Source organism: Paraburkholderia sp. BR13439, assembly GCF_040948805.1.
Lineage (GTDB): Bacteria > Pseudomonadota > Gammaproteobacteria > Burkholderiales > Burkholderiaceae > Paraburkholderia > Paraburkholderia youngii.
The window spans coordinates 1-95032 of record NZ_JBFPKN010000027.1 but is presented as its reverse complement, the minus strand read 5'-3'; the positions used below and the strand labels follow the sequence as shown (position 1 = coordinate 95032).

The 95032-nt window shown below is 62.3% G+C and carries 80 protein-coding genes and 1 pseudogene; 52 read left to right on the top strand and 29 right to left on the bottom strand.

Features of this window, described 5'->3' with window-relative positions; translation table 11 throughout:
* The first annotated feature begins 31 nt into the window (after positions 1–31).
* From AB3X96_RS35930 to AB3X96_RS35910, 5 genes are all read left to right on the top strand, one after another.
* Positions 32–1564 carry an IS66 family transposase gene (locus AB3X96_RS35930; protein WP_368593449.1) on the top strand — a complete coding sequence of 511 codons (1533 nt, stop codon included), beginning with the start codon at positions 32–34 and terminating at the stop codon, positions 1562–1564.
* Between the two features lie 34 nt (positions 1565–1598).
* Complete coding sequence (locus tag AB3X96_RS35925) at positions 1599–2336, top strand: SDR family NAD(P)-dependent oxidoreductase (protein WP_368593446.1); 738 nt, start codon at positions 1599–1601, stop codon at positions 2334–2336.
* A gap of 27 nt (positions 2337–2363) precedes the next feature.
* Positions 2364–2960, top strand: a complete 597-nt coding sequence (locus tag AB3X96_RS35920) for an NADPH-dependent F420 reductase (RefSeq protein WP_368593445.1) — start codon at positions 2364–2366, stop codon at positions 2958–2960.
* Between the two features lie 263 nt (positions 2961–3223).
* Complete coding sequence (locus AB3X96_RS35915) at positions 3224–4033, top strand: AraC family transcriptional regulator (RefSeq protein ID WP_368593448.1); 810 nt, start codon at positions 3224–3226, stop codon at positions 4031–4033.
* A gap of 182 nt (positions 4034–4215) precedes the next feature.
* The gene (locus tag AB3X96_RS35910; protein WP_368593444.1) at positions 4216–4827 is read left to right on the top strand and encodes a LysE family translocator; all 612 of its coding nucleotides are present in this window, start codon (positions 4216–4218) and stop codon (positions 4825–4827) included.
* 132 nt (positions 4828–4959) lie between these two features.
* Here the strand turns inward: AB3X96_RS35910 and AB3X96_RS35905 are convergent, their stop codons facing one another.
* Positions 4960–6477: an MmgE/PrpD family protein gene (locus AB3X96_RS35905; RefSeq protein WP_368593443.1), complete on the bottom strand. Its 1518-nt coding sequence runs from the start codon at positions 6475–6477 to the stop codon at positions 4960–4962.
* A 277-nt stretch (positions 6478–6754) separates the two neighbouring features.
* On the opposite strand from AB3X96_RS35905, the gene AB3X96_RS35900 reads away from it, so the two are divergent.
* Positions 6755–7189 carry a carbohydrate ABC transporter permease gene (locus AB3X96_RS35900; protein WP_368593442.1) on the top strand — a complete coding sequence of 145 codons (435 nt, stop codon included), beginning with the start codon at positions 6755–6757 and terminating at the stop codon, positions 7187–7189.
* Here the strand turns inward: AB3X96_RS35900 and AB3X96_RS35895 are convergent.
* Positions 7080–8471: a PLP-dependent aminotransferase family protein gene (locus AB3X96_RS35895; protein ID WP_368593441.1), complete on the bottom strand. Its 1392-nt coding sequence runs from the start codon at positions 8469–8471 to the stop codon at positions 7080–7082. The two genes, AB3X96_RS35900 and AB3X96_RS35895, sit on opposite strands and share 110 nt — an antisense overlap.
* Before the next feature lie 395 nt (positions 8472–8866).
* Here AB3X96_RS35895 and AB3X96_RS35890 point away from each other — a divergent pair, with 395 nt between their 5' ends.
* The 12 genes from AB3X96_RS35890 to AB3X96_RS35835 all read left to right on the top strand — a co-directional run bounded on the left by AB3X96_RS35890 (position 8867) and on the right by AB3X96_RS35835 (position 20684).
* Complete coding sequence (locus AB3X96_RS35890; RefSeq protein WP_013093336.1) at positions 8867–9349, top strand: MSMEG_0572/Sll0783 family nitrogen starvation response protein; 483 nt, start codon at positions 8867–8869, stop codon at positions 9347–9349.
* A gap of 18 nt (positions 9350–9367) precedes the next feature.
* Positions 9368–10387 (top strand): Nit6803 family nitrilase, encoded by a 1020-nt coding sequence (locus tag AB3X96_RS35885; protein ID WP_368593440.1) that lies wholly within the window; start codon positions 9368–9370, stop codon positions 10385–10387.
* Positions 10359–11489 (top strand): MSMEG_0568 family radical SAM protein, encoded by a 1131-nt coding sequence (locus AB3X96_RS35880; RefSeq protein ID WP_368593439.1) that lies wholly within the window; start codon positions 10359–10361, stop codon positions 11487–11489. Before AB3X96_RS35885 ends, AB3X96_RS35880 begins: the two co-directional genes overlap by 29 nt.
* A gap of 2 nt (positions 11490–11491) precedes the next feature.
* On the top strand, positions 11492–12055 hold the full coding sequence (locus tag AB3X96_RS35875; protein WP_368593438.1) for an MSMEG_0567/Sll0786 family nitrogen starvation N-acetyltransferase: 564 nt from the start codon (positions 11492–11494) through the stop codon (positions 12053–12055).
* Entirely contained in the window at positions 12052–13038 is a 987-nt protein-coding gene (locus AB3X96_RS35870; protein ID WP_368593437.1) for a sll0787 family AIR synthase-like protein, read from the top strand. Before AB3X96_RS35875 ends, AB3X96_RS35870 begins: the two co-directional genes overlap by 4 nt.
* Positions 13035–14204, top strand: coding sequence for an MSMEG_0565 family glycosyltransferase (locus tag AB3X96_RS35865; protein WP_368593436.1), 1170 nt, complete (start codon positions 13035–13037; stop codon positions 14202–14204). Before AB3X96_RS35870 ends, AB3X96_RS35865 begins: the two co-directional genes overlap by 4 nt.
* Before the next feature lie 23 nt (positions 14205–14227).
* Positions 14228–14512, top strand: a complete 285-nt coding sequence (locus AB3X96_RS35860) for an MSMEG_0570 family nitrogen starvation response protein (RefSeq protein WP_184227925.1) — start codon at positions 14228–14230, stop codon at positions 14510–14512.
* Between the two features lie 70 nt (positions 14513–14582).
* Positions 14583–15884, top strand: coding sequence for an MSMEG_0569 family flavin-dependent oxidoreductase (locus AB3X96_RS35855; RefSeq protein ID WP_368593435.1), 1302 nt, complete (start codon positions 14583–14585; stop codon positions 15882–15884).
* A gap of 239 nt (positions 15885–16123) precedes the next feature.
* Positions 16124–16477 (top strand): DUF1428 domain-containing protein, encoded by a 354-nt coding sequence (locus tag AB3X96_RS35850; RefSeq protein ID WP_176111730.1) that lies wholly within the window; start codon positions 16124–16126, stop codon positions 16475–16477.
* Positions 16478–16674: 197 nt separating this feature from the next.
* The gene (metE, locus tag AB3X96_RS35845) at positions 16675–18969 is read left to right on the top strand and encodes a 5-methyltetrahydropteroyltriglutamate--homocysteine S-methyltransferase (protein WP_368593434.1); all 2295 of its coding nucleotides are present in this window, start codon (positions 16675–16677) and stop codon (positions 18967–18969) included.
* A gap of 581 nt (positions 18970–19550) precedes the next feature.
* On the top strand, positions 19551–20162 hold the full coding sequence (locus AB3X96_RS35840) for a recombinase family protein (RefSeq protein WP_176111732.1): 612 nt from the start codon (positions 19551–19553) through the stop codon (positions 20160–20162).
* A gap of 255 nt (positions 20163–20417) precedes the next feature.
* Entirely contained in the window at positions 20418–20684 is a 267-nt protein-coding gene (locus AB3X96_RS35835; protein ID WP_368593433.1) for a hypothetical protein, read from the top strand.
* Between the two features lie 104 nt (positions 20685–20788).
* Here AB3X96_RS35835 and AB3X96_RS35830 read toward each other — a convergent pair whose 3' ends face one another.
* From AB3X96_RS35830 to AB3X96_RS35795, 8 genes are all read right to left on the bottom strand, one after another.
* Positions 20789–21784 carry a UDP-glucuronic acid decarboxylase family protein gene (locus tag AB3X96_RS35830; RefSeq protein ID WP_368593432.1) on the bottom strand — a complete coding sequence of 332 codons (996 nt, stop codon included), beginning with the start codon at positions 21782–21784 and terminating at the stop codon, positions 20789–20791.
* 51 nt (positions 21785–21835) lie between these two features.
* A complete protein-coding gene (locus tag AB3X96_RS35825) occupies positions 21836–22792 on the bottom strand; it encodes a glycosyltransferase family 4 protein (RefSeq protein WP_368593431.1) in 957 nt (318 codons plus the stop codon).
* Entirely contained in the window at positions 22782–23921 is a 1140-nt protein-coding gene (locus AB3X96_RS35820; protein WP_368593430.1) for a glycosyltransferase family 9 protein, read from the bottom strand. The genes AB3X96_RS35825 and AB3X96_RS35820 overlap by 11 nt, the downstream gene beginning before the upstream one ends.
* Entirely contained in the window at positions 23918–25006 is a 1089-nt protein-coding gene (locus tag AB3X96_RS35815; protein ID WP_368593429.1) for a glycosyltransferase family 2 protein, read from the bottom strand. Before AB3X96_RS35815 ends, AB3X96_RS35820 begins: the two co-directional genes overlap by 4 nt.
* Positions 25003–26748, bottom strand: coding sequence for a carbamoyltransferase (locus AB3X96_RS35810; RefSeq protein ID WP_368593428.1), 1746 nt, complete (start codon positions 26746–26748; stop codon positions 25003–25005). The genes AB3X96_RS35815 and AB3X96_RS35810 overlap by 4 nt, the downstream gene beginning before the upstream one ends.
* A 22-nt stretch (positions 26749–26770) precedes the next feature.
* Positions 26771–28012 (bottom strand): lipopolysaccharide heptosyltransferase II, encoded by a 1242-nt coding sequence (gene waaF, locus AB3X96_RS35805; protein ID WP_368593427.1) that lies wholly within the window; start codon positions 28010–28012, stop codon positions 26771–26773.
* The gene (locus AB3X96_RS35800) at positions 28009–28611 is read right to left on the bottom strand and encodes a D-glycero-alpha-D-manno-heptose-1,7-bisphosphate 7-phosphatase (RefSeq protein ID WP_368593426.1); all 603 of its coding nucleotides are present in this window, start codon (positions 28609–28611) and stop codon (positions 28009–28011) included. The genes waaF and AB3X96_RS35800 overlap by 4 nt, the downstream gene beginning before the upstream one ends.
* Before the next feature lie 123 nt (positions 28612–28734).
* Positions 28735–30042, bottom strand: a complete 1308-nt coding sequence (locus AB3X96_RS35795) for a glycosyltransferase family 4 protein (protein ID WP_368593425.1) — start codon at positions 30040–30042, stop codon at positions 28735–28737.
* A 387-nt stretch (positions 30043–30429) separates the two neighbouring features.
* Here AB3X96_RS35795 and AB3X96_RS35790 point away from each other — a divergent pair, with 387 nt between their 5' ends.
* A complete protein-coding gene (locus AB3X96_RS35790; protein ID WP_368593424.1) occupies positions 30430–33123 on the top strand; it encodes an ATP-binding cassette domain-containing protein in 2694 nt (897 codons plus the stop codon).
* A gap of 21 nt (positions 33124–33144) precedes the next feature.
* Here the strand turns inward: AB3X96_RS35790 and AB3X96_RS35785 are convergent, their stop codons facing one another.
* Complete coding sequence (locus tag AB3X96_RS35785) at positions 33145–34077, bottom strand: glycosyltransferase family 2 protein (protein ID WP_368593423.1); 933 nt, start codon at positions 34075–34077, stop codon at positions 33145–33147.
* A gap of 58 nt (positions 34078–34135) precedes the next feature.
* A complete protein-coding gene (locus AB3X96_RS35780; protein WP_368593422.1) occupies positions 34136–34843 on the bottom strand; it encodes a PIG-L deacetylase family protein in 708 nt (235 codons plus the stop codon).
* 176 nt (positions 34844–35019) lie between these two features.
* Between AB3X96_RS35780 and AB3X96_RS35775 the strand changes: the two genes are divergently transcribed.
* Entirely contained in the window at positions 35020–36051 is a 1032-nt protein-coding gene (locus tag AB3X96_RS35775) for a flavodoxin family protein (RefSeq protein ID WP_368593421.1), read from the top strand.
* A 28-nt stretch (positions 36052–36079) separates the two neighbouring features.
* A complete protein-coding gene (locus tag AB3X96_RS35770) occupies positions 36080–37366 on the top strand; it encodes a phosphatidylserine decarboxylase family protein (RefSeq protein ID WP_368593420.1) in 1287 nt (428 codons plus the stop codon).
* 28 nt (positions 37367–37394) lie between these two features.
* Here AB3X96_RS35770 and AB3X96_RS35765 read toward each other — a convergent pair whose 3' ends face one another.
* Entirely contained in the window at positions 37395–41477 is a 4083-nt protein-coding gene (locus tag AB3X96_RS35765; protein WP_368593419.1) for a CheR family methyltransferase, read from the bottom strand.
* Positions 41478–41583: 106 nt separating this feature from the next.
* Positions 41584–42573, bottom strand: a complete 990-nt coding sequence (locus AB3X96_RS35760) for a chemotaxis protein CheB (RefSeq protein WP_368593418.1) — start codon at positions 42571–42573, stop codon at positions 41584–41586.
* Positions 42574–42840: 267 nt separating this feature from the next.
* Between AB3X96_RS35760 and AB3X96_RS35755 the strand changes: the two genes are divergently transcribed.
* On the top strand, positions 42841–45963 hold the full coding sequence (locus tag AB3X96_RS35755; protein ID WP_368593417.1) for a CheR family methyltransferase: 3123 nt from the start codon (positions 42841–42843) through the stop codon (positions 45961–45963).
* Between the two features lie 7 nt (positions 45964–45970).
* Here the strand turns inward: AB3X96_RS35755 and AB3X96_RS35750 are convergent, their stop codons facing one another.
* On the bottom strand, positions 45971–47050 hold the full coding sequence (locus tag AB3X96_RS35750; RefSeq protein ID WP_368593416.1) for a glycosyltransferase family 4 protein: 1080 nt from the start codon (positions 47048–47050) through the stop codon (positions 45971–45973).
* A gap of 142 nt (positions 47051–47192) precedes the next feature.
* On the opposite strand from AB3X96_RS35750, the gene AB3X96_RS35745 reads away from it, so the two are divergent.
* From AB3X96_RS35745 to AB3X96_RS35735, 3 genes are all read left to right on the top strand, one after another.
* A complete protein-coding gene (locus AB3X96_RS35745; protein WP_368593415.1) occupies positions 47193–47756 on the top strand; it encodes a hemerythrin domain-containing protein in 564 nt (187 codons plus the stop codon).
* Between the two features lie 135 nt (positions 47757–47891).
* The gene (locus AB3X96_RS35740; protein WP_368593414.1) at positions 47892–48164 is read left to right on the top strand and encodes a DUF6723 family protein; all 273 of its coding nucleotides are present in this window, start codon (positions 47892–47894) and stop codon (positions 48162–48164) included.
* A 246-nt stretch (positions 48165–48410) separates the two neighbouring features.
* On the top strand, positions 48411–48677 hold the full coding sequence (locus AB3X96_RS35735; protein WP_176123634.1) for a DUF2934 domain-containing protein: 267 nt from the start codon (positions 48411–48413) through the stop codon (positions 48675–48677).
* A 14-nt stretch (positions 48678–48691) separates the two neighbouring features.
* Here the strand turns inward: AB3X96_RS35735 and nadE are convergent, their stop codons facing one another.
* Positions 48692–49552, bottom strand: coding sequence for an ammonia-dependent NAD(+) synthetase (gene nadE / locus AB3X96_RS35730; RefSeq protein WP_368593413.1), 861 nt, complete (start codon positions 49550–49552; stop codon positions 48692–48694).
* Positions 49553–49566: 14 nt separating this feature from the next.
* Complete coding sequence (locus tag AB3X96_RS35725; protein WP_368593412.1) at positions 49567–50079, bottom strand: CinA family protein; 513 nt, start codon at positions 50077–50079, stop codon at positions 49567–49569.
* Between the two features lie 217 nt (positions 50080–50296).
* Here AB3X96_RS35725 and AB3X96_RS35720 point away from each other — a divergent pair, with 217 nt between their 5' ends.
* The 4 genes from AB3X96_RS35720 (at position 50297) to AB3X96_RS35705 (ending at position 54707) form a co-directional block, all read left to right on the top strand.
* Positions 50297–52336 (top strand): protein-L-isoaspartate(D-aspartate) O-methyltransferase, encoded by a 2040-nt coding sequence (locus AB3X96_RS35720; protein ID WP_368593411.1) that lies wholly within the window; start codon positions 50297–50299, stop codon positions 52334–52336.
* Between the two features lie 67 nt (positions 52337–52403).
* Entirely contained in the window at positions 52404–52724 is a 321-nt protein-coding gene (locus AB3X96_RS35715; RefSeq protein ID WP_368593410.1) for a hypothetical protein, read from the top strand.
* 51 nt (positions 52725–52775) lie between these two features.
* Complete coding sequence (locus AB3X96_RS35710; protein ID WP_368593409.1) at positions 52776–54080, top strand: cation:proton antiporter; 1305 nt, start codon at positions 52776–52778, stop codon at positions 54078–54080.
* Between the two features lie 210 nt (positions 54081–54290).
* Positions 54291–54707: an organic hydroperoxide resistance protein gene (locus tag AB3X96_RS35705; protein WP_176380553.1), complete on the top strand. Its 417-nt coding sequence runs from the start codon at positions 54291–54293 to the stop codon at positions 54705–54707.
* A 105-nt stretch (positions 54708–54812) separates the two neighbouring features.
* Here the strand turns inward: AB3X96_RS35705 and AB3X96_RS35700 are convergent, their stop codons facing one another.
* Positions 54813–55547 (bottom strand): ABC transporter substrate-binding protein, encoded by a 735-nt coding sequence (locus AB3X96_RS35700; RefSeq protein WP_368593408.1) that lies wholly within the window; start codon positions 55545–55547, stop codon positions 54813–54815.
* Positions 55548–55588: 41 nt separating this feature from the next.
* Positions 55589–56482, bottom strand: coding sequence for a GntR family transcriptional regulator (locus AB3X96_RS35695; protein WP_368593407.1), 894 nt, complete (start codon positions 56480–56482; stop codon positions 55589–55591).
* Between the two features lie 338 nt (positions 56483–56820).
* Between AB3X96_RS35695 and AB3X96_RS35690 the strand changes: the two genes are divergently transcribed.
* The 10 genes and pseudogenes from AB3X96_RS35690 (at position 56821) to AB3X96_RS35645 (ending at position 68985) form a co-directional block, all read left to right on the top strand.
* A complete protein-coding gene (locus AB3X96_RS35690; RefSeq protein ID WP_368593406.1) occupies positions 56821–58614 on the top strand; it encodes a PQQ-binding-like beta-propeller repeat protein in 1794 nt (597 codons plus the stop codon).
* 662 nt (positions 58615–59276) lie between these two features.
* A complete protein-coding gene (locus tag AB3X96_RS35685) occupies positions 59277–60443 on the top strand; it encodes a hypothetical protein (protein WP_368593405.1) in 1167 nt (388 codons plus the stop codon).
* Positions 60444–61226: 783 nt separating this feature from the next.
* Positions 61227–62492 (top strand): flippase, encoded by a 1266-nt coding sequence (locus AB3X96_RS35680; RefSeq protein ID WP_184228720.1) that lies wholly within the window; start codon positions 61227–61229, stop codon positions 62490–62492.
* Positions 62482–63570, top strand: coding sequence for a UDP-galactopyranose mutase (gene glf, locus AB3X96_RS35675; RefSeq protein ID WP_368593404.1), 1089 nt, complete (start codon positions 62482–62484; stop codon positions 63568–63570). The genes AB3X96_RS35680 and glf overlap by 11 nt, the downstream gene beginning before the upstream one ends.
* A 41-nt stretch (positions 63571–63611) precedes the next feature.
* Positions 63612–64706 carry a hypothetical protein gene (locus AB3X96_RS35670; protein ID WP_368593403.1) on the top strand — a complete coding sequence of 365 codons (1095 nt, stop codon included), beginning with the start codon at positions 63612–63614 and terminating at the stop codon, positions 64704–64706.
* Positions 64707–64841: 135 nt separating this feature from the next.
* Positions 64842–65738, top strand: coding sequence for a DUF707 domain-containing protein (locus tag AB3X96_RS35665; protein ID WP_368593402.1), 897 nt, complete (start codon positions 64842–64844; stop codon positions 65736–65738).
* 436 nt (positions 65739–66174) lie between these two features.
* On the top strand, positions 66175–67020 hold the full coding sequence (locus tag AB3X96_RS35660) for a hypothetical protein (protein ID WP_368593401.1): 846 nt from the start codon (positions 66175–66177) through the stop codon (positions 67018–67020).
* A 445-nt stretch (positions 67021–67465) separates the two neighbouring features.
* Positions 67466–68446, top strand: a complete 981-nt coding sequence (locus AB3X96_RS35655; RefSeq protein ID WP_176123618.1) for a glycosyltransferase family 2 protein — start codon at positions 67466–67468, stop codon at positions 68444–68446.
* A 214-nt stretch (positions 68447–68660) separates the two neighbouring features.
* Positions 68661–68741: pseudogene (locus AB3X96_RS35650) on the top strand (IS6 family transposase); the annotation flags it as partial.
* A gap of 70 nt (positions 68742–68811) precedes the next feature.
* Positions 68812–68985 (top strand): hypothetical protein, encoded by a 174-nt coding sequence (locus AB3X96_RS35645; protein ID WP_368593400.1) that lies wholly within the window; start codon positions 68812–68814, stop codon positions 68983–68985.
* Between the two features lie 171 nt (positions 68986–69156).
* Here the strand turns inward: AB3X96_RS35645 and AB3X96_RS35640 are convergent, their stop codons facing one another.
* The 3 genes from AB3X96_RS35640 to AB3X96_RS35630 form a co-directional block, all read right to left on the bottom strand.
* Positions 69157–70446 (bottom strand): MFS transporter, encoded by a 1290-nt coding sequence (locus tag AB3X96_RS35640; protein WP_176123617.1) that lies wholly within the window; start codon positions 70444–70446, stop codon positions 69157–69159.
* 51 nt (positions 70447–70497) lie between these two features.
* A complete protein-coding gene (locus AB3X96_RS35635) occupies positions 70498–71826 on the bottom strand; it encodes an MFS transporter (protein ID WP_368593399.1) in 1329 nt (442 codons plus the stop codon).
* A 72-nt stretch (positions 71827–71898) separates the two neighbouring features.
* Positions 71899–73173: a glucarate dehydratase family protein gene (locus tag AB3X96_RS35630; RefSeq protein ID WP_026228580.1), complete on the bottom strand. Its 1275-nt coding sequence runs from the start codon at positions 73171–73173 to the stop codon at positions 71899–71901.
* 203 nt (positions 73174–73376) lie between these two features.
* On the opposite strand from AB3X96_RS35630, the gene AB3X96_RS35625 reads away from it, so the two are divergent.
* On the top strand, positions 73377–74081 hold the full coding sequence (locus AB3X96_RS35625; RefSeq protein WP_368593398.1) for a GntR family transcriptional regulator: 705 nt from the start codon (positions 73377–73379) through the stop codon (positions 74079–74081).
* A 19-nt stretch (positions 74082–74100) separates the two neighbouring features.
* On the opposite strand, the gene AB3X96_RS35620 is transcribed toward AB3X96_RS35625, so the two are convergent.
* Entirely contained in the window at positions 74101–75180 is a 1080-nt protein-coding gene (locus AB3X96_RS35620) for a zinc-binding dehydrogenase (protein ID WP_368593397.1), read from the bottom strand.
* 111 nt (positions 75181–75291) lie between these two features.
* On the opposite strand from AB3X96_RS35620, the gene AB3X96_RS35615 reads away from it, so the two are divergent.
* The 3 genes from AB3X96_RS35615 (at position 75292) to AB3X96_RS35605 (ending at position 76929) form a co-directional block, all read left to right on the top strand.
* Positions 75292–76065 carry a helix-turn-helix transcriptional regulator gene (locus AB3X96_RS35615; RefSeq protein ID WP_368593396.1) on the top strand — a complete coding sequence of 258 codons (774 nt, stop codon included), beginning with the start codon at positions 75292–75294 and terminating at the stop codon, positions 76063–76065.
* A gap of 125 nt (positions 76066–76190) precedes the next feature.
* Positions 76191–76448: a hypothetical protein gene (locus tag AB3X96_RS35610; protein WP_368593395.1), complete on the top strand. Its 258-nt coding sequence runs from the start codon at positions 76191–76193 to the stop codon at positions 76446–76448.
* 133 nt (positions 76449–76581) lie between these two features.
* Positions 76582–76929: a hypothetical protein gene (locus AB3X96_RS35605; protein ID WP_368593447.1), complete on the top strand. Its 348-nt coding sequence runs from the start codon at positions 76582–76584 to the stop codon at positions 76927–76929.
* 61 nt (positions 76930–76990) lie between these two features.
* Here the strand turns inward: AB3X96_RS35605 and AB3X96_RS35600 are convergent, their stop codons facing one another.
* Entirely contained in the window at positions 76991–78004 is a 1014-nt protein-coding gene (locus AB3X96_RS35600; protein ID WP_368593394.1) for a Gfo/Idh/MocA family protein, read from the bottom strand.
* A 130-nt stretch (positions 78005–78134) separates the two neighbouring features.
* Positions 78135–79799 (bottom strand): alpha-amylase family protein, encoded by a 1665-nt coding sequence (locus AB3X96_RS35595; protein ID WP_368593393.1) that lies wholly within the window; start codon positions 79797–79799, stop codon positions 78135–78137.
* 49 nt (positions 79800–79848) lie between these two features.
* Here AB3X96_RS35595 and AB3X96_RS35590 point away from each other — a divergent pair, with 49 nt between their 5' ends.
* Positions 79849–81435: an alpha-amylase family glycosyl hydrolase gene (locus tag AB3X96_RS35590; protein WP_368593392.1), complete on the top strand. Its 1587-nt coding sequence runs from the start codon at positions 79849–79851 to the stop codon at positions 81433–81435.
* A 20-nt stretch (positions 81436–81455) separates the two neighbouring features.
* On the opposite strand, the gene AB3X96_RS35585 is transcribed toward AB3X96_RS35590, so the two are convergent.
* Both AB3X96_RS35585 and AB3X96_RS35580 read right to left on the bottom strand, forming a co-directional pair.
* On the bottom strand, positions 81456–83372 hold the full coding sequence (locus AB3X96_RS35585; protein ID WP_368593391.1) for a potassium transporter Kup: 1917 nt from the start codon (positions 83370–83372) through the stop codon (positions 81456–81458).
* Between the two features lie 87 nt (positions 83373–83459).
* Complete coding sequence (locus tag AB3X96_RS35580; protein ID WP_368593390.1) at positions 83460–84317, bottom strand: helix-turn-helix transcriptional regulator; 858 nt, start codon at positions 84315–84317, stop codon at positions 83460–83462.
* A gap of 104 nt (positions 84318–84421) precedes the next feature.
* On the opposite strand from AB3X96_RS35580, the gene AB3X96_RS35575 reads away from it, so the two are divergent.
* Positions 84422–85315, top strand: coding sequence for an SDR family oxidoreductase (locus tag AB3X96_RS35575; RefSeq protein WP_368593389.1), 894 nt, complete (start codon positions 84422–84424; stop codon positions 85313–85315).
* On the opposite strand, the gene AB3X96_RS35570 is transcribed toward AB3X96_RS35575, so the two are convergent.
* Entirely contained in the window at positions 85310–86002 is a 693-nt protein-coding gene (locus tag AB3X96_RS35570) for a phosphatase PAP2 family protein (protein ID WP_176112016.1), read from the bottom strand. The genes AB3X96_RS35575 and AB3X96_RS35570 overlap by 6 nt on opposite strands.
* 244 nt (positions 86003–86246) lie before the next feature.
* Between AB3X96_RS35570 and AB3X96_RS35565 the strand changes: the two genes are divergently transcribed.
* On the top strand, positions 86247–87119 hold the full coding sequence (locus AB3X96_RS35565; RefSeq protein ID WP_368593388.1) for an endonuclease/exonuclease/phosphatase family protein: 873 nt from the start codon (positions 86247–86249) through the stop codon (positions 87117–87119).
* Positions 87120–87209: 90 nt separating this feature from the next.
* On the top strand, positions 87210–87995 hold the full coding sequence (locus tag AB3X96_RS35560; RefSeq protein WP_176111781.1) for a hypothetical protein: 786 nt from the start codon (positions 87210–87212) through the stop codon (positions 87993–87995).
* Positions 87996–88381: 386 nt separating this feature from the next.
* On the opposite strand, the gene AB3X96_RS35555 is transcribed toward AB3X96_RS35560, so the two are convergent.
* Positions 88382–89467: a glycosyl hydrolase gene (locus AB3X96_RS35555; protein ID WP_368593387.1), complete on the bottom strand. Its 1086-nt coding sequence runs from the start codon at positions 89465–89467 to the stop codon at positions 88382–88384.
* 43 nt (positions 89468–89510) lie between these two features.
* Here AB3X96_RS35555 and AB3X96_RS35550 point away from each other — a divergent pair, with 43 nt between their 5' ends.
* The 5 genes from AB3X96_RS35550 to AB3X96_RS35530 all read left to right on the top strand — a co-directional run.
* Positions 89511–89744, top strand: coding sequence for a hypothetical protein (locus AB3X96_RS35550; RefSeq protein ID WP_368593386.1), 234 nt, complete (start codon positions 89511–89513; stop codon positions 89742–89744).
* Positions 89745–91504: 1760 nt separating this feature from the next.
* Entirely contained in the window at positions 91505–91963 is a 459-nt protein-coding gene (locus AB3X96_RS35545) for an SCO family protein (protein WP_368593385.1), read from the top strand.
* Positions 91964–91980: 17 nt separating this feature from the next.
* Positions 91981–93939, top strand: coding sequence for an RICIN domain-containing protein (locus AB3X96_RS35540; protein WP_368593384.1), 1959 nt, complete (start codon positions 91981–91983; stop codon positions 93937–93939).
* The gene (locus AB3X96_RS35535; protein ID WP_368593383.1) at positions 93939–94373 is read left to right on the top strand and encodes a hypothetical protein; all 435 of its coding nucleotides are present in this window, start codon (positions 93939–93941) and stop codon (positions 94371–94373) included. Before AB3X96_RS35540 ends, AB3X96_RS35535 begins: the two co-directional genes overlap by 1 nt.
* A gap of 267 nt (positions 94374–94640) precedes the next feature.
* Positions 94641–95032: Wzz/FepE/Etk N-terminal domain-containing protein (locus tag AB3X96_RS35530; RefSeq protein ID WP_368593382.1), on the top strand; the 392-nt coding region annotated here is incomplete at its 3' end.

Genomic DNA, 95032 nt, shown 5'->3' with positions numbered 1-95032 from the left:
CATCGCGCGCCGCTCTGGCAGACTGGTCGCCATGGACATACCCGCCGATCTCGACGCCCTCAGTACCGAACAGATACGCGAACTGAACGTGAAGCTGATGGCCGAGATCGCCGAGAAAGAAAGAGAGTTGCAGTACCGGCAAACACGTATCGACCAGCTTACGCACGAACTCTCGGTCATCAAGCGGCAGCAGTTCGGCAGGCGCAGTGAGCAGCTCAACAAGGGGCAACTGAGCCTGCTCGAGGAAGCGCTCGACGCGGATCTGGCGGCAATCGGGCTCGAGCTGCAGGGGCTGAAGTCCGGCGAGCAGGCAGGGACACCACGGCAACAGCCAAAGCGTGAACCGCTTCCTCCCGAACTGCCACGTACCGACATTCATTACGAGCCGGACAGTACGATCTGTACGTGCGGCTGCGAGCGCGTTCGCATCGGCGAGGACATCAGCGAGAAGCTGGATTACACGCCCGGCGTGTTCACGGTTGAGCGGCACATCCGGGGTAAATGGACGTGCAAGGCATGCGAGACGCTGGTGCAGGCTGCGGTGCCGCCGCACGTGATCGACAAGGGCATCCCGACCACCGGTCTGCTCGCTCAGGTGCTGGTCGCCAAGTACAGCGATCACCTGCCGTTGTATCGACAGGAGCGCATCTTTGCGCGGGCGGGTCTGGCGATCGCGCAATCGACGCTCGGCGGCTGGGTTGGCGCGTGTGGCGTGCGCCTGCAGCCCCTGGTCGATGCACTTCGCGAAGAGGTATTGCAGCACGCGGTACTGCATGCCGACGAGACGCCGGTACAGATGCTTGCCCCGGGAAAGGGCAAGACCCATCGAGCCTATCTGTGGGCGTACAGCACCACGCAGTTCGCCGATCTGAAGGCGGTGATCTATGACTTCGCCGATAGCCGCGCCGGCGAACATGCACGCGCATTCCTGGGCGAGTGGCGCGGCAAGCTGGCGTGCGACGATTACGGGGGCTACAAGTCCAGCTTCAGGAGTGGGGTCACAGAGATCGGGTGCCTGGCCCACGCGCGCCGTAAATTCTTTGACTTACACGTCAAGCACCAGAGCGAGCTGGCCGAGCCCGCGCTGCGATACTTCGGTGCGTTGTACGAAGTAGAACGCGACGCCGCACAACTCGAGCCCGATAGAAGACGTCTTGTGCGTCAGGAGCGGGCTCGCCCCATCGCCGACGAACTCCATGCATGGCTGCTCACGCAACGGCAGCGTGTGCCGGACGGATCCGGGATCGCCGCGGCACTCGACTACAGCCTCAAACGTTGGGAGGCGCTTACGCGCTATCTGGACGATGGACATGTGCCAGCCGATAACAACTGGGTCGAGAATCAAATACGGCCGTGGGCCCTGGGGAGGTCGAACTGGTTGTTCGCAGGATCTCTGCGTGCTGGAAAACGCGCGGCCGCGATCATGACATTGATCCGCTCTGCACAACTGAACGGACACGATCCGTTGGCTTACCTGAAGGACGTGTTGACGCGCTTGCCGACACACCGTGCCGCCGACATAGCGCAACTGCTTCCTCATCGCTGGACGCCGACCGCTGCTTGATCGTTTGATCGTTTGAGCGATCGCCCCAGTCAAGATGCCTTCCCCGGGTGCTTACGGCATTGGCCGCGCCATCGCCGAACGTCTTGCAAAGGATGGTGCGACAGTCGCGCTAACCTACAACGCCAGCAAAACCAGCGCGGACGAGGCGATCGCGGCCATCGAGAAAGCGGAAGGCACCGCGTTCGCGATCCATGCGGATCTCGTTGATCCGGCGAGCGTCCCGGCCTTGTTCGAGAGACTCGACGACGAGTTCATCAAGCGCAACGGAAGCAAGACCCTCGACATTCTGGTCAACAACGCTGGCAATTCCGGCTGGGTTGGCTTCAAGGACGCGACGCCGGAGAGTTGGGACACCCTGATGGCGGTCTACGCCCGCGCGCCGTTCTTCATCATTCAGGCCGCGCTCGATCGACTCGCCGATGGTGGACGCATCATCAACATTTCTTCCGCAGCCGCCACGAAGCCCGTGACGGCTGCGCCCGTGTACTCGATGGCGAAAGCGGCGATCAACACCCTGACCCATACGCTCGCAATCGAACTCGGGCCGCGTGGCATCACAGCGAACGCCGTAGCACCGGGCTTCACGCGAACGGATGCGAACGCCGATTTTCGGGCAAATCCCGAACTCGTCAAGGCGGTCGAGGCCCAAATCGCGCTGGGCCGCTTTGGCGAGCCTTCAGAAATCGCGGCCGTCGTGGCGTTCCTGGCCTCCGATGAAGGCCATTGGGTGACCGGCCAAACGATTGAAGCGAGCGGCGGCTACAAGCTCTGAGCCCGCCGGGAAACGATGGAGAAACATATGAGTTACGCAATCATTGGCTTCGGCAAGATCGGCCACGCACTTGCGAGGGCGTTCGCCCGCAACGGCATCGAAGTATCCGTTGCAACCACGCGCGACCCGGCAAGCTTTGCTTTCGATGCAGCAGCGATCGGACCTACGATCATTCCGAAAACCCTGGCGGAAGCCGTCAAGGCGGACATCATCTTTTTGGCTGTTCGTTTCGAGTCATACGCGGAGGTCGCGAAGGCCCTGCCCAACTGGAAGGGAAAGATCATCGTCGACGTGATGAACACGTTCTCCCCGCCCGAGGAACTCGACGGTCTCCCGTCGTCAGCTTTCGTCGCGAACGCGTTCACCGGAGCCAGGCTGGTGAAAGGCTTCAATCATCTGGCTGCGGCCGTCCTCGGCCAGGACCCGGCCGTGCAGGGTGGCAGGAGAGTCGTGTTCCTCGCGAGCGATGATGACGGCGCCGCAGCGGAAATTGGTGCGCTTGCGGAAAAACTCGGTTTCGCGCCAATCCAACTTGGCGGGCTTTCGGAGGGTGGACTGCTTGTGCACGCGCGCGGAAATAACTGGGGACGACTGATCTTCAAGGACTTGATCACGTTCGACTGATGACCAACGGTTTCCGGATATTTCGCTGAATCGAGTGGCCGATTGCCGGAGCCATGATGGCCGAGTGTACTCATTCACAAAAACTGCTCGAAGGCGGCCGTGGACGATTTCAACGGCCGCTCCAGGCGTCGGCGATGAACCGACATTCGACCGCAGCGCCCGGATCACCGACAATCCCTGTCCAGGCAATTGGATACATGATATGACATGACTCGCACTGGCAACGTGGGTGGGTGCGACGAGACCCGGAGGTAATGAGCGAAATGAAACGCACCAAATTTAGGCTGTTGAGCTGCGAAAGAAGCGGTATCGAAGCTGTGGAAGCGGACACTACGCTCGTCTTTGGCCGCCACACCCATGAGCAGTTTGGTGTGGGTCTGATCGAGCGCGGCGCACAGAAATCGACGAGCGGCCGTGGTCTCGTCGAAGCCAGTGCGGGTGACGTAATCACTGTCAACCCTGGTGAAGTGCATGACGGGGCACCGATCGGCGACGGCGGGCGCTCATGGCGAATGCTGTATCTCGACCCCGCGATCGTTGCCGAGCTGGCCACGGACATTACGGAAGGCCGCAAAGGAGCGACTTGCGAGTTCAGCCAACCAAAAGTCAGTGACCGACGACTCGCAGCGCAATTCGGCCAGCTATTTCGCGCAATGACTGGCAAGATTGCAGACCCGCACGGACTCAGGGCAGACGAGACCTTGCTGCTTGTGCTAGCTAGCTTGCTCCAGCCCGCATCCACCACACACCGGTGCATTCCAGCCGGAATCGCTTCGGCCCGCGCCCTGATCGATGACGATCCCCCAGGGATGGTGACGCTCACGGCACTCGCAGACGAAGCCGGGCTGAGCCGCTATCAGTTCCTGCGCGCTTTCGCGAAAGCGACCGGCCTCACGCCCCACGCCTACATCCTGCAGCGCCGCATTCATCACGCCCGTCAGTTGATCCGTCATGGCGCGCGGCTCGCCGAAGCTGCCGCGCAGAGCGGTTTCTCCGATCAGAGCCATATGACGCGGCTGTTCGTCCGTAGTTTTGGCATGACACCGGGTGCGTACGCCACCGGAGCCGGCTGATTGCCTACGCCTGCAATTTTGTTCAAGACCGTCGGACCGCCGACGCCGAGAATCGAGGCTCAACCTCTTTCCCCGGCGTGAGGCACGATCTTGCTATTTTTCCTTTTCCCCTGTTTTCGCCGCGACATTCCAACGCGCGTCGCACGTGTGCTCTGGTTTTGCGCATCCACGACGGAGAGGCCATGAGCATCGAATTTCTGGTCACGTCGCTGATCGTCGTAGCTTCGCCTGGAACCGGCGCACTCGTCACAGTGGGCGCTGGTCTGTCTCGTGGAGCGCGTGCAGCAATCGTCGCAGCATTGGGTTGTACGTTCGGCATCCTGCCGCACATGGTGGCGGCGATCACTGGTCTGGCAGCGCTCCTGCATGCGAGCGCTGTCGCGTTCTCAGCGATCAAATATGCGGGCGTCGCCTACCTGCTTTTCATTGCATGGAAAACACTCGAGGAAAAAGGACCGTTGAAGATCACGTTCGACAGCCCCGCCCGCACCGACCGGGATGTGATCTTGCACGCGATCCTCGTGAATATTCTCAACCCTAAACTCTCGATCTTCTTCTTCGCGTTCCTGCCGCAATTCATCGATCGCGGCGAAAACCAGCCTGCGCTTCGCATGCTGGAACTATCGCTCGTCTTCATGGCGATGACGTTCGTCGTGTTCATGGCATACGGCGTCTTCGCGGCGAGGGTCCGTGACCGCATTCTTTTGCGCTCCGATGTTCTCAAGTGGATGCGCCGGAGCTTTGCAGCCGCGTTCGTCGGAGTCGGGGTCAAGCTAGCCTTGGTGCAGCGGTAGGCCTCCTATCCCGACACGGCGTGGGCGTTCGGATGCCCGGTATTGGCATGTATTCCGTTCGACGATGAGGAAGACGCGATTCCTTAGGGGCGGATTAGTAAATCCGCCCATTTAATCCCTGCAGGATCGCGGCTACAAGTCCATAGCTGTGGTCAAGGTATTGGCCTTTGGCAGGGTCTCCAGTTGTTGAATGTCGGCCATCAACGCTTGGGCTTGCGCACTACTCATTCCCGCCTTTTTCGTGCAATCGAGAAATTTTTGACGGAACTCGATGGGCGACATTGGATTCTTGGGTTCGCCTTTGGCAAATGCCACCGTTTTGGTAAACGTCCGGCCATCTTTCAAAGAAACGTCAAGGCGTGTAGCACCGGGTCCGCCGCCCGGACGTGCCAGGCTTTTGTCTTCCACCGTGTTGATGCGCTTGACCATTGCCAGCAGATCAGGGCGCCGGATCGCTGCCGTAGTGAAATGTTCGAATCCGACCTTATGGTCCACCAACGCGCACGCCACAACCCAAGGATTGCTGAATTGTGCGTCCACGACAGATGTTAGGTTCTGCTTTTTGCCAAGCGGAAAATCGAGAAGCAGATATTCGCCAGTGCCATTGTAGATGGTGATGCTTTCCACATCGGGAGCTTCAATTTTGTTCTCTGCAAACATAGTCAGCGCAGCATCCACCGCCGTGTGACTACCGCGGCACGACGGCCATGGTTTGAACGAGACCTCGGTCGCGGCAAAAGTACTTCCTAGTCCCTCAAAGAGGAAATCGCGCGAATACTTATTACCGTGAAACTGATAATAAAAACCACGGCGACCTTCCAGAATATTTTGCGCTCCTTGGACGCCCTGCTGAGATAGACGCGCAGCCATTACGCCGGCATAGGAAGCGAAGCCAGCGCCCATACGCTTCGTCAATGCACCGTCCAGATGTGCTTGGGAATTACCCGAAGCTTGATGAAATGCAATACCCAGTGCAGATACCAACTGATCGCGCGTCAACCCCATCAGCTTACCTGCGACAAAAGTTGAAGCGAAATATCCATAAAGGCTAGTGTTGTGCCAGCCCACAATGAACGCATCGACGCCAGGCTGTGCCGAATTGGCCAATCGACAGGCAAGGTCCACGCCCAAAGCCGTAGCCGTAATTAGATCCCTGCCGCTGACATTGCCGAGCATATCGGTTACGGCTAGGGCGGCCGGAATCGTGATGACCGAGGGGTGCATGAAAGACCGCTCATAGGTATCGTCATAGTCGAGAGCGTCAGCCATGATTGCATTGACGCGAGCAGCATCCTGGGCGGGAACCTGAATGCTGGTACCCCAGATTGCGGCTTCGCGCTTACCGGCCATATCGATGGTGAACTCGCGTATCTCTTTGGCTCCTGGCTCATTGGTGCCCCCTAGCGCCGCGCCCACTGTGTCCAGAATCTGATTCTTGGTTATGGCAATCACCGCGCTCGGCAGGTTGTCATAGGTGGTCTGCAAACAATAGTCTGCAAGGGCAACGATGTCATCCGGACCAGCGGCGCTCTGCGCTGGAGGCTTCTGTGCCACTGTCGCATCAGCATAAGCGGACGCGGGAGTCAGCACCAATCCGCCGACCGATGCAATTGAGGTCTGGATAAATGATCTGCGATTTAGTTTGGTCATTTTGTTTCCTGAAACGGGGCCGGTGAACAGTGCATCCGCCTCTCGATCATTACGGACGATAAACGCAAATCCACTACCGTATATTCAGGACCAACATAGCAGCGGCGCGGGTGTGACCAGCAGCGTCAGGTCTTCATTTTAGTATGTGCATTTAGACGGCTCTTTCGTATACATGGATAATATGCAATGCAATGCGATGTTGCACCTGCGGGCCAATGACGGAAATAGGTAAATCCCCGAGCTTGGGCAAGAATCGCGAGCGTGTCAGGCGGATCGTGTGCTGGAGTCGGCCGGTTATCCGGCGAGTTCGTTGATCGCGAATCCATCTACCGCGCTGTGGGCAGTCGCCGCCGCCGACACGTGGCAATGGTTCCCGTTCACGATGCTAATGGTGCTGGCCACATTGCAGACCATTCCCGACGATCCGCTCGAAGCGGCGAGCCTCGATGGCGCGGGGCGCTGGCAATTGTTTCGCTATATCGTGCTGCCATCTCCCGCCGCCCGGCGGCGCAGGCGCGCCGCAGTCGTTTCTGACGACCAAGCTGTCGGGCTGCATGGTCTTTCAACGACGGGTCCGAAAGCTCTAACTGCATTAAGCAGGCTTACATCATCGGAATGTGCAGATGATGCGGATCGTTCAATGTCTGCGCCACGCACTGCAGCGCGTACCGACAATCGTCTCTGTCTTGCGGGCCCCCGAGACAGAGCCTGATTGCATTCGGCGGATTGCCGTCCGTGGAGAAAGCAGGGCCCCCCACCGCGCCAACGCCCTGGTTGCGCAATTGCAGCGCGAGCTCGGGCGCGTTCCAGTCGCAATGCGGAGGAATCCGCAACCATAAATGGAAGCCATCGTCGTGCGCGTCGTAGTGCCAGTCGGCTAGTTCCTGTGCCACGATCGCCTGGCGCGCATTGGCTTCTTTGTGGATCGCGTCGAGCATTTCATGTGCGGTCCCGTCATTGACCCATTGCGTTGCCAGCATCACAGTGAAAGGACTCGGCATCACAGTCGTGGCGCGCAACGCGCCCGCCACACGTTGTGTCTGCCGCACAGTGGGCGCGCGCAGATAGGCGACACGCAAGCCCGCACCCAGCGTTTTAGAAAAGCCGGTGACGTACCACGTCAGTTCGGGGGCGAGCGTGGCAAGTGCCACAGGCTTGTTTGATGGCAGCCATCCGTAGGCATCGTCTTCGATGATGGGGACGCTGTAGCGCAGCGCGACATCCGCGAGCGCCTCGCGCCGCTGTAACGATAGCGTGAGCGTGCTCGGATTCTGCAGCGTAGGGTTGCAGTAGAACGCGCCCGGTTTTTCGCTCCTGCAGAGCGCTTCGAATGCATGCGGCAGCGGACCTTCGTCGTCGCGCGGCAGTGGCTGCAGGCGCACACCCATTTGCGATGCGATCGCCTTGATGCCCGGATAGGCGAGCGTATCGAGGCAGATCGTGTCGCCCGGTCGCGCAAGCTGCGATACGAGCGCGACGAGGGCACTGTGAATGCCGGGACACACCAGTACCGTACCTTCTTCGCAATCCGGTAAGCGTTGCTTGAGCCACGCTCGGCCGGCCGCGCGATCGTCGGGCGTTCCGCCGAAGTCCTGGTAACGCAGCAGGCGATAGGGATCGGTATGCGCGAGCAGGCTCGCCGCCGATTCCCGCAACCGTGCCGCAAGCTCGGGGGGCTCGGGCGGCATGTTCATCGACATCTCGACACTGCTTCCGCCGGCAAGCGGCAAGGTCTGCGTACGTCCACGCACGAAGGTGCCGCTGCCCGCGCGAGCATCGAGCAGGCCGCGCTTGCGCGCCTCCGCATAGGCGCGCGCGATGGTCGTGTAGTTCAGATGCAAGGCACCCGCAAGATCGCGCAATCCGGGCAACCGGTCGCGCGGACGCAGACGTCCGCTCGCCAAATCCTCTTCGATCAGATCCGGTATCACGAGATACGCCGGCTTGCGGCTTTCGGTCAGCCGTTTGAGCCAGTGATGCGTGAGACTGTCCATGCCAGTAATTCCCAATGCGGATTCCTGATTGCCTTTATTCAAAAGTAGCACAGCGTTCTCCCGCAAAATAATCGGTATTGGTTCAATTCAAGACTTGATCGCATTGATCGGACCGTGCCCGCCTACGGGGTAGTGCGCACCAAGCAGACGCGAACGATGCGTTTTCGCTGCCCAACGACGGTGCGCGACCAAATTCGTAAATAGTCTGAAAAGCCCGTCGAACAAGGCTCCCAAAGAAATTTTTCGGTTCGCTCGAACCATCCTGTTCTGATTGATTGGAAGTTGATTGCATGAACCGGGCCGGAAATTGGCACATGCGTTGCAATAAACGATTCGCCATCCGGTTCTTTCCGGTTGAGCAATCCGATCAATGACACGACTTGTTGGAGAGCGAAATGCCCGCCGTCAATCAACCTCTGCATCAGAAAGGCGACTACCTGGTCGACTACGAAGAGAAGGTCTTTCCCGACGTCAAGGCCGAGCCCGGTGAAAAAGCACTGGTGACGTTTCATACGGTCGCATTCGAAGGATCGATCGGCTTCGTCAATCTTCTGCAGGCGACGCGCCTTCAGCGCAAGGGCTTCGATACGTCGGTGCTGCTCTATGGCCCGGGCGTGACGCTGGGCCTGCAACGCGGCTTCCCGACACTCGGCGACGAAGCGTTTCCCGGGCATCTGAATTTCAATAACCAACTGGTCAAGTTCATGGCGGAGGGCGGCAAGGTCTATGCGTGCCGCTTTGCATTGCAGGCACTGTACGGTCACGGCGAGGCGTCGCTGATCGAAGGCATCCGGCCGATCAACCCGCTCGATGTGCTCGATCTCCAGTTGCTTCATCGCAAGGAAGACGCGCTGATCATCCACACGTGGACCGTTTGAGCGCGCCGGGTGCCGATCATGTCCGAGCAACGAATCATCCGTGCGGCGGCGGTGCAGATTGCGCCGGAGTTCGAGCGTCCCGGCGGCACGCTCGAGAAGGTGTGCGCCGCCATCGACGAAGCCGCGCAACAGGGCGTACGGCTGATCGTCTTTCCCGAGACATTGGTGCCGTACTACCCGTATTTCTCTTTCGTGCGTCCGCCGGTGGCGTCGGGCGCCGATCACATGCGTCTCTATGAGCAGGCCGTCGTCGTGCCGGGGCCAGTCACTCAGGCTGTGTCGGAACGTGCGCAGCGTCATGCGATGGTCGTCGTGCTCGGCGTCAACGAGCGCGATCACGGCAGCCTGTACAACACGCAACTCGTGTTCGACGTCGACGGTCGCCTCGTGCTCAAGCGCCGCAAGATCACGCCGACGTTTCATGAACGGATGATCTGGGGACAAGGCGACGCCGCGGGCCTCAAGGTTGCGCACACGGGCATCGCACGGGTCGGCGCGCTCGCGTGCTGGGAGCATTACAACCCGCTGGCGCGCTATGCGCTGATGACGCAGCACGAAGAGATCCATTGCAGCCAGTTTCCCGGCTCGCTCGTTGGTCCGATTTTCGCCGAGCAGATCGAGGTCACGATCCGTCATCACGCGCTCGAATCGGGCTGCTTCGTCGTCAATTCGACGGGCTGGCTCAGCGAAGCGCAAATCGAGTCGGTGACGACCGACCCTAAGCTGCAACAGGCGCTGCGCGGCGGTTGCATGACGGCCATCGTTTCGCCCGAAGGGCAGCACCTTGCCGAGCCGCTGCGCGAAGGCGAAGGGATGGTCGTCGCCGATCTCGACATGGCACTGATCACCAAGCGCAAACGCATGATGGATTCGGTCGGCCACTATGCGCGCCCTGAATTGCTCAGTCTTGCCATCAACGATCGCCCCGCGACGCCCGTCGCGCCGATGTCTGCGGCGTTTGCGACCGCGAGCGCGGACCTTGGGTCCGAAACCACGAGTGGAGGTCAGGATGAATGCCAGCATGAATCTGTCGTCTGAGGGCGCAAGTGCGCGCGAGATGATGGAATTGCGTACGGAGTTGCAGTCGGCGGGCCTGCGTCTCGTCGATCCGAGCGCGGGCGCCGCCAGCCGGCGTGGTGGCGCGGGACCTTCCGACCACAAGGCCGTGACGGTCGATGGCGTGACGATCATGGTGCCGGTGCACACGAGCTCGGCGTGGAATTCGCCGTTCGTCGCGGGCGTGCCCGACGAAGCGGGCGAAAGCGCGCTGATGCGCGGCACGGTTCCGATTGCGAACATCACTTTCCCAAAAGCGCCACGCTTCACGCGGCTGCAAACGCTCGACGGCGTGCCCTATTCGCACATCGCGACGCTGCACGGAACGGATGTGCTCGCTACGACGGTGCTGCAGACCTGCATCCGCTACGAAAGCCGCAAGAAGACATGCAAGTTTTGCGCGATCGGCCAGTCGCTCGCGGCGGGTCGCACGATCGCGCGCAAGACCCCGGAGCAGCTGGCCGAGGTCGCGCGCGCCGCAGTCCTGCTCGATGGCGTCAGGCACATGGTGCTCACGACGGGCACGCCACCCACGCCCGATCGCGGCGCGCGGATTCTATGCGAGAGCGCGTTCGCGATCAGGGCGGCCGTCGATCTGCCCATCCAGGCGCAATGCGAGCCGCCCGACGACGACCTCTGGTTCGAGCGAATGAAGGCGAGCGGCATCGATACGCTGGGTATGCATCTCGAAGTGGTGAGCCCCGAAGTGCGCGCCCGCGTGATGCCGGGCAAGGCGAGCGTGCCCATTTCGCGTTACATGGAAGCGTTCAGGGCGGCTGTCGCGGTGTTCGGCAGGGGGCAGGTCAGCACGTACATACTCGCGGGTCTCGGCGATACGGCCGAGGCGATCCTGTCGATCTCGCGCGAGTTGATCGACATCGGCGTGTATCCGTTCGTCGTGCCGTTCGTGCCGATCAGCGGCACGCCGCTCGAAGATCACCCCGCGCCCACGCCCGAGTTCATGAAGTCGATACTCGCGCCGCTCGGCGCGATGCTGCGCGATGCGAAGATGCGCTCCGCCGACATCAAGGCCGGTTGCGGAAAATGCGGCGCGTGCTCGTCGCTGGCATCGTACGAGGCCTAGCCATGTACTGCGAAACCTTCGACGAATCCGACGCGTTGCCACTTGCGTTCACGCCGGCCGAATACCGCGTGAAATGGGCCACGCTGCCATGGGAAAGCAACGAAGCGTATGCACTGCGGCGCGCGGTGTTCTGCGTCGAACAGGGCATCTTCGTCGGCGACGACCGCGACGACATCGACCGTCACGCGAAGCTGCTCGTCGCGCTCAGCTGCATTGCCGGCGTGCCCGAACAGGTGGTGGGGACGGTGCGGATCCACGCAACGCAGCCGCGCACGTGGCTCGGCTCGCGCCTCGCGGTGCACGCCGCGTTCCGTTCGCACGGCAAGCTCGGCTCGACGCTGATCAGGCTGGCTGTCAGCAGCGCGCATGCGCTTGGGTGCGAGACCTTTCTCGCGCATGTGCAGAGCCAGAACGTACCGTTGTTCCGGCGGCTGAACTGGCAGACGGTCGCGGAAGAAACGCTGTTCGGCCGGCCGCATCACCTGATGGAGGCGGATCTCGCGCATTACCCGCCGTGCCATACGCCGGAGAGCGGTTTCGTCACGTCGTCGCGGGGGCGATCATGAGCCTGCGCGATCTGGTCGAACGCATGCGTGAAAGCCGCGGCTTTCGCCACAAGACCGACATAGCGGGCGTGGTTGCATCGCTGGCGGCGCATTTGCCCAATGGTGCGCGCGATCTCGCCCAGGCCGTCGCAGTGGGAGACGACTGTGCGGCGATTGCCGATGGCGACGGTTATCTGCTCTTTGCGATCGAAGGGCTGGTGTCCGATTTCGTCGCGTCGATGCCCTGGTTCGCGGGCTATAGCAGCGTGATGGTCAACATTAGCGACGTCTACGCGATGGGCGGTCGGCCGCTTGCGGTGGTCGATGCGCTGTGGAGCGACGGGCTCGGCGCGGCCGAAGAGATTCTCGCGGGTATGGCGGCGGCATCGCGCGCGTATGGCGTCCCCGTCGTCGGCGGCCATAGCAATGCGCGCAGCGCTCAGCCGCAACTGGCGGTGTCGATTGTCGGCCGCGCGCACAGGCTGCTGTCCAGTTTCAACGCGCGGCCTGGCGATTGTCTGATCATGGCCGTCGATCTGCGGGGCCGCTTCGAAGATCCCTATCCATTCTGGAACGCATCGGTCGGCGCACCGGCGCAACGCTTGCGCGGCGATCTCGAACTGTTGCCGCTGCTCGCGGAAAGCGGTCTTTGCGATGCGGCGAAAGACATCAGTATGGCGGGGGCGCTCGGCACATCGTTGATGCTGCTCGAATGCTCGGGTGTCGGTGGGCGCATCGATCTCGACGCGATTCCGCGGCCAGCGGAGGTCGATTTCGAACGTTGGCTCAACGCGTTTCCGAGCTTCGGCTTCCTGCTGTCGGTTCGCGAAGAACATTGCGAAGCAGTCATTGCGCGCTTCCGGCAGCGCGATCTGGCTTGCGCAACGATAGGGCGCGTGCACGCATCGCGCGAAGTCGTCGTCATGCAAGAAACGGATGCCGCGCTGCTATGGAGTTTCGGCGACGGCCCTTTTATCTGTGCGCCAGCGCCGGTGTCAGCATGAGCGCCACGCCATTGCGCATTGCGCTCTTCACGCACTCTGTGAATCCGCGTGGCGGCGTCGTACACACGCTCGAACTCGGGCGCGCGCTGGAAGACACAGGGCACGATGTGACGATCTTCGCGCCTTCGGTCAATGGCGCGCGGATGTTTCGTGCTTCGCCGTGCCGGATCGTGCTCGCTCCGGTCGATGTGCACGGCAACGATACGGTAGCGATGGTGCAGATGCGCATCGACGCGCTCAAGGCCGCATTGCGCGCCGACGGACCTTCGGGCTTCGACATTCTTCACGCGCAAGACGGGATCGGCGGCAATGCGCTCGCCGAGCTTCGTCAGGAAGGGGTGATACGCGGCTTCGTGCGTACCGTCCATCATCTCGATGCGTTCAGCGATCCTCGTTTGATCGAATGGCAGCGGCGCGCGTATGCGGATGCAGACGCGGTCTTCTGCGTCAGCGAGACATGGACGCGCAGGATGCTGAAGGATTACGGCACCGCGGCATCGACCGTGAGCAACGGCGTCGATGTCGAGCGTTTCCGGCCCGCCGACGCGGGGAACGATACGACCGCGCTCGCGAAATTCGGAATTGGTGGTGCGCCGGTCGTATTGGCGGTGGGCGGTATCGAAGCGCGCAAGAACACGCTGCAACTTCTCGACGCGTTTGCTTTGTTCCGACGCACGCACACCGATGGGCAACTGGTCATCGCAGGCGGTGCAAGTCTGCTCGACCACGACGCTTATACACGGCGATTCGTCGAGCGGGCCACGCAATTGAACCTCGCGATTGGACGAGGCGAGGCAATCGTCGTCACGGGCGCGCTGCGCGACGAAGAGATTCCCGCATTGATGCGACGTGCCGATGTCGTATCGATGGTGTCGCTGTGCGAGGGTTTCGGGCTTGTCGTGCTGGAAGCGCTGGCCGTGGGGACGCCCGTCGTCGTCTCGCGGATCGAGCCGTTTACGGAGCATCTGAATGATCGCGTCTGCTGTTGGGCGCAACCTGACGACGCGGGCAGCATCGCGCAAGCGCTGCAACACGCGCTCGACCGGCGCGGGGGTATCGACTTCGAGTACGCGGTGCCCGACCTGCTGAATCGCTTCAGTTGGCGCGAGAGCGCCCGCTGCCATATCGGTTTGTACCGGCGCTATGCACAGCCCGCCGCCGCCTGAATCTCTCTTTCAAAGGAAACGCGATGCCTGTCATGCATTTCAGGGTCCAGTGGCCGGACGGCACCGAGGCCAACTGCTATTCGCCCTCGACCGTAGTCGGCGAATACTTCGTTGCCGGGCAGCGCTATGCGCTCGACGACTTCGTCGAACGGGCGCGCGAAGCGCTTCATATCGGCTCGGAGCGCGTACGCGAGAAGTACGGTTTCGCGTGCTCGGCTGCGATGGACCAGCTTGCGCAGATCGAGGCGCAGGCGGAGCGCTTCGCCTCGGATGCGCAGGCCAAGGTGCATATCGTCGAACTTTTGTGAAACCCGAGTGCCGCTCGCGTCACGAGCAGGACGGCGCGCCGGCCCATCCAATGAACGGCAGGAACGAATCATGTCGAACTCGAATGTGATGACGCAAACCGGATCGAACCAGGCTCCGCACTATACGGTTATCGTCGTAGGCGGCGGTCAGGCTGGTCTGTCGATCAGTTTTTATCTGAAAGAAGCGGGCATCGATCATCTCGTCATCGAGAAACACACGCTCACCCATACGTGGCGCTCGCAGCGCTGGGACGCTTTCTGTCTCGTCACGCCGAACTGGCAATGCGCGCTGCCCGGCTATCCGTATCGCGGCGACGATCCGCACGGCTTCATGAAGAAGGACGAGATCATCGCGTATCTGGATGGATTCATCAAAATGGTCGATGCGCCCGTGGTCGATCATACGGAGGTCAGGCGCGTCAGGTGTCAGCATGACGGCAGCTATGTGGTGTCGACGTCGAATGGCGAATTCACGGCCGATCATGTGGTCGTCGCATCGGGTGGCTATCACACGCCTATCGTGCCGCGGATGGCGGAACGCTTGCCGCACGGCATCGTGCAGCTGCAGTCGTCGCAGTACCGCAGTCCGCAGACCTTGCCCGAAGGCGCGGTGCTCGTCGTGGGATCGGGGCAATCCGGCGCGCAGATCGCGGAGGACCTGCAGCTCGCGGGTCGCAAGGTGTATCTGGCGGTCGGCGAGGCGCCGCGTTGCGCGCGCTTCTATCGCGGCCGGGATGTGGTGGATTGGCTCGCCGACATGGGCTACTACGAGATGCCCGTCGATCAGCATCCGTTGCGCGAAGGCGTGCGGGACAACACGAATCACTACGTCACGGGCCGCGACGGCGGCCGCGATATCGACTTGCGACGCTTTGCGCTCGAAGGAATGGAACTGTACGGCCGGCTCGACGATGTGCGCGAAGGCCACCTTCATTTCGCGCCGAACCTGACCGGCAATCTGGAAAGCGCCGACGACACGTACAACCGCATCAATGCGAGCATCGATGCCTTCATCGACAGAGAGGGCATCGACGCGCCGCCGGGCGTGCCGTATGAACCCGTGTGGAAGCCCGAAGGCGAACGCACGTCGCTCGATCTGGCGGCGAGCGGCATCGGGTCGATTATCTGGTGCATCGGGTTCACGCCGGACTTTAGTTGGATCGACGCCCCCGTATTCAATGGACGAGGCTATCCTGCCCACGTACGCGGCGTGACGCCGCAAGCCGGGTTGTATTTCATCGGCTTGCCGTGGCTGCATACCTGGGGGTCGGGCCGCTTCTCCGGCATTGCGCGGGATGCGGCGCATGTCGTCGATGCGATCCGCTCGGCAATCGGTGTATCGCATACCGCATCGGCGAGTCTCGCTGCATGAAGCTGATTGATCGCGTTCGAAGAATACGATCGTCCCGGCCTCAAAACGATAAACGGGATCGCTTATACAGAAGGGACCATGCCCTGAAAGCGCCGCTTAGGGTCGAAGAGGCTATCGGTGCAAGGGAAACGGACGATTGTCGATTTCTTGACTCCCCGCTCGTCGTACGTATGGGCGGTCGTGTTGCGATGCGCTGCCGACCGCACCTATAGTCCGTATGGGAAAAAAGGAGTTTTCGAATGACTTACGTCGATGGATTTGTTGTCCCCGTGCCTACAGCCAACCGCGAAGTTTACAGACAGTTCGCCGAAAGAGCGGCGGCCGTCTTCAAGGAGCACGGCGCGTTGAAGGTGGTCGAATGCTGGGGAGATGACGTGCCGGAAGGCAAGGTGACGTCGTTTCCAATGGCGATCAAGCGCAAGGATGATGAGACAGTGGTGTTCTCTTGGGTTGTCTGGCCGTCGCGTCAGTCGCGAGACGAAGGAATGAAAGCGGTAATGGCCGACCCGCGGCTGCAGCCAGATAAAGATCCAATGCCTTTTGACGGCCAGCGGCTAATTTATGGCGGTTTCGAAACAATTGTCGACGCGTGATGGCAGAAAAACATGGCGTCGGTTCGCGCTGAGACGCAAAACCGACGCCGCCACCCGATCCAGGCGCCCGACACATAGAATGAACAAAACTAATGGATAAATGAAATAATGCCATTTTTCTTCATGGAACGAAGCCCCTATCATGGCTGCCAATCCTTACATCGTTCCTTGCATTTTTTCATCGGAAGGCAGCCTCCATGGTCACGACACATAATCTCGGCTTCCCGCGCATCGGCGCAAAACGCGAACTGAAGTTCGGCCTCGAACGGTACTGGAAGGGCGAATCGTCGCGCGAGGAACTGAAGGCGCTAGGGGCGCAACTACGCGCGCGTCACTGGCATGACCAGAGCGAGCTCGATCTCGCACCGGTCGGCGATTTCGCGTTCTACGACCAGGTGCTGGACATGAGCTTCACCCTCGGCAATCTGCCGGCACGCGTGCAGGGCTTTCATGGCGACAAGCTCGACAACTACTTCCGCGTCGCGCGCGGCCGTTCGGCGCAGGATGCCGAAGAGCACGCCGCATGCTGCGGCGGCGTCGCGGCCGGCGAAATGACGAAGTGGTTCGATACCAACTACCACTACATCGTCCCCGAATTCACCGCCGATACGACGTTCAACCTCGACACGTCCGGCTTCCTCGAACAGCTGCGCGAAGCGCGCGAGCAGGGCGTCAAGGCGAAGCCGGTGATCATTGGCCCGATCACGTATCTATGGCTGGGCAAGGCGAAGGACGACTCCGACAAACTCGCGCTGTTGGCTCGCATCATGCCCGTGTATCGCGCGCTGCTCGACTATTTCAAGGTGATGGATGTCGAGTGGGTGCAGATCGACGAGCCGGTGCTCGTCACCGAACTCGATCCGGCATGGCGCGACGCGTTCGTGACCGCGTATCAAGGCTTCGAGGAACGCGGCGTCAAGCTGCTGCTCGCTACCTACTTCGGCGAGCTGAAAGAGAACCTCGAACTCGCGTGCGGCTTGCCCGTCGACGGTCTGCACATCGACGCAATCAACGCACGCGAAGAGATCGCGTTGGCCGCGCGTCAACTGCCCGCGCACAGCGTGCTGTCGGTCGGCGCGATCAATGGCCGCAACATCTGGAAGACCGACCTGAACGCCGCGCTCGAATGGCTCGCGCCGCTCGCGCGCCAACTCGGCGAGCGCTTGTGGCTCGCGCCGTCGTGCTCGCTGCTGCACGTGCCGGTCGATCTCGCGAGCGAAGAGAAGCTCGATGCGGAAATCCGCTCCTGGCTCGCGTTCGCGCTGCAAAAACTTGACGAACTAAAGGTGCTCGCCACCGCACTGAACGGTGGCCGCGATAAGGTCGCCAATGAACTCGCCGCCAATGCCGCAGCGGTTGCCGCGCGCCGTGAGTCGCCGCGCGTGAACAACCCGGCGGTGAAGGCCGCGCTCGCGCGCATCGACGCGAATCTCGGCAATCGCCAGCACGCCTATGCCGAGCGCGCGGCGAAGCAGGCCGCGCTGCTCGAACTACCCGCATACCCGACCACGACGATCGGCTCGTTCCCGCAAACGGTGGAAATCCGCCACGCTCGCAGCCAGTTCAAGAGCGGCGCGCTCGATCAGGCAGGCTATCGGGACGCGATGCGGCGGGAAATCGAGCGCAGCGTGCGCGAACAGGAAGCGCTCGGTCTCGACGTGCTCGTGCATGGCGAAGCCGAACGCAACGACATGGTCGAATACTTCGGCGAGCAACTCGACGGCTACGCGTTCAGCCAGTTCGGCTGGGTGCAGTCGTACGGTTCGCGCTGCGTGAAGCCACCTATCCTGTTCGGCGACATCAGCCGTCCGCGGGCGATGACGGTCGAATGGATCTGCTACGCGCAGTCGCTGACGAACAAGCCGATGAAGGGGATGCTGACCGGCCCCGTGACGATTCTGAACTGGTCGTTCGTGCGCGACGACCAGCCGCGTTCGGTGTCGTGCTACCAGCTCGCGCTGGCGATTCGCGAAGAAGTGCTCGACCTGGAAAAGGCCGGTGTACGCGTCGTGCAGATCGACGAAGCCGCGCTGCGCGAGGGCTTGCCGCTGCGGCGCGCGCAATGGGGTGAGTATCTGCGCTGGGCGGTCGAGTCGTTCCGGATCACCGCGAACGGCGTGCGCGACGAAACGCAGATCCACACGCATATGTGCTATTCCGAGTTCAACGACATCATCGCGTCGATCGCCGGCATGGATGCGGACGTCATCACGATCGAGACCTCGCGCTCGGACATGGAACTGCTCGCCGCGTTCGACGACTTCAACTATCCGAACGAAATCGGGCCGGGCGTCTACGACATTCACTCGCCGAACATCCCCACGCAGCAGCACATCGTGCAATTGATGCAAAAGGCGGCGGAGCGCATTCCAGCACAGCGTCTATGGGTGAACCCGGACTGTGGCCTGAAGACACGCCAATGGGCTGAAGTGATTCCGGCGCTGACGAACATGGTTGCCGCCGCGAAGACGCTGCGCAGCCAGGTTCAGTAAAGGGCGAGCGAGCCGTCGCTTTCTTCGCGGCGGCCTGGATCTGGATCGCCTCGTGCGCCCAGCTTTGAGCAGGGCGCTACATTCCTTTGCGCCACGCAGATTGCCTGGCCACCGTATGCCGCCCGTCCACTGCCCACACACAATCACAGTTCAATCGCGCCAATACGCACGCCAACCGTATTGGACGCTCAATGCGATTGATACACTTTCAAAATTCCTTCTCCGGGTCGCTTGCGTCGACAGCAAAAGCGTCATAGCCAGGCACCTGCATGCCCGCGCCGAACGGTCTCACGCGGCGGCGCAGCGACCGGGAACGGTGATTGCGAGTTAGTCACGATGGCCGTGGTTAGCCACGGTCACCCGCAATCTCACCTAGGAGAAGCCTCATGACCTCCGACAAGAATTCGAATCGACAGCCGTCGAACCCGGCGCAACCCGGCCGAGACAGCGGACAGCAGCAACAGAACCAGACTCCTCCGACGCATCAGGGCGGCCAGCGGCAGCCCTAAGCGTGATGAGTGACGACGTGTGCAAGCGTCGTCGCTCGAACTAACGAGATTCCGAGTGCAATAGCGCCGCGAATGGCGGATCGCGACTACGAAGGCGACGTGGAAAAACTACACATCTATCTGTTCGGCGCGCACGATGCGGTTCGCCACGAGCAGGCGCTGATCCGGCTCGACAAGGCGGGCTACATGGTCACGCTCGCGCGGCTCGTGGTCGAGGATCTGCCGACCTACACGCAGGGACGCGAGCGCCCCGAACTGCAGAGTCTGATCCGGCGCATCGCGCCGCGCGATACGCTCGTCGTGCTCGAGCTGGCCGCGCTCGGCTGCAATGCGCGCGACATTCTCACCACCGTGATGCAATGTCGGAAGGCCGGCGTGGCGCTGCGTTGCGTCGAAGTCGGCCATACCGATCTGGCCGGACGTCCCGAGCCTTCGGCGGTGAAGGCGCTGCGCGCGCTGGTGCGGCTCGATGCCGCGTGCCGCAGCCTGCGTAGCCGCGATAGTCTCGCGGCCGTTCGCGCGAGCGGCAAACCGACGGGCAGGCCGCCGTCGCTGTCCGAGCAACAGCGCCAACGCGTGCTGCAATCCCTCGGCAGAGGACAGTCGGTCAGCGAAGTCGCGCGACGCTTCGGCACTTCGCGCCAGACCGTGATGCGCATTCGCGCAGACACGCCAGCCATGTAGAAAATACCTGTCAATTTCTTTCGTATCGTTCTTACCGCATCGCCGTTCGGGCATCCCGCGCGGCGCGTTTCGCACGACCAATTCCATGTAAAGCGCCACATTGGCCTGACATGCGCGCGTACATGCCCTGTCCGTAACAGATCAGTTACGGACAGAGGCATATGCTTTGCTTTGAAAGTTCACACGTCTAACCTCAACCTACACACCGCATTATCAAACCTTGCGATCCGAACCCGAGGCGCGGCGCGATGCCGTATGAAAGCCATGAACGTGAAACGTCTGACTGTTTATGCAAGCCCGGGATCACTCCGAGTCGTCGCAGTCTGGAAGAGCCTGATCGAACATCATGCGCACGTGTGCGGCTGGTCCGCGCACGTGAACACCGCGGGCGGACGCGAGTCGCTGAGCGTCGATCTGGTCGATTGCCCGGCCGAACACCTCGCGATCATCTCGGCCGCGTTGAGCGCGGGACCGATGACGGTGCTGACGAGCGACGCGGAGTCCAGCCTCCGTTCCTCATGAACCCAATGCCATAGCCTGCACGCCCTTCGCGGCATGGCTTTTGAGCGGCCTCTGTGGCACTGCTCCCCGAGCGACCTTCGCGGTCGCTTCTTTTTTATTGCGCGTCACGAGACTCGTTCACCCACCTGCTGCGGCGGCATCTTCCGACTCGCCTCGATGCGCGCGCGGAAATAATGCGCGGTGCGCAGCAGCCCTTCATCGAGCGACATGGCTGGCTGCCAGCCGAGCAGTTTGGTGGCCAGCGAGATGTCCGGCTGCCGGTGCCACGGGTCGTCGGCCGGTAGCGGCTGCGTTTCGAGCGGCGAAGCGGAGCCGGTCACCGCGACGATGCGTTGCGCGATCTCGCGCATCGAAACTTCGTGCGGATTGCCGAGGTTGACAGGGCCGCCCGGATCGTCGGCGCTGTTCATCAGCAGGATGAAGGCATCGATCATGTCGTCGACATAGCAGAACGAACGCGTCTGCGTACCGTCGCCATAGACGGTCAGCGGTTCGCCGCGCAGCGCCTGCATCATGAAGTTCGACACCACGCGGCCGTCGGACGGATGCATGCGCGGGCCGTAGGTGTTGAAGATGCGCGCGATGCGGATCGACAGACCATGCTGGCGGCGATAGTCCATGAATAGCGTTTCCGCGCAGCGCTTGCCTTCGTCATAGCACGAGCGCGGACCGATCGGATTCACGTGGCCCCAGTAGTTTTCCTTCTGCGGATGCACGAGCGCGTCGCCATACACTTCGCTCGTCGATGCCTGGAAAATTCGTGCTTTCACGCGCTTGGCCAGCCCGAGCATATTGATCGCGCCATGCACGCTGGTCTTCGTGGTCTGCACCGGATCGTACTGGTAGTGAATCGGCGATGCGGGGCACGCGAGGTTATAGATTTCATCGACTTCCACATACAGCGGGAACGTCACGTCGTGACGCATCAGCTCGAAGTTCGCACAATCGAGCAGATGCGCGATATTGTCCTTCGTGCCGGTGTAGAAGTTGTCGACGCACAGCACGTCGTGGCCCTGCGCGACGAGCCGTTCGCACAGATGCGAGCCGAGAAAGCCGGCGCCGCCGGTGACCAGAATGCGCTTGCGGGTGAGTTCTTTCATGGTGCGTGATCCTGTGGTTGGAGCGCATGGGCGTTGAAAAGCAGCGTGGCGTCACGCGGTGACGTGCAGCAGCGCGTCGTGCCAGTCCTGCGCGAAACGGTCGATATGAAAACGCTCCAGCGCCGTGCGCCGCGCGCCTTCGCCGAGCCGCCGCGCTTCGTCTGGATCGCGCAGCAGCCCGAGCATCGCGTCGACGAGCGCATCGACGTCGGTATGCACGAAGCCGTTTTCGCCGTTACGGATCACTGTCGCGAGCTCGGTGGTCGCGAGACCGACGATCGGCATGCCGATCGTCATCGCCTCGACGATCGCGAGGCCGAGGCTGGTCCAGCGGATCGGATTGAAAAAGAAGCGGTAGCGCGCGGTGAACGAGGCCAGATCGAGATTGCCGATTTCGCCGATGCCGTCGAGCCGCTGCGCCTCCATGCCCACGAGATCGAGTGGCACGCGCGTGCGCGTTTCGCTGAAGATGTCCGCGCCGAGCCGCCGGCCGCGCTGCGCGAGATGATTGACTACCACGATGCCGCGCTGCAGTTCGCCGCTGTAACGCACGCCGTCGGGTACCACGACGCCGTGTTCGATCACGCGCGTCGGCGTGACGCCGCAGTCCCACATCAGCCGGTTGAAGTGCGTGACGTGCACCAGCAGCGTGCCGGGATCGTCGACCCAATGCCATTGCTCGAACGCGTTTTCCTGCGGCGGATCGTGCTCGACGTAGACGCGCGGCAGCAGTCGCTGCGCGGCGCTCAGCACGTGCTCGCGGTCGTATTCCCAGTGCGTGCGATGCTGGTACAGCACCACGTCGAACTCGTGGCTGGCGACGTCGTCGATCGCGATCTCGTGCACGTTCTCGCCCCACGGCAAGACGCCGACCTTGCCGGCGTAACCGGGCGGATGACCCGGTTTCGTCACCAGATAGAAATCGTGCGGCGTCTGGCTCAAGTAGTACATGTAGTTGCCGTGCACGTGCCAGGTCAGCACACGCAGTCGGCGGCAATTACGCAGCATGGTGCAGATCCTCGAAAAACAGTGAAACGCTTCCCTCATGCAGGCTACCGGGCGCGCCAGCTTGCGCGCCCGGTGCGCGCGCAAGCTGCTCGCGGGCGGTCTCGACCACCTCATCGACGCCGATGTTCAGTGCGCATGGATGGCCATACGGGCAGTCGCGGAACATGCACGGCCGGCATGCCGGATAGTCGGCCAGCACGCGGTGCCGCGCATGATCGAGCGGCGCCCAGCGCCGCGTGTCGCTGCCGCACGCGATCACGACCGACGCAGTCGCCATCGCCGCGGCGATGTGCGAGATGCCGGTGTCGTTGCAAACCACGAGCCGCGCATGCGCCGTCAGTGCCGCGAGCGCGCCGAGCGACGTTGCACCGGCCAGATGCAGCGCGGGCGCGCTCATCGCGCCGAGCACCGTGCCGGTCAGCGGCGTCTCGGCGGCCGTGCCGGTGATCGCGATCTGCCAGCCGTCGGCGGCGAGGTGGTCGGCGACGGCCGCGAAGCGCTCGGCGGGCCAGCGGCGCGACGGCAATTGCGAGCCGGGGTGGATCAGCACGAGCCGCTCGTCTTCGATGCCGTGATACGCGCGCAGCGCGGCAAACTCATCGAGGTCGGGCGCGGTGAGCGGAAACGTCAGGCGCCGGTCGTGTACCGGCGCGCCGAGTGCGCTCATCAGCGCGAGATAGCGCTCTGGCTCGGGCAGCGCATCCGGCCAATCGATGAAGCAGCCTTCGCGCGTGGCCTCATCGGGCTGCACGAAACCGGCATCGGCACGCGCGCCGAGTCGATGCAGCAGATCGTTGGCGACGCCGCCGCTGCCGTGCAGCTGGATCGCCAGATCGAAACGCCGGTCGCGCATCCGCGCGAAGAACGCGGGCAAGCCATCGTCCGTTTCGGGCTGCTCCGGAAAACCGACGGCGCCCGGAAACACGATCAGCTCGTCGACGAGCGCCGCATAGCGCTCGACGAATGCGCGCGCCCACGGCAATCCGATCAGCGCGATCTGCGCAGCGGGGGCGGCGGCGCGCAGCGCGCGCAGCGCGGGCACCGCGCACAGCATGTCGCCGAGCTGCAGCGCGCGAAACACGACGATACGGCGCGGCGCGAGCGCCGCCAGCAGCGAGGGTACGGTCATGGAAAGAACACCTTGAAACGGATGGCGCCATAGAGCCGCCAGTAGATCGACAGGAACGGAATCAGAATGGACGTCCAGATCATTTCGGCGACGTGGCGCCAGCCGTGATTGCGCCCGCGCAGCCGACGCGCGCAGAAAGAGCCGGTCAACCAGCACCACGCGATAACACCCGCGCCCGCGAGAATCGGCAGATCCGCGAACCCACCGCCGATCGCGAGCAACGCGGCAGCGAGAATCGCGTAATACAGCAGCGGCGGCCGCGAGCCGATGCGCGTTCGAAACAGTTCGGGATGCTTGCGGTACAGCAGCGCATCGAATTGGCTCTTTTTCTGCTGCGCGATGCTGACGCCCCAACGCGCGGGCCGCACCGGATGCACGACCACCGCGTCGCGGGCCTGCACGATCTCGCCGCCGGCGGTAAGCAGCGTGAACTGCAGGTCCGAATCCTCGCGCCACGCCGACGTGAAACGTTCGTCGAAGCCGCCGGTCGCGACGAGCGCCGCGCGCGTCACGAACACGTTCGCGGTCGCGAACTCGGCGCGGGCGAGGCCGCTTGCGTCCGCTTCGTAATCGGTCGGCAGCTCGGGTAGCTCGGGCAGCGGCACGACGATCCTGCCGGCGGCCGCCGCGGCGCCGGAAGCGAGCGCCGCGACGCCGGCCGTCAGCCAGTGCGGATCGGGTAGCGTGTCGTCGTCGGTGAAGGCGATCAGCGACGCGCGCGCATACTGCCAGCCCGCGTTGCGCGCGCCGGCCGGACCCTGGGTGCGCGTGACGGGCAGATAATGCACCTCCAATCCGCGCGGCGCCTGCTCGCGTGCGAACCGTTCGACGCAGGCGCGCGTGGCGTCGTCTGGACCGTCGTCGCAGACCACGATCTCGTAGCGATGCGGCGCGAACTGCTGCGCGCACAGCGCGTCGAGGCAGTTCGCGAGCATCTGGGGACGGCGATAGGTGGGCACGACCACCGACACGTCGGGCCACGACGGCGTGCGCAGCGTGCGGCCGGCTTCCTCGGCATCCTCACTGCTGTAGCGCGCGGCCACGCCGCCATGCAGTGGCGCCGGACACATGACCGCCGCGTTCATACGCGGCCCCCCGCCTTATCGACGAGGAACGGGCCGATCACGAGCGCGTCGAGCGGCGAGGTCCAGAACGACTCGACCGCGTCGCGCGGCGAATTCACCATCGGCTCGCCGCGCGTGTTGAACGACGTATTGACGAGAATCGGCACGCCAGTGCGCTGCTTGAACGCGGCCAGCAGGTCGTAGTACAGCGGGTGCTGCGCGCGGTTGATGGTCTGCACGCGCGCTGTGCCGTCCACGTGCCGCACGGCCGGAATACGCGCGGCCTTGTCGGCGCGCACGTCGAAGATGAACAGCATGAACGGCGCGGTTTGGCCGTTCACGAACCAGTCGTTTGCTTCCTCTTCGATCACGACCGGCGCGACCGGGCGGAAGTCTTCGCGATCCTTGATCTCGTTGAGCTTCGCCTGCATGTGCGGATCGATCGGCGACGCGAGGATCGAGCGCGCTCCGAGCGCGCGCGGCCCGAATTCGGTGCGGCCCTGATACCAGCCGATCACCTTGCCTTGCGCGAGCAGATCGGCGCTCTCACCGGCGATATCGGCGAGGCGCCGGTACGGCACTTTCGACCAGTGCAGGAACTGCTCGATTTCCGCTTCGCTGTATTCCGGGCCGAGGTACGCGTGATCCATTTTCCAGCGACGCTCGCGGTCGCCGCGCGCCGCGCGCTCGCGATAGTCGGTCCACAGCGCCGCGCCGAGCGCGGTGCCGGCGTCGCCGGCCGCCGGCTGCACCCACACTTCGCTGAACGGCCCCGCGTCGCGCACTTTCGAGTTCATCACGCAGTTCAGCGCGACGCCGCCCGCCATGCACAGCCGGCTCAAGCCGGTCTGCCGATGCAGCCAGTGCGCGAGTTCCAGCACGGTCTCCTCGAGCACGCGCTGCAACGAATTGGCGATATCGAAGTGGCGTTGCCCGAGTGGACCGCCGCGTTCGCGCGCGGGACCGAAGCGCTCGGTCAGACGCGGCGCATCGACGGTATAGCTGCCGTCCTGGCGGTACTTGACGATCTCGCGAAACACGTCGACATAGGCCGGCTTGCCGTACGACGCGAGCGCCATCACCTTGTACTCGTCGGACGAGTGCAGGAAGCCGAGCCAGTCGGTCACCGCTTCGTACAACAAGCCGAGCGAGTGCGGCAGCTCGACCTGTTTCAGGCGCGTGTACTCGCCGCCGACGAATTGCCCCATGCTGGTCGTCACGCCTTCGCCGCGGCCGTCCATCGTCAGCACGGCGGTGTCGTCGAACGGCGCGGCGAGAAACGCGCTCGCCTCGTGCGCGAGATGGTGCTCGACGAAGTGCCATGCAAAGCCGTGCTCGCGATCCACGCCCTGGAACCGCTTGCGCAGATGATGCGGCGCGCCGTCGAGCAACTGGCCCTTCGCGTTCGCGATATAGCTGAGAAACAGCGGGTCCCACGGCGACGCGGACGGGTTGTCCGGACGCGTGCCGGCCGGATCGAACGGCAGCTCGATCGTCGCGCCCGGCTTCTTCGGCATGCCGCCGAACAGCGCGGGGTCGTACGAGTATGCGACGTGATCGATGTCGGCGAGCGTGATGCCGGCGGCTTTCAGGCAGTAGTCGATCGCGTCGAACGGCAGCTGCCAGGTCGAGAACGGCACCGGACGTTTCGCGTGCTTGACGTGCGTGAAGCGTTCGTCTTCGGCGGCGGCGAGCACTACGCCGTCACGCAGCAGCGCGGCCGCGCTGTCGTGATAGACCGCATTGATTCCGAGTGTGTACATGGCGTTAGCAGTGGCAGTGGGTTCAGGGGATGGTTGGCTGATCCGTCAGCGACGGCGTGCTCGTGTCATCGCTGCGGTCCGCGCGCTCGGCTGCGCCACGCCGCGGGGCATGCGCATGCGCGTGCCGCAATTCGAGTGCCGCGTGCACGACTTCTTCGATCGGAACACCGAGCAGGCAAGCGTGATGCCCGTGCGGACACACGCTGCGATAGCACCAGCGGCATTCGACGTCGCGGTACAGCACGCGTTGCGGCGTTTGCCAAGGCGTGTGCTGCGGGTTGGTCAGCGCGTAAAGATCGACGACCGGCGTGCCGAGCGCGGACGCGACATGCACGGGGCCGCTGTTGTTGGAGACGAGCACGCTTGCGCGTTCGAGCAGCGCGGCGAGCTCGGCGAGCGTCAGTGCACCGCTCAGGTCATAAAGCTGCGCGCACACGTCTGGAGCAGCGGCGCGCATCACGGCCTCGACGAGCGCCCGCTCGCTCGCGCCCCCGGTCAACAGCACGGGGGCGCCGGTTTCGCGCGCGAGCCGTGTCGCGACTTCGCCGAAGCGCTCGGGCGGATAGCGGCGCGACGCGGCGGTCGCGCCTGGATGCAGCACGATGCACTCGTCGTGGCGGGAGATGCCGAGGGTCCTCAGTTTCGAGTCGAGCGACCGGCGCGCGGCGGGCGGCACGCGAAAACGCATGGCGGTGTCGCTCGACTGGGCGCCGACGTGACGCACCAGATCGAGCTGGCGTTGCACCTCGTGCCGCGTGCGCTGCTGCGGCTCCGGTTCGCGCAGCCAGTCGGTCAACAGCGCGTACGGATTCTCGCGGCAATGCGCGAGGCGGCGCGGAATCCCCGCGAGATAGCACAGCATCGCGGCCGGCAACGGGCTCTGGCTGTACACGGTGAAAATCACCGCCGCGTCGAAGCAGCCGCGCTTCAGCCGCTGCTGCATCCGATGATCGTCGAGCAGGTCGCGCGTCGCGTTCGACGCGGGCGCGACCCACGGCGCGTCGTATTCGATCACGTCGTCGACGTCGTCCAGAAACGGCGCGAGCGCGACGCCGCTGCGCGACGCGAGCAGCGTGAGATGGCGATCTCCGGCGGACTCGCGCAGCGCGTGCAGCGCGGGCGTCGTCATCAGCACGTCACCGAGATTGTCGAGGCGCACGCACAGAATCCGTTTGACGTCGTCGCCCCAGCATACCGGCTGCGACGTATCGGGCACGCGCGCATGAGCGAGCGTGGGCGGCGCCAGTGGCAGAGGTGCGTTCACCGCGGCGCCTCCTTGCGGCGTGCCGCGCTGCCCGGCGGCACGCCGTTCAACACGACGCGTTGCGCGGCCTCGTGCAGATCGGCCGCGCGCGCATCCGGCGTGCGCTGCGGGCCGGTCCGCCATTCGGTCTCGTGGCCGTTGTCGAGCAGGATCGTGCGACAGCCGGCGCGATTGCCTGCTTCGACGTCGTCGAGAATGTCGCCGACGAACCAGCTATGCGCGAGATCGAGTTCATGTTCTTTGGCGGCGCGCAGCAGCATGCCGGGGGCGGGCTTGCGGCAGTCGCAGACGATCGCGTAGCGCTCGACGCTGCCCTCGGGATGATGCGGACACCAGTACGCGCCGGCGAGCGTGGCGCCGCACTCGGCGAACATCTGCCGCAGCCGGCGTTCAACGGCGAACAGCGCTTTGTCTTCGAACTTGCCCAGCGCGATGCCGGACTGATTGCTGATCATGAACAGCGCATAAGGGTAGGCGGCGAGCAGCGCGAGCGCTTCGCGCGCGCCAGGCGCGAAACGCATCAGCGCGGGATCGGCGTTGTAGGGCACGTCTTCGAGCAGCGTGCCGTCCTTGTCGATGAATACAGCGGGTACCGTCATGATGGTTGGTGGTATTTGCGAGCGTGGGCCGAAAGTCGGAAAAAGGCGCGCCGTAGCCGCTGGACCGGCTGCGGCGCGTTCCAAATGCGCACGCCGTGCGCGTTCGCGCGGCGTGCGCCGTTGTCAACCGAACGACGCTCCGCCTGCTGCTCGAAGCGGTAGCTGCGCCGGCTCGAAGCCGGTGTCGAGCGATGTTTTGCTCGGCGCGAGCCTTGCCGCGCGTGCATAGATTTGCGCGAGCGCTTCGCTGACGCCGCGCCAGGTAAAGCCGGTCCGCGCCCGGTCGAGGCCCGCTTCGCCCATCCGGCGCGCGAGCGCGGGGTCGCGCCGCAAGCGGTCGAGACGCGCGGCGAGTGCGTGCGGATCGCGCGGCGGCACCAGAAAGCCGGTCACGCCATCGAGGACCGAATAGCGAATGCCGCCGACATCGGCGCCGATCACCGGCGTCGCGCAGGCCATCGCCTCCACCGGCGTGATGCCGAACGGCTCGTACCAGGGCGTCGTCACGAACACGTCGGCGGCGCTGTAGAAGTAGCGCAGCCGCGCGCGACCACGCCGGCCGACGAAGCACGTCTCGTCCGCGACGCCACATTCGCGTGCGATCTGGCGCAGGCGCGCGATCTCCGGTGTCGCGATTTCGTTGGGCGCGTCCGAATTGCCACCGACCACGTACAGCCGCGCTGCCGCGTTGAAGGTGTGCTTCAGCACGCCGACGCCGCGTACCACGTTGTCGATGCCTTTGCGTTGCACGAGCCGGCCTAGCTGCAGCACGATGAAGTCGTGCGGGCTCCAGCCGAGCGCATTGCGGGCGGCTTCGCGCTCGACGGGCCGGAACTCCTCGTCATCGAAACCGCACGGCACGATACGGATGCGCGCGGGATCGGCGCGATAGTGTTCGAGCAGATCGGCCTGGTCCTGCGGACATTCGGCGACGACGACGTCCGAGCGTGCGACCAGTTCGTCTTCGATCGCGAAGCGCTCGTCGGGGAAGCCGTCGTCCGCGCCTTGATGGATGCGCCGCACGCGGCCGAGCGCATGAAAGGTCGTGACCAGCGGCACACCGAGCGCGGCCTTTACCTTCAACGCGGCGAGGCCGGACATGAAGAAGTTCGCGTGCATCACGTCGTACGGCTGAGGTTCACGCCGAAAGAACCCGATCAGAAACGCGGCGAACTCGTCCATGAACGGCAGTAATTGTTCCTTCGGCAATTGTCGAGGCGGTCCGGCAGGCACATGAATCACGCGCACGCCGTCCATGTCGACGCGCTCAGGCACCAGTGCGCGATCGCGGCGCGTGAACACGTCGACCTGATGGCCCATTTCCGCCAGCTGACGCGCGACGTTCGCGACGTAGATGTTCTGGCCGCCGCTATCGACGCCACCGGCGACAGCAAGTGGCGACGCATGTTCACTGATCAGGGCGATCTTCATTTGCACTCCTTCCTGAGATGCGCGTTCTTCGATATTGGGGAATCGTTTCACCGGCCCGGAGCATTCGCTGTGCCATTCGACCCTGAGATGCCGATGAACGACGGTAGACGTTGGTCTGGACGGACGAAGCGCTGTGGCGTGCCCTTTTTCGTGCAGACAGAGAAGCGCTGTGGCGTTCCCTGTTTCTACATACGATCCATGTAACTTCGCACCGCTGATGGCGCGCCGGTACTAGGATGGGCGGAGGATAGCGCGCAATGAACAGGTAAGAGGTGCGCGGCAGGCGCTGCCGTACACCGGTCATTTTTCGCTCGCCGCCGGGCGCGCCACTTGCTCCACCGCCCATTTGTGCGACGTTTTATCCGCGCGCGCCCCGACCAGGATCCCATGCCGAATTCCGTCCCGCCGCCTCGCTCCGAACTGACGCGCCGAATCGTCGGCGATCTCGCGCATGCGGTATGGCGTTATCGCTGGCAGACCAGCGGGGCGCTCGCGCTGATGATCACGGCCCGGCTCGCGACCGTGCTGATGCCGCTCACGCTGAAGCACATCGTCGATGAGCTCGGCCATCCGCTCGCGCATGTGGCGTTTCCGGTGTTTCTCGTGCTCGCCTATGCGCTGCTGCGCTTTTTCGGCGACGCGCTGAACGAGGCGCGCGACGTCGTGTTCAGCATCGTCGTGCAGCGCACGGTCGCGGCGCTGACCGAGCGGACCTTCGCGCATCTGCACCGGTTGAGCGCGCGTTTTCATGCGCGGCGCGAGACTGGCGCGATCGTGCGCGACGTGCAGAAAGGCGCCGACGGTATCGGTTTTTTGCTCGGCACCGCGCTGTTTACGATCGTGCCGACCTTCTTCGAGATCGCGGTGATCATCGCGATCATGGTGCACGCGTACGCGCGCGAGTTCATGTTCGTGATCGTCGCGACCTTCGTGTTGTATGCGGGTTATACGTTCGTGTTCACGCGGCGGCGCGTCGCGTTCCAGCGCGCGGTCAATCTGCTCGAAGCGCAATCGGACGGACGGCTCGTCGATAGCCTGCTGAACTACGACACAGTCAAGTACTTCGCGACCGAAGACAGTGAGACTCAACGGCTCGGCGACGTGCTGGAAAAGTGGGTCCACGCGCGCATCGCGAACCAGAACGCATTGACCGCGTTGCACGTCGGACAGAGCGCGGTGATCGCGCTCGGGGTGGCGGGGGTCATGCTGCTCGCCGCGCAGCACGTGGTGGCCGGCAGCATGAGCGTCGGCGATCTGATCCTGGTCAATGCCTACCTGATTCAGGTCTGCATGCCGTTGAACACGCTCGGCTTCGTGTTTCGCGAGACCAACGACGCACTCGTCAACGTCGAGCGCATGTTCGTGATTCTGGCTGCGCGCGGCCGCGTCGGCGAGGATATCGATGTACGCGACGCCCAGCCGCTGAAGGTCGGCGCGGGGCTGATCGAGTTCGAGCACGTCGATTTTGGCTACGACACCGCGCGTCAGGTGCTGCGCGATGTCGACTTCCATGCGTATCCGGGCAAGACGCTCGCGGTGGTCGGCGGCAGCGGCTCGGGCAAATCGACGCTCGTCAAGCTGCTGTTCCGGCTGTACCGGCCCGAGCGCGGCATGATCCGCATCGACGGGCAAGACATCAGCCAGGTCACGCAGCGCAGTCTGCGCGAGGCGATTGGCATCGTGCCGCAGGACACCGTGCTGTTCAATGACACGATCGCCTACAACATTGCGTATGGACGTCCGTCGGCGACACGCGCGGACGTTGTGCGCGCCGCACGCGCCGCGCAGCTCGACGAATTCATCGAGCGCTTGCCCGATCACTACGACACGCGCGTTGGCGAGCGTGGCGTGCGGCTGTCGGGCGGCGAGCGGCAGCGTATCGCGATTGCGCGCGCAATCCTGAAGGACCCGCGCATCATCGTGTTCGACGAAGCGACCTCGGCGCTCGACACGCGCTCCGAGCGCGCGATCCAGACCGAGCTGACGCGTCTTGCGCAAGGCCGCACGTCGATCGTGATCGCGCATCGGCTGTCTACTGTCGTCGACGCGGACTGGATTCTGGTGATGGACCACGGCCAGGTGGTCGAGCAGGGCACGCATCGTGAGCTGCTCGCGCGCGACGCTGTATACGCGAAGATGTGGTCGCTGCAATGGCAGCAGGGCGAACTCGAACACGCGCAGCGCCGGCTGACCGCCCGATCGGTCAGCGTCAGCGCATTGACGGCAGGTGTGATCGATGCGTTGCACGACGAGATCGCCGGGCAGCGCGTAGTCGTGTACGCGGAGCCGACCGACAACGAACTGCGCGTGACCGGCGACCCGAGTGTGCTGCAGCCGCTGCTCGCCGAGTTGTGCCGCAACCAGATCGCGCAGGCGACACCGGGGCAGCGCATCGCGCTGCGCGCGGAGCGTCACGGCAATCACGTATGGTTCAGCGTGCTCGGCATGGGCGACCAGCCGGCCGAGCTATCGCAGGCAATGGCGCGGCATATGGAAAGCGCGCTGGCGGCCGCGGGCGGCAGCTTCACGCTGACCCCGCTGAACGGGCGGCTCGCGTATGTGGCGATGCTGCCGCTGCGGCCGGTCGCGGATGCGCAGCAACCATTGGCTTCGGAGTCCACCGTACTGGATTCGGCCGAGCCCGCTTCGCTCGACGGCCTCTGCGTGCTGGCGATCGACGATCAGGAAGAAGCACGTGATGCGCTCGAAGCGGTGCTGAGCACGAGCGGCGCACGCGTGCGGCTGTTCGCATCCGGTCGCGAAGCGCTGGATTGGCTGCGCGCGACGGACCCGGCGCAATGGCCGCACGTGCTGCTCTGCGATCTGATGCTGGCCGGCGAAGATGGCTACGACGTGCTGCGCCGCTTGCGCGAACTGGAAGGCGAGCGGTCGTCCTTTCCGGGCAGGCCACTGCCCGCGATCGCGTTGACCGGCTATGCGGACGCGCTCGACGATCAGCGCGCGGGCAATGCTGGCTTCGACGCGCATTTGAACAAGCCCGTACCCCCCGAAGAACTGATCGCCGCGATCCGTCGGCTTGCGCCTGCGCCGTCGAGCGCGGACTCGACGTTGCCAGGATAAGGAAAGCGCGTGATTCGGGTCTCAGGTCGGCGCGTCGAACTTACCGCCCACGGACGTCGTCGCGGACGCGTCGAGATTGCGCTCGGCCGCGCGCACGCGGTCGCGCATCGCGAGGATCGACTGCGGGACCACACGGCGTTCTCGCACGGTCCACGCAAGCCCAGCCAGCAATTGGATGCCGTCGCGAACCAGTGTGCCTTCCCGCGCGAACACGTCGAGGGCGCGCAGCGTCGCGCTCATCGCTTCGCCCAACGGGAGGCGCAGCCATGCCACCCACGCGGCGTTGCGCGCGAGCATGCGTCGCCGCAACGCGCTGTCGCGCACTGGCGACGGACGATGCTGGAGCGTCAACTGCTCGCAGTAGGCGATCGCCTGTCCCGAGGCGAGCACGTCGAGGGAAACGAGTGTTTCCTCGCCGCCGATGAAAAGGCGCGGCTCATAGCCACCGACCTCGCGAAACAGCGCGGTACGAAACACGCACGCGCCCGCCATATAGCCGATCAAAGCAGGCCCGGGCAGGCCGACACGTCCCAGCGGGCTTGCGCGCATCAACGCACAAGTTGGGTCCGTCGCCTCGTCCGCGCCGACGGCCACGCGCGCATTCAGCACGCCGACGCGTGGCCATGCGTCGAGCAATTGCACCGCGCGTTCGAGCGAGCCGGGCTCCCACCACGTGTCGTCATCGCAGAACGCTACATAGTCGGTCTCGACGCACGCGACCGCATGGTTGCGGCCCGCCGCGCCGAGATTGCCGTTGCATTCGACGACGCGAACGCTCGGATAGCGCGCTTTGACGAGTGCGACCGTGTTGTCGGTAGAGCCGTTGTCGGCGACGATGATTGGCGGGTTTTCAGGTAACGCGAGCAGACGTTCCAAGGTGGCGAGCAATTCGCCCGCACGGTTATGCGTAAGAACGACGACCGAAATGCGCGGGTGCGCGGCTATTGTTCGCATGCTAAGCAATCGCTTCGACGGTTGGACAGCGATGGCGAAGCAAACCCCGTGCCGTGCGTCACTCGTTTTGCGGATGCCGACTCGATTCATCCCGGCCGAGCTGCCAATAGCGTTCGGCCGAAAAGAGGCTCGCCTGTGCGTCGGGACCGAACGCGCGCAATTGGCTGCGATAGGCGCCGAGTGCCGCGCGCTTCAGGCGCTCGTGTTTCGTCGTGCCGGGCACGTCCAACGTGTGCGGCGCATCAGCGGCATAGCCGCGTGTCGCGAGGTCGCATAGGCGCGCTTGCACGACGCCGGACATGCGCCGGTAGGGCACGTCCTCATAGGCGATGAAGCGCGCGGCTGGCTGACGCCGCATCAGTGCGAGACAGGCATTGGCCACCATGACGTGATCCGAATGGAACAGGCCCAACGGCATCAGGACTCGCGTGGGTTTCGCTTGAGCAACTGTCTGGCTCAACGCCGTCGTCAGCTCGTCCGCAGCGGGCGACGCATGGTATTGCGCGTCGCGGAACAGCAAATGCACGGGCATCGCCGACAGCAGCCCAAGCGCCTCCCGGTCTTCCGCCTGACGCGTGCGCATCGCTTCGAACGCATCGGCGAAACCAGCCGCGCGGTCCCAATCGGTCGTGATGTTCTCGGCGGGCGGCGCGGTGAAAACCGTGCAAACGACCGTGCCGGGATGCGCGGCGAGCAGAAGTCCGCAACTGAGGACCGCATCGTCGAGATGCGGCGAGATGACGAGCAGGCGCTGGTTCGATTCCATACCGGCGCTTAGCAAGCTGCGTTCCGCGGTCGCGGCGCGCGACGGGGCGGCGCTGGAACAGCCCTTGCTGACCTGCGGTTCTACTACCGCCTACAACTTCAGCCATGAGCCCGCCTGCCAAACCGCCCGATCACGTCCGTACCGTCGAAGTCCGCAAAGGTCAGGTAACCGAAGCAATGTCCCGCGACGCATTTCGCGAGCGCTTCATGGCCCGCTTCTACGACCCGGCATTTCGGGCGGAAGACGAATCGCTCGCGCGGCTCGAAGCGATCGCGTGGGATGCTTACTCGCATGGCCGCAAGGCGCCGGTCACCGAAAAGGCCGGCCCGGGATTCGCCGACCCGGACTATGACCTGTCGGTCGAATGGCGTGCCGCGAGCGAGCGCCTGAAGGCGGCGCAGGCGCGACAGCGCGATCCGGGGACGCGCTCGCGCGTGCTCGTGATCAACGCGTCCTCGCGCAACGACTACACGTGCCCCGGCGAGATGTCGAAGAGCTTCCGGCTCGCGAAGATCGCGCAACAGGCGCTCGAACGCCGGACCTTCGACGTCGATTTCCTCGACCTGTCGCACCTGAACTCCGATCGCGACCTGCACATTCATCCGTGCAAAGGCTGCGTGTCGACCGCGATGCCGCTGTGTCACTGGCCTTGCAGCTGTTATCCGAACCATTCGCTCGGGCTCGTCAACGACTGGATGAACGACATCTACGAGCGCTTTGCCGCCTGCCACGGCGTGCTGATCGTGACGCCGGTCTACTGGTATCAGGTGTCCGCGCCGCTGAAGCTGATGATGGATCGCCTCGTTTGCGCCGACGGCGGCAATCCCGATCCCACCTCGACGCACGGCAAGAAAGCCGAGGAAGCGAAGCGTCTCGAACTGGCCGGCTGGGACTATCCGAAACATCTGGCGGGCCGGGCCTATGGCGTCGTCGTGCATGGCGACGTCGCCGGCATCGAGGACTCGCGCAGGGCGCTCGCCGACTGGCTCGACTGGATGGGCTTCGTCGAAGCGGGCGCGAAGTCGCGGCTCGATCGCTTTATCGGCTATTACGAGCCTTATGCGACCAGCCACGAGGCGCTCGATCGCGACGAGGACATGCAGCAGGAAGTGGCTAACGTGGCCCAGGCCGTCGCGACCTGCGTCGAGCAGATTCGTGGCGGGCGCAAGGAACCGGACGACGGCCTCGGCACGCCGCGCCCCAAATGATTCCCAACTCGGATAAGAAAGGAAAAGCATGACGAACGACGAAGTGGCGAACCCCCGCACGCAACGGCGCCGGCTCGGAGGATGGCTGCCGCGCGACGAAGCGCATCTCGCGCGCTACCGGACCGCGCTGGCCGCGAAAGCGCGCGAACGTGCGCGCACGGCGCCACGCACGCGTGCCGTCGCGGAACTAGCGGCGCTGATCGAAGGCGATCCGGTGCTGCGCATGGATATGACGCGGGCCATCATGCAGGCACAGCAAGCAGGCTACGTGCTCGGCTATGCAACGATCGACGAGCTGATGACGCTCGTCGATTACCTGATGACCTACGCGCCGCCGTTCAGCGAATCCGATCTGATTCATTGTCCGCTGAACGCGGTGCTCGACTGGCCGATGTGCATGCCGTCCGGCTATGCACTGTTTCGCGACCCGGCGCTCAACGCGCAGCTCAAGCACGTGCTGAATTGCTGGTGCGGCTTTCTGAGCGGTCCGCATTCACGCGAACATTTAAATACGTCGTCGCCCGACGGCTGGTTCAGCTCCGAGGCCGACAAACGGATCGGCCTCGCGCAATTCGCTTGCGATCCCGAGCAACCGTATTGGGGCTTTACGTCGTGGAACGATTTCTTCACGCGGCGCTTCCGTCCCGGCATGCGGCCGGTCGAGGAGCCGGACAACGACAAGCTGATCGTCAGCGCGTGCGAGGCGACGCCGTACAACGTGCAGCACGGCGTGAAGCTGCGCGACACGTTCTGGATCAAGTCACAGCCGTATTCGCTCGAAGACATGCTGAGCTCGCGCGAGCGCGAACTGGCGCGGCGCTTCGAGGGCGGCTCGGTGTATCAGGCCTTTCTGAGCGCGTTCAACTATCACCGCTGGCATGCGCCGGTCAGTGGCGTGATCTCGCGCGCGTACGCGGCGGACGGCAGTTACTATTCGACCGCCGATACCGAAGGCGAGGACCCGAGCGGGCTCAACGATTCGCAGGGCTACATCACGGCGCTCGCGGCGCGCGCGGTGATCGTGATCGAATGCGACGATGCGGCGGTGGGACAGGTGGCGTGCGTGTTCGTCGGCATGGCGGACGTGTCGTCGTGCATCATCGAGGCGTTGCCGGGTCAGCGCGTCCGAAAGGGCGATGAGTTGGGGTTTTTCCAGTACGGCGGATCGACTTGCTGCCTGGTGTTCGAGCCGGGCGTGATAGAGCGCTTCGTCGTCGAGCCGCCGTTCGGCGACAAGCAGCCGCCGATCAAGGTCAACGCGGCCGTTGCAAGGGCCGGGTCGCGCAACGCATCGCCGTCGCAAAGCAACGGCTAGACGCGCTGCGCGCAGCCGGGCGGCGGATTCAACTGCGCAGCCGCGCGAAAATGCTCAGCAAGTCTTCGAGAACCACCGGTTTTTTCAGGTGCGCGTCGAAGCCCGCATCTTCGGCTGCGCTGACGTCCGCCTGCTGCCCAAAGCCGGTGACCGCGATACAGATCACGGACTTCATCGCCGGCATGCCGCGCAGCTTGCCGATGAACTCCATACCGTCCATGCCCGGCATGCCGATGTCGGACAGGATGATATCGGGCGCGTTGCCGTTAATGATCGTCAGCGCTTCCTCACCGCTCGTCGCGGTGCGCACTTCGGCGCCCTCGCTTTCCAGCAGCAGCTTGAAGGTTTCGACGGTCGCGGCGTCGTCGTCGACCATCAGGATGCGCGTGCCTTTCAGCGGCTCGCCGGTGACTTCGATCCCCGCGCTCGTGCGGGTGGCGAGCCGGTGGGTAGGCAGCGTCACCGTGAACGTTGCACCGCGGCCGACGCCGTCCGACTCCGCGCGCACCGCGCCGCCGTGCAGGTTGACCAGATCGCGCACCAGCGCGAGGCCGATGCCGAGGCCCCCGCGGCGCGAGCCCGGATCGCGGCTCTGCTGGAACATCTCGAAGATATGCGGCAGCAGCGAGGCCTCGATGCCGATGCCGGTATCGCTGACGCGCAACACGGCCTCGGCGTGGTCATTGACCTGCAACGACACCTGGATCGACCCGCGCTGCGTGAACTTCAGCGCATTACTGATCAGATTCCACACGATCTGCTCGATACGCGTCAGATCAGCATGAATGATCACGGGCGCATCGGTCACCTCGACGCTCAGCGTGATGCCGCGCTGCGCGGCATCGTCCTGCACCGCGCTGCACACGCGCTGCACGATCTCGCGCATGTCGACCACGGTGCGCACGACGGACAGCTTGCCGGTGCGCACGCGCGAAATGTCGAGCAGGTCGTCGATGATTTGCGCCTGGCCGATTACGGTGCGCCGGATCGTATCGGTCGCGCGCGACACGTTCAGGTTCTGGCGCGTTTCCGGCGCGCGCGCGATCAGTTCGGCGCTCGCTGAAATCAGGTTGAGCGGATGCTTGAGCTCGTGCGACACGACTGCGAGAAATTCATCGCGGCGCCGCTGCGCTTCGCGCTCGCTCGCGGCGCGCAGCGTTTCGACGTGGGTGCCGCGTCCCGAGGTCGGGTCGCTCGCGAACTCGCCGAGATCGCGCGTGATCTTCGCAAAACCACTGATGCCCGGCTCGTCGAGACGGGACAGCACACCGCTCGCGAAAAAGCGCGTGCCGTCCTTGCGCAGATGCCAGCGCTCCTCTTCGGCGCGGCCGTTCAGACGCGCTTCGGCGAACTCGCGTTGCGCGACGTTGCCGGCGCGGTCTTCGTCGGTGTACAGGATGTCGGCGGACTGGCCGATCATTTCGGCTTCCGAATAGCCGAAAATCCGTTCCGCGCCCGCGTTCCAGCTATTGATCACGCCGTTTTCGTCGAACGTGATGATCGCGTAGTCCTTGGTGCCCTCGGCGACGATGCGCATGCGCCGCTCGCCTTCGCGCAGGCGGTCTTCCGCCTGACGCCGGCCGGTGATGTCGATAAACGACAGCACCGCGCCGTCGATGCGGTCTTCGGTGGTGCGGTAGGGCACGAAGCGCGCGAGATACCAGCGCCCGTCGTTGCTCTTCAGCTCGCGTTCGATCAGGCGCAGCGAGTCGAATGCTTCGGCCGCGTCGTCGGCGAGCTTGTCGTATTCGAGGCGGTGGGTGATGTCGAGCAGCGAGCGCCCGATATCCGACGGAATGATGCTGAAGACGTCGGTGGCGCGCGGCGTATAGCGCTTGATGCAAATGTTGCGGTCGACGAAGATCGTGCCGATGTCGTTCGCGGCGATCAGGTTGTGCAGGTCGTCGTTGATCTTGCCGGTTTCCTCGACCTTCGACTTCAGCTCCGCGTTGACCGTGGTCAGCTCCTCGTTGATCGATTGCAGCTCTTCCTTGCTGGTTTCGAGCTCCTCGGTCGCCGAGCGCAGTTCCTCGTTGATCGCCTGCAATTCCTCGTTCGACGCCTTCAACTCCTCGGTCGAGGTCTCAGACTGCTCGATGGTGGACTGCAATTGCTCCTTCGTGCGTTGCAGCTCACGTTCGAGCTGGCTGATGATCGGGTCTTTCTGCACGTCGACCGACGCCGTTTCGGCGTTGGCCATGCTGTCTTCGACCTCGTCGAACAGCACCAGCACGAAGTCCGCGTTCGCTTCCGGGTCGTGCACCGGCCGCGCGGTCATGTTGAGGAAGTACGAACGGCCGTCGCGTTCGATGTGCACGCGGCGCGCTTCGACGCTGCGGTTCGTGTGCAAGGCCTGATAGATCGCGGTGCGCAGTTCGAGCCGCAGTTCGGGACGCACGACGGCCACGATGTTATGCGACGGCTCGCCGCCCGAATATTGCAGAAAGCGCCCTGCGCGGTCGGACAGATGCACGATTTCGGATTCGCGGCTCACCAGCACGCTGGGCGGCGCATATTGCTCGACGAGCCGTTGATGCAAATCGCCGAACGAAAAGCGCCGGCGCCCCGGCGGCTGCACCGTGGTGACGAGGGGGCGCGAACTCATCGTGCCCGAAATCGCGATCGGCACCGGCGTATCACCGCGCACGGCCATGTTCGCGCGATAGATGCGGTTGCGCTTGTCGACCACGGTGAACATCGAGCTCACGCTATCGGCCGACTCCGAACTGCCGAGGAACAGCACGCCGCCGGGCCGCAGCGCGAAGTGGAACATCTTCAGAATTTCGATCTGCGCTTCGCGGTCCAGATAGATCAGCAGATTGCGGCAGCAGATCATGTCGAGCCGCGAGAACGGCGGGTCGCTGAGCACGTTGTGGTGCGCGAACAGCATGTGTTCGCGCAGTTCCTTCTTGATCCGGTAGTGGGCGGCGTCTTTCGTGAAGAACTGGCGGATGCGCGCCGGCGTCAGGTCGGCCGAGACCGAGTCCGGGTACAGGCCCACGCGCGCGAACGCAATGGCGCGCTCGTCGATGTCGGTCGCGAATACCTGGAACGACACGCCCTCGGGCGACTTCAGCGAGCGCTCCTGCAGCAGCATCGCCAGCGAATACGCCTCCTCGCCGGTCGCGCAGCCCACCGACCAGACGCGGATGCGGTCCTGTTCGCCACGGTTTTCGAAGAGGGGGGGCAATACCTCGCGCTCGAGCACGTCGAACGCTTCCTTGTCGCGGAAGAAGTTGGTGACGCTGATCAGCATGTCCTGCAGCAGCGCCTGAGTTTCTTCAGGGTGCAGATGCAGATAATCGCGATACGCCTGCAGATCCGTAATGCCGTTGACCTGCAGCCGGCGTTCGATGCGGCGCAGAACCGTAGCCCGTTTGTAATGCCGGAAGTCGTGCGCGGTGCGGGTGCGCAGGATCACCATGATCTCGCGCAGCGCGCGCTCGGCCGACTCGTTGACCGTGTCTTCCTCGGGCTCGTCCGGCTGCACGGCCGGCAGATGGATTTCCCGCGCGGTGGACCACAGATCGAGCAGCCGCTGCGGCATCTCGGCCGCGGTCATCACGAAGTCGGCCATGCCGGTCGCGATCGCGCTGCGCGGCATGCTGTCGTATTCCGCTTCGGAAGGGTCCTGCACGAGCGTGATGCCGCCCATTTCCTTGATGCGCGACAGGCCGACCGAGCCGTCCGAGCCCGCACCCGACATCACGATGCCGATCGCGCGTTCGCGGTGCGCCTCGGCGAGCGTGCGGAAGAACAGATCGATGCTCGCGCGGCGTCCCTCTTCGGACTGCTTCTGCGTGACGCGCAGGTAGCCGTCGACCATGATCATCTCGAACGAGGGCGCGACCAGATAAACGTGGTCCGATTCGATTTGGGTGGGGCCCGTGACCTGCTGCACCGGCATGCTGGTGACCTTTTGCAGCAGCGAGGCCAGATTGCTTTCGTGGTCCGGCGACAGGTGCACGACCACGACGAAGGCCATCGACGTGTGCGCGGGCAGCGCCTCGAAGAATTCCGTCAGCGCATTAAGCCCTCCTGCCGATGCGCCGATACCGACGATCGGATAGAGTGCCTGGCTAGGCAGAGTTTGCCCTCGCTTCTTTGACATGGCTGCGTGTCCCTTCTTGGAAAAGGATAGTGTTCAGCGGTGGATTTTTATAGGGCGGCGAGCCCATTTCTTGCTCGGCCCGGATCGTTATTATCCCGCATTGCACTCATTTTTCCAGCAGCATGGACTGCAAGAGTTCGGCCGCGTGGCCCGCGCGCCGGGCATTGTCCTCCTCGCGTCGTTGCGCGGCGGTGTCCCCTATCGCCGCGAAGTGTTCGCCGAGCTCGCGGCTGAACATTTCGCGCTCGCGCAGCGCCCGCAGCGCATTGCGCAGAGACATCTCCGCATCGATCATGCGGCCGTCGTCGAGCGACGCGGCCGAATACGCATGGCCGGTATGGCAGCGGTAACGCATCACGCGCGAACCGATGATGCGCCACAGTGTGCCGTTGCATTCGGGGCATGTGAAAGTCGACGGCGTGGCCAGTCCCCGGATGGCGTCGAACGGCGCGGCGCCGGACAGCCACGCGCGCTGTTCGAGGACGACGCGGTCGGAGGCCTCGCGCTGCGCCGGCCCGATATTTACCGGCGGGTTGGAAATGCCGCCGGTCAGTTTTACCAGACATGGGCCCAGTTGCTGGAGCGGCAGCACGTGATCGGCGAAGGGTGTTGCATGCCGTGGCATCTCGCTCGCGAACGCGTCGTCGGGGTCCTGCACAACCGTCGTGCCGCCGCACGCCTGGATCGCTTCGAGGCCCGCGGCGCCATCGTCGAGCAGGCCGGTCAGGATCACGCCGATCGCGCGCGGTCCCATCTGCGCGGCCGCGCTGCGAAACAGCGGGTCGATCGCGGGGCGCGCGAAATTTTCCTTCGCGCCATGCAGGAGCCGCAACTGCCCATCGTCTACCACGAGGTGCCGATCGGGCGGCGCCACGTAAATTCTGCCGGGCGCGTAATGTTCGCCATCCTGCGCGTGCTTGGCGGGCAGCGGGCCGGCCTGGTTCAGAAGCGTGGGGAGCATGCTGCCGTGCGCGCCGATGTGCAGCACGACGGCGATGCTGGCGGGCATATCGACGGGAAGCTGCGAGGCAAGCGCGCGCAGCGCGTCGACACCTCCCGAGGACGTACCGATTACGATGAAATCACGGTGGGTCAAGTGGACTCCGGGACGTGGAAGCAGGACGGGAAAGCGGGCCTTTCGTGTCAGTCAGTAATGAGCAAGCGATATGCCGTCCGGGCATTTTTATTGCGCCGTCGTCGGTGAAAGCGTCCTTGCGCCGGCACCGGTTTTCAGCCTGCACCACAAGACGGCCAAGCTGGCCGAAAGCGCCGCGCGCCACGCACAGGCATATGATGAATGTGTAAGGACAGGCGTGCCGGACATGGCCGGCACGATATGACGTTCCTGCGCAAGCTCACACTCATGGCGACTCCGATTCAAGCTTCCGCGCCAGCGGAAAGCTGCCGCGTCGTCGGCATTGGCGCATCCGCCGGCGGCATCGAAGCGATGCATTGCCTGCTTCAGGCCTTGCCCGCCGAACCTGCGCTTGCGCTCGTCGTCGTGCAACACCAGCTGCCGGGTGGATCGAACGAGCTCGTGAATCTGGTCAGCAAGTGGACGTTGCTGCCGGTCCGTGCCGCGAACAACGGCGAGCGTCCCGAGCCGAATCACGTCTACGTCGCGGGTTCCGACGACGTGCTGACCCTCGAAGGCGGGCTCTTTCGCACGCGGCCGGTCGACGGCGGCAGCCGCCGTCCCGGCATCGACACCATCGACGCATTCCTCGAAAGTCTCGCGCAAGATCGCGGCTCGCACGCGCTCGCAGCGATCCTGTGCGGCACAGGCACCGATGGCGCGGCCGGCGCGATCTGCGTGAAGCGGGCCGGCGGCGTGGTGCTCGTACAGGACCCGGTCACCACGATGAACGACAGCATGCCGAGAGCGGTGATTTCGCGCGGCGCCGCCGACTACATCCTCCCGGTCGGCGAGATCGCGAAACAGCTGCTGCGCTGTGCGTCACCCGCCTATGTGCGGCCGGCCAACGAAGTCGCGTGGACCGGCGAGATTACGCGAACGCTCGACGAGATCGTCGGGCTGATCCGCAAACAGGCGGGCTTCGATCTGGGTGGTTACAAAGCGACCCCGCTGCTGTGGCGCATCCAGCAGCGCATGGATTTGCGGCGTACCGAATCGTTCGGCGACTACGAGTCGCTGTTGCGCGACGACCCGGCTGAGCTCGAAGCGCTGATTCGCGGCATTCCGATTCACGTGACCGAGTTCTTCCGCGACGCGCCCGCCTGGGACGTGCTGCGGCACGAGGTCATAGAGCCGATGCTGAGCGAGCGCCGCGCGAGCGATGTCGTACGGGCCTGGACACCGGCTTGCGCGACCGGCGAAGAAGCGTATTCGGTCGCGATGCTTCTGCACGAGCATGCGGAAAAGACTGGCCGTCCCATCGATTTCCAGGTGTTCGCGACCGATGCGTCGCCGGAGATCGTCGCGCGCGCGAGCCGCGGCGCGTTTTCGAGCGACGCGCTGAAGAACGTCTCTTCGGGACGCCAGCAGAAGTTCTTCTATTCCACCGACGGCAACTGGCGCGTCAAACGCCACCTGCGCGAAAAGATGGTGTTCGCGCCGCAGGACCTGCTGCTCGATCCGCCGTTCAGGAACCTGGATCTGGTCACTTGTCGCAACCTGCTGATTTATCTCGACCCCGAAGCGGTCAAGCGCGTCGTATTCCTGCTGCACAACTCGCTGAAGGTGGGCGGCTATCTGTTCCTCGGCAAGGGCGAACCGCTGTTGTCGCGGCAAGGCGGTTTCAACGTCGTGTCGAGCCGTTGGCATATTTACCGCAAGACCGGCCCCGCGAGCGACGTCGAGGTCCGCTTCCCGTTGCGTGTCGCGACAAGCTTGCGCGCGAGCGCCGTGCCTTTCATCGGTCATTCGAGCGCACTTGCGCAGCGGGATTTCCCGTCGGTGCTGATCGACGACGAGTTTCGCGTGCTGCGTGTGTATGGCGACACGGAAAAATACCTGCGCGTCCCGGCCGGCCAACCCACCGACAACCTGCTCGAACTGACGCAGCGCGAACTGGCGTCGAGCCTGAAGGCGGCCGCGAAGATAGCGCTCGAAGACGGTCAGCCGACGATCGTCAACGGCCTGCGTGAAGAAGGGAACGTCACGCACGCGTTCCAGATCCGGCTCACACCGATTCGAAGCGCGCAAAACGGCGCCGCGCCGCGGCTGCTCGCATCGTTCATTTCCCGCGCGCGCGAGATTCGGCCCGGCGCCACCGAACCCGTTGCGCTGCCGAGCCAAGCTGCGGACGTCGCAGCTTCGAGCGAGTGGAGCGAAGCGATCCGCGTCTCGCGCGAGGAACTGGAGGCGTCGCGCGAAGAGTTGCAGGTGCTAAACGAGGAACTGAAAGCCGCGAACGAGCAACTCAATCTCGTCAACGACGACCTGAACCAGGCCAATGCGCGGCTCACCGGCAAGATTGCGGAGCTGGAGATGCAGAGCGGCGTACTGAGCGCCGGTGCGGTGATGGCGATGTTTCTCGATCAGGCGCTGCGCGTGCGCTGGTTCACGCCTTCGATCGGCGAGATATTTCCGCTGAAAACGGGCGACGTCGGACGCGGCATCGCCGATATTTCGCCGAAGGTCGACGACGTGAATTTCCTGCGCGACGTGCTCGCGGTGATGCAGAGCGGGACACCGCGCGAAGCCGAGGTGCGAAACGACAGAGGGGGATGGTTCCTGCGGCGCATTCGCCCGTTTCTGTCGCAGACCGGCACGAGCGGCGTGGCCGTCACGGTCACCGACATCTCGGACCTGAAGCACGCGGAAAGAGTGCTGCGCGAAAGCGCGATGCACGATTTCATGGTGCGCTTCGCCAACGCGCTGCGCGGGCTGTCCGGATACCGCAATACCCGATCGACGGCGATCCGGATGCTGCGTCAGCAGTTCGGCGCCGCGCGCGTCAACTACTCGGAAGCGCGTGGCCCCGACGAACTGGAAATCGTCGCGACCGACGCGCTCGCGGGCACGGCCGATATGCTGGGCCGCCGCTGCGCGATCAACGACGCCGGGCCTGCGCTCACCGCCGCGCTGTTCACCGGCCGCAGCGGCTGGAGCAACGACGTGATGGCCGATCCCGCCGCTAGCGCGGCCGAGCGGCGCGCGTGCCACGCACTCGGCATCGGCGCGTGGGCCAACATGCCGTTCGTGCAGTCGGGCCGCGTGCTCGGCGCGCTGACGATGCACTTCGACACCGCGCACGCGTGGGCACCCGACGAACTGATGTTTCTCGAACTGATGGCCGAGCGCACGTGGGCCGCGGTCGGACGTGCGCGGGCCGAGGAAGACCTGCGCGCGCGCAACGAGGAACTCGAGCGGTTCAACAAGGCGGCGATCGGCCGCGAACTGCGCATGATCGATCTGAAGAACGAGGTGAACGAGTTGCGCCGGCAACTCGGTCAATCGCGTCGCTATGCGACGGAGTCCGACGATCATGACGATCGTACCAAGGCGCCCGATCGCAACTGAACGGCGATTACACCGGCGCCGGCTGACTGCCCGTCGCGCGCGGATGGTCTCGTGTGTCGCGTGCGAGCAGTGCGTCGTAGATCGTCAGGTAGTCGTCGGTCATGCGCGCGGCCGTGAAGCGGCGCTCGAATGCGTGGCGGCACGCGTCGCGCCCGATGCCGTCGATGCGCGCAACGGCTTGCACGGCCGCGTCCACGTTGTCGACGATCAGGCCGCTCACGCCGTCTTCGATCAACTCCGGCACCGCGCCGCGGCGAAACGCGATCACCGGCGTACCGCATGCCATCGCCTCGATCATCACCATGCCGAACGGCTCGTCCCATTCGATCGGCAGCAGCAACGCGCATGCGTTCTCGATCAACCGCCGGCGCGCGAGGCCGCCGACTTCGCCGTGGTATTCGGTGAACGTGGTCGAGCGCCGCAACAGCGGATCGATGCGCTCGCGGAAATAGTCGCGCTCGCCGGGATGGATCTTCGCGGCGATCTTCAACGGCAAGCCGCTGCGCCGGGCGATTTCGATCGCGAGATCGGGACGTTTCTCCGGCATCATGCGGCCGAGGAAAAGCAGGTAGGAACCGGCTATCGGCTGAAACGAGAATTCGTCGAGCGGCAGGCCGTGATGGACCGTGCCCTGCCAGTTCGCCCACGGCACCGGCCGGCGCTGACTCGCGGAGATCGACACCACCGGCACGCGGGCGAATTCGCGAAACAGCGGGCCATGATCGTGCAGCAGCAGACGGCCGTGCAGCGTCGTCAGCGTACGGCACGGCAAGCGCTCGGCCCACGCGAAATGCAACGGCTCGCCGTGAAAATGAACGACGTCGAATTGATCCGCGTCGCGAATCACGCGCGCGAATTGCCGGACGTGATGCGTTTGCGTGTCCCACACGTTCGTGTCGCGCCAAAGACCGCGCGGGCAGATCGGCACGAGCCGCGCGGCGGTCGTCGAATCGGCGCTCGCATAGAGCGTCACGTCGTGGCCGCGGGCGACCAGTTCTTCAGTCAGATACGACACGACGCGTTCGGTCGCGCCGTATGCGAAGGGCGGCACGCTTTCGTAAAGCGGAGCGATCTGGGCGATTCTCATCGGGCGTTGAAAAGAGAGGAGGGAGGTTGGCGCCCAACACGCCGCGCCGGACCACCAGCAGCAATCGACGTACCGCCACGCGACCGGTGACGCGGTACGGCGTTTGCTCGATGCGGGCACTTGACTGATCAAAGGAGCTGCCATGAACGACCGCGCAACGCAATCCGCTTCTGACGACACAAAGCCCACCGCTGCACGCGAAACCGCCAGCGCACCCGACGCGCTCGCGCTGCTCGAAGCCGATCACCGCGCCGTCGAAAAGCTGTTCGATGCGTTCGGCAAGTCGCGCGGTGACGAGCGCGACACGCTCGAAGCCAAAGCCGCGCTGGCGCAGCGTGCGTGCGAAGAGCTGACGATGCATACGATCATCGAGGAAGAGCTGTTGTATCCGGCCGCGCAGCAAGCACTAGCCGACGACGGCAAGCTCGATGTCGATGAAGCCTACGTCGAGCATTTTCTGGTGAAGACGCTAATCGCGAAGTTCACGACGCTGAAGCCGGGCGACAAAGGCTTCGACGCGACGTTCAAGGTCATGGCCGAACTGGTGCGGCATCACGTCGAGGAAGAGGAAGGCGAGCTCTTTCAGGCCTTGCGGCGCACCGGCTGCGATCTCGCGGGCCTCGGTAAAAAGATCGCGGCGCGCAAGGAAACGCTGCAAGCGCGGCTGGATCAGGCGGGCAGCCGTGCGGTTGGCGACAGGACCTGATTGGAACCTTAGAGCGTCGCTGCGACAGTCCCGTTCATAAGTCGACGCTTACGGACGAACGCACCCGTTTGCATGTCCATTAACATCGATTTCAGGAGGGCATAACAGGATCGCCTGATGCAGGCAGGGAGAGCCATGTCAAGGAGAAAGCTGAAACTCACGCAGTATCCGGCGGCAGCGATCGCCTCGCGCGACGACTTTTCGATTTACGTCACTGCACGACGCAGCGCCGATGGACGATTCTATGCCGATCTGCTGGTGAGCCGTAAAGTGGATGGCCGCCGTCTGTTCCCGTTCGATGGCGCGCCCGAAGTCGGTCCGTTCAACAGCATCGATGAAGCGCGGCTCGCCGCCGAGGAGTACGGCGCGCGGATCGTCGCGGCCGACCTTGCCTGTCCCGAGGCGTAAGCGCGCGGCCTGGGTAGCGCGCAGCGACCCGCCGCGGTGACGACGGCATCCCCATCAAACGCTTGTCCCGGTTCACGACCGGCACACGGTGGGGTTGTGTGGCAGCCGCTCTCTTGCTGACGTGGTGCCATCGACCCAACGCGCGCCGCGCGGAACAACCCTTGCTCGCCTTTCGCTCGCCGTCATCCGGACCCGGCGCGCGCGGCGCCGTGCCGCGGCATCGCTCACGTTCACGGAGAAACACATATGGACAAGGAACTCGAAGCCCGCATCCGCACGCGGGCGTACCAGATCTGGGAAAACGATCCGTCGCCGGAAGGGAGAGCCGACGACCATTGGGAGGAAGCGCGCCGGCAGATCGAGGCGGAAGGCGCTGCCGCGCCGCAGGAGCCGACCGATCAGTCCGCCGATCGCGACCGCGGCTCGCGCATCGCGCCCGAACAGCAACTGCAGGAAACGCCGGGCGAGGACATCGAAGCGCCGAAGCGCGCCAAACGCCCGCGCGCCGGATAAGCGGGCGCCGCGCTCTACACCGACGCCGACGATCGCGTCGGCGCCACCGGCAGCGCGCGTTTGTGGCGCGTCGCCATGTAAAAGCGGCGAATCGTCGTCAATACTTCGTCGCTGACCGGCTTGCCTTCGAGGAAGTCGTCGATGTCCTGGTAGCCGATGCCGTAGCTGTCTTCGTCCGGCTTCTGCGGCGTCAGCGATTCGAGGTCCGCCGTCGGCACCTTGTCGACGAGCCGCTCCGATGCCCCGAGCGCATGCGCGAGTGCGCGCACGCGGCGCTTCGTCAGACCCGCCAGCGGCAGGATATCGGCGCCGCCGTCGCCGAACTTCGTGAAGAAGCCCATCAGCGATTCGGCCGCATGGTCGGTGCCGATCACCACGCCGACCCGCGCGCCCGCAATCGCGTATTGCGCGATCATGCGTTGCCGCGCCTTGATGTTGCCGAGCACGAAGTCTTCGTGAAAGTCGTCGACGTACTGCACGTTGCCTCGCTTGAGCGAAGACAGCATCGCGTCGGCGGGCTCCTTGATGTTGACCGTCAGCGTTTCGTCGGGGCAGATGAACGCGAGGGCGGCCGCTGCGTCTTCTTCGTCGCGTTGGCTGCCGTACGGTAGACGCACCGCGACGAAGTGCGCTTCATAGCCGGTGGCACGCAGACGTTCGACGGCAAGCTGCGCGAGGCGTCCGGCAGTCGACGAATCGACGCCGCCGCTGATGCCAAGCACATAGGTGTGCAAGCCTTGCGACGCCAGGTAGTCGCTGAGGAACGCGACACGCCGCTCGTGCTCGCGGGCCACGTCGAAATCGCGCTCGACGCCGAGTTCGTCGATCACTGCCTGCTGCCACGCGTCGGTGTCGAAGGAAGGATGCAGATTCATCGTTCGGCCTCTCTTCAGTGGTCCCGCTCGATGCGCGGAAGTTGATCGAAGTAATGCTCGACGCGCGACAATGCATACAGCGCGGCGGCCGAACGCACGTCGTTGCGGTCGCCCGAAAAGCGCCGCGTCTCGGCGAACGTGACGAACTGATTGCCGGGCCGTCGGAACGACCATGCGAAGCATTGCGTGCCCGGTGGCGGGCCGTCAGCGGAGCCGCCATCGGCAAGCCCCGTGTTCGATACCGCGATGTCAGCGCAGCAGCCTTCCTGACGCAGCGCACCCTCGGCCATTTCGCGCGCGACCGCTTCGCTGGTGAGCCCGTATTGCTTCATCGTGCTTTCCCGCACACCGAGAAAGCCTGCTTTGCCCGATGGCGAGTAGCTGACGAAGCCGACATCGAGACACGCGCCGCTACCCGGCACGCTAGCCAGATACGACGCGATCTGGCCGCCGGTGCAGGATTCGGCGGTCGCGAGCGTCAGACCTCGCGAGCTGAGGAAGGACACGACCTGGATGGGAACGTTCATGATTTTCGCCCTTGTTGTGCGACGGATTCGGACCGGCGTTTTGTTCGTGCAAAAGCTCAGCAAGGATCGGTCCGCGCGCGCTTCACGTTTCGCGCATCGCCATCGGTTCAAGCCGGCGGTATGCTCATTGCTGAAGCGTGGAAGAGCAGCGAACTCGCGCGCGGCCCCGTCGCGATGCGTGGCGCGCGCAGCGCTGCGCATTCGCGAGGAGGCGGCGATGGGCGATTTCGACGAAGCGCGCGCATGGATGGTCGAGCGGCAAATCGTGCAACGCGGCGTGCGCGACGACTTCGTGATCGAGGCGATGCGGCGCGTGCCACGCGAAGCGTTCGTGCCGTCCGATCTGCGCGACTTCGCGTATGACGATACGCCGCTGCCGATCGGCGGCGAACAGTCGATCTCGCAGCCGTACATCGTCGCGAAGATGCTTGCGGCCGCCGAATTGCAGCCCGGCGACCGTGTACTCGACATCGGTACGGGCTCGGGCTACGCGGCCGCGATTGCCGCGGAGATCGCGGGCCGGGTGGATTCGATCGAACGCGACGCGAGCCTCGCCGAGGGCGCGCGCGAGCGCTTGCAGCGGCTCGGCTACCAAAATGTCGAAGTGCATGTCGGTGACGGCACCGCGGGTCTTGCCGCGCATGCGCCATATGACGCGATCATCGCGGCGGCGGGCGGGCCGCGTGTGCCGCAGGCGCTGCGCGTGCAGCTTGCGGTCGGCGGACGGCTCGTGATGCCGGTCGGCAGCAGTCCGAGCCGTCAGCGGCTCGTGAAGATCGTGCGGCGCGACGAGCACGATTACGACGAACATGCATTCGCCGACGTGCGCTTCGTGCCGCTCGTCGGTGACGACGGCTGGCCGGTACCGGGCGGCGTGCCGCATGAGGATTCGCGGCCCACGCCTGAGCCGGCCGCGCCTGAGCCGGCCGTGCCTGAGCCGGCCGCGCCTAAGCCGGCCGCGCTCGAACTCGCGCTTCGCGACGCGGCCGAACCGTTACCCGACATCGATTCCGCGGAATTCGCGGCGTTTTTCGACCGCTTCGCCGGGCGGCGCGTCGTGCTGCTCGGCGAGGCCAGTCACGGCACGTCGGAGTTCTATCGCGCGCGGGCGGCGATCACGCGACGCCTCGTCGAGCGGCACGGCTTTTCGATGATCGCGGTCGAGGCCGACTGGCCCGATGCCGCGATCATCGACCGGCATGTGCGCGACCGGCCGATGCCCGGCGAACGGTCTCGACCGTTTCGCCGCTTTCCGACCTGGATGTGGCGCAACACCGATTTCATGAGCTTCGTCGCGTGGCTGCGCTCGCACAATGCCCTGCACCGAGACAGCGAGACGCGCTTTTACGGGCTCGACATCTACAGCCTGTCCGAATCGATCGACGCGGTGCTGCGCTATCTGGACAGCGTCGACCCGGCCGCGGCGCGCATCGCGCGCGGGCGTTATGGGTGCCTCAGTCCGTGGCAGAAAGATCCCGCCGTGTATGGGCGCGCCGCGTTGAGCGGCGGCTACGCGCAGTGCGAAGAGAACGTGGTCGCCCAGCTCGGCGATCTGCTGAAAAGCCGGCTCGACTATGCACGGGAAGACGGCGAACGCTTCCTCGACGCGGCGCAGAATGCGCGGCTCGTGGCTGTCGCCGAGCACTACTATCGCGCGATGTATTACGGCGGACCGCAAAGCTGGAATCTGCGCGACACGCATATGTTCGACACGCTGCGTCATGCGCTCGACAGTCACGGGCCGCAGGCGCGTGTGGTCGTGTGGGCGCATAACTCGCATATCGGCGACGCGAGCGCCACGCAGATGGGCCGCGTGCAGGACGAGATCAATTTGGGCCAGCTGTGCCGCGCGCAGTTCGGCGACGCGGCGGCGCTGATCGGCTTCGGCACGCACAGCGGCACGGTCGCCGCGGCCAGCGACTGGGACGGACCGATGGAAGTGAAGACCGTGCGGCCATCGCTCGATGGGAGCGTCGAATTCAGCATGCACGCCACTGGCCTCGCACGCTTTCTGCTCGACCTGCGGCCCGGCGTGCACGACGCGCTGCGCGAACGGCTGCGCGCGTCGCTGCTGGAGCGCTTCATCGGCGTGATTTATCGTCCGGAGACCGAGCGGTATAGCCACTACGCGGAAGCGTCGCTGGCCGATCAGTTCGATGCGTTCGTGTGGTTCGATCGCACCAGCGCGGTGACCACGCTGCCCGTTTCCGCCGACGAGAACTACCACGCGGCGGAGACTTTTCCATTCGGTGTGTGAGCGAGGAACGCGGCTTGCAACGGAGCGGACAGTGCATATCCAGCTTGTCCAAACCGGGGAGCCGCTCATGAACAAGGGTGTACAGCGCTTGACCATTGCCGCGATGTTCAGTGTTGCGAGTGACTTCGTCTGCGCGCAAGCCGTCGAATGGGCCGGGACTCAGCCGGCTGTGGCCGCGCCACCGTTGCTATTCGCGCAAGCCGGCAAAGACGCGGGCACCGAAGGCGGCGCGGGCACGGCAGCCCAGTCGGGCACGCCACCCGGCGAGTTGAGCCGCGACCAGACGAAACGCGAACAGGCGGGGCGCGCGAACCAGGCCGCGGCTCAGCACGGACAGCGCAGTCAGCAGGGCGCGAGCGCGCCCCACGGTGCCAGCCGCGCGCGCTAGCGGCGGCGCGGCCCGGTTGCCGTTGTCGCCGCTAGCGCCCGCGATTCCGCCATGAGAGACGAACCGGTCTGGTTCCTGCTGATCGGCGCACTGCTCACGTTCATGGCGGTCGCGCGCGGGCCGATCCGCCGCTTGCCGCTGACCGGCGCGATGATCTATCTGCTGGTCGGCGTGGCGGTCGGTCCGGCCGTGTCCGGGCTCGTCGGTGTCGATCTGCTCGCCAATACCGTGCTGCTCGCGACGCTCGCCGAAGTCGGGCTCGTCGTGTCGCTGTTTTCGATCGGCATGCATCTGCGCGTGCGGCTGCGCAATCCGTTGTGGTGGTTGCCTCTGCGGCTCGGCGGCCCCGCGATGATCGTCACCGTCGCGTTGATGTTCGGCTTCACCGCTTGGTTGACCGGACGCGCGGACGGCGCGGCGTTGTTCCTCGCGGCAGCGCTCGCGCCGACCGACCCGGTGCTCGCCAATGAGTTGCGCGTGACCCAGGCCGGCGACGACGAACCCGTGCGCTTCGCTTTGTCGGGTGAAGGCGGGCTCAACGACGGCGCCGCCTATCCGTTTGCGGTGCTGGGTCTGACGCTTGCCGGCGCGAGGCTGTTCGGCTCCGGCAGCGGCGTGTATTTCGCCGGCTCGGTGCTGTGGGGGATCGTCAGCGCGCTCGCGGTCGGCTGTGTATCCGCAATCGTGTTCGCGCGCGCGATCTTCTTGCTGCGCACCCGCTACGGCGAAGCGATCGGTCTCGACGGCTTTCTCGCGCTAGGGCTGATGGCGACGTCATACGGCGCGGCCCTGCTGGTGCACGCGTATGCGTTCGTGGCGGTATTCGTGGCGGGCGTCACCGTGCGTCACGAGGAATTGCGCTCGACCGGCGACAAGAACCCGTCCGAAGTGCTCGACGAGGTGCAGCACGGCGAAAGGGCCGATGTCGCGAAAGACCCGGAAAAGGCGCATGCGGTCCTCGCCGAATCGATGATGGGCTTTACGCGCGAAATCGAACGGCTCGCGGAGTTGTCGCTGATGCTGATCATCGGCTGCGTCGTGTCCGCGCATTGGCGCGAGATGCTCGACGTGCGCGCCGTGTTGCCCGCGGTGTTTCTGTTTTTCGTCGCACGGCCGCTGTCCGTCGTCGTCGCGATGATGGGTGCGCGCATCGACAGCAGCCAGCGGTATCTGATGGCATGGATGGGGATTCGCGGTGTCGGCGCGTTTTACTACCTGATGTTCGGCCTCGAATACGCGCGCGGTGCGATGACGCCTCTGCTGCCCGCAGTGCTCGATGCGATCGTGTTGTCGGTGCTGCTGCATGGCTCGACCGCGAACTATCTGCTGCGGCGGTATTTCGACCGGCGTCGCTGAATGAAGCGACGGGCGCGATGGCGTGCGCTAGTGGCCGCGCGCCGCTCCTTGTATCGCAATGTATCTGCGCGGCCCGCGGATACGTGCGCCTACCAAACCCGCTGATCCAGACACATGCGAGATACGTCGGCGCGGTCAAATACGTCCAACGCAAGTTCGAGCCCGGATTTGCAGATATCAACATCACTGGATCAACAGGAGTAAGCCACCATGACCCGCATCGAAAACGTGCTGTACACCGGCAAGACCCATACGACCGGCGGCCGCGAAGGCGCCGCGCGCAGCTCGGACGGCCGTCTCGACATCAAGCTGTCGTCGCCCGGCACCTCGGGAGTTGGAACGAACCCCGAGCAGTTGCTGGCCGCCGGCTGGTCGGCGTGTTACATCGGTGCGCTCGGTTTGGCGGCGCGCGCGCTGCACGTGTCTTTGCCCCCCGATACGAGCGTCGATGCGGAAATCGATCTCGGCACCACCGATGGCGCCTATTTCCTTCAGGCGCGTCTGTTCGTCAGTCTTCCCGGTGTCGAGCGGGACGTGGCGCACGCGTTGATCGAGCGCGCGCATTTGACCTGCCCGTATTCAAAGGCGTTGCGCGGCAACGTGGATGTGCAGACTACGCTCGTTTGAGGTTGGTCAGGGTAGTTTGTGGCGGGGCGGCGCCGAAGTATCGGGCGCGGCTCCGCCTTTCTGTTACGCCCCGCTTGCTACGCGGTGTCGGCTTGGAGCCGACGGCTACTCCGCAGGCGCTACGGACGCCCCGGCGATCCCATGCCGCGCGAGCGATTCCGCCACGAAGCCCGACGCTTTCACCTCTTCGACAAACGAACGCAGCGCCCGAGCCGCCGCTTCGCCGCGGCTTTTCGGTACACCCATCGCCTGCCGGATCACCATGAAGCGCTCGTCGAGCAGGCGCAGGCCGGCCGTTTGCTTCGCATCGGCTTCGTGTTGCTGCTTCACGCCTGCCGCCACTTCCAGCTGCTGCTCGATGAACGTCGGCACGACACTCGGTGAACTCGGCGCGCGGACGATCTGCGCGGCTTTCAGCTCGCGTGTGAGGAACAGATCGTACGCGCTGCCTTTGCCGACGACGACCCGGTTGTGCGCCTGATCCACATCCTGATTCGACCGCACCGGCGAGTCGTCGCGCACCAGATAGAAGCCTTCGATCAGTACATACGGCGCGGTGAATTCAATCGTTTCGCCGCGCAATGGATCGATCGCGAAGAAGCCGAAATCCGCGCGTTCCTCGCTGACGGCCTGCACCGATTTGGCGGCCGTATCGAATACCACCAGTTCCAGTTCGACGCCTAGTTTCGCGGCGAACGCGCGCGCGAGATCGATCGATACGCCGAACGGCTCGCCGGACCCGGCATGGCGATTGGCGAGGATCGGATTGCCGAGATTGATCGACGCGCGCAGCTTGCCCGTGGGCGTGAAGGCGGTGACGACGGAGGGATCGATAGTCATGGAGGTTCTCGTGGCGACCGCGTTCAGGGCGAAGGGCGGTCTCAGGGTTCAAGGAGTTCGCTGATGCGGGACAGCGCGTCGAGCGTATGCAGCAGATGCTGACGCATCGCTTGCGATGCTTCTTCGTTGCGCTCTTGCTCCAGCAGTTCGAGCAGATGCAAATGCTGCTTCGCGTGTTCGACATAGCGCTCGCGATGCTGCATCGAGCGATACGACAGCAGACGGCGCACGCGGTTCACGCGCCGGATCGTATCGATGAAAAAGCTGTTGCCCGAAGCCTCGACGAGCGACTCGTGAAAGCGCACGCCGCGATCGTGCAACTGGTCGGCGCTATCCGTTTCGATGCCGCCCGCGAGCAGATGCTTCTCCACCTCGCGACACCGCTCCAACACCTTGCGCTCGAGCCGGTAGCCAGGCTCGAGCAGTGCCGCCGGTTCGAGCGCGAGGCGCAGCCGGTACGACTTTAGCAGGCTGTCGGGCGTGGTCAGCATTGGCGAGAACTGCCAGCCATAGCCCGGTTTGCGTTCGGCCCATCCTTCCCGCGCGATGCGGCCGAGCACCGCGGTCAGTTGCGCGCTGGTCAGTCCGTAGCGGGTGCGGATCAGCTGCTCGGAGAATTCATCGGGCAATTCGTTTTTCAGGCGGTCGTCGGCGATCTGGAAATAGGCGCGCGTCACGACGTCGGTCTCGGCGAGGCGCAGTTCGTCGTCCACGTCCGCAAAAGATTCGGAGAGCGGCTTCGCGAGGAAGAAGCCGCGATTCTTTTCCCGCGTCAAGATGCCTTTCTCGTGCAGCAACGCGAGCGCTTCGTTCACGGGGGAACGTGAGACGCGCAGACGGTCGGCGAGCATCTGTGCGGGCAGGTGCGCGCCGGCGTCGAGTCCTTCGCTCTTGATGAGCTCGACAATCTGCTTGGCGATGGATCGATCGATCATTTGGTTTGCCTTCGGCCGCAACGTCAGCGAAGCGGCGGCGGATGGCACATCGATTGAAAACGGCTCTGGACGGGGTGGCCGGAGTGCCGATCTGCTTCCAGCGAAATCGCGCATTCGGATGAAGCAGCCGAACGGTGTGTGAGCCTTGCATTACTCAATAGGGACAATTCCCCGTCCGCCAGACGGTAGTCCATCGCGGCCATTTCTTGCGGTTGGTTTTAAACGGCGTACGATTAACCTCACGTTAGCAAAGCGCGTATCAATTAGTAGATCGAGGCGAGAACTCGCGGTGCGCCGTCTGCCCAATGCTAACAGCAATATTTGCAAGAGGTGGCTACATGAAAAGCGCACACAACGTTATCGACGCATCTCGGCTCGTCGCAGTTTTGATCCTCGCCTGCATGGCGGGCTCGGGCGCACAAGCGCAAAGTTCGAACGCGGCACCGGCTGCGGCGTCTGCGCCGGGTCTTGCGGTAGCCGCTCAAGCGTCGTCAAACGCACTGGACCCATTCCCTCATGGCCCGCACCAGCATGGCGTCGGACCGAAAGTGCCGCCAGCCTTCGCCCTCGATGGATCGGACGTAGACAAACAGAACGGCGGAGACAAGATCAATCCGAATAATTTCCTCGACGACCGCGGGCCGGCGGTGGATACGCCGTACCAGGCTCCCGAAACAGCGACTGCCGCTACATTGAGCCGGACACCAGGGGCCGTCGCGGCGCCAACCTTTACGACGACCGACTGGCCGACGTATGGTATGAACAGGCAGCGGACTGGCTATAACCCAGTCGAGACGGTGCTCACCCAGACCAACGTTAGGACGTTGATAAAGCACTGGGACTCACCTGTGCTGGACGGTGCCATCCTGACTCAGCCGGTACTGGCTGTCGGGGTGATGATCAACGGGGTGCCAACCGATATCGTCTATGTTGGGACAGAGGGGAACAGTACATATGCACTGAATGCCGCGACAGGGCATATTATTTGGAAAAGCGCCCAAATCCCTCAAGCTATCTTGACGTCGGCCTGCCAGGGGCTGTTCCAAGGCAAGATCGGGGTGCAGGGCACGCCCGTCATCGACCATGCCAACAACCGGATTTTCGTTGTGAGCGGGCGAGGCTACCTGCATGCGTACAACCTGCAGACCGGCGTGGATCTCCCGGGCTTCAACCTGCTACTTCTCGACCCAAACAACGCTACTCCAATAACGATGGTCTATGGCGGCTTGACGCTCAGTCCCGATGGTTCGTCGATTTACGTGGGGACAGCCGGTGACCCCTGCGATACGGAGCCGTACCATGGACAGGTCGTCCGCGCGTCCACTACCAACCCAGCTGCGATTCTGCAACGCTGGTACCCAACCGGCGCAAGCGGGCCAGATGGGGGCGGTATATGGGGTATGGGAGGCGTATCGATTCCGCCTGATGGGACGGTCGTCTATGCACTCACAGGCAACGCATTCGCCAATCCGGAAAATGCCGCGTTCGCGGAGCACGTCGTGAAGCTCACGCCGACCCTGGCGGTAGCCGCGGCGAACTCGCCGCTTTCTCCGCCCCTCTCGGACGTCGACTTCGGCGCTACAGCATTGCTCTTTCAGCGTCCCACCTGCCCGACGATGCTCGCGGCCTACAACAAGTCCGGCAACCTGTTCATTTATAACCGAGCCACTATTCAGCAGCAGGGTCCCATTGAAAAGTTGACGATTTCCCAAACTTCAGCCGACGGCAGCAACATAGGCCTTCCTGTATTCGACCCGGTGCTGAATCGGCTTTACGTCGTGTCCCCTGGCGGTTCGGGGAGCAACAACTTATACCAACACGGGGTGATTGCACTGTCGATCGACAGCAACTGTACCGTGAACCCCAAACCCGTGTGGACGGCGCAAGTCGGCTTGAACCAAGTCGCGTTCAACCCGGCTATCCCGCCCGTCGCCGCAAATGGTGTGGTGTATTACGCAGACGGTTTGGGCAACGACTTTTATGCATTGGATGCCGCGGACGGGACCATACTCTTCCACGACCAATACACGCCAGCTCAAAACGGCGAGGGCAACTTCGCGTCGCCGATGGTCGTGAACGGGCAAGTCTTCGTCGCTGGTGGCGACCACGTGGTTCATGCCTATGGCCTCTGACTGCTAAACCCGTTAGCGAAACGTAACTTTTTCGCAAGCATAGCCACTCTGCTCTTATTGCGCGCAGTGATTCGCAGTATCGCGCCGCTGCGCGCGTCCTGCTGACCCGTCGCAATTCGATGTCGTCGAGGCGTTCCCGGCGCGCGCGCCGCATCGCGCCGTCGCGGTGACGCGCGCGAGTCGACGTTGCTCTCGCACGCAAATACAAGGCTCCCCGGGCTTCTAAACGTAGAGCGAGTTGGGCATCATGATGGCCATGCCGCCCACCGCCATCCCTGTCGCGGAATTGCCGGTCGAGCCTGATGCGCTACAGGCGTTCGCGCTCGAACAGAACGCTTCGCGCGCTGTGTGCGCAAGATCGTGACCGGTCGGCAGTTGTTTGCCTCAATACTTAAAGTAACCGTTCGCCGCCGAGAAGTGGGGCGACGCGCTATGGAATGCGACTTCACTTCATCGTTGCTTGTACTATGATGAACCGGCGTGTCCCCGTCTTGTCTCTTTAGTAGCCGCGATCGGTGCTGCACCCTGAGGCGCGGTTATTAGCATCGGCACTCTTGGTGTTCGTAAATTCGTGATGTAGACGACGCCAAATTCAGTGTGTCCCGATACTCGCATGTATGTTCCTTAGACAATGTGCTCGTCGGCACCTACGAAGGAGAAGCATGACTGCATCCCGTTCTAACGCGGCGTCGAGGCGAGTCGCTATTCTGGTCCTGCTCTGTCGCGACTACGCAGCGCTTGAACTGACTCTCGCCAGTCACATGGCGTACCGGCCGACAGGCGTAGAGTTCATCCTGCTTCAGAACTGCAGGGGCGGCTATGACGCGGAACGCACGCTTGCCGTCGCGCGGCGCTACGCAAGGCTTTTTCCGGGCGTCGTCCGGGTCGTCGACGACATTCCGCCTGGTCCACCCTATCGCACGATCAAAAAACTACTCTCGCAGCCGGCGTTCGCCGAAATCGACCTGATCTGCAAGGTGGACGACGACGCGTTTCCGATCGCCGGCGGGTGGCTCGACAAGATGCTCGCCACGTACGACGCGGCGGAAAAGGAAAGCGGGAACGAGCTTGCCTACGTCACTCCCCTCATCAACAACAACAACTGGGGCTTCCCTGAGGTGATGCGCGTGATGAACCTGGAGCGCGAGTACTTCACGAGCCAGGCGCATCCGCATTTCGTCGGGGCCGACGGGGACAAGCGCTATCCGCTGCGAATCATCCCTGCGGAGCAGATCGAGATCGGCACCAATGGCACGATATGGGGCTATCCGCACATCGCGCGCTGGCTACATGAACGGACCACGCTGCAGCCTGATGCTTTCATCGCTGCGACTCGGGACCTTGAACCTTGCGAAGTGCCCTCAGAATCGCGCTATTCGATCGGCTGCATTCTTTTTCGCAAGGGGTTATGGGACAAGATCGACGACGGTGGGCAGGACGACGAGCACATGATGCATATGTACTGCGCGCGGCACCGGCTGAGAATCGTCTGTGCGCGCAGCGTGCCGTTCGTGCACATCGCGTACTTCACCCAGCGCGAGGAGAACCGCGACATCGTCGATGCCGCTCGCGCGCTTTACGACGGGAGGCTTGGCCATCCCTTCCCGATTTCACTCTACGCGGACCGTGAACGCGATATCGAAGCGCGGTTGCGCTGGCTTGAAGATCACCCGCCGCAGGCCACCAAGGGGACGCTTGAAGCGTCGAAGCGTGTCAGTCGCGCGATCTATCGGCGAGTGCGCACGCTGTGGAAAAACGGTCGCCGAGCGTGGTATGTCGTGACTGGCAAGCGCGATGCGACGAGCGGCCGGAGGTCTCCGTCATCATGACGTCTGCTATTGCTTCATGAGAAGCCTCCATCGCCGCTGACCCTGCGAAATGCGCCATCTGGCACATAACGCAGAGCATGCGCTGCTATCTATCGAATCGAGTGCGCGCAGCGCTTGTTCATGGCGGTGACTCTCGTACCGCCTAGACCGATGGCGCCGAAGTGGCCACGGTAAGCCCCACCAAACGAGTGGCGGAGACTACTTTTTCACCGGAAATAGCAACAGCAGCGAGGCGCACGCGGAAAGGTACTCCCAACCATCCCATGGCGACGCTCTCACGCCGGTGTGTAGATATCTATTGACATACTTGCCCGATCCACTATCGAAGTGGTGGAATGCGCCAATACCTCTCCAATTTGTGCCGGTTGCTGACATTGGTGCAGCGAAGCATGTACAAATTTCTAAAGTACTTCGTTTCCTGGCCGCAGCTGGTCGACCTTTCGTGTGATTGCGCCGCAACGGCACAAACCCGCTTTACCTAATCAATTGTCTGCTTATTTCAGCTCCTGGCGATTCTGGTGGCGACTCGTTTACGGTGCGCCACGAATTTCATCCGAGTCGGACAACAGTGACGCATCCGCGCCCGACCAGTGCGGACTTGCGGCTTATTGCCGGTAGCGGTGGCTTCCTCGGACGAAGAGTCGGGGAGCCGGTAGCAAGGCCCAACCGGCGTCGGCCTGATCAGGTATTCGCTTCCGCGGAGACCTACTCGCACTCCGCCCAGGGGATATAAAGATATGTCTCCAAGCGATCCTTCATCGATGTATTGACAACGGCTAACTCATGACGAGTCCCCTCCGACACAACATCGTTGCGCTGTCAGTTCTGCAAGCAGCCAACATGCTGCTGCCGCTTGCAACATTTCCCTACCTGTTGCGTGTTCTGCGCCCGGAACACTTTGGTGCGTATGTCTTCGCGCAAGCCTTAGTTGGTTATCTCGTGCTGCTGACGGACTACGGTTTTAACTGGTCAGCGACTGCTCAAGTCGCACGGGTCCAAAAAGATCGGCACGCGGTATCGAAGATCTTTTGGGCGACGCAAGGCGCAAAGGCGCTTATCGCTGTGGTCTGCTTCGCTATCCTGCTTGTAGCGGCGTTCTTCGTAGCAAGATTGCGCGAACTGCTGCCGGTTCTGCTGGCTACCTATCCGGTCGTTATCGGAACGGTCCTGTTTCCACAGTGGCTCTTCCAGGGCCTGGAGCAGATGACGTTTACTACGGTCTCCACGTTGAGCGCGCGGGTGCTACTGCTTCCGCTAACGTTCTTCCTGGTGCACTCGCCGGCCGACACGTGGATCGCGTCGCTCATCAGTTCGATGAGCGTGATTGCTGCCGGAGTCGTCGCATCGATCCTGATCGCAAAAAACCGACTGATCATCCCCTTGATGCCGAGCATGGCGGACGTCATCGAAGCGCTTCGTGAAGGCTGGCACATGTTCATTTCCACGGCAGCGATCAGTCTGTACACAACCACTAATAGCGTGTTGCTTGGATTTATTGCGGGAGACGTCGCTGTTGGCTACTTTGGCGTAGCCGACAAGATTCGGAACGTCGCCCAGGCGCCGCTCGTACCGTTCGCCAACGCAATTTACCCGCGCGTGACGGCGCTCTTTTCCGAAGACTCCGATAAGGCGTTTGGGCTGGTGCGCAAGATGCTCTACCTGGGGGGCTCGACCATGTTGCTGGCTTCGGTCGCGCTCTGGGCCGGCGCCGATTTGATCATTCGCATCGCCGTGGGCCCTGGGTACGAACCAGCGGTCATCGTCCTTAAGTGGATGGCCCTCCTGCCGCTGCTCATCTGTCTGAACAATGTACTCGGCGTTCAGGTGATGCTGCCGCTCGGCATGAAGAAGAGAGTCAGCGAGATACTGGTCGTCTGCGGCTTGATCAACCTTGCCCTGCTCGTGCCTCTTGCATCGGCTTATGGCGCTCAGGGCGCGGCAATGTCAGTGCTTGCCACCGAATTTCTGGTTACGGCCTTAATGGCTCTCCACCTGATCAAATGCAAGATTCCAGCTTTTTATACGAGGATGCGCAGAGATGAATTATGACTTCCTTATCGTAGGCGCCGGCTTTGCAGGCGCGGTCTGTGCCGAACGTCTGGCGGCAAGCGGCAAGCGTGTGCTAGTCGTAGACAAGCGAAATCATATTGGCGGCAATGCATATGACCGCGAGGATGAGAACGGTGTGCTGATCCATCCGTATGGTCCGCACATCTTTCATACGAACAGTAAGCGGATATTCGAGTACCTGTCGGGTTTTACCGATTGGCGCTTCTACGAGCATCGCGTAAAGGCTTATGTAGACGGGGATCTGTATCCAATACCGATCAATCGCACGACGATCAACAAGCTATATGGCCTCGATCTGAGCGAGCAGGACACGATAGCGTTCCTTGAGTCGGTACGTGAAGCGCGAGAGGTCAATACGACCAGCGAGGACGTGGTGCTGAGCAGCGTTGGCCCGGATCTGTGCGACAAGTTTTTCCGTGGCTATACGCGCAAGCAATGGGGACTCGATCTGTCTGAATTGTCTGCGGGTGTCGCTGCGCGAATACCAACGCGTTCGAACGACGACGACCGGTACTTCACCGATACTTTTCAATTTATGCCGGCGCACGGCTACACCGCGATGTTCGAAAAGATGCTTGACAGTCCAAATATCGACGTGCGTCTGTCGACCGACTATGACGTGGTGAAAGCGAATATCGAATGTGGACACGTTGTGTACACTGGTCCGATCGACGCGTATTTCGGGTATCGGTTCGGCAAGCTTCCGTACCGCAGCCTTCACTTTCAACACCAGCATCTGAGCGACGTGGAGCGTTTTCAGACGACGGGTACCATCAACTATCCGAACGATCACGAATATACGAGGATTACTGAGTTCAAGCACCTCACCGGGCAACAGCATCAGGGGACTTCGATTGTAAAGGAGTATCCGCGAGCCGAAGGCGAGCCGTACTACCCGATTCCACGCAAGGAAAACGAGGCATTGTTCATGCGCTACAGCGCGCTCGCGGAGACAGTTACCGATGTGACTTTCGTGGGCAGGCTGGCGCAGTATCGCTATTACAACATGGACCAGGTCGTTGGTGCGGCGCTCAAAGCAGTAGAAACACTCGTCTAAAGGAGCAGTAATAAGATGTACTCGTCCTACGAAGGAGAAGCATGACTGCATCCCGTTCTAACGCGGCGTCGAGGCGAGTCGCTATTCTGGTCCTGCTCTGTCGCGACTACGCAGCGCTCGAACTAACCCTCGCCAGTCACATGGCGTACCGGCCGACAGGCGTAGAGTTCATCCTGCTTCAGAACTGCAGGGGCGGCTATGACGCGGAACGCACGCTTGCCGTCGCGCGGCGCTACGCAAGGCTTTTTCCGGGCGTCGTTCGGGTCGTCGACGATATTCCGCCTGGTCCACCCTATCGCACGATCAAAAAACTACTCTCGCAGCCGGCGTTCGCCGAAATCGACCTGATCTGCAAGGTGGACGACGACGCGTTCCCGATCGCCGGCGGATGGCTCGACAAGATGCTGGCCACGTACGACGCGGCCGAAAAGGAAAGCGGGAACGAGCTTGCCTACGTCACCCCACTCATCAACAACAACAACTGGGGCTTCCCTGAAGTGATGCGTGCGATGAGTCTGGAACGCGAGTACTTCACGAACCGGGCGCATCCGCATTTCGTCGGGGCCGACGGGGACAAGCGCTATCCGATGCGAATCATCCCTGCTGACCAGATCGAGAAAGGCACCAATGGCACGATATGGGGCTATCCGCATATCGCGCGCTGGCTACATGAACGGACGACGCTGCAGCCTGATGCTTTCATCGCTGCGACTCGGGACCTCGAACCTTGCGAAGTGCCCTCAGAATCGCGCTATTCGATCGGCTGCATTCTTTTTCGCAAGGGGTTATGGGACAAGATCGACGACGGTGGGCAGGACGACGAGCACATGATGCATATGTACTGCGCGCGGCACCGGCTGAGAATCGTCTGTGCGCGCAGCGTGCCATTCGTGCACATCGCGTACTTCACCCAGCGCGAGGAGAACCGCGACATCGTCGATGCCGCTCGCGCGCTTTACGACGGGAGGCTTGGCCATCCCTTCCCGATTTCACTCTACGCGGACCGTGAACGCGATATCGAAGCGCGGTTGCGCTGGCTCGAAGACCACCCGCCGCAGGCCACCAAGGGGACGCTTGAAGCGTCGAAGCGTGTCAGTCGCGCGATCTATCGGCGAGTGCGCACGCTATGGAAATGAGCAAGGGTGCGCGTCGCCGAGCGGAGTGTGTCGTTTCGTGATTTCGCGCGGTTGGTGTCAGTCAAATGCAATTCTTCGCCAGTGACTGTCTTTACGTGCCGCGCAATCTGCTTCTACGCATAGGGAAATTGAAAGATGAACAAGTACCTGGTCGTTCTGAGGTGTGGAGACAGTTCCTTGCATCCGCAATGGTTCAGCGGCGGACAGGCGCCAAACTTTGATTTGGTGCTGAGTTACTACGGGAAGAACGAAGACTATGCAGACATCTTTGCCAAAGCCATACATCGATTCAAAGGATCAAAATGGGAAGGTCTTAACGACTTCATGTTGAAAAATGCCGAATTGATTCTGCAATATCGTTACATCTGGCTCCCGGACGACGACATCCTGACGGATGTTCAAACCATGAACGACTTCTTCGAGTATGTAGAACGAGAGAATTTCGCACTCGCGCAACCTTCTCTCGACGAGAGAAGCTATTTCGGTCACCAAACGACGTTGCAAAACAGGGAGTTTGAATTTCGCGAAACAAATTTCGTGGAGTTGATGATGCCATGTTTATCTTCGAATGCTTTGCATGCGATAAAACACAGCTTCGGGATGAACAAATCAGGCTGGGGCCTCGATTTCTTGTGGCCCAAGTGGGTCGCTTCTTTTGGAAAGGTTGGCATTATTGATCGTTTTTCCGTGTTCCATACACGCCCGGTCGGTTCGGCTGGGAGCGGCATGGGAGACGATTCAAGGACGAGCCCAAGTTTTGAATTGAATCAGACGCTCGCGCAATACGGGATGCTGGACACTCCGATAAAGGTCATTCGTGGCAAAACAAAAGATGTAGGCAAATCATATGCGAGCGGTCGACTGGGCAATCCAATGTTGTTCATTCATGCGGTAAAGGGCAGCAATCCGGTGCGACGGAAAGATATCGTCAGTTTTATGAGGTTGCTGAAAGAGTATCTCCCGTGGCTTCATCATATCAAGCGCACAACGTGGCCAATACATCCGGCTCCGGAAAGGCGCTCGAGCCGTTGAGAATGCCGCGCTCGAACAGCAGCTCTCTTCCATGTCGCGCAGGCTCGACTGGAAGCGGAAATACCATCGAACCACGCAGCTGATGACCCCAGCCGGAAAACGGTGACCGTGATAGAGCGATTTTGATTTTTTCATCACGCCATCTACCGGCCTCGCAAGCTGACAAAGCCGTCGGCAGTTGTGATGAACGTCAGACTCGACTTGGCGACGGCGGAGATTTTCGATTAAATGATTAATTAGCCACACCCAACCATTGGCGACATTAGTCGGGCGAAAAGCGACATGCTCTATAGATCGCATTTAGTTCTGGATAAACTCGTATCGCGTAGTCCGTTGCAAGGCAACCACCTTCTCGCGTACGGCACGCTATGCCGAGCCTCCAATGGAGGCAGCAACGCAGCGATGCTCTCACGAAGCAAATCGAGGAGGGTGAATTATGAGCGATCCAAAATTTGCAACGTTCTGGAATGGTCCGGAATTATCTCCTTATGAAATCGCTTGTTTGAATACGTTCACTGCTAACGACAGCGAAATTGCTGTATATAGTTACAAACCCATCAGCAACTTGCCAAAAGGCGTGATCGAAAAGGACGCCCGGTCGATCCTTTCTGCCGACTCGCTGAGCGCTTTTCCCGTTGATGGCGTTCCTTCAACGGCGCATTTCACAGATTATTTCCGGTTGATAATGTTTACCAAAACGGATGAAATCTGGGTGGACACAGATATTCTTCTCCTGAGACGATTTGACCTGGACATTGCGGGCGACTTGGTCGGCCGGGGGAAGCCGGATCTGCTTTGCACCGCACTCCTGCGCCTCGACCCGAGGAATCCACGGCTGCGTGATCTAATTCAGCGGGTAGAAGCGATGGAAAACACGCATATAAAATGGCGTGCTACTGGCTCCAATATTTTGACGGAAGTCTATGGTGCAAAGGCCGGCTTGCCTGAAAAAGTGTTTTATCCGGTGCATGCTGATTCCTACTATAAGGTATTTTTGCCCCATTATTTCGAAGAGTGCGCTGCGCTTTGCACTAATGCATATACGCTTAAACTTTGGAATAATCTTGTAGTTAAGCTTGGCGTGTTCAAAAGGGTCTGTCCACCAGAGGGGTCATTCCTGCATCACGTGTTTGCCAGTACTGGATCCGATCAGCTTTTCGACGAGATCTACCCCGCGGATGTGATGCAGAGGTTGATCAGTAACGCCGAAGAGAGGGTCGGCCGCGATGAAGGCGTTCGCAAACTCATGCGAATAGCATTGGGGCGCGGGTTATCCAGCTAATTTGACGACACGTCGCTCACACCGGGATTAATTGATATCTGTTGGCATATTCGCCTAATCATCGCAAAAACGATTTCATTAAAAAATTCCTATTTGACATACCTGCCTGATCCACTGCCGCAGTGGTGGAATGCGCCAACATCTCACCAATTTGTGCCGATTCCTAGAATATATTGGTGCAGCGATGCATTTACATCTAGTCTTTAGAGTACCCTTCGTTTCCGGCCGCATGCTCGTGCATGCTGGTCGGTTCCCGTTTTACCCAATTAATTGTCTGATATTTCAGTTGCTGGCGATCTTGGTAGACCCAGACTGCCGGCACTTCAGGTCGGCCCGATTTGCTCCCACAACATAATTTGTGATTAGTTGATTTCTTCGCGAAGCAGGATTTTGCGATATAGAACGGGTAGTTCACGCCTCGTTTACACCTCCAGGAGCATTGTCTATGTCCGCACCGAGAATCAGCGTTCTGCTGCCTATCTACAAGGTCGAGGACTATATCGAGGACTGTCTCGACTCACTGCTGTCACAATCCTGCACCGATTTCGAAATCGTCGCCGTCGACGACTGCAGCCCCGATCGCTCCGGTGAAATCGCTGCCCGGGTTCTCGCGCAACAGGATCGCATTCCGTGGAAGTTAATCAGAAACATCGACAACAAAGGGCTCGCTGAAACGCGAAAAATCGCAGCATCGGAAGCGCGGGGCGACTATGTGCTCTGCGTTGACAGCGACGACCACGTCCATCGCGATCTCATTTGCACCGTGCTGCGCGAAGCCGACCAGTACGACGCCGATGTCGTCATTTTCGCCGCCGAGCGCATCAGTCCCGACGGCGCCGTCAACGCTCGGATCGATTCCGGCGACGGCATTATCACTGGCGTGGAAGCCGTCCAGAAAATTCTCGAACTCAAGCTGCAAGCCTTTTGCTGGAACAAGCTTGTGCGCCGCTCCATCTTCGTCGCAGCCGATCATCCGTGCGGTCTCATTTTCGAAGACGTTTGCGTGTCGGTGCAAACGCTCGCCAACTCGAAAGTGGTGCGCCTCATTCCGGACAACCTCTATTCATACATGATCCGTGAATCGGGAATCTCGAGACGCTTCAACCCGCAGGTCGTCGACCTATTTGCCATCATGGACCGCGTGGAAAAAAATACCGCGTCCCTCCCGATTACCGACTACAAGCGCCTCTTCTTCCGGCTCAAATATAGCTGGGCATTCCGCGCGATCGCGTTTCAGACCGCGATCACCGCGCCGACCTACCGCCTCGCCAGCCCTATTCTGCAAAGCGTATCGGAGAAGCTGCGCGTGAAGCACCTGCTTGGCCTGTTTGCCGATCGGCATCTGAAGCTTTCCATCACTATGACCATGCTCAAGATCCATCCGTGGATCTTTTATTGCGTCGTAAGACGCTTCAACCGCCGCTGACACAGCAGAATGCGCCATCCGGCACATCATTTAACACCGAGCGTGTTGGAGGTGCACGAGATCGCGTGACCGAATCGAACGTACTCTTGTTTCCCCAACAGGTACGCCGAGAGTACTGGAACTTGTAGTTAATTGTGTCGCTTGCCGCTTACGCATCGCCGACTAGATATTGGGGCTTCGTCAGGTTGCGAGGCCGGTCGGATAAGATGGCGTGATGAAGAAATCGAAATCGCTCTATCACGGTCACCGTTTTCCGACTGGGGTCATCAGCTGCGTGGTTCGATGGACGTTTCGGCTTGCGCTCAGCACGATTTCGAACGCATTTCACGGACGCTCGAAAGCAGGTATCTGCAATCGAGCGGATCATGGCTGACGGCGACAACGAACTTCGAGCCAATAGCGAACCCGAGGCACTTCCGTATTTTCCGGAGAGGAGAGGGCAGGAGAGCCGGAAGCTCCATCGCGACAACGAATCTTATGCGGAAGTGTATGAGGTTGGACAGGCGTCGTTGCGATTCGTCGAGTTTTGGACTGCATGACGAGAATTACCAGGAACCGATTTGGTGAACTGACAAAGCCAATCAATCAGTAAGCCTGAGTGCTAATCACTCACTGGATCAACTCCGCTGCATCCCCGTCCTGACAAAAAAAGCGGGGGACACCAATCATGCGTCCCCCGCCCTCCGGTTGTGTCGCCGACAAACGTTACATCAATCGCGCAACTTCACCGCCGTCATCCGCGGCATCAACAGATGAATGATGCCAAGTGCAACCAGATACGCCGATGCGCCGACCGTAAACAGCGCCCAATAATTCCCGGTGCGCTGCAAGGTCTCGCCGATCACGCCGGAGAAGAAGAACGATCCGACCATCCCTGCCACGCCGCCGATACCGACCACCGTGCCGACCACCCGCTTCGGAAACACGTCGCCGACCGTCGTGACGAGATTGGCCGACCAGCCCTGGTGCGCCGCTGCCGCGAGACCAACGGCGAGCACCGCCCACCACAGACTCTGGAATGCCGACAACGTTGCGATCGGCACCACGCACAATGCACAGATGAGCATCGTGAGCTTGCGTGCGAAATTCGGCCGGTTGGTGCGCGCCATCAGATGCGACGACAGCCAGCCACCCGCCACGCTGCCGACCGACGACATCGTATAGATTGCGATCAGCGGCAAACCCATGTGGGCGATATCGATATGGCGCGACTCATTGAGCCACTTGGGCAGCCAGAACAGATAGAACCACCACACCGGATCGGTCAGCAGCTTGCCGAAGACAAACGCCCACGTTTCGCGGTACTTGAGCACCGACAACCAACTGACTTTCTGTTCGACGACTTCTTCGCGATCCGCATTGATGTAGGCGAGTTCTTCCTTCGACACCGACGGATGCTCCGAAGGTTGCCGATAAACCAGCCACCACACCGCCAGCCAGACGAACCCGGTCGCGCCGCCCGCGATGAACGTCGCGCGCCAGCCCCACATCACCGCGGCGATCGGCACGAAGGCCGGCGCCACGATGCCGCCGATCGTCGCGCCCATGTTCCAGAAGCCCGTCGCGAGCGCGCGTTCCTTCTTTGGAAACCACGTGGCGGTAGTGCGGATCGCAACCGGAAAATTGGCCGCTTCGCCGAAGCCGAGCAGACCGCGTACGGCCGCGAAACCCGGCACGGTCGATGCCACCGCGTGCAGCATCGCCGCCAGACTCCACAGCGCCATCGCGCTGCCGTAGACCTTCTTCGTGCTGACGCGATCGGCGATGCGGCCGAAGATCGCGAGACCCACCGCGTAGGCGACCGTAAACACCATCACGGTCTGTGCGTACTGCACCTGGTTCCAACCGATATCCTTTTGCAGCAGCGGCGCGAGCAGCCCGAGCATCTGACGATCCATGTAGTTGATCGTCGTCGCCGCGAAGATCATCGCGCAGATGGTCCATCGGTATCGTCCGACGGCCGTCCGTGCGGCAGCCGTCGTAGCTTCTAGTGTTTTCATCGAGTCTCCTGAAGGTTTCTGAAAATGTGTCTATATGGTTGTTCGATACGGTCAATGCGCTGAGGCCGGCAATCCTTCGCGCGGGCTCATACGCGAGAAGAACACGACCCCGGCCGCAATCACCGACATCACCGCGAGTCCAGTGAGGCCGCCCTCGATCGAGCCGGTCTTCTGTTCGAGGAAGCCGAAGGTCGCCGGCGCCACGAAGCCGCCGAGGTTGCCGATCGAGTTGATCAGCGCCAGCACCGCGGCGGAAATCCGCGCGTCGAGATAGCCCTGCGGGATCACCCAGAACAGCGACGAGGCCGCCTTGAAGCCGATCGCAGCAAAGCAGATCGCGACGAACGAGAACACCGGGCCGCCCTGGCCGGCCGCATACATGCCGAGCGCGGCGATCAGCAGCACACACGCGACCCACGCCTGCTGAAACTTGAAGCGCGCCGCGAGCATCGCGAACAGATACATCGCCGCGATCGAGATCAGCCACGGAATCGAGTTGAACAGGCCGACCTGGAAGTCGTTGAAATGGCCCATCTTGTGGATGATGCTGGGCAGCCAGAAAGTCGCACCGTAGATGGTCAGCGATACCGCGAAGTAGATCAGGCAAAAGATCAGGATTTGCGGATCGCGCAGCAGGGTTCCGAGCGACGACTTGACCGGGTGCGCGGCGGCGCGCTGGCGTTGCTCTTCGTCGATCGCATCCAGCACCGCGTCCTGCTCGGCGCGGGTGAGCCAGGCGGCGTCGCGCGGCTTCGAGTCGAGCCACAGCAGGATGAAGCCCGCGAGCACGACCGAGAACATGCCTTCGATGATGAACATCCACTGCCAGCCACGCAGCCCCGCGCCTTCGATCAGCATCAGCCCGCCGGAGATCGGCCCGGACAGCACCGACGCGAGCGCCGAGCCGCTCAGGAAGATCGCCATCGCCTTGCCGCGCTCGTTGCTCGGCAGCCATTCCGTGAAGTAGTAGATGACGCCGGGAAAGAAGCCCGCTTCGGCCGCGCCGAGCAGCAGCCGCATCGCGTAGAACGACGTCTCGCCGCGCACGAATGCCATGCCGGCCGCGGCCAGCCCCCACGTGAGCATGATGCGCGCGAGCCACAGCTTCGCGCCGTAGCGCTGCAGCAGGATGTTCGACGGCACTTCGAAGATCGCGTAGCTGATGAAGAAGAGCCCCGCGCCGAGCCCGTAGGCCGCCGCGCCGATGCCCAGATCGGCGCTCAGATGCTGGCGCACGAAGCCGATGTTCACGCGGTCGATGTAGTTGACGATGAACATCACGACGAACAGCGGCAGCACGCGCCACTTGACCTTGTGCACCGCGCTCGCCAGCGCGCCGGCGCGCTCGGGCCGCGCCGTGTCGGCAATCGGGCTACTCATGGGGTTGTCTCCTTCGATGGCGACGCGCATTGCGCGTCGCGGGCCTCGTAGGCGCGGATTTGGAAGCGAGAATTAAAAGCGCGGATTCTTGCCGGTGAAGCCCGGTTCGTACTTGCGCATCTGCGAGAGGTCATCGCGATTGCGCACGCCGCACGACAGATACTGCGCATGCAGTTCGGCGAGCCGCTCGCGGTCGAGCTCGACGCCGAGGCCCGGCGTGGTGGGCACACGCACCGAGCCGTTGTCGAACGTGACACGGCCGCCCTTGATGACTTCTTCCTCCTGCCACGGGTAGTGCGTGTCGCACGCATAGGTCAGGTTGGGGATGCTGGCCGCGACGTGCGTCATCGCCATCAGGCTGATGCCGAGGTGCGAGTTCGAGTGCATCGACATGCCGAGATCCCACAGCTTGCACATGCGCGCGAGCGTCTGGGTCGCGCGCAGGCCGCCCCAGTAATGGTGATCCGACAGCAGGACCTTGACCGAACCCATCTCGGCGCCGCGGCGGAAATCTTCCATCGTCGTGATGACCATGTTGGTCGCGAGCGGCAGGCGCGTGTGCTTCGCCAGTTCGGCCATGCCTTCGAGACTCGGGCACGGGTCTTCGTAGTACTCGAGCAGTTCGTCGAGTTCAGGGGCGGCGGCGATGCTCGTTTCGAGCGTCCAGTTCGCGTTCGGGTCGAGGCGCAGCGGCACGCCGGGGAACGCCTGATGCAGCGCGCGCATGCACGCGATTTCGTGTGCCGGCTCGAACACGCCGCCCTTCAGCTTGATGCTCTGGAAACCATACAGCTCGATCATCCGACGCGCCTGCGCGACGATCTGCTCGGGGCTCAGGCCTTCGCCCCAGGCATCGGGCGCATAGGGCTTGTCGATGTGCTCGGCGTACTTGAAGAACAGATAGGCGCTGTACGGCACGGCGTCGCGCACCTTGCCGCCAAGCAGATCGACGATCGGCGCGCCGACGATTTGCCCTTGCAGGTCGAGCATCGCGACTTCGAGCGTGCTGATGACTTTCGGCGCGTTCTTCGCCGCGTGCGAGCCGGGCGCGAGTTCGAATTCGACCGCGCCCGGGGTCGCCTTGATCGTGCCCCGCACGCGTTCTTCCATGCGATTGAGGTCGAACGGCGACAGCCCGATCACCAGCGACTTCGCCTGTTCGAGCACACGCAGCATCGGTTCGTCGCCATAGGTCTCGGAGATGCCGACGCGGCCGTCGCTCGTCTCCAGTTCGACGATGGCGCGCAGCGCCCAGGGTTCGTGGATTCCGGCCGCGTTGAGCAGCGGGCCGTCGCGGAAGGCGATCGGGGTGATGCGCACCTGGGTGATGGTGATGTCGCGAGTCATGATGTCAATCGGCATAAGTGGAGTTTGATGGGCCGGATAGTAAAGCACTAATATATTAGTGCGTTAGTGGGGTAAACTCTCATGTCCACTTCCTGGCGAATTCCGCTTGCAAGCCCGCTGGAAGCGGCGAGCGTCGGCTATAGTACTAGTGCCTCAGCGGACCGCCCCGTCGGTCCGCCTGCTTCCACGCTTCAATTTCTGCCATGAAAAACCACGCTCACTCGTCGACGGTCACCCGACTCGACCGCTCCCGCCACGCCGCGCCGCAAGTCTTCGAACGACTGCGCGAAATGATCCTTTCTCTCGAATTGACGCCGGGCACGGTGCTGTCGCGCACCGAGCTCGCGAACCGCTACGGGCTCAGCCAGACGCCGGTGCGCGACGCGCTGATGAAGCTCGGCGAGGAAGGACTCGTCGATATCTATCCGCAGCACGCGACGGTCGTTAGTCAGATCAAAGTGACCTCCGCGCTGCAGGCGCATTTCCTGCGCCGCTCGATCGAACTCGAAGTGGTGCGCACGCTCGCGGAGCAGCGCAACGCCACGCTGATCGCGGAACTGCGCGTCACGATCGCCCGGCAAACGGAATTGCTCGACCTGAAGAACTACGAGGAGTTCTCGCTGCTCGATCAGACGTTTCATCGGCAGATGTACGAGGCGGCGGGCGTGCCGCAGCTGTGGGACCTGGTGCGCAGGCTGAGCGGGCATATCGACCGGCTGCGGCGCCTGAATCTGCCGGCGGAGGGCAAGACGATGGCGGTCGTGCGCGATCATACGGAGATCGTCGACGCGATCGACAAAGGCGATGTCGAGGCCGCGCAGGCGGCGCTACGCAAGCATCTGTCGGGGACGCTGAGTCAGATCGATCAGATTCGCACGAGTCATCCGAATTTTTTGGCGGACGAGTGAGCGTTCGCTGAATCGCTGGCTACGGCTGGATCACGGTCATTCTGAATGGACCGCCGTTTGCGGCCGCGTGGGACACCGCTTCATTGGCGCGATCGAGCGGGAATGTCTTCACGTCGAAATGGCGAAGATCGAGCAGCCCCGAGCGAATCAGGCCCGTCATCAGCGTCACGGCTTCCGTCGGATACATCCATTTGCCGCGCACGGTGATGTCGTTGCGCATGAGCCACGGATATGGCAGATCGAGCCCAGCATCGCCCAGCATGCCCACGCCACCCATCAAAATGACGCGGCCGTACGGCCGCACGGCCCTCATCGCGGCACGCACGGCTGTGACGGACGCCGAGGGCGGCAGCAGATCGATGACGCAATCGATCGGGCAAGGAGCCGCCTGTTGCATCCGTTCGCGATCCGCCTGTTCATCGCCTGAAAGTCTGACCGGGCGCACACGCGCGCCGAAGCGCTGTTTCAGATCGTCGAGTGCTTCCGCATTGCGTCCCGGCGCGACCACGCAGCGCGCTCCCATCGCGAGGGCGACAGCCACGCAGGCGCTGCCGAAGTTGCCGGTAGCCCCGCTGACGAGCAGCGTTTCGCCAGCCCGCAGCGCGGCCGCAAGCAGCCCGCCATAAGGCACGAGCATCACGTTGAGCGCACACCAGCGCGCCGCCTCGCCAGGATCGATGTCGCCGATACGAACCGCGTTCTCGGTCGGCACACGCACCTGTTCGGCGAACGGGCCGTCGTGAAAGTACCGTTGCAGTCGCAAGCCCCCGTCTCCACGCGAACTCCAGCCCTGCAGCGCTATATCGGGCATCAACGCGTCGTCGCGCGAGCGCACGGTCGGATCGCAGAACACCCAGTCGCCCACCTTCAGATGAGTCGCATCGGGACCGCTCGCTCTTACTCGACCGATCGCGCCGCAACCGGGCACGATCGGCAGTTCGATCGGATAGCGGCGCTGCCCATTGAACACTTCACTCGCGTATGACAGCACCGGCGCGGCGGCGACATCCACGATCACCTCGCCCGTGCCGATTTCCGGATCCGGCATTTGCGTAATCGCGAGCGGTCGCTCAAGCGAATTCAGGATTGCAGCTTTCATCGTCGTTCTCCGTCAAGGGTGGTCTGACGAGGTCATTCTGGCGAACCTAGAATAGGCAACAAGGCCTGGTACTATCCCAGGATTCATCGATACCTCCTTGCGAGGACGAACATGCCGGCATCGAGACGGAGTGAGTTTGGCGATTTTCTGCGGTCGCGCCGGGAGAAGCTGAGCCCGGCATCGGGGCGGCTCGGGAGCGGCCGGCGCCGTCGTACGCCGGGTCTGCGGCGGGAAGAAGTTGCCGAACTGGCCGGCATCGGTGTGGACTGGTATGTGCGGCTGGAGCAGGGGCGAACGGTCAGCCCCTCCGATGCCACCCTCGACGCGCTTGCTCGCGCCCTGCGGCTTGGCAAAGCGGAAGCCGCGCATCTGCGGGCGCTCGCGCGCAGCAACGATCAGCGGACGTTTGCTGCCGAGAAAGTGCCGCCGGCAATCGCGCGCATCGTTTCAGACCTCGGCCTGCCGGCATACGTGACCGGCAGGCGGTGGGACATCCTGGCGTGGAACCGGGCGGCCGCCGATCTACTGGGATTCGATCGGCTGACCGAGGCGGACCGCAATATCCTCGTTTTCATGTTCATCGACCCGGAAGCGCGACGGCTATTCGGACCCGCGTGGGAAGACGAAGCGCGCCGCATGATCGCGCTCTTTCGCGCAACGCATGATCTCTTCGCCACCGATCCACCGTTCGTCCAGCTAGTGGAGCGCCTGCGTTCGTCGAGTGCGGAGTTCGCTAGCTGGTGGATCGCGCATGACGTCCGTGGCGGCGCGTCCGGCGAGAAAGTACTCGCGCATCCTCAGCGTGGTATCCAACGTTACCAATACGCTACGTTTCAGGCGAACGACGACCCGTCGCTGAAACTCTCGATCTACACACCCGTTTGAGCTTCGCCCGCCTGACAAAGCCATCGCGACGGCCCTAGGACCTTGGTCCGATTGACGCGACTCCCACGCGTGGCACCCTTGTACAAAGCCGGAATAGTCACATGCAACCTGTCAGGGAGGTCGCCATGTTTTCATGGAGCCGGCAGTTCGCGGCCGCGGTCATGGCTGTGTCCGCGATGGCTTGCGCTGGAAGCTCCTGGGCAACCGAACAGGCTCAGCAACGTCGCGCCGGACGCGACGTTCGACAGGAGACACGCCAGGGCGCCCGCCATACGAAGCAGGAGTGCAGAGCCGCGGACCAGAAGAGTAATTCGCATTGCCGGCAGGACAAGCGGCAAACCAAGCAGAGCGGCCGTCAGGCGGCCAGGAAGATCAAGTATTGAACGTTTGAGTTCGCGTGCGCCGGCTGGGCACTGAACCAGCGACAGCATGGGAAGGCAGTCACCACGTCCACCACATCAAGCGGGGGAGCCGATGCGAGCCTGGCGATATGTAGCGCTTTGCACCTTGCCGTTCATGATCGTCGGCTGTAACACGCCTCCGATCGCACCGGGCAAGCCGGTCGATATCCCGACTGCCCTCGAGCAGGTTCTCCAGGGCCTGTGCAATTTCCGCAAAGATCAGGCCGGCCGGAAGCAGGATCTCGGCGCCGCAATCGACTCGATCACCGTGGAGTTAGACCTGACCGTCGACGGGGCGAGAAATCCGCCCGTGGCGGTCGCGCCGGATATCCAGTTCATTCCGACGGTTAGCTATGGTCAGATCATGACGGCAAACCGAGGCAGCAGACTCGTGCTTACGCTGAAAAGCACTGGCGGCGGCACCCATGGCGGCGATTGCGATGTGACTGCGCCAGTCAAGTAGAGATCAGACAGCTGGGGCACTTCGCCGCGTTGACCCGCACAGCTCGCCCCAGCATTGCACTTCAACTTTGGGCGATGCTCTCCCACGCGCCCGACTGAGCCGAGCGGAACACGGCATCGATCACCCGCATATTTGCGCGCGCATCTTCCAGCGGAATAGCTTGCGGGCCTCCACTCAGGATCGCCTCCGCGAACGAGGTGGCGGCTACGCCGTATTGATCGCACACCGGAACTTCCAGCCAGCGATCAGTCGCGACACCGTCGCTATTGTGCTCACTGATTAGCAGACGCGTCGGTCGATCGTGTGGCGCATTGAACGGAATTTCGACTTCGATTCTCCCCTTGGTGCCGTGAAATTGCATCCGCTGGTACGGATAGGTCTGAGTCGAGTAAAAGAAACTCACCTGCACGCCATCGAAGTCCATCAGCACGGAACCGAGCCGGTCTACCTTGAAGGCAGGATCCTGTTCCACCAGCGCTACTACGCGCCGTGGCTCACGCCCAATCGTGAAGCGCGACGTCGTGATCGGATAGCAACCAATATCGAGCAGACCGCCGCCGCCTAGCTCGCTCTTGTTGCGGATATTGTCTTCGTTCGTGTTGTGATAGGTGAAACCGCCGGTCACTGCCCGCAATTCGCCGATCGCGCCTTCGTCGATCAGGGTCCGCACCTTCAACCATTGCGGATGCGTACGAACCATGAAGGCTTCCTGGATGTATCGGCCGCTCTTGTCGCGCGCGGCGATCAGCCGTTCGACCTGTTGCGCGTCCAGGCTGATCGGCTTCTCACACAGCACGTGCTTGCCCGCCTCGACCGCTTTGATCGTCCATTCCACGTGGAGATGATTGGGCAATGGAATATAGACCGCGTCGATTTCCGGGTCAGCGAGCAGCGCCTCGTAACCGTCGTATGCGACCGCCAGACCATATTTGGCCGCGGCTTCCCGCGCCTTCTCCAGAGAGCGCGACGCGATGCCTTTCACCCGGCACTTCGGCGCGTTGTGCATGGGCACGACCACCTTGTCGTTGATCTTTGCGGCGCCCAAAATTCCCCAGACTATTTGATCCTTTGCCATGACATCCCTTTTCCGATTGCGTATCCGATGAGTCGAGCAGGCTGAGCATTCGCGTGAGTCGGCAAGTCGCGTGAGTCCGCGAACGACCAGGAGCATGCGATCGTATCAGTTTAACCGTGGCTCGTCGTCGCTAGACCTCGGTCCGCTTGAGCAGATAGTCGAGGCCGCCCACCCGATACCATCGGTATCCGAACGGCTCGAGCACCACCTTGTGACGGCCGTCCTCGTCAGCGCCGCTGTGGTCGTCGGACAGTAGATTGATCAGCGAATCCCGCCCGGGTTCGTCGGAGCTGAGGCGGAATTCGACGGTACACGCTTCGGCGCGGAAGTTATGCAGAAACAGCACGGAGTTGTTGCGCCAGTGATAACCGAGCGCGAGCACATCGTTTCGCGAGGTGGGCAGCACTTCGAAGTCCCCCCAGCTGATTTCCGGCACTTCCCGGCGCATGCGAATCATCCGCTCGGTCCAGTTGAGAAACGAATCGGGATCGCGCCGCTGATTTGCCACGTTGACCCGCTCGAACCCATAAGCCCCGCCGGAGATCGCAGGCACAGGCGGGTTCGAATGGCTCGTGAAGCCGCCTTGCGGCTCGCCCGACCATTGCATCGGCGTGCGCGCACATTGGCGCTCGGGCCGGCGCAGATCGTCCCCCATGCCGATTTCATCGCCGTATCGGAACACCGGCGTGCCCGGCAAACTCAGCATCAGACTGTAGGCGAGTTCAAGACGGCGTCTGTCGCCCGACAGCATCGGCGCAAGTCTGCGGCGGATGCCGCGCCCATACAACTGCATGTCGGGGTCCGGGGCGAACGCGGCGAACACCGCCGCGCGCTGAGCGGGCGTCAGCCGGCCCAGATCGAGTTCGTCGTGATTGCGCAGAAATACCCCCCATTGCGCAGTCGGCGGCCGTGGGTTCGTCGCAAGCAGCGCGTCCTTCAACGGCTTCGTGTTGCCCGTCGCGAGCGTGTAGAAGGTGTTTTGATTGACGCGGAAGTTGAACATCATCGGCAAGCGCTCGCCCTCGTCGCCGAAGTATTGGAGATCCGATTTGGGCAGCACGTTGGCTTCGGCCAGAATGATCGCGTCGCCTTCGCGCCACTGCAGAAACTCGCGAAACGTTCGCAACATGTCGTATTGCTCGACGGGGCGGCGCACCTTCGGGCCCTTCGTCGCGATGACGAAGGGCACCGCGTCCATGCGGAATCCGGACACGCCGAGCTGAATCCAGAAGCCCATGATCTTCAGCAACTCCGCCTGCACATGCGGATTGGAAGTATTCAGGTCCGGTTGAAAATCGTAGAAGCGATGGAAGTACCAGCGTTTTGCCCGCTTGTCGAAACTCCAGGTCGACTTCTGCACGCCCGGAAACGCCACGCCGCGTTGCGCATCGGGCGGTTTGTCGTCCGACCAGACATACCAGTCGCGATATTTCGACGCGGGATCGCTGCGTGCTTCCAGGAACCACGGATGCTGGTCGGACGTGTGATTGACGACGAGATCGATGATCACCCGCAAGCCCCGCTGGGCGCACGCGTGCGTGAACTCGGCGAAATCGCCGAGCGTGCCGTACTTCGGATCGACGTTGTAGTAGTCGCAAACGTCGTAACCGTTATCGCGTCCTGGCGACGGGTGGAAGGGCATCAGCCAGATCGTCGTCATGCCGAGCCCTTGCAGATAATCGAGCCTGCGCATCAGGCCCTCGAAGTCGCCGACGCCGTCGCCATTCGCGTCCATGAAGGTGCCTACCGAAAGGCAGTAAATGATCGTGTTCTTGTACCAGAGGTCATTAAGCATAGGTTCCGCGCGGGGGCGCCTAAACAATCGATCGTGAAGAGGAATTGCAATGTCGGAGCTGGCGTGGTGGCAACGCGGTGTGATCTATCAGATCTATCCGCGCTCGTTTCAGGACAGTAACGGCGATGGCATCGGCGATCTGTCCGGCATCAGCGCGCGCCTTGAATACGTCGCGGCGCTAGGCGTCGATGCGGTGTGGATCTCCCCCATCTACCCGTCGCCGATGGCCGACTTTGGCTATGACGTCGCGGACTACTGCAACATCGATCCGATGTTCGGCACTCTGGACGGGTTCAAGCAATTGATGGGCCACGCGCATCGGCTCGGGCTCAAGGTGCTGCTCGATTTCGTGCCGAATCATTCGTCGAACCGGCATCCGTGGTTCGAGCAAAGCCGCTCGTCGCGAGACAATCCGAAACGGGACTGGTATCTGTGGCGCGATCCCGCGCCCGATGGCGGACCGCCGAACAACTGGTTGAGCCGTATGGGCGGCTCGGCGTGGGAGTGGGACGAGGTGACGGGGCAGTACTACTATCACGCGTTTCTGCGCGAGCAGCCTGACCTGAACTGGCGGAACCCGCAAGTGCGCCGCGCGATGGACCAGGTGCTGCGTTTCTGGCTCGACCTCGGCGTGGACGGCTTCCGCGTGGACGTGCTGTGGCTGTTGATCAAGGACGCGCAGTTTCGCGACAATCCGCCCAATCCCGGCTATTTGCCGGGCGAGCCGGACCATCATCGACTGTTGCAAACTTACACCGAGGATCAGCCGGAAGTACATGAACTCGTCCGCTCGATGCGGGCCACGCTGGACGAATACGGCGAGCGCGTGCTGATCGGCGAAATCTATCTGACTGTTGCGCAACTGGTGAAGTATTACGGCGTGAACGGCGAAGGAGCGCATATGCCGTTCAATTTTCAGTTGCTCAGCGCGAGATGGAATGCGGAGAACATCGCCCGCATGATCCGCGATTACGACGTTGCGTTGCCCGAATACGCGTGGCCGAACTGGGTGCTGGGAAACCACGACAATCCGCGCGTTGCGTCGCGCGTCGGCGCGGCACAGGCACGTGTGGCCGCTGTGCTGCTGTTGACACTACGAGGCACGCCGACGCTTTACTACGGCGATGAAATCGGCATGACGGACGGCTATATCGCGTCCGATCAGATTCAGGACCCGGCGGAGTTCCGGCAACCGGGCATTTGCCAGGGACGCGATCCCGAGCGCACGCCTATGCAATGGGATGGCTCGCTGCCGAATGCGGGCTTCACGGACGGCAGACCGTGGTTGCCGATTGCGAGCGCGACGAGCGTGCGCGAACAGGAGGGCGATATGTCGAGCATGTTGTCGCTGTATCGGCGTTTGCTGAGCCTGCGCCGCAGTAGCGCCGCGCTCGTGCGGGGCACGATAGAGAATGTCGTTGCCGACGGCGACGTGCTGACCTATGAGCGGCGCTCCAGCAATCAATGTCTGTTCATTGCGCTGAACATGGGCGCCGAAGCTGCCACCGTGCAATCGCGCGCGGGTATGGTGCTGCTATCGACGGTGACCACGCGCATCGGTGACGCCTTCATCCAGGGCGCCAATTTGCTTGCCGCCAGCGAGGCGGTCATCGTGATCGTTGACTCTCCATCATGAACGGTAGATGACTGACCGGTTCAAAGCGCCACCTGAATGCCAAGTTCAACGACATCTTCCGCTCGAAGCCCATAGTATTCGGCGCTGGGCGTGGAATGAAACGCCATCTGTCCGAACAGCGCCTCGCGCCAGCGCGTCATGCTGCCGTGCGAACGTCCCTTGATGACTTCATCGCGCGGCAGGAAAAACGTGGTGTGCCTGGGATCGTAGTGCCAGCCATCGAACCGACCCGCCAGCGATTCAAGCAGTCGCGGCAGGTTGGGGCGCTCGACGAACCCATGATGCGCAATGATCTCGAAGCATCCGTTGCCGAGGTCTCGCACGTCGATGCGCGTTTCGTCATCGATACGCGGCGCTGACTCCGATATGTTGGCGAAGAAAATCGTCGTCTCGTGCAGCACGCGGTTGTGGCGGATGTTGCTCTTGAATGTCGCCGGTGTCTTGCCCGATGCGTTGCCCGGATAAACCGCGGTGCCTGGCACGCGAGCCGGAGGTTCGGGCCCGGCTAGCGCGTCGCGCAGGAACGCGTCGAGCGCATCGGCTTCGTTCGCATGGGTTGCGGCAATCTCGCGTCCGCGATTCCAGGTCGACATCAGCACGAAAAGAATCAGCCCGACGGCGACAGGAAACCAGCCGCCGGAAGCGATTTTCGGCACGTTCGCGGATACCAGCGTCACGTCGACGACGAGCAACGGCGCGCTCACGAGCGCCACGCCGTAGCGGGGCCAATGCCAGACGTTGCGCGACACGCTGATCATCTGGATCGTGGTGATCAGCATCGTCAGCGCGACTGCGATGCCGTACGCCGAAGTCAGGTTCGACGAGCTTCGAAACACCAGCACGAGAAACAGCACTGCCACGAACAGGATCAGGTTGACGGCGGGCGAATAGACCTGTCCGCGCTGCGCTGTTGACGTTTCGACGACCCGCAGGCGCGGCAGAAAGCCCAGTTCGATCGCCTGACTCGTCATTGAAAATGCGCCTGAAATCACCGCTTGCGAAGCGATGATCGTCGCGAGCATCGCGATGATGACGCTCGGCACGAGCGCCCACGACGGCGCAGCGTGGAAGAACGGCTGGTGAAAAGAGCCGGGCACGAACAACAGGGTTGCTGCCTGCCCGAAGTAGCCGATGATGATCGACGGAAACACGATGGCGAAGAGCGCAATACGGATCGCGCGGCGTCCGAAGTGAGCGATGTCGGCATACAGGGCCTCCGCTCCGGTCAGCGCGAGAATCACGGCGGCGAGAATCGTGAATGCGATGCGGGGATGGCCGATCATCAGCGATACGGCCCATCGCGGCGATAGCGCATGCAACACGACGGGATGTTGCGCGACCCGATACAGCCCGACCGAGGCAAGAGACAGAAACCACACGGCCATCACGGGACCGAATGCGCGCCCGACCACCGAGCTGCCACATCGCTGAAACGAGAAGAGCGCGATCAGGATGGCTGCCGCGATCGGCACGACCCATGGATCGAAAGATGGACTGATCTCGCTCAGTCCCTCGACGGCCGACAGCACGGATACGGCCGGCGTTACCATCGAATCGCCATAGAACATTGCGGCGCCAAAGAGTCCCGCGAGCAGCAGCGCACGCGGCACCCGCCGCCCTTCGTCCTCATAGCCCGATCGGACCAGCGCCGTCAGTGCGATGATGCCGCCTTCGCCTTCATTGTCGGCGCGCATCACGTACCACGCGTACTTGAGTATGACGACGATGACGACGGCCCACACGATCATCGACAGCGTGCCCATCACGACCTGCATGTCGATCGAACCGGTTTCGATGGCGGCTTGGCGCAATGCGTAGATGGGACTCGTGCCGATGTCGCCGAATACGACACCCAGTGCGCCTAGCACGAGCGTGCCGCCGCCGCGCTGGCGGCGAGACGACGAATCGTCGCTTTGCTCCCTCTTTTGCTCAGGCATTTTTTTACACGAAGGTTGTGCGATGCCGTACAAGCAATTCGTGGGCCGAAGCGCGATCCGTCGGCCGCGCTCGACCGTCGAAGCCGATCACGCAATGCTCAGGGGCGTGGCGTTGTCAGTCTCGTCCATCGCTGAAACGGCGCTACGGATGCGCGCGACAATTCGCGCGTCGAGCGGGGTGTAGACGAGCATGCTCAGCTCTGGCCGGCCATCGACGGCGAACAGTGAATATTCCATTTCGATGGTTCCGAACGCAGGATGCAGCAGGCGCTTAACGTGCTGGGCTTCGCTGTGGCCGAATACCTGGTTTTCGCGCCACATGCGTTCGAAGTCTGGGCTCGCGCGACACAGATCGTCGACCAGATCGCCCACCTCCGAAGCGATCCCCGCGCGTGCGACGTCCGCGCGGAACGTCCCCACCACGGAGCGGGCGACGCTCTCCCAGTCATGCTGTTTTGCGCGGGCGTGGGGATCGCCGAACAGGAAGCGCAGGATGTTGCGCTGGCCCGGCGGCAGCGCGCTGTAGTCGGTCAGCACGACGGCTGCCGCGCGATTCCATGCGACCACGTCCCACGTCGCGGTCTTGATGATCGACGGGCTCGCATCGAGCGAATCGAGCACGCGCTGCAAGCGCGGGTCCACTGCGTCGGTGGAGCGGTAGCGGACTTCCGGGGGGCGCCCGAGGCCCAGCATGAACAGATGTTCGCGCTCCGCGTTGGTCAGCATGAGCGCCGCGCAGATGCGCTCCAGCACCGCGGCGGACGGCGCGCCGCCGCGGCCCTGCTCGAGCCAGGTGTACCAGGTCGAACTGATATTCGCGCGCTGCGCGACTTCTTCCCGGCGCAAGCCGGGCGTACGCCTGCGGCCCGAGAAGCCGAAGCTGGCCGGGTCGAGCCGCGTGCGGCGGCTGCGCAGAAAGTCTCCGAGGGATTGGGCGGTGTTCACTGGACGAATAACCTGTTAGTCGCTTTACCGGGATAAGCTCACTACTTCAATAGCATAGCGAATGATCGCATAGTGCGTCGGTGGCTATTCTTGGAGACTTGACCATGCGAATCTTTCTGACAGGCGCAACCGGGTTTATCGGCTCGGCTTTGGTGCCCGAACTTATCGAAGCCGGGCATCACGTGATCGGCATGACCCGCTCCGATCAGGGCGCGCAGGCGCTCGTCGCAGCGGGCGCGGAGGTGCATCGCGGCACGCTCGAAGACACCGACAGCCTGCGCAGCGGCGCCGCGAAGGCCGACGCAGTCATACACCTTGCTTTCGATCACGACTTCTCGCACTTCGTGGAGAACTGCGACAAGGACAAGCGTGCGATCGCAGCACTTGGCTCGGCGCTGGTGGGCTCGGATCGGCCGCTTCTGATCACCTCAGGCACGGGCGTCGGCAGCCGGGATAACGGGCAGCCGGCCGCCGAGGACGTGTTCAACACCAATCACCCGAACCCTCGCATCGGCTCCGAGCTGGCCGGCAATGCACTGCTGGAGGACGGAGTCAACGTGTCGGTAATGCGCTTGCCGCAAGTGCATAACCCATACAGGCAAGGCCTCATCACGCCGCTCATCCAGATCGCTCGGGACAAAGGCGTGTGCGCATATGTGGAGGAAGGACTTAATCGCTGGCCGGCCGGGCATCTGTCGGATGTCGTGCGGCTGTACCGGCTTGCGATCGAGAAGGGCGAACGCGGTGCGCGCTATCACGCGGTCGGCGAAGAGGGTGTTAGTGCACGAGAGATCGCCGAAGCGCTGGGGCGCGGCCTGAAGTTGCCAGTCGTCTCGATCGCACGCGGCGAAGCGCAGGCGTATTTCGGATGGATGGCGATTTTCGCCGCGCTCGATATGCCGGCATCGAGCGCGCAGACGCAAGCGCGTTTGGGCTGGCGACCGACCGGTCCCACGCTACTGTCGGATCTGAACGAAGCGCGCTACGTTGCATCATAGATGTTTCAATATGCCGCTCGCGAGCCTGCGCAGTTCATCGAACTGTGTGACGAGTTGGAGGCACAGAATAAAGGCTAGCGTCGCAGCGGGCGCCGGGTGGCGGTCCATCCATCGCAGCACCGGCGTCGCGTAGCGCGTGCGGATCGCGTCGCGCGTCATGATCAAGGTGATCGTGATCCCCACCGCGGCGCCCACCAGCAAATCGGTCGGATAGTGAAAGCCGAGATAGGCGCGCGGAAGACAAATGAACAGCGCGGTATAGAGAAGCGCCAGCACACCGATGCCCCGCCACACGAGGAAAATGCCGGTGGCGACCGCCATCCATAGCATCGCGTGATCGCTCGGGAAGGAACTCCAGTTGGTCAGCACTGCGTCCTTGATATCGCCGCTGGCAAAGCTCAGATGCAGTTCGGGGTCATAGACGGGGCGCACCCTGAACGGCAACCAGTGAGTCAGCACTCTGCCGACGAAGAGCGCCGCGAGGCCGCTGACAACCGTCGCGAGAACCATTTCTCGCCGCCATTCGCGGCATTCGTCTTGCTGAAACCACATCCACCACAGCACGGGAACGAGTACGAGACCTTTGAAGGTGTACAGGTTGTCGATGGCTTGTATGGAGAGCGTCGCGAAATGACTGAAATGTATGTTGGATAGATATGTTTCGATGGATAAATCGAAGCTATTCATTATTTTCCAAAGAAATTGAGGCGGTCGCGGATGAGTATCAGCATAATTCATCGCACGCACGGCATTTTTTGGCGCTTACCTTCACTGACAATTTTTACTGCGCAATTTCATCCCTAACTTTCGGTGACCGGGCGATCGCTCATCACAATGCGAAATACGGTTGGAATCGCTCTGTCGGCAGTTGTTTCCGTAACAGCGCCAGGCGCAGCGATGACCGATAGTTGGGTCTTTCAAGGAGGCCATCATGAAACTGGTCGACTGGAATATTCAGTGGGGCTGCGGTGTCGACGGCCGCGTCGACCTCAGCCGGATCGTCCGGGAAGCACGCGCGTTGTGCGACTTCGACGTGCTGTGTCTGCAGGAAGTCACGCGCGGCTTCAATGAAGCCCCGGCTGAAGGCGGATTGAAAGGCGCGCCGTCGTCCGATCAGTTCGCCGAACTTGCCGCTCTGCTTCCGGAAATGACCGTGCTCGATGCGATCGGCTCCGACCTGCCTTCGCTGGGCGCGAGCCGTCATCGGCGGCAGTTCGGTAATGCCATCGTGACCCGCTTACCGGTTCGTCAGGTGCTGCGCCATTCGCTGCCGTGGCCTGCCGATCCCGCCAAGCCGTCGATGCTGCGCGTCGCGCTCGAAGCGGTGCTCGAAGCCGACGTCGGTCCGATTCGTGTCATCAGCACGCACCTCGAGTTCTATTCGGAGAAACAGCGGCTCGCGCAAGTGGCGAGACTGCGCGAGTTGCATCAGGAAGCATGCAATCACGCGCACTTTCCCGCGCGCGGTGAAAAGCCGGACAGCCCGTTTGCCGATACGGCGCGTCCGCTCAGCGCGGTTGTCTGCGGGGACTTCAACAGCGCGTTCGAAGACACCGCGTTTTGCCGGATGCTCGAACCGATCGCCGACGCGCCGACCTTCGTCGATGCGTGGGCCCGCGCGCACCCCGGCGAGCCGCGGGCTGCGACGGTCGGCCTATACGATCACGAGCAATGGCCCGACGGACCATTCGCGTGCGATTTCGTTTTCGTCACGCAAGACCTGGGCACACGCATTGCGTCGTGCGATGTCGATCCGCACAGCCGCTCGTCCGATCATCAGCCGATGTGGCTGGAACTGCGTTGAAACTTCTGCGGGAATGCTTAAGGCTCTGTTAAGAGTTGTTCTGCGATGGTTGAGCCTATGTTCAAGCTACCAGAATAGTGAGCCCCTCACATGAATAGCAGCCAATCGGAAATTCGCGCGCATGCAGTCAGCAAAGTCCCTCAGATCACGCTGGGCTTCTGGATCATCAAAATCGCCGCCACGACACTTGGTGAAACGGGCGGCGATTGGGTGACCATGTCGCTCAAATTGGGTTATCTGATCGGCACCGGGATCTTTGCAGTTATTTTTATTGCGCTGGTCGCAGGGCAGATCAGGGCGGAGCGGTTCAATGCCACGCTTTATTGGGCGACCATCGTCGCAACGACCACGCTCGGTACCACGCTGGCCGACTTCTTCGATCGATCCGTGGGAGTTGGCTATCCTGGCGGTGTCATGATCGTCTTCGCGCTTCTGCTTGCGAGCCTGGGGATCTGGTACAAATCGGAAGGTACGGTGTCAGTGCAGAGCGTAACCACGCCGAGAGCCGAGTGGTTCTATTGGGTGACGATCCTCTTTTCGCAGACACTCGGTACGGCGTTGGGCGATTGGGTGGCGGGATCGGACGAAGGCGGATTGGGGCTTGGCTATGAGAACGGCGCTTTGATCTTCGGTGCGGGTCTGCTGATCGTCGGCGCGTTATATTACTGGTCGCGGCTGTCGCGGACCGCCATTTTCTGGGCGGCGTTCATCCTGACGCGTCCGCTCGGCGCGACCTTGGGGGATCTGCTCGACAAACCCGTATCTCAAGGTGGGCTCGAGATCAGCCGACTCTATGCATCGGTGATTCTGGTTTCGTTCATGGCCCTGTGCGTGATTTTGTTACCGCAGCGTCCTGCTGGGCGAGCGATGCGGTAGTAGAGCGAAGAGGCTACGAATGTTCGGGAATAGCCATTGCATGCTCGCTGGACATTCGTTCAATCGAGGCTGACATGAAAAATCCCTGGACCAGGAAGAACCCGTTTCTGAGCATGTGGCTAAGCGGCGCCAATACCATCGCAAACTCGGCGCGGGTACGAACGACGGCGGCGGCCAAACGCGCGGCCTCCGCGTTTTGGAGCGCCGCACTCACGCAACCGAAGCCGAAGAAAAGAAGAAAGGCACGGCGCTGAGTTGACTCGTCCGCCGCCGGACGAGTTCGCCGCCTGGCGTGAGCGATCGCACACGGGGCGTATCCAAACGGCAAAAAAAGAAGGGAGCGCCATAGTCGGCGCTCCCTTCATTCATGGGCTACACGGGCAGGCTTACTGGATCGGAGTCAGATAAGAACCCGACAGGAAACGTTCCGAACTCGGAATGGTTGCCGTGTAGGCCTGAATCGCGGCTGCAAGCTGCGGGCGAATCAGGTTACGGTTGTAGTCGTAGATCGAGTAGCCGTCACCCTCGCCATTGCTCGGATCGCCGTTACGCACGACATACCAGAACGCCTTTGCCACCGAACCGTTGTTCATCAGAATCTTCAACTGATTGAACGCGGCCGTTTGTCCGGCGTCCGTACCGTTGGTGCCATTGTTGGTCTCGGTCAGCCAGATCGGCTTCGTACCGCTGCTCACGAGGTTCGACACGGTAGTCATGAATGCCTGCACCAGCGTGTTGTACTCGGCGCTGCCGAAGTACGGGTGAACGTCGACGACGTCGATCGTGGTGTTCAACGGGCTGGAAGCACTCTTCGTGTTGTTGCCCATGGCATTGATGTAGTCGGTCGCCTGGATCAGTTGGTTGCCTGCGGGCGGTAGCCAGCCGTTATTCGGATACGCCGAGTTGTAGAAGTACGAGATGCCCTGAGTATGCAGAACCGTTTTGTAGCCCGACTGGCTCTTCGTGTTCAGGACCTGCTTGGTTTCCGAATAGAGCGTCTTGCTGCGATTCAGAATGTAGCCGGAGATACCGTTCGGATCGCCGTAAGACGGGTCCGAAGCCGAGAACGACCAGTTGGTCTCATTGAACAGTTCGATATCGGCCGTGAAGGGTAGAACGACGTCCATCAGCGAGCCGAGATACTTCGTGAACGTTGCATCGCAGAAGTCGAGTCGCGGCGACGATCCGCTCGGCGGATTCTGGGTGGCCGAGCATTGGTATGCGCTAGACGGCGCGTACATGCCCACCTCGAAAAGAATCTTCATGCCGCGCGTGCGTGCGGCGTTCAGAAGTCCCTTCAGAAAGGCCACCTTATTGGGGTCCAGCGTGCTGCCGTCGGCCAGTGTCATGAAGTCCCACGAAACACCGAGGCGAACCGTACCCACGCCCAATCCGGCAATCAGATCCAGGTCTTTTGAGCATTCGTTGAGCGCCGTCTGATCCCCGCTCCAGAGATTGCAGTTCACGTCCATTGCAAAACGGTCGTTTCCGCCTCCGGTGGGCGGCGGCTGCAGCGTGGCAGTGGCGCTTGCGGTGGTCGCGGTGGTGGCCGCGGTGGACGTGGTGGACGTGGTGGGCGTGGTGGACGTGGTGGCTGGCGTGGATGTGGTGGCGGCTGCGGTTGTCGATGTGGTGTTGGTGTTGCCCCAATGTGACCTGGAGAACGACTTGGAGAACGCTGGCATCGATTGCCCGCACAACAGGGCTAAAACGGTGAATAAGGAGCAGAGTCTGAATTTCATGGATTAGCTATAAGTTGCTACTGACGGGGAATGGACCGAGAACGTTGGCGTTACGTTTGCCGATGAGCATCAGTTCCTGAAGCGATGGCACACGTAACGCAAACACGTCGAACACGTGAGTCAACTGTCGCTGACGTCACGATTGCAAATGGTCTTGCGGGGGATATGCGGCTTTCGTCTTGATCGTCGCGAAACGGCTCAATCGCCTTGTCCCGCCCGTTGCACCTGGGCGCGGTTATAAGGCTGACCGTTCGCCTGAACCGGCGGCGAACCGTTATCGGTGGGCACTACGCCGTTGCTGTACGCATTCGTAGTCGCGTTCGCGACTGCGTTGGCAGAGAGGGAGGAGTTGGCAGTCACGGACTGCGTGCTGCCATCATCGCTTGTTTCACCGCCGCACCCTGCAAGGCTCAGAATTCCTGCGCTAAATGCAAGCACTGAAACAGTTTTTGCGATCTGAGGAAGTTGACGAAATGATGGCTTTAGTCTTGGAGAGAGTCTGCTGAAAGAGGACATCTGTCTATCAAGGCCCATGAACCTTGGCCGCTAAAACGAACAACGTTCGCGTGATAAGGACGTCGCCACGAATAATTACGCAACAACACGGAGTACAACTAACTAATGATCCGCTTTTGTCAAGGGCGCCCGTTGCCGGACTCGCGTCGTGCATTAATTGAACTTAATCCTCAGATTTAATGCGATGCGCGGAAAACCACTTTCATCCTTCAAAAGGAAGATTCGGTGATTCGTCGCAAATTGCGAAGTTATACTGATCGAATCAAAATCGACCTAGGTTTTCCCTGACTGATCTGACGAAACGAATGATACAGAAATGGAACAAAAATTGCCTCGGGGGTCGTAACTAAGCGTAACAGCGAGATTTGTGATATGGGAGCCTATCGGCAAAATGTCCTGCCTCCCTTCCCACGCTTATCCAGACGCGTTCCCACGCTCTCCCGATGAATTCACCCAACCGCAGGAGAACCGTTACAAAGTTGTTACCTGGCGCCTATGGACAGGGTGGGCACCTCTTTTCTGCCAATGTCTAGTTCTTGGCGGCTGAAAACCTAATTGAATTCATTAGTATGGTTTTAGAAAGAGAGACCATCCGTCGAAGAATTTTGGTGGCGCTGCCCTGATCGCATTAAATAAATCGCGAAATGCGGATTTTCGCAACGGTTCGCCTTTGAGTTTCGAAATAAAGAGAACACCGCGAGCCAGGGCGCAGACTTACACATATCGGCAGCGAAACACTTCTCCACCTCTACCGCATTCAGTGATTCAGCGCGCAACTCGAGATCTGCAAGTCAAAAGAAAGAGCTTTGCTCGGGCCTTCTAAATGCACAGTTTTTGGATGTTCAATGGTTATGTGGCCGACCTCACAAAACACAGCAAGTCGCGGGACAGACACTGTCATTTTCAGGAAGGTTCCCTGATACGCTCACCAGTACCGTTGATTCGCCACCAGAGAGCGAACGTAGCCGTCGCGCGACGTCTGCGCATTTGCCGTGCGGGTAACACGCAATTAAAGATGGCGACGAATAGTTCTGAAGTCGTTACACGTTGCGGGAGATCATGTTCATGTTTGATCAACACGCGCCGAGTCGCGCGGCGTTGCGTGCGCGCGCGCCGGTCCGAAACCCGAGTCGCCGTGCGCTGTTGCGTGGCGTATCGGCCGCGGCGTTAGCCGGCATTTCCTTTCCGCTATATGCGCAGCACGCAAGCGTAGGACTCGTCACGCCGCCTATTCGTCTCGAGGACTACTGGGTGATCGATCAAAGCGGCCAGAAGCAGTTGCTCACGGACCTATTGCATCGGAAAGTGACTGCGTTGCAGACGATTTACACAGGATGCAGTTCAGTTTGTCCTTTGCAAGGTGCGCTGTTCAGCACCGTTCAGCAACGGATATCGCAGTTGCAGTATCGCTATCCCGTTCAGTTGGTGTCGATCGGAATCGATCCGCTTTCCGACTCGCCGCCCGCGCTGCACGCATGGCTCAAGCGCTTCCAGGCCGGACCCGAATGGCGGGCGGCCACGCCGACGTTGCAGGACGTCGACCGGATGCGTACAGCGCTTTCGGGCAGCACCTTGCCACTCGGCAACCTTGCCGATCACTCGACCCAAATCTACTGCTTCGACGCTAACGCAATGTTGCGCTGGCGAAGCGATGACCTGCCCCGCGCGGATCAAGTTTGCGAGGTACTGGGCGCATTAGGGCGTGTGTAATCTACTGGACTGAGAACATGTCACAAACAAGATCGCGTAGGATCACCTCGCAATTATTCGACAAATGCGTGAAAGCATTGTTGCTAATTGCATTCTTGCCGGTGCTTTCAATGTTCTCCGCGACGGCGGACGCGCAGACATCGAGCACGATCACCATTAACGGCACGAGCTTGTGCGCCGATGTGAGCGCCATATCGACAACGCCTGGCGCGTCGGTCATCGAGTGGACCTGCAATGGTCAGAATAACGAGCTTTGGACAGTGACGCAGAACAACGGGCTTTATCAGTTCGTCAACGTCAACAGCAATCTTTGCCTCGACATCTATGGGGTAAGCACGGACGCGGGTGCTGGGGCGGACCAGTGGAACTGCAACGGCCAGCCGAATCAAAGCTTTCAGCTCGTACCGCAAGGTGGCGGCTTTGCAATCGTTGCGTCGCAGAGTAACTTGTGTCTGGCGATTGCGGGTCTCACCGCGCAGGGCTCGCAGATCACGCAGCAGCCTTGCAGCGGCGGCCCGCTGCAGACGTGGCAGATCAGCGGCATGACCGCGAAAACATTGCCGGCGAAGTGGACGACACCCTATAACCTGTCGATCGTGCCGGCTGCTGCGGCGAATCTACCCGATGGAACGGTGGTAGTGTGGTCCGCTGACCAGAAGCTGAACTTTACGGCTGGCGAAGTCACCCCCGGCAACACGTACACCGCAATCTTCAACCCGACGACCGGCACCAGCAAACAGGTGTACGTGACGAATACCGGCCACGATATGTTCTGCCCGGGCATCGTCAATCTTCCGGATGGTCGTATTTACGTCACCGGTGGCTCGAGCAGCGACGAGACGAGCTTCTACACGCCTTCCACTGGACAATGGTCGTCAGGTCCTCTAATGAAGATTGCGCGCGCCTATCAGGGCAGCGTAACGTTGAGCAATGGCAACGTATTCCAGGTGGGTGGTTCGTGGAACGGAGGCGAAGGCGGCAAGACCGGCGAAACCTGGTCACCGAGTACGGGTTGGCAGGTCAACAGCGCCATTCTCGCCGACTACATCCTCACGAATGACGCGGCTGGCATTTTCCGCTCCGACAATCATGCATGGTTGTTTGCGGTGGCAAATGGGCGAGTCTTCCACGCCGGTCCGAGCGTTGCCATGCACTGGTTCGATACCGCCGGCGCGGGCAACGTGACACCTGCCGGCAACCGGGGCAGCGATACCGATGCGATGAACGGCAACGCCGTTATGTACGATATTGGCAAGATCCTGGCTGTAGGCGGTGCGACGAGCTACGAGTATGCCAATGCGACTGCGAACGCCACGCTAATCGACATCAGTAGCGGCACCGCGGTGACGCAAACGCTTACGCCGATGAATTACCGCCGCGCCTTTAACACCAGCGTGGTCTTGCCGAACGGTCAGGTGGTGGTCCTAGGTGGAGAGGCGTACCCGGTAACGTTTTCGGACGACACCGCCGTGCTGGCGCCAGAGTTGTGGGACCCTACCACCAAGACTTTCTCGGTGCTCCCGCCGCAAGCCGTGCCGCGTAACTATCACAGCATCGGACTGCTGTTGCCGGACGGTCGCGTACTGAGCGGCGGCGGTGGACTGTGCGGAAGTTGCTCGACAAATCACACGAACCTCGAAATACTGACTCCCCCGTACTTGCTGAACGCGGACGGCTCGGCGGCAACCCGACCGACCCTCACAGCAGCGCCGACCACAGCACAGCTCGGGACATCGATCGCCGTAACGGGCAGCAGTGGCATCACGGCCTTTGCGTTGATGCGCCTGTCTTCTTCGACCCACGCGGTCAACAACGAGCAGCGTCGGGTGCCCGTGACTTTCACGGTAGGAACGGCGGGTGAATATCTGATCAATATTCCTTCCGATCCGGGTGTCGTGGTGCCCGGCTACTACATGCTGTTTGGCCTGAACGCGAAGGGCGTGCCGAGCGTTTCGCGCACGGTGCAGATCCAGTGATGGCAATACTGTCACGGCGAACGGCGGCGCGTGTGGCGCTGATGCTGGGGATGGCGAGCATCACGCATGTTGCGCACGCCGCGCCGCTTTGCGAGAAGGATCTCGGGTGCGCGATCTTCAACGGGCAGCGTTCGGTCGCGGCGCAATTGCGCGACGACGATCATCTGCTGCCCGGCTCGACTACCCGTTGCGCGAACTGCCATTCGCAAACCGGCGCGGCCGACGCATTCGCACCACCGTTGACCGCCGGCTCCCTGTTTCCTGCGAAGAGTCGAAGGGGCGGCCCGGCGAGCAGTTACGATCAGGCAACGTTCTGCAGGGCGCTGAGGGAAGGCATCGACCCAGCCAACGTGTTGTTGCGCAAAGCCATGCCTCACTACCGGATATCCGATACCGAGTGTGCGGCGCTCTGGCATTTCGTGACCAGGCCCTAGCACGTTGGGCTGAAAAAGTGACAACGTGCGGCAGCGTACGGAGGTGCGTCAAGCCGTCAGATAGGCTGCGGTTGCGTCTGATATGAATAACTCGATGTCTGTCTGCCGGCGCAATATATCCGACGCCGAAAAATTAGAAGTCTGCGCCAGGTCCGGCGGAAGCTGTGTAGACGATAAGACGATTTGATTCGAGCAGGCGGCGGGTCCGCATCGCCTGCGCCTTAAATCCAGCTTCCACCCTTTTCGTACACCCGCCCTGGGGTTTCGATGAACCAGAACTCTCTCCTTACGAATGCCGCCGTGGTTCGCAATAACGATGTGAGTCTCTCACGTTATTTCGACGTACTGATGGCCAACCGCTGGCTGGTCGGTGGAATCGCCGGCAGTGTGCTCGCCCTGGGCGTGGCATACGCGTTTATCGCGCCGTCGGTGTACCAGGCCGATATTCTCGTGCAGGTGGAAGACAGCATCCCGACCAACAATTCAAAGAGTCCTCTGGGCGACGTCTCGAGCATGTTCGACGTCAAGACACAGGCGACGGCCGAGATGGAAATCATTCAGTCGAGAATGGTGGTCGGCAAGGCCGTCGACGATCTGCGCCTCGATATCAGCGCAAAGCCAAAGCGCTTTCCGTTGATCGGCGACTGGCTGGGGCGGCA

Excerpts from the sequence above, each read along its gene's own strand:
- AB3X96_RS35930 (WP_368593449.1), top strand. The coding sequence starts at position 32 with ATGGACATACCCGCCGATCTCGACGCCCTCAGTACCGAACAGATACGC.
- AB3X96_RS35925 (WP_368593446.1), top strand. The coding sequence starts at position 1,599 with ATGCCTTCCCCGGGTGCTTACGGCATTGGCCGCGCCATCGCCGAACGT.
- AB3X96_RS35920 (WP_368593445.1), top strand. The coding sequence starts at position 2,364 with ATGAGTTACGCAATCATTGGCTTCGGCAAGATCGGCCACGCACTTGCG.
- AB3X96_RS35915 (WP_368593448.1), top strand. The coding sequence starts at position 3,224 with ATGAAACGCACCAAATTTAGGCTGTTGAGCTGCGAAAGAAGCGGTATC.
- AB3X96_RS35910 (WP_368593444.1), top strand. The coding sequence starts at position 4,216 with ATGAGCATCGAATTTCTGGTCACGTCGCTGATCGTCGTAGCTTCGCCT.
- AB3X96_RS35905 (WP_368593443.1), bottom strand. The coding sequence starts at position 6,477 with ATGACCAAACTAAATCGCAGATCATTTATCCAGACCTCAATTGCATCG.
- AB3X96_RS35895 (WP_368593441.1), bottom strand. The coding sequence starts at position 8,471 with ATGGACAGTCTCACGCATCACTGGCTCAAACGGCTGACCGAAAGCCGC.
- AB3X96_RS35890 (WP_013093336.1), top strand. The coding sequence starts at position 8,867 with ATGCCCGCCGTCAATCAACCTCTGCATCAGAAAGGCGACTACCTGGTC.
- AB3X96_RS35885 (WP_368593440.1), top strand. The coding sequence starts at position 9,368 with ATGTCCGAGCAACGAATCATCCGTGCGGCGGCGGTGCAGATTGCGCCG.
- AB3X96_RS35880 (WP_368593439.1), top strand. The coding sequence starts at position 10,359 with ATGAATGCCAGCATGAATCTGTCGTCTGAGGGCGCAAGTGCGCGCGAG.
- AB3X96_RS35875 (WP_368593438.1), top strand. The coding sequence starts at position 11,492 with ATGTACTGCGAAACCTTCGACGAATCCGACGCGTTGCCACTTGCGTTC.
- AB3X96_RS35870 (WP_368593437.1), top strand. The coding sequence starts at position 12,052 with ATGAGCCTGCGCGATCTGGTCGAACGCATGCGTGAAAGCCGCGGCTTT.
- AB3X96_RS35865 (WP_368593436.1), top strand. The coding sequence starts at position 13,035 with ATGAGCGCCACGCCATTGCGCATTGCGCTCTTCACGCACTCTGTGAAT.
- AB3X96_RS35860 (WP_184227925.1), top strand. The coding sequence starts at position 14,228 with ATGCCTGTCATGCATTTCAGGGTCCAGTGGCCGGACGGCACCGAGGCC.
- AB3X96_RS35855 (WP_368593435.1), top strand. The coding sequence starts at position 14,583 with ATGTCGAACTCGAATGTGATGACGCAAACCGGATCGAACCAGGCTCCG.
- AB3X96_RS35850 (WP_176111730.1), top strand. The coding sequence starts at position 16,124 with ATGACTTACGTCGATGGATTTGTTGTCCCCGTGCCTACAGCCAACCGC.
- metE (WP_368593434.1), top strand. The coding sequence starts at position 16,675 with ATGGTCACGACACATAATCTCGGCTTCCCGCGCATCGGCGCAAAACGC.
- AB3X96_RS35840 (WP_176111732.1), top strand. The coding sequence starts at position 19,551 with ATGGCGGATCGCGACTACGAAGGCGACGTGGAAAAACTACACATCTAT.
- AB3X96_RS35835 (WP_368593433.1), top strand. The coding sequence starts at position 20,418 with ATGAAAGCCATGAACGTGAAACGTCTGACTGTTTATGCAAGCCCGGGA.
- AB3X96_RS35830 (WP_368593432.1), bottom strand. The coding sequence starts at position 21,784 with ATGAAAGAACTCACCCGCAAGCGCATTCTGGTCACCGGCGGCGCCGGC.
- AB3X96_RS35825 (WP_368593431.1), bottom strand. The coding sequence starts at position 22,792 with ATGCTGCGTAATTGCCGCCGACTGCGTGTGCTGACCTGGCACGTGCAC.
- AB3X96_RS35820 (WP_368593430.1), bottom strand. The coding sequence starts at position 23,921 with ATGACCGTACCCTCGCTGCTGGCGGCGCTCGCGCCGCGCCGTATCGTC.
- AB3X96_RS35815 (WP_368593429.1), bottom strand. The coding sequence starts at position 25,006 with ATGAACGCGGCGGTCATGTGTCCGGCGCCACTGCATGGCGGCGTGGCC.
- AB3X96_RS35810 (WP_368593428.1), bottom strand. The coding sequence starts at position 26,748 with ATGTACACACTCGGAATCAATGCGGTCTATCACGACAGCGCGGCCGCG.
- AB3X96_RS35800 (WP_368593426.1), bottom strand. The coding sequence starts at position 28,611 with ATGACGGTACCCGCTGTATTCATCGACAAGGACGGCACGCTGCTCGAA.
- AB3X96_RS35795 (WP_368593425.1), bottom strand. The coding sequence starts at position 30,042 with ATGAAGATCGCCCTGATCAGTGAACATGCGTCGCCACTTGCTGTCGCC.
- AB3X96_RS35790 (WP_368593424.1), top strand. The coding sequence starts at position 30,430 with ATGCCGAATTCCGTCCCGCCGCCTCGCTCCGAACTGACGCGCCGAATC.
- AB3X96_RS35785 (WP_368593423.1), bottom strand. The coding sequence starts at position 34,077 with ATGCGAACAATAGCCGCGCACCCGCGCATTTCGGTCGTCGTTCTTACG.
- AB3X96_RS35780 (WP_368593422.1), bottom strand. The coding sequence starts at position 34,843 with ATGGAATCGAACCAGCGCCTGCTCGTCATCTCGCCGCATCTCGACGAT.
- AB3X96_RS35775 (WP_368593421.1), top strand. The coding sequence starts at position 35,020 with ATGTCCCGCGACGCATTTCGCGAGCGCTTCATGGCCCGCTTCTACGAC.
- AB3X96_RS35770 (WP_368593420.1), top strand. The coding sequence starts at position 36,080 with ATGACGAACGACGAAGTGGCGAACCCCCGCACGCAACGGCGCCGGCTC.
- AB3X96_RS35765 (WP_368593419.1), bottom strand. The coding sequence starts at position 41,477 with ATGTCAAAGAAGCGAGGGCAAACTCTGCCTAGCCAGGCACTCTATCCG.
- AB3X96_RS35755 (WP_368593417.1), top strand. The coding sequence starts at position 42,841 with ATGGCGACTCCGATTCAAGCTTCCGCGCCAGCGGAAAGCTGCCGCGTC.
- AB3X96_RS35750 (WP_368593416.1), bottom strand. The coding sequence starts at position 47,050 with ATGAGAATCGCCCAGATCGCTCCGCTTTACGAAAGCGTGCCGCCCTTC.
- AB3X96_RS35745 (WP_368593415.1), top strand. The coding sequence starts at position 47,193 with ATGAACGACCGCGCAACGCAATCCGCTTCTGACGACACAAAGCCCACC.
- AB3X96_RS35740 (WP_368593414.1), top strand. The coding sequence starts at position 47,892 with ATGTCAAGGAGAAAGCTGAAACTCACGCAGTATCCGGCGGCAGCGATC.
- AB3X96_RS35735 (WP_176123634.1), top strand. The coding sequence starts at position 48,411 with ATGGACAAGGAACTCGAAGCCCGCATCCGCACGCGGGCGTACCAGATC.
- nadE (WP_368593413.1), bottom strand. The coding sequence starts at position 49,552 with ATGAATCTGCATCCTTCCTTCGACACCGACGCGTGGCAGCAGGCAGTG.
- AB3X96_RS35725 (WP_368593412.1), bottom strand. The coding sequence starts at position 50,079 with ATGAACGTTCCCATCCAGGTCGTGTCCTTCCTCAGCTCGCGAGGTCTG.
- AB3X96_RS35720 (WP_368593411.1), top strand. The coding sequence starts at position 50,297 with ATGGGCGATTTCGACGAAGCGCGCGCATGGATGGTCGAGCGGCAAATC.
- AB3X96_RS35715 (WP_368593410.1), top strand. The coding sequence starts at position 52,404 with ATGAACAAGGGTGTACAGCGCTTGACCATTGCCGCGATGTTCAGTGTT.
- AB3X96_RS35710 (WP_368593409.1), top strand. The coding sequence starts at position 52,776 with ATGAGAGACGAACCGGTCTGGTTCCTGCTGATCGGCGCACTGCTCACG.
- AB3X96_RS35705 (WP_176380553.1), top strand. The coding sequence starts at position 54,291 with ATGACCCGCATCGAAAACGTGCTGTACACCGGCAAGACCCATACGACC.
- AB3X96_RS35700 (WP_368593408.1), bottom strand. The coding sequence starts at position 55,547 with ATGACTATCGATCCCTCCGTCGTCACCGCCTTCACGCCCACGGGCAAG.
- AB3X96_RS35695 (WP_368593407.1), bottom strand. The coding sequence starts at position 56,482 with ATGATCGATCGATCCATCGCCAAGCAGATTGTCGAGCTCATCAAGAGC.
- AB3X96_RS35690 (WP_368593406.1), top strand. The coding sequence starts at position 56,821 with ATGAAAAGCGCACACAACGTTATCGACGCATCTCGGCTCGTCGCAGTT.
- AB3X96_RS35685 (WP_368593405.1), top strand. The coding sequence starts at position 59,277 with ATGACTGCATCCCGTTCTAACGCGGCGTCGAGGCGAGTCGCTATTCTG.
- AB3X96_RS35680 (WP_184228720.1), top strand. The coding sequence starts at position 61,227 with ATGACGAGTCCCCTCCGACACAACATCGTTGCGCTGTCAGTTCTGCAA.
- glf (WP_368593404.1), top strand. The coding sequence starts at position 62,482 with ATGAATTATGACTTCCTTATCGTAGGCGCCGGCTTTGCAGGCGCGGTC.
- AB3X96_RS35670 (WP_368593403.1), top strand. The coding sequence starts at position 63,612 with ATGACTGCATCCCGTTCTAACGCGGCGTCGAGGCGAGTCGCTATTCTG.
- AB3X96_RS35665 (WP_368593402.1), top strand. The coding sequence starts at position 64,842 with ATGAACAAGTACCTGGTCGTTCTGAGGTGTGGAGACAGTTCCTTGCAT.
- AB3X96_RS35660 (WP_368593401.1), top strand. The coding sequence starts at position 66,175 with ATGAGCGATCCAAAATTTGCAACGTTCTGGAATGGTCCGGAATTATCT.
- AB3X96_RS35655 (WP_176123618.1), top strand. The coding sequence starts at position 67,466 with ATGTCCGCACCGAGAATCAGCGTTCTGCTGCCTATCTACAAGGTCGAG.
- AB3X96_RS35645 (WP_368593400.1), top strand. The coding sequence starts at position 68,812 with ATGGCTGACGGCGACAACGAACTTCGAGCCAATAGCGAACCCGAGGCA.
- AB3X96_RS35640 (WP_176123617.1), bottom strand. The coding sequence starts at position 70,446 with ATGAAAACACTAGAAGCTACGACGGCTGCCGCACGGACGGCCGTCGGA.
- AB3X96_RS35635 (WP_368593399.1), bottom strand. The coding sequence starts at position 71,826 with ATGAGTAGCCCGATTGCCGACACGGCGCGGCCCGAGCGCGCCGGCGCG.
- AB3X96_RS35630 (WP_026228580.1), bottom strand. The coding sequence starts at position 73,173 with ATGACTCGCGACATCACCATCACCCAGGTGCGCATCACCCCGATCGCC.
- AB3X96_RS35625 (WP_368593398.1), top strand. The coding sequence starts at position 73,377 with ATGAAAAACCACGCTCACTCGTCGACGGTCACCCGACTCGACCGCTCC.
- AB3X96_RS35620 (WP_368593397.1), bottom strand. The coding sequence starts at position 75,180 with ATGAAAGCTGCAATCCTGAATTCGCTTGAGCGACCGCTCGCGATTACG.
- AB3X96_RS35615 (WP_368593396.1), top strand. The coding sequence starts at position 75,292 with ATGCCGGCATCGAGACGGAGTGAGTTTGGCGATTTTCTGCGGTCGCGC.
- AB3X96_RS35610 (WP_368593395.1), top strand. The coding sequence starts at position 76,191 with ATGTTTTCATGGAGCCGGCAGTTCGCGGCCGCGGTCATGGCTGTGTCC.
- AB3X96_RS35605 (WP_368593447.1), top strand. The coding sequence starts at position 76,582 with ATGATCGTCGGCTGTAACACGCCTCCGATCGCACCGGGCAAGCCGGTC.
- AB3X96_RS35600 (WP_368593394.1), bottom strand. The coding sequence starts at position 78,004 with ATGGCAAAGGATCAAATAGTCTGGGGAATTTTGGGCGCCGCAAAGATC.
- AB3X96_RS35595 (WP_368593393.1), bottom strand. The coding sequence starts at position 79,799 with ATGCTTAATGACCTCTGGTACAAGAACACGATCATTTACTGCCTTTCG.
- AB3X96_RS35590 (WP_368593392.1), top strand. The coding sequence starts at position 79,849 with ATGTCGGAGCTGGCGTGGTGGCAACGCGGTGTGATCTATCAGATCTAT.
- AB3X96_RS35585 (WP_368593391.1), bottom strand. The coding sequence starts at position 83,372 with ATGCCTGAGCAAAAGAGGGAGCAAAGCGACGATTCGTCGTCTCGCCGC.
- AB3X96_RS35575 (WP_368593389.1), top strand. The coding sequence starts at position 84,422 with ATGCGAATCTTTCTGACAGGCGCAACCGGGTTTATCGGCTCGGCTTTG.
- AB3X96_RS35570 (WP_176112016.1), bottom strand. The coding sequence starts at position 86,002 with ATGAATAGCTTCGATTTATCCATCGAAACATATCTATCCAACATACAT.
- AB3X96_RS35565 (WP_368593388.1), top strand. The coding sequence starts at position 86,247 with ATGAAACTGGTCGACTGGAATATTCAGTGGGGCTGCGGTGTCGACGGC.
- AB3X96_RS35560 (WP_176111781.1), top strand. The coding sequence starts at position 87,210 with ATGAATAGCAGCCAATCGGAAATTCGCGCGCATGCAGTCAGCAAAGTC.
- AB3X96_RS35555 (WP_368593387.1), bottom strand. The coding sequence starts at position 89,467 with ATGGACGTGAACTGCAATCTCTGGAGCGGGGATCAGACGGCGCTCAAC.
- AB3X96_RS35540 (WP_368593384.1), top strand. The coding sequence starts at position 91,981 with ATGTCACAAACAAGATCGCGTAGGATCACCTCGCAATTATTCGACAAA.
- AB3X96_RS35535 (WP_368593383.1), top strand. The coding sequence starts at position 93,939 with ATGGCAATACTGTCACGGCGAACGGCGGCGCGTGTGGCGCTGATGCTG.